This is a genomic window from Wenzhouxiangella psychrophila, from assembly GCF_042310375.1.
Taxonomy (GTDB): domain Bacteria; phylum Pseudomonadota; class Gammaproteobacteria; order Xanthomonadales; family Wenzhouxiangellaceae; genus Wenzhouxiangella.
Map to the genome: position 1 here is coordinate 337,844 of NZ_JBHJMQ010000003.1, position 88,521 is coordinate 426,364.

The window sequence follows — 88,521 nt, forward strand, 5'->3', positions numbered from 1 at the left end:
GAAGTCTCCGTCTCGCTCAGGCGTGGGCCGGTGCCTTGACCGGCACTTCGAGATCATCGGTTTCGCGCATCTGCCAGGTCTTCCAGACGTTGTAGAGCATGATGAACATGCCTGACAGGAACACCAGGCCGCCAAACAGGCGCAGGATGTAATACGGCTCGGTCTGCTGCAGCACCTCGATGAAGGTGTAGGTGAGCGTGCCGTCGTCGTTGAAGGTGCGCCACATCAGGCCCTGCATGACGCCGGCGATCCACATGGCCACGATATACAGCACGGTACCGATGGTGCTGACCCAGAAGTGCCACTCGATCAGTTTCGTCGAGTACATCTTCTCGACGCCGAACAGGCGCGGGAACAGCCCGTAGAGGGAACCGACGGTGATCATCGCCACCCAGCCAAGCGCGCCGGCGTGTACATGGCCGATGGTCCAGTCGGTGTAGTGCGACAGGGCGTTGACCGTCTTGATCGACATCATCGGCCCTTCGAAGGTCGACATGCCGTAGAACGATAGCGCCACGATCATGAAGCGCAGGATCGGGTCCGTACGAAGTTTGTGCCAGGCCCCCGAGAGCGTCATGATGCCGTTGATCATGCCGCCCCAGCTCGGTGCGAGCAGCATCACCGAGAACACCATGCCCAGCGACTGCACCCAGTCGGGCAGCGACGTGTAGTGCAGGTGGTGCGGGCCAGCCCACATGTAGATGGCGATCAGCGACCAGAAGTGCACGATCGACAGGCGGTAGGAGTACACCGGCCGACCGGCCTGCTTGGGTACGAAGTAGTACATCATGCCGAGAAAGCCGGCGGTCAGGAAGAAGCCGACCGCGTTGTGGCCGTACCACCATTGCACCATGGCATCGACCGCGCCGGAGTAGACCGGATAGGAATGCAGCCAGTCGGTGGGGATGGCCAGGTTGTTGACGATGTGCAGTACGGCAATCGTCAGGATGTAGGCGCCGAAGAACCAGTTGGCCACGTAGATGTGGCGCACCTGGCGCTTGACGATGGTGCCGAAGAACACGACAGCGTAGGCGACCCAGACGAGCGCGACCAGGACCGACAGCGGCCAGATAAGCTCGGCGTACTCGCGGCTCATGGTGTAGCCCAGCGGCAGCGTGACGACGGCGCCGATGATCACGGCCTGCCAGCCCCAGAAGGTAAAAGCGGCGAGCTTGTCGGAGAACAGGCGGGCGTGGCAGGTTCGCTGTACCACGTAGTAGCTGGTGGCGAACAGGCCGGAACCGCCGAAGGCGAAGATCACGGCGTTGGTGTGTAGGGGGCGCAGGCGGCCGTAGCTCAGCCACGGGATGCCGGCGCCGAGCTCGGGCCAGATCAGCTGCGCGGCGATGATCACGCCGACGAGCATGCCGACGATGCCCCAGATCACGGTGACCCAAGCAAACTGCCGGACCACGCGGTCGTTGTAGGTGGTGGAATGCGCCATCGTGGATTCCTTGTTGTTGGTCGATGCCAGAACTTAAGCTGCTGCGGATTATCGGTTTAGCCCGAAGCCTAATACTTGATCAGAATCAATCCAAGAGAGTCTCGGGGCAATTCTGCACTGTCGCGTGAGCCCAAGTTGTTCAGTGGCTCCCTGTGACTCAAGCGGTATGATTGCGGCGATGAGTCCTCAAGTACAGCACCGCCATAGCTTCGCATGAGTCGCCTGAGCGTTAACGACTGGTTGCTGGCCGAGTCATTCCGGCGCCTCGAGGAGCGCGTGGGGCGCCAGAGCGACGAGGCGGCCTTGGCGATTGCCCGCGACCGCGGCGGCGACCTGCCGGGGCGCATCCGGGCGCGGGCGGCCGCGCTCGGGCAGGCGCCGGCGGTGCGCGCCGACATTCGCCGCCTGCGCCGAGTGCTGGTCTGGCTGGGCCTCGGGCTGGTCATCGTCGGGCTCGTGGTGGGTGCTGCCGCGGCTCGCGCCACGATTGCCGATCGCCAGGTCGATATCCTCCTGGCAACTGCCGCCCTGCTGTTGGTGCCGAGCCTGATGCTCCTGGCCTGGCTTGTCGCCATGCTGCTTGGAACACGCAGCGGCGGCTCGGGCAGCCTGGCCGGCGGAGCGGCCTTCGGCGCGTTGCGCTGGCTCGGACCGCGGCTGCTGTCTTCGCCGCACGCGGCCGACGTCATGACCGCCTTTGCCGCCTCTGCCACCACCAGCTGGGGCCGCTGGCGCTTGAGCGCGATCACGCACGGATTCTGGCTGGGCTACGCGGCGGGTGCATTCGCGACACTGTTCGTGTTCTTCTCGGTTGTCCAGTACGAACTCACCTGGGGGACCACCCTGCTGAGCGATCGCAGCGTGGTGCGTCTGGTCGAATGGCTGGCCTGGTGGCCGGAATGGTTGGGCTTCATGCCCGCGGCCGATCCGGCCTGGATTTCCGCCGGGCGGGAAGGAACCGGCGATGCCTCGACACGCGCCGAGTGGGCGCGCTTCCTGCTGGCCATGATCGCCGCCTGGGGAATCGTTCCACGCGCGGTGCTGGCGGTCCTCTCGATCGCCGCGGCCGCGCTGCGCGGCCGTCGCATGGATCTCGACACCACGCATCCCGGCTACCTGCGCCTGGCCGCCGATCTGTCGCCGGCGCGGAGCGTGGCGGAGACCGCCGGCCGGCCGGTTCCGGAGCCGGGACGACGCCCCCGGCGTCGCCGCAAGCCGAATGCCGACGGCATCCTCGCGGTTGCGGTCGAACTCGAGCGCGAGGATGCGGATCCGGCCAGCCTGGTTCCCGGCATCGAACTCATCGACCTGGGGCGGGCCGATAACCGGGCCGGCCGCGAGGCGGCCGAGGAAACCGCCCGAAACTTGCGCCGCCCCGCGGCCGCCGTGCTGGGCGTATGCTCCATGCTCCGGACGCCTGATGCCGGCACGGAGCGTTTTCTCGCGCGGCTGGCCGAAACCGCTTCTGCGCCGCTGTGGCTGGTGCTGGACGAAGGCAGCAAGCTGGCCGAACGTGGCGGTGATATCGGATCCCGGCGTCGGGACTGGCAGGCGCTGGCCGAGCGCGCCGGCGGCCAGGCGGTTTTCCTCGACCGGGAAGCGCCCGAGGCGGGCGAGCTGGCGCGGCTGCATCGCGCGCTCAGCGAAGACGGAGACGGATCATGAGCACTCGACGGCTGCGGATTGCGGTGGTCGGTCATACCAACACGGGCAAGACCTCGCTGGTGCGCACGCTGACCCATAACCGCCGCTTTGGCGAAGTGCGCGACCAGGGCGGAACCACGCGACGAATCATCTCGGGGGAGCTGGTCGCTGACAGTGGGGCGCGCATCGAGTTGTTCGACTCGCCCGGTCTCGAAAACGCACCGGAACTGATCGACTGGCTGGATCGCCAGCCCGGCGACCGGCACGACGGCCCCGCCCGCATCCGTCGCCTGATCGATGCGCCGGAGGCGGCCGACCGTTTCGATCATGAAGCGCGGGTGCTCGAGCTGATGCTGGGCGTGGACGTGGCGCTGTACGTGATCGATGCGCGCGAGCCGGTGCTCGAGAAATACCAGGACGAACTGGCCGTGCTCGGCCTGTGCGCCCGTCCGATCGTGGCCGTGCTCAACTTTACCGCCTCGCCCGACAGCCGCGAATCACAGTGGCGGGATGCCCTGGCGCGGGTTCAACTGCACACCGTGCTGGCCTTCGACGCCGCCGTGCGCGATCCGGGCACGGAGCTGTCCCTGTTCGAAAAGCTCAAAAGCCAGCTCGACCGTCACGCGGACACGCTGTCGGCCTGGCTTGATTATCGACGCGTTGAAGAGGAGCGTCGGCGGCGGGCCGCGCTGGAGGCCGTGGCGGGGTTGCTGCTGGATGTGGCCGCCTGTGTCCGAGAGGTGGATGCCGACGGCGATGCGCAGAAGGAACGCGCCTGGCGCGAAATGCGCGAAACCATTCATCGTCGTGAACAAGCCTGCGTCGATACCCTGCTCGAGCTCTACCGCTTTGGCCGCGAGGACTACGACGACGAAGAACTGCCCTTGAGCGACGGGCGCTGGCAGGCCGACCTGTTCGACCCCGAGACCCTGCGCCACTACGGGCTGCGTGCTTCAGGCTACGCCGCCCTCGGAGCGGGTGCGGGCGCGGCCATCGATGTCGGCACCGGCGGCCTGTCACTGGGTGCGGGCACGATCGCCGGTGCGGCGCTCGGTGCGGGCGCCGGGCTGGCGCGAAGTGCGGGCTCACACCTGGCGGCAAGACTGCGCGGGCGCGAACGGCTACAGGTTGACGATGCGGTCGTGCGTCTGATCCTGGCCCGCTCGATGGAACTGTTTGCCGCATTGATTCGGCGCGGCCACGGCAATCCCGAGCGCATTCGCGCGCGCATCGGCCGGGCGCTGGATGGTCGCCTGCCACGCAGCGTCCGTCGTGCCCGGTATCATCCGCGCTGGTCGGCGCTCAATGCCGATGGCGGCGTGTCGAACTCGCGCGCCAGCGCTCTGGCGGAGCTGGCTTCCGAACTGGACAATCTGGTCGACGATAATCGGGCGGGCGGTAAGCAGGATTGATCTTCGTGGGCACCGCCAGGCGCAGGTGAAAACCACGGAGTGAGGGCATATCGGCGGACGAAGATTCCGGTGGAAATTGCGCAAAAGCGTGCGTATAATCAAGGGTGCCTGCGGTAAATGGCGCTTGCGAATTCTGGTTGACCCCTCCCTTCTGGCAGGACATCGCCAAAATCCAATCCTTCATTTCCCCGGCACGTTTGTTCTATTTTTCATACAGGTAACAAGATCATGGCAACAGGTTCAGTCAAGTGGTTCAACGAAGCCAAGGGCTTCGGTTTCATCAGCCAGGATGACGGCGGCAAGGACGTTTTCGTCCATTTTTCCGCGATCCAGGGCAGCGGCTTCAAGACACTGGCCGAAGGTCAGAAGGTGTCCTTCGACATCCAGGACGGCCCGAAAGGCCCGCAGGCTGCAAACGTGCAGCCCGCCTGAAGCGAACCGCTTCACGACATACAGGCAAAACCCCGCTGCGGCGGGGTTTTTTTTGCTTCAGGACAGGGGTTTGTCTTCGTCCGAGTTGGTCGGAGGCTGACTGCGCTCGGCGGGGCAGAAGAAGGGTTTGCCGTCGCGGCCGGCGTGGTAGGCGTGTTCAGCTTCGCCGTCGTCGAGCAGGATGTGGAAGCCCTCGACGAGTGCCTGGGTATACATCATGCCCTCTTCCGGGCAGCCCAAAGCGCCATTGGGCCAGGTCACCGCCCGCGCCTTGATCACGCCAATGTCATCGGCATCGACGCCACTGCGCTCGGCCAGGTCCTTCCGGGCCGCGCTGATGGCTTCTTCAAGGCCCATTCGATCATTCTCGGCTTCAGTCATATCCTTGCCCTGGGCAGCGTCATCGCCGCTGTTGTCCGTCTCCGCCTCTTCACTTTCCGCGGTCTCGGCCGGTGGCGTCTCGGTTGTCTCCGGAGCCTGATCCTGACAGGCCGCGAGTGCACCGGCGAAAACGAGGACCAGGCAAAAACGAATCAGATCAGCCAGCATGACAAACTCCGTATAACGTGGGATCGTCCGATTATGGCATCGTGATCCATCGCCTGCACAGCCGGGCTGGGCAAAAAACCTTTAAAACGCAAAGACGCTAAGCAGCAAAGAACGCGAAGACAATCGCAATTAAATTGAAACCACTGAAATCACCGAAATCACGGAAGGCCCTGAAGGGTGGGCAATCGTTATTAATCAATTCCTGAGAGGTTGAATTCAGTGAATTCGGTGCTTTCAGTGGTTCCTGTTATTTATCTTTTTCTTTGCGCTCTTCGCTGCTTTGCGTCTTTGCGTTTCAAAGATTTTGTCTTTCGCTAAAGGTCACCAGCGGTGATAGGCCGGGTGCCCCGGCTTGACGGCCACGAACTTTCCCGTTGCCCGGTCGCACACCTTGCCGCCGGCGGTGAGTTCCGCCTCGACGCTGACGATGCCTTTCTCGTCGGTGTCGGTCACCCAGGCTTCCAGGTGCAGCGGGCCGTCGGACGGCGTGGGTCGTCTCAGTTTCACGCCGTATTCCATCGTTACAGTACAGGGCGGTTTTTCCAGGCCCTGTGACTGCATCAGGTGCCACGCCGCCGTCCAGTTCATGTGGCAATCGAGCAGCGAGCCGATGATGCCGCCGTTGAGCACGCCGGGAAAAGCCTCGTGATGTGCCTCGGGCTGCCAGTCGGCCACCACTTTTTCGCCTTTCGCGAACGAGCGGATTCGCAGCCCCTTGTCGTTGGCGGGCCCGCAACCGAAGCAGGCGTTGTGCGGGGCATAGCGCTCCTGCAGGCAGGGTTCGTTCATTCTTCCTCCGTTGTTTCAGCGTCCGGGCCGATGGTGCGATCGAGATAGGCGCGCAGCCGCTCCCATGCATGGGCGGCAGCCGGGCGGGCGTCGCGGGGATCGCGTTCGTTGTAGAGCCAGAAGCCGTGGTCGACGGCATCGTAGATGTGCACGTCGTTGTCGATACCGGCCGCGCGCATTGCGGTGACGAAGGCTTCGACCTGGTCGACCGGGATGCCGGTGTCCTCTTCGGCGAAGGTGCCGTAGACCTCGTGATGGACTTGCCGCATCTGATCGGGATCGTCGATCAGCGAGCCGTAGAAGACGGCCGTGCCGTCGTGGCGCTCGCCGCCGAGGGCGTAGGACAGCGCCACGCCGCCGCCGAAGCACCAGCCAACCGTGGCGATTCGGCCGGTCGTGGGAGTATTGGTTTCCAGCCATTCGACCGCGGCATCGAGGTTGTCGATGATGCGCTGTTCGTCCGAACGGGCCTCGCGCATCAGTTCGATATTTTCCTCGCGGTTCGAGCCCGTGCGTCCGCCGTAGAGATCGGCGGCGAATGCGATGTAGCCGTGTTCGGCAAAAGCGTCCGCGGTCTGGCGAATGCGGTCGACCAGGCCGTTCCACTCGTGGATCAGGATCACGGCGGGGAAGGGACCATCGTCGTCGGGCATGGCCAGGTAGCCTCGCGTGTCCTCATTGGCTTCGAAGTAGCTGACGTGGCGACCTTCGGGCTCCGGGGCGTTGCCGGATATGGCGCGCATCATGACGTCTTCGGCCGGTCGTTGTTCGGCCTGCGCGGCGGACAGGGTCAGTGCAGCCAGGACGACAAGGCTGGCCAGTTTGAGGTTCGGGGCTGAGTGTTGCATGGCTTGCCTCTGTCAGTTGTTGACTGTATAGCTTAGATCAACGCCGGTGTCGCGTTCACCCGATACCACGCGCACGCCCCAGTGGCGGGAGAGCTCGTAGCGGCCCGACAGGACGTTGCCGGTCTCGAAAAGTCCCACGCCGTAGCTCACGAACAGCTTGGGCAGCAGGTAGATGCCGACGTTGAGCGCGCCCTGACCGCCGGCGTGGTCGAAGTCCGAGCCCGTTACGACGTAGGCCAGGGCTTTTTCATCGCTGGTCGGTGGATCGGTGTAGAGCTGGATTTCGGGGCGCTGCGCGCTGCCGGTGATGTGTACGCCGGCCGCTTCGACCTTGGCATCGCCGAAGATATCGCGCACGGCGCGGATATCCAGGCGCGGATTGTCGATCGGCTGCCCGGAAAAGATGACTTCTCCACCGTTGATTTCGAGATTCTGTCCGTAGGCCTGGTAGGAGCCTTCGGGCAAGCGAATCACGCCCTGACCCTGCGGTCTCGGCGGGCCGCTCCAGAGCAACTCCAGGTTACCGGCCAGCTCCGTCTCGAACCCTTCGGTGGCCAGGCCGGCATCCTCGCCCAGGTCGATGCCCAGGCGGCCCTCGACCTTTCTAAGGGCAGTCGCGGCGGTCGCTTCCTCCGCTTGCTCTTCGCCCACGACCTCGACATCGGACGAGGGTGCGATGCGTTCAGCCGTACCCGGCGGCAGTCCGCCCAGCAAGCGATCGATCCGGATATCGCCGTCGATCTGCACCTGCTCCGGTCCCATGGCGAGACTCACTTGCGGGCTGGCGGTCAGTTTGAGCCAGTCGGCTCCGGCGAAGGCGAACCGTTCGCCCTCGATCCGGCTTTCCAGCTGCCAGCCGTCGTCGAGCAGGTTGGCCTGGCCGGTCAGCCTCAACTCCCCTTCGCCCGACTCGGCCCGGCCCTCCAGGGAGGCGCGATCGGCCGAGCCGGCCAACTCGAGCCCGATGGCCTGCACGTCCAGACCCAGCGGTGCATGGACGATTTGTCCGTCCTGCACGGCCAGTCGCCCGCTGAGCGATGGGCCCGTGATCGGTCCGGCGAATTCGAGCCGGCCGGTGGCCGCGCCGCCGATGCGGTCGACTCTGGGAATCAGGTGTGCGAAGGCACCGATATCGGGCAGGTCCAGCCTCGCGTCGCCCTCGAGACGGGTGTCGGCCAGGTTGCGCAAATCCGCCAGCCGGGCCTGGCCGTTGATCTCGGTCGAACCTTCGAGTAAGGCCTGGAGCCCCACCGACAACGCCCGGTCTTCTCCGGGTGTGAAGTCCAGCTGCACCGAATCGACGGTCAGCAGCTCCTGCTCGCCGCCGACGGCCTTGAGCACGCCCGAGCCGAGTTGGAGCTGGCCGTCCAGGCGCGAGAGGCCGGTCGAGTCCCAGTCGGCTTCGACCCGGCCCGAGAGCGGGGTGGTCAGCGAGAAGACCGGATCGAGCGGCAGCAGCAGGAGATCCATTGGAACCTGCTCGACGCGGGTGACCACCCGGCCCGTTTCGCCCGCGCTCAGCTGTTCGAGGCAGAGCCGGGCCGGTGTGTCCGCCGCGGTGGTCAGGCAGGCCGCCTCGGCCTGGACGCGCCGGCCGGAGACGGCCAGCGGCAAGGGGGCGGCCAGTCGCCAGTCGCCGGCCAGGGTCTCGCCGAGGTAAAGCCGCGCAATCTCGCCCTGCCAGTCGGGCTTGCCTTCGAGGCAGTCGGCCAGGCGGCCGCCGGCGGCCAGGTCGAGGTTGCCGCGTGCACCGGAAGCGGTCAGCTCGAGCTGGTGTTGCGCGCAGGTACCGTCGAGCGTGAGTTCGAGTTGTTCGACCCGATCCCAGGGCTGCAGGTCGAGGTTGCGGGCGCTCACGGTCAGGCCTACTTCTGGATCGCCGAGCCAGGCGAGCTGCAGGTCGATGTCGGCTTCGTCCAGGTTGTAGTCCCGGTAGCGCAGTTCGTCGATACGGCCGGTCAGTTCGACCGCGCTGTCGTCCGGGTGAAACTCGCCGTTCACTTGAACCGTGCCTTCGAGCTCGGGCCAGAGTTGTTCGAGGGACACGGCCTCGAGGTCCACCTGCCAGGAAGCGGAATCGGGGTTGTTGATCGCGATCCGGTTGTCGCCCAGGGCGAGCGTCAGGTCGGCGGCTTCGGGGCGGTCGTCGATCCAGGCGACTCGACCGGAGCCCTGCAGCGCCTGGCCGCGGAGTTGCCCGCTCAGGCTCTCGAGCCCGACATCGGCCTGCCAGCGCTCGCCCCGGACCAGTTCGATGTCGGCCCGCCCGTCGATCTTCCCGGGTAACTGGTTGACCACCACGCCGGGGTCGAAGCCGTCGAGTGCCAGCGTCATCCGGGCCGTCAGTGACGGTGCCCAGGTCACCCGGCCGTCGAGTGCCAGTGATCCGCTTTCGCCGGCATCGATGAGCAGGCGCTCGAAGTCGGCCTGCTCGGCCGAGCCCTTGGCACGGGCCTCGATGCGCGCCGGCGGCGTCCCGGGGGAGTCCAGCATGGCCTCGAGTTCGGCCCGCCAGTCGCTGATGCGGCCCTCCAGGCGAAGCCGGCCGGACTCGCTGGCCACGATCGGCTCTGCATCGTCGGTGACCGGCGGCCAGGCGAACTGCTGCCATTCGAGCGTTACGTCCACGCTGTCGCCGGCCGGGTCGATGCGTCCCCGGCCTGTGACGCTCAGATCACCCGGGTCGGCCGCCAGCGCAAGGCTTTCGACCTCGATGACGCCCGCCTTTGTCGATACAACCAGTTCACCACCGACGCGGCCCTGGTTGGGCCATTGCGGATACAGGGGCGTGAGGTCCAGCGACTCGAGCTGTAACCGGGCACTGGAGGCTGGTGCCGACTCACTCCAGTCGAGCCGCCCGTCCCCACTGACGCGACCGTCCAGGATGTTTGCTTCGAGCGATTCGACGGTCAGCGACTGCAGGCCCCCGGACAGCGAAAACTGCCAATCGCCCGGCGGAATGTCGGGGCCGGTCACCCGTGCGCTGGATTCGGCTTTCCAGTCGCTCGGCTGGCCGCTCATGGTCAGCGTCAGATCCTGGATGGATAGCGGCAATCCGGGCCAGTCGGAGAGGCCGCCGTTGAACTCGGCTTCTACGCTCGGAATGTCCGGCAGGCCCCGCAAGCGGCCCCGACCATTGAGGGCGGCCGGGCCGGTGGTCGTCAGCTCGAAATCGAGTGCATCGATCCGGCCTTCGAAGGTCAAGCTGGCGGAATGCTCGGTACCGTTGTCCAGCGCCGTGGTGCTCGCGTCGATCTTCAATCGGCCGCTGCCGCGTCGCTCTAGATCCCATTGACCCTGTGCCGTGGCCCGTCCCGCACCGGTTGTGACCTCGAGACCCTCGATGTCGATACTCTCGCCGTAGCGCCCGGCCAGGGTGACGCGCTCAATGCGCAGCGGTTCCTCTCCGGAATGGATGGCGAGTTGTTGCAGGTCGACCTCCTCGACGATTACCTCGATCGGGCTGGTCAGGGCGGACAGGTCGAACGGCTCGGCGGCGGGCTCGCTCGGCTCCTCGGCCCGCGGCAGGTGGAGGTTGATGCCCCGGCCGCGAAGGTGGTGGACGACGACATGCGGGTCGACGAAAAGCTCGATGCGCGCGGCCAGCTCCAGCTGCTCGGCGTTCAGACGCGTACCGGCGTGCTCGAATCGAACACCGTCGAGCGTGATGCCGGAGGCCAAACCGCCGGAAAGCGAGTCGTATTCGAGCTGTTCCACCATCCCGGCCGCGCGCGCCAGCGCCCAGCGAGCGCCGCTTTCGCTGCGCGTGAGCCACAGCCAGGCCGAGCCCAGCAACAAAGCGATGACCAGGAGGGCGACGACAACGATGACGAGCCATTTCTTCATAGCAGTTGCGTACCGATGGTGAAATGCAGCCGCCAGGGTTTGTCGACTTCGTCGAGGGCCTGGGCGATGTCGATGCGCAGCGGTCCGATCATCGTATACCAGCGAAAGCCCACGCCCACGCCGCGCTTGAGTTTGCGCCGGTCGAGATCGTTGAAGGCGTTGCCGATATCGGCGAAGGCCGCAAGCGACCAGTTGTCGCCGACACGGTACTCATACTCGACCGAGCCCACCAGCAGGTGATTGGCGCCGTTCCGGTTGGTGCTCAGGTTCTCGAAGCCGTAGCCGCGCACCGTGCGATCGCCGCCGGTCTTGAAGCGGTAGCGCTCGGGCAGTTCCGTGATGTTCAGGTCCAGCCCTCGATCCTCCAGGCCGATATCCAGCCGACGGGTGTCGGCCTCGGTGTAGCCTGCCTCGCCGCGCAAATGCAGCTTGTGGCGTTCGCCCAGCAGAAGGTGCCAGCGCCCGCTCAGCCAGGCCTGGGCGAAACTGACGTCCGAGCCGGCCGACTCGTGCGCGCCGATGAGGTGGGCCCGCCAGACCGAACCGCGGGTGTTGAAGCCGGTGCCGGCGATCCGGGGCATGCGCCAGCGACCGCCGAAAGCGATCACGCGGCTTTCAGTGTCGAGGAAGGATCGAAGCTCGGGGTTGGCGGCCAGTAGCGCCTCGTTCTCGGGGCTGAAGGAACCCTCGCGGAAGGCGTCGAAGTTCTCGTTGAGGATCGAGACAAACAGCCGTTCTTCCAATCGCCGGTCACGGTCGGCGTCGAGCAGGCGTTCACGCAGGCGACCGAAGGTCAGCTCGGTCTGCTCGCGGCGACCTTCGAAGGCCTCGAAGACCGGCTCGACACGGTCCTCGTCGTAAAAGCGGAAATTGTCCTGTTCGCTGCGAAGCGTGGTGCCGGCCGTGAGGAACTCCGAGGGCTGGCTGCCGCGCGGATGTCGGTATTCGGCCTGGAACACGTATTCCTGATTGCGTTGCTGGGCGCCAAGTGCGGCCTCCAGGCGGTTGCCGCGCGAGCCCAGGTAGTGGCGCGTCCAGCCCAGCTGTATGCGCGCGCCGGTGTCGGTGCCGAAACCGACGGTTGCGCGCCAGGTGTTGGGGGGTCTCGGCTCGAGGCGGTAGTGCAGGTTGACCTGCTCGCGGTCGTCATCACGCTCGGGGTCGATCACCACGCGCTCGAACAGCCCCGAGCGAACCAGCGCCTCGCGCTGGCTATCGAGCCGCTCGACGCTGTAGGGTTCGTCGGGCCTGAGGATGTGCAGCCGGTTCATCAGCGAGGGGCTGAAAGGCTGCTCGGGTGCCCGGAAGGCGCCGAACCGATAGCGCGGCCCGGTCTCGTAGACGACCTGCAAGTCGGCCTCCTGGCGGTCGGGGTCGACCAGGACGCGGCGCTCGTCAAAGCGGGCCCGGAAGTAGCCTCGCTCTTCGGCCAGCTTCTCCAGGCGCCTCAAGGCTTCTTCCCAGCGACGGTGGTCGAGTCGATCGCCGGCCTTGAGTGGCCATTCCTGCCGCCATTGACGCAATTCCGCGTCTTCGCTGCCTTCGCCTTGCAGTTCGATGGCCACGTCGTCGATCAGGGTCGGCGGCCCGGGTTCGATGTTCAGGCGTGCCTGCCACTGGTCACTGTCGTCCTCGGGTTCGATCAGGCGAACCCGGATGCGGGGGCTGTAGAAACCGAAAGGACGCAGCGCCTGTTCGGTTTCTTCGCGGGCATCTTCGGCCATCTGGCGCAGGCGCCACAGCGCCAGGTCGTCGAATTGTTCGGCCTGGACCAGCGCGACCGATGCGCGCACGTTGTCGAGCACCTCGCCATCCACACCCGAGATCTCGGTGGATACGGTTGCAGCCCGTGCCAGGCTCGCACCGCAGAGTGCGAGCAGCAGCATCAATCTCGGCGCCAACGCCATGTTCACTCCAGCGAATGAAGAAGCTTATAGTAACGCTGGGACAGCCGGGGGCTGTCGACGTTCAGGCGGTGCGCGCGAAGTCGCTTTGCTGACGGTCGAGTTGGCGGTAGCCGATGGCTTCGCTGAGATGATGGGCCTCGATGCGCTCGCTGCCGTCGAGATCGGCGATGGTTCTCGCCACACGCAGGATGCGGTGATGGGCGCGTGCCGACAGCCGCAGCTTGTCGCAGGCCGCCTCCAGCAGGGTGGATTGATGCGCATCGAGCGCACAGTGCTCGCGAATGTCGGCCACATCGAGGCGCGCATTGACGCTGCCGCGTCCGGCCTGCGCCGAGCGCGCCTCGAGCACGCGCCGGCGCACGACCTCGGACGATTCACCCGGCGGCAGGTCCTTGAGCGACTGGCGCGGCACCTCGATGTGCAAATCGATGCGATCGAGCAGCGGGCCGGAAATACGGTCGCGATAGCGGCGAATCTGATCGGGCGTGCAGGCACAGCGGCCTGACGGGTCGCCCTCGTAGCCGCAGGGGCAGGGGTTCATTGCCGCGACCAGTTGAAACGCGGCGGGAAATTCGGCCTGCACCGCCGCGCGCGAGATCACCACGCGGCCGGACTCCAGCGGCTCGCGCAGCACTTCAAGCACGTGGCGGGAGAACTCCGGCAACTCATCGAGAAACAGGACACCGCCATGGGCCAGGGAGATCTCGCCCGGTCGCGGTTTCGAGCCCCCGCCGACCAGCGCCACGCCGGAGGCGGTGTGGTGCGGTGCACGAAATTTCCGCTGCCGCCAGGTTGGTGGGTCGAGCTCCAGCCCGGCCACCGAGGCGATCGCGGCTGCTTCCAGCGCCTCGGTCTCGTCCATGGGCGGCAGGATGCCGGGCAGGCGCGAGGCCAGCAGGGTCTTGCCGGTGCCCGGCGGGCCCATGAGCAAGAGATTATGCCCACCCGCGGCGGCGATCTCCAGCGCCCGGCGGGCGCGGTGCTGGCCCAGCACATCGGCCAGGTCCGGGCCGGCCACTTCCTCGTCGCCGGCGATCGGCTCGGCCCGCGGCAGGGCCTGGCGGCCGTTGAGCGCTTCTGCCACCTCGCACAGGGACTCGGCCAGGTAGATCTCCGCGTCGGCGACCAGGCCGGCCTCCTCGGCGTTGGCACGCGGCAGCACCAGTTTGCGGCCCTGCTCGCGGGCGCGCAGGATCGCCGGCAGGGCGCCCTTGACCGCCCTTAGCCGGCCGGTCATCGACAGTTCGCCCAGAAACTCCCAGTCTTCGAAATCGTCGGCATCGATCTGGCCGGAAGCGGCCAGCACGCCGACGGCGATCGGCAGGTCGAAGCGCGCGCCTTCCTTGGGCAGGTCGGCCGGGGCCAGCGACACGGTCGTGCGCCACGACGGCAGGTCGAACTCGGAGTTTTTCATCGCCGCGCGCACGCGGTCTTTGCTCTCTTTGACGGCGGTTTCCGGGAGGCCGACGATGTTGAACAGCGGCAGCCCGGGCGAGAGGTTGACCTCGCATTGCACTTGCGGCGCCTCGATGCCGACGGCGGCGCGTGAAAGCACTGTTGCCAGACCCATGGCGATCTCGCTGGTTTGGAACTGCGTTCAGGTTGCGCTGAGGGACAGTGCCCGCGATATGGCGGCTTGGCGCGTTGGTTTGTAGGAAAATTGCCATACGTTGCCCCGAAGAACCGGCGGCGAAGCAATGGCGTCAGAGCCGGGCGTTGCTCAGGATCGTGGGGTCCAATCGTTCGATCTCGGTGATGGGTTTTGGCTTTCCGAACAGATAACCTTGCATCAATTGGCAGCCTTGCTCGACCAGGAAGGCCATCTGGGATTCGGTTTCGACGCCCTCGGCGACAACCTGGAGGTCGAGGATTTGTGCCATTTCGATAATCATCCTCACGATGTCGGCGTTGTAGGGCGCCTTGTCCAGGCCGTCGATGAAGGACTGGTCGATCTTGAGCTCGTGCACGGGCAGTCGGCCGAGGTAGGCCAGGGAGGAATAGCCGGTGCCGAAGTCGTCGATGGCGAACTGCACACCCAGTGCCGCCAGCCTGCGTATCTTGTTCGCGGCCGCGTGCATGTCGTGGAGCAGGGTGCTCTCCGTGAACTCGATGATGAGCCGGTCGTTTTGAATCGGGTGCTCTTCAAGAAGACGGGTCAGGTGGGACTCGAAGTCGCTCCGGTAGAGCTGGCTCGAGGCGATGTTGACGCTCAGCGTCCAGTGTCGATGCGACTCCGAACTCTGCCAGGCGATCAATTGCTTAAGTGCTTTCTCCAGTGTCCATTTCTCGATCGGCGTGATCAGGCCGCATTGTTCGGCTGTGGGTATGAACTTGGCGGGCTGTATGAGCCCCCGCTCGGGGTGGTGCCAGCGGATGAGCGCTTCGGCACCGACGATGCGCCGCTCGTTGTCGACCTTGGGCTGGAAGAACAGTTCGAACTGGTTTTCGCGGATGGCATGGCGCAGGTCGCTTTCCATCGACTGTTCGTGTGCCACTGATTCCTGCATGCGCTCGTCGAAGAAACTGAAGGTGCGATCGGGCAGGGTCTTGACCTGGTGCAGGGCGATCGCCGCCTGGTTGAGGATCTCCATGCTTTCGGCGCTGCGACCGTCGAACACGGTGGCGCCGATTCGGCATCGATTGAAATAGTCCTGGTCATGAATATGAAAGACGCGGTCCAGCGCCGAGAAGATGCGGTCTGCAATCCTGCTGACCGTGCTGACCGCTGCCTGCCAGTTTCGACCGATGCGCGGCGCGATCAGAGCGAATTCGTCGGCGCCCTGTCGATAGGCGATTTGTTCCTGTCCGGCGATTGCGCGAAGCTCGTGGCCGACCTCGATAAGCAGGCGGTCGCCCGCGCTCATGCCCATGGCGTCGTTGATGCGCTTGAAACTTATCAGGTTGATGAGCAGCAGGCCGCCGAACTGGCCGGATTGACGACATTGCTCGGTGAATTCGTCGATGCGTCGCTCCAGCAACCGACGGTTGCCCAGCCCCGTCAATGGGTCGTAAAGGGCCAGGTGCTGCAGCCGGACTTCAGCCTTCTTGAGCGCGCTGATGTCGATGTAGTCGTAGACGAAGTTCCGGATACGCCCCTGTCCGCCCCGTACCGCCGTGACCAGCAGTAGTTGGGGGTGTGTATCGCCGACCTTGTGTTGCAGGCTGACCTCTGCGCGCCAGCGATCACGGCGCTCTATGGCCTCGTCGATGGCTGCGTTGATGTGCTTCCGGTCGGTCGGCGCCAGCATGAAATCGGCCTGCTTGCCGATCACCTCCTCGCTGCGATAGCCGGTGATGAGCGTGAAGGCCGAGTTGACCCGGACGATACGGTGCTGCTCATCGGTGATGCAGATACTCTCCTGCGATTCGAAAGCCGCCGCGGCAATCCGCATCTCGTGATCGAGTCGTTTGGCTTCGGTTACGTCCCGGACGAATACGATGAACCGCGCTTCCGGCGCCTCGAGCCTTTCCAGACGATTGCCGACTGCTTCGAAGTGCTTTTCCTGGCCGTCGATTTCGAGGCCGTATTCGTATGCCCTTGAGCGGCCGTTGCGGTGAACATCCTCAAGCAGGGAGCGCAGGGCGTCCTCGGCGTCTTTTGCATTCTCGGGGAGGAAATCGAAGATGCGGCGCCCAATGGCCTCGGCCGGTTGGACCAGCAGATTTGGGTATCGGGAGTGGAACTGGTGAACGACGCCGGCCCTGTCGAGCTCGAATATGATGTCGGGGACAGCCTCGAGTGTGGCCTTCAGGCGGGCTCGAGCGCTGTCCAGTTCCCGGTAGGGGGTTTCGATGCCGCCGATCACCAGTGCCCGGAAGAGATAGGAGTAGGCCACGATCTTGTAGAGGTGGCCCATCAATGCGTAGGTGTCGCTGACCGTATCGTAGAGGGTGAACAGGATCTCGCTGAACGCGATGATCAGGATCGCCGCGACCAGGGCCTCGATATCCACCTGCCGGAGCGCGTGCCGTCGCCGCCACAACACCGCTGCGCTCATCAGGTGAAGGGCGACGACCAGGTACTCCGTCGAGATCTTGAAGGGAGTCAGCCCGGTATCGGCGTCGATCGTCGACGGCAACAGTCCCGGCGCAAAAAGGATCACGCCGTAGACACTCGAAACGATCAGCAGGACAAAGGCCAGCAGCGTCCATCGAAAGCGATGCCGGGACCGGGGCGGACGCCAAGGCAGGAACATGGCGAGGACCAGGGCCAGCGCCGCGAGCAAGCGGGCGGCGAGCCAGAAGCGGATGGTCTTTTCCTCGTCGGCGGGCGTGACCAGGTCGGGCATGCCGGTGAACGACAGCACATGGCCGAGGTCGATCAGGGCCACGCCGAGGAAGGCGATCGCGATGACCGAGAGCGGCAGGGGCGCGCCTTGCCGGCCGCTGTTCCAGCCGACCGCGAATATCGCGAAAGCGACTGCAATCGACGCGATCTCGAGTGCGCTGTGGATGGCCGCGTATTGCGGCATCAGGTCGGGCAGGGGCTGCGGCAGGAAGGCGAGGACGAGCACAAGGCCGCCGAGAATGGTCACGACTCCCAGCGGCGATCGGGTGCGGCGATGATTCGTGTTGGCGTGCTCGGTCAAATGGTGCTCCGAATTAGGATCGCTCCCCCCATACGCGATCGATCATAGTAGTCTTCGCCGCCGGACAAGTACAGATGTCGCGGATGCCCGCCCGACTTGCTGCTGCGATGGTCGAGAGCGACTACACTCTGCCGCTGGATCCCCGCTTGAGTTTCGAAATGCTGTTTCTGTGGATCGTCACCCTCGTTTGGGCATTCAGTTTCTCCCTGATCGGTGTATACCTGTCCGGCCAGGTGGACGACTTTGTCTCCGTGTTCATGAGGGTGATGCTGGCGCTGGCGGTTTTCGCCCCCTTGCTGCTGCGCGCCCGTCCCGGCTGGCGAGCCGGCTGCGCCCTGATGGCCGTCGGCGCGGTGCAGATCGGTTTGATGTACCTGTTCCTGTTCCACGCTTATGCCTACCTCAGCGTGCCGGAGTTGTTGCTGTTCACGATCTTCACGCCGCTGTACGTGACCCTGATCGACGAGGTGCTGATCGGTCGACGGCATGTGCCCGGGCGGTTCTGGCTGGGCGCGGCGCTGGCCGTCGGCGGGGCGGCGATCATTCGCTTCGGGACGGTCAGCCCGGATTTCCTGACCGGCTTCATGCTGATCCAGGCCGCGAATCTGTGTTTCGCCGCCGGGCAGGTGGCCTACAAGCGACTCGAACTCGGTGACACGGTCTCGCAGGTACAGGTCTTCGGGCTGTTTTTCGTCGGTGCCGCCCTGGTGGCCGGACTGGGCGTGTTGCTGTTTGCCGATCATTCGCGCTGGCCGGCCACGGCGCTGCAGTGGAGCGTGTTGCTGTGGCTGGGGCTGGGCGCATCCGGGCTGGGCTACCTGGGCTGGAACCTGGGCGCCAAACGGGTCAATACCGGCCAGCTGGCGACGATGAACAACATGCTCATCCCCGCCGGCATCCTGGTGAACTTCATTTTCTGGAACCGCGACGTGGACTGGTTCAAGCTGTTGATCGGCGGTGTGATTATCGTCGCGGCAGTGTGGGTGTGCCGGGACGCGAACGGCGCCGCGAGGCGGTACAATCCAGGGCATGGAAGTCCGACTCAACGGTGAAACCCGAACGTTCTCCGACAACCTCACGGTTGCCGGGGTGCTCGAGGAACTCGGCTACGACGAACAGAGCGTGCGCGTCAATCGCAACGGCGAACGCGTACCCGAATCGCGGTTTGCCGAGATAACCATCAACCACGGCGACCGGGTCGAGATCGCGGAGGCGTCGGGGCACCCCTGAGCCAGGGTGCTGTAACAGATTCCTGCGCCGGCCAACGGGCCAGCGGCCTTTTTCTTCGTTGGCTGGTTCGCTTGTTCGCTTGTTCGCTGGTTCGACTTCGGATGATTACTGCAAGGGGTCTTCGGGCCATTGGCTGCGAACGAGCGTGGTGGCTCGGCCACAATCTGGCCAACAAGCCAACAAGCCAACAAGCCAACAAGCCAACAAGCCAACAAGCCAACAAGCCAACAAGCCAACAAGCTAACCATCCAACCAGTGAACAAAGAAGCACACCTCCGCCGAATCCGTAGCTTCGTCCGTCGCCCCGGTCGCCTGACGCCGGGTCAGCGCCGGGCACTCGATGAACTGCTGCCCCGCTATGGCATCGATCGGGACACCACCGATTTGCGAGAAGCTTTCGACCGGGATGCGCCGTTGGTGGTGGAGATCGGATTCGGCAACGGGCAGGCGCTGGCCTGGATGGCGGCCAACGAACCGGGCAAGAACTTCGTCGGAATCGAGGTGCACGAACCGGGTGTGGGGCGCCTGCTCAAGAGCGTCGAGGACGAGGGCCTGGACAACGTGCGCGTGGCCATGCGCGATGCGGTGGAAGTGCTGGCCGAGCAGGTGGCTCCGGAGAGCCTCGACGAAGTCCGTATCTACTTTCCCGATCCCTGGCCCAAGAAGCGCCACCACAAGCGTCGTCTGGTCCAGTCCGGGTTTCTCGAGCGCCTGGTCGGGTGCATGAAGCCGGGCGGTCTGTTGCACCTGGCCACTGACTGGGCGCCCTATGCGGAGTGGATGGTCGAAGCCGTTGCCGCAGTGCCGGCGCTGGCGCTCGAGGGGGACCCCTACGTACCGAGACCGGCCTGGCGCCCGCAGACACACTTCGAGCAGCGTGGCCAGAAAAAGGGCCACGAGATTGTCGATATCCTCTGCCGGGTCAGCACTGCCGGTTGAGCAGGCGGTCGGCGAGCCACCGCAGGCCTTCGGTATTCCCCTCTACCTGCTCAATGGCATGGGCGGCTTCTTCGGCAAGCTCGTCGATACGAGCACGTGCGGCGTCGACGCCAAACAGGATCGGCCAACTCGCCTTCTGACGGCTGGCGTCGCTTTCGCTGGACTTGCCGATCGCCTCGGTGTCGCATTCGATCTCGAGCAGGTCGTCACGGATCTGGAAGCCCAGTCCGACTGCGTCGGCGAAACTCGAAAGGGCCTCGCGCTGTTCGTTCGGGAGGCCCGGCACCAGGGCGGTGGGCATCATCACCGCGGCGTGAATCAGCGCCCCGGTCTTGCGCCGGAACATGTCCTCGACCTGCGTGCGCTCGGGATGCTTGCCCTCGAAATGGAGGTCCAGCGCCTGGCCGCCGGCCATGCCGACCACGCCGCAGGCGCGTGCCAGTACTGCGCTCATGCTGCGCGCCGCCTCGGCTTCGGGGACTTCGGAGAGCACCTCGAAGGCCAGTGCCTGCAAGGCATCGCCGGCGAGAATGGCTGTGGCCTCGTCGAAAGCCAGGTGGAGCGTCGGCCGGCCGCGGCGCAGGTCGTCGTCGTCCATCGCCGGCAGGTCGTCGTGAACCAGGGAGTAGCAGTGAATCAGCTCGACCGCCATGGCCGGCGCATCGAGTCGGTCATGCGGCAGCTCCAATGCATCCCCGCTGGCGTAGACGAGAAGGGGGCGCAGGCGCTTGCCGCCGCTGAGCCCTGAATAGCGCATGGCCTCGGACAGGCGTGCGCCGTTGGCGGGCAGGGCCGCGAGCCTGGCTTGCAGCGACTCTTCCGAACGCCGGATCAGTGTCTCGGCGCGTTCGGCGAAGGATTCATCAGGCATGACTCAGCGCGAAGCGCCCGGACATTTTCAGTCGAATGGCCACAGCTTGCCCAGGAAACCGGGCTCGTCTTCCTTGAGCTCGGCATCGGGATAGTTGTGTTCGAGCACGCGTCGCGTATCGGCCGCGAGTTCGGTGAGGTCGAGCCGGGCGTAGGAGCGTGCCATCAGGTCCAGGGCATCGATGTTGGCCGGTGCCTGGGGAAAGTTCTCGATGACGTGCCTGGCCCGGTTGATGGCGGCGATGTACGCGCCGCGCCGGAAATAGTATTCGCCGATGACGACATCCTGCTCGGCCATGACATTGCGCAGGAAGACCATGCGCTGCCGGGCATCGGCCACGTAGCGGCTTTCGGGGAAGCGGCGAATCATTTCCTGGAAGTCCATGAAGGCCTGCCGGGCGCTGGTCTGGTCGCGGTCCACGACCTGGCCGGGAAACAGACGCCGCATGAAGCCCATGGTCTGGCTGTAGTTGACCAGGCCCTTCAGATACCAGGCGTAGTCGACGTTGGGGTGCGTCGGGTAGGTGCGAATGAAGCGGTCCAGCGTGGTGATCGCCTCTTCCGAGGAGCCGGCCTTGTATTGGGCGTAGGCCATGTCGAGCTGTGCCTGTTCGGCGTGCCGGCCGAACGGGTAGCGCGTGGTCAGCTGCTTGTAGCGATCGATGGCCTGCGGCCAGGCCCGGGCCTGGAGTGCCGAATGGGCGCGTTCGTACAATTCCTCGGCCGGAACGGTGTCGTCGACTTCCTCGCGGCTGCAGCCGGCGAGCGCCACGGTGAATGCGGCGATCAGCAGGAGCGTCTTCAGGAACGGGCGACGGGCTGGAGCGGAATTCTGCATAATGCTCTCGTATTCGAAATTAGGGCGGTGCGGCGCGCCATTATGCCATCCTCCCGCAAATCTTGTCCGCTACCCCGACAATCATGACAACCCAGGTAAACAAGGAAGAGCGCATCGACCCGATTCATGCCGGACAGCGCCTCGATGCGGTGCTGGCACAGCTGTGGCCGGAATTCTCGCGCAGCCGGATCACCGGCTGGATCCGCGACGGCAGGCTGCAGGTCGATGAGCAGACGGTCAAACCCAAATTGAAGCTGTCCGGTGGTGAGCGTGTCGTTCTTTCAGCCGAACTGGAGCCCCACTCGGAGCTCCAGCCGCAGGCGATCGAACTCGATGTGCTCATCGACGACCCCGCTTTTCTGGTCGTCAACAAGCCGCCGGGACTGGTCGTGCATCCCGGTTCAGGCAACCGCGACGGCACGCTGGTCAACGCCCTGCTGCATTTCGATCCCGACCTGGCGCCGTTGCCGAGAGCGGGGCTGGTGCATCGACTGGACAAGGACACCAGTGGTTGCCTGCTGATCGCTCGCACCACCGCCAGCCACAAGTATCTGGTGGCGGCGCTGAAACATCGCGAGATCAAGCGCCGCTACCAGGCGCTGGTCTGGGGGGAGATCATTGCCGGCGGCCGCATCGACGAGCCGCTCGGTCGCCATCCGGTGGATCGCCGGCGCCAGGTGGTGCGCCACGATGGCCGGCGTGCGGTCACGCACTACCGCGTGGCGCAACGCTTGAAGGGCGCGACGCTGCTCGACGTCGAACTCGAGACGGGCAGAACGCACCAGATTCGCGTACACATGGCGCATATCCGCCAGCCCATCATCGGTGACCCTGTCTATGGACGACGAGGCGCGCCGGCCGGATTGAGCGAGGCCCAGCGTACTGCCTGGCAGCAGTTTCCCCGGCAGGCCCTGCACGCCCTGGAATTGAGCTTCGCCCACCCGGAAACCGGCGATCCGGTAACGGCTTCCGCGCCCGTGCCCGAGGATATGAAGGACTTGATTGACCTGTTGGCTGACAATGAAGGTCATTGAGCCGAACTGGCCGCTCGGTGAGCGCCTCGGCGCGATTGCCACGAGGCGCCAGGGCGGCGCGAGCGCAGGCGCCTGGGCCTCGATGAATATCGGCACCAACAGCGGCGACGATCCCCGCGCCGTGGCCGCCAACCGCGAGCGCCTGGCTGCCGCATTGCCGGCCGAACCCCGATGGCTCCGCCAGGTTCACGGCTCCCGGGTGATTGACCTGGCCGATTGGCAGCCGGAGATCGAAGCCGATGCGGCCTGGACCGACCGGCCCGGCGAGGTGGTCGTCATCCAGACCGCCGATTGCCTGCCCATCCTGCTGGCCGACCGCAACGCGACCGTTGTCGCCGGCGTTCACGGCGGCTGGCGCTCGCTGGCTGGCGGCATCATCACTGAAACCCTCGCGGCGCTACCGGTCAATGGCAGCGAGCTGGTGGCGTGGATCGGCCCGGGCATCTGCGGCCGTTGCTACCAGGTCGGGGGTGAGGTGCGCGAGGCCTTCCGGGAGATTGATTCGGCACTGCTCGAGGCTTTCGAGCCCGACGGTGATCGCTGGCGTGCGGACCTCAAGTGGATTGCCGCGCACCAGTTGGGCGAGTCCGGTGTCGAGGTGTTCGACTGCGGTCGATGTACCTTCGAGGAAGCCGGCGAGTTCTATTCGTTTCGCCGGGACGGCAAGAGCGGGCGGATGGCGGCGGTGATCTGGATTAAAGGGTAGCTCTTCGGGCCGGCAAGCCCGTTTTGTTCCTGCGACTTGTCCCGGCGCTGCGCGCCGGGATGCCCTGCGGTACTCGGTTCGGACGGGAGTTTCCTCAACTCGCTCTGGGCCTGACGGCCCTCCGCTCAAACATCGGAAACTCTTTTCCGTCCGAACCTGCGTTCCTCGGCTGCGTCGAAGTCACCCAACGGGCTTGCCGACCCGAAGAGCCAGGGGTGTTAGCTGTTGGTTGTTTCGGGCGCACTGGTGGCGGGGAGGAAAAAGGGGTTTTTCGCCCGATATGGGTTACAATGCTCTCCCGGATTCACTGCAGCACGGATGTCCGGGCATGACCTCTCTTATTTTCGTTACCGGCGGTGTCGTTTCATCGCTGGGTAAAGGCATTTCAGCCGCTTCGCTGGGCTCCATCCTGGAAGCCCGGGGCTTGCGCGTGACGCTGCTGAAACTCGATCCCTATATCAACGTTGATCCGGGCACGATGAGCCCGTTCCAGCACGGCGAGGTGTTCGTCACCGAGGACGGTGCCGAGACCGACCTGGACCTGGGGCACTACGAGCGCTTCGTGCGCACGCGCATGACCCAGCGCAACAACTTCACCACCGGCCGGATCTACGCCAACGTGATCGCCAAGGAGCGCCGCGGCGACTACCTCGGCAAGACCGTGCAGGTCATCCCCCATATCACCGACGAGATCAAGGACTCGGTCAACCAGGCCGTCGAGGGCTACGACGTCGCCCTGATTGAGATCGGCGGCACGGTCGGCGACATCGAATCGCTGCCCTTTCTCGAGGCCATCCGCCAGCTCGGCAGCGAGTACGGCCGGCAGGCGCTTTTCATGCACCTGACCCTGGTGCCGTATCTCAAGGCGGCCAACGAGATCAAGACCAAGCCGACCCAGCACTCGGTCAAGGAACTGCGCTCGATCGGTATCCAGCCCGACGTGCTGCTGTGCCGCTGCGAGCGCATGCTCTCCGACGAGGAGCGCAAGAAGATCGCGCTGTTCACCAACGTCTCCCACGAGGCCGTCATCTCGGCGGTGGACGTCGACTCGATCTACAAGATTCCGCTGTTCTACCACCGTCAGGGGCTTGATCGTTTCGTGCTCGATCGCCTGGGCATCAAGGCCTCTGCGCCGGATCTGTCTGACTGGGAAGACGTGGTCGAGCGCCAGGCGCGGCCCAAGCACGAAGTAACCGTGGCGATGGTCGGCAAGTACGTCGAGCATGCCGATGCCTACAAGTCGCTCAACGAGGCGTTACTGGCCGGCGGTTTCGAGGAGTGGGTGAAGGTGAAGATCAAGCCGGTCGAGTCCGAGGAGATCGAGTCCAACGGCACCGGCGTTCTCGAAGATGCGGATGCCGTCCTGGTGCCGGGCGGCTTCGGTCAACGCGGCTTCGAGGGCAAGATTTCGGCCATCCGCTACGCGCGCGAGAACGGTATTCCCTACCTGGGTATCTGCCTGGGCCTGCAGGCGGCGGTGGTCGAGTACGCCCGCAACGTCTGCGGGCTCGAGGGCGCCAACTCCACCGAGTTCGACGCGAACGCGAAGCATCCGGTCATCGGCCTGATCACCGAATGGCTGGACGAAAAGGGCCGGCGCGAGATGCGGGACGAGAACGTTGACCTGGGCGGCACCATGCGGTTGGGCGCGCAGCGCTGCAAGCTGGTTTCCGGCTCGCTCGCGCGCAAGCTTTACGGCAAGGATGAAATTGTCGAGCGGCATCGCCATCGCTATGAATTCAACAACGCCTACCGCGAACGTATCAGCGAGGGCGGTATGAGCCTGGTCGGCTTCTCGGTCGACGACATGCTCGTGGAGATGGTCGAGCTGCCTGATCACCCCTGGTTCATGGCCTGCCAGTTCCATCCCGAGTTTACCTCCACGCCGCGCGACGGCCATCCGTTGTTCGCCGGCTTCATTCGGGCGGCGCTGTCGCAGCATGAAAAGGCCAGCGGCAAGCCGCCACGGGCGGTGGAGGCATGAAGCTCGCCGGGTCCGAAGTCGGTCTCGATCAGCCCCTGTTCCTGCTTGCCGGGCCGGATACCCTGGAGTCCGAAGCAATGTGCCTTGAAGTGGCCGGGCATCTCAAGGAGGTGACCGATCGCCTGGGTGTGCCCTACGTGTTCAAGGGCTCTTTCGACAAGGCCAATCGAACGTCCGTCAGGAGTTACCGCGGCCCCGGGCTCGAAGAGGGCATGCGCATTCTCGAGTCGGTGAAGCGCCAGATCGGTGTGCCGGTCATTACCGATGTGCACGAGGACACGCCGATCGACGAAGTCGCCGCCGTGGCCGACGTATTGCAGACACCGGCCTTTCTGTGCCGGCAGACCAATTTCATCCAGAACGTCGCCCGCGCCGGCAAGCCGGTCAATATCAAGAAAGGCCAGTTCCTGTCGCCGTGGGAGATGAGCAAGGTTGTCGAGAAAGCGCGCGAGACCGGTAACGACGAACTGATGGTGTGCGAGCGCGGCTATATGTTCGGCTACAACAACCTGGTGGTCGACATGCGCTCGCTGGCGATCATGCGCGAGACCGGCTGCCCGGTGGTGTTCGACGCCACCCACTCGGTGCAACTGCCGGGCGGGCAGGGCGAGTTTTCGGGCGGCGCCAGAGAACACATCCCGACCCTGGCGCGAGCGGCTGTTGGCGCCGGCGTGGCCGGCATCTTCTGCGAAACACACCCGAAACCCGAAGAAGCGTTGTGCGACGGTCCCAACTCGATGCACCTGTCCGATATGGAAGGCCTGCTCGAGCAGCTGGTCGCCATCGATCGGGTCGTGAAGCAGTCTCCTCTTAAAAAATAATTGTCCACAGATGAACACAGATGGACACAGATGAAAGAACAGGAAATGGGGTGATGGGTTAATCATGGCGGAGTCATGCCCCCGCGCTGCCGACGCCTTGCATGTCGCTCAAGAAAGCTTTTTTAAATCTGTGTTTATCTGTGTTCATCTGTGGACATAAAGAATTAAAGGTTCTCGAATGAAAATCACCCAAATCAACGCAATAGAGATTCTCGATTCCCGCGGTAATCCCACGCTGGAGGCGGAAGTCACCGTCGACGGCGGTCACGTGGGCCGGGCGGCGGTTCCCTCCGGCGCCTCGACGGGCGCGCGGGAGGCGGTCGAGCTGCGTGACGGCGACAAGCGCTATGGCGGCAAGGGTGTGCGAAATGCCGTGGCCAACGTCAACGGCGAGATTGCCAAGGCGCTCATGGGCATGGACGTGACCGACCAGGCCGGCATCGACAAGAAACTGATCGAACTCGACGGCAGCGAGAACAAATCCCGCCTGGGTGCCAATGCGCTACTGGGTGTGTCGCTGGCCGTCGCGCACGCCGCAGCCGCCGCGCAGGGGCAGTCACTGTGGGAATCGCTGCTGGCCAATTCCGGCCAGAAAGCAAGCCTGCCGGTACCGATGATGAACATCCTCAACGGCGGCGCGCATGCCGACAACCGCGTCGACATCCAGGAATTCATGATCATGCCCGTCGGCCTGCCCGACTTTCCGAGCGCCCTGCAGGCCGGCACCGAGGTATTTCACGCCCTCAAGGGCATCCTGCGCCAGCGCGGGCTCAACACGGCGGTCGGTGACGAAGGCGGCTTTGCCCCGGATCTGTCATCCAACGAAGCGGCACTCGAGCTGTTGATGACGGCCATTGCCGAGGCCGGCTACGAGGCCGGCAAGGATATCTACCTGGCGCTGGACGTGGCCTCGAGCGAATTCTACCGCGACGGGCAGTACGTGCTCGACGCGGAGGGCCGTGCCTTCGACAGCACAGAGTTTGTCGACTACCTCGCCGGTATCGTCGATCGTTACCCGATCCTTTCGATCGAGGACGGCATGAGCGAGGACGACTGGGACGGCTGGGCGGAACTGACCCAGAGCATCGGTGGCAAGGTCCAACTGGTCGGCGACGACCTGTTCGTGACCAACACCTCGATTCTCCAGCGTGGTATCGATGAGCACATCGGCAACGCCATCCTGATCAAGCCCAACCAGATCGGAACACTGTCGGAAACCCTGGACGCGATCGCCATGGCACGCAATGCCGGTTTCGGCACCGTCATCTCGCATCGCTCCGGCGAGACCGAGGACGTGACCATTGCCGATCTCGCCGTGGCCAGCGATGCCGGGCAGATCAAGACCGGCTCGCTGTGTCGTTCCGACCGCGTGGCCAAGTACAACCAGCTGCTGCGCATCAACGCGCGTCTGGGTGATACTGCGCGCTATGATGGTCGGCATGTCTTCGCGCGCTTTCTCGACTGACGCCACCCGGAGGGTGCGGCCGGCATGAGCATGCTGGCCGAGGTCATCATTTTCCTGGCCGCCGCGGTGGTCATGGTGCCGCTGGCCCGCTGGGCCGGTCTCGGTGCGGTACTGGGTTTCCTCGCTGCCGGCGTGCTGATCGGGCCCTGGGTGCTGGGCCTGATCGACGATGTCGAAACCATCCTGCACTTTTCCGAACTCGGCGTTGTGCTGCTGCTGTTCCTGATCGGCCTGGAACTCAAGCCTTCCCGGCTCTGGGTGCTGCGTCACGTGGTTTTTGCAGTGGGTTCGGCGCAGCTATTGATTACCACCCTGTTGCTGTGGCCGCTGGCTGCCTGGTGGTCCGGTAGCTGGGGTATCGGTCTGTTGATCGCCGTGGTGCTGTCGCTGTCGTCGACGGCCATGGGCGTTCAGATCCTGGCCGAGAAAAAGCAACTGGGCGCACCCCACGGCCGGCAGGCCTTCGGCATCCTGCTGATGCAGGACATCGCGGTCATTCCGCTTCTGGCTATCATCCCTTTATTCGCCGGCGGTGACGTCGAGGCCGATGTCGACGGTTCCATTCTGTTCGGGCTGCTGCAGGCGACCGCCGTTATCGTCGGCCTGATCCTGGCCGGGCGTTTCCTGCTTCGTCCGACCCTGCGCGCTATTGCCGCGACCGGTGTGCCCGAGGTATTCGTGGCCATGGCCCTGCTGGTTGTGCTGGGCACTGCCGTGCTGGCCGACTACGCCGGGCTGAGCATGGCACTGGGCGCTTTCCTGGCCGGCGTCCTGCTGGCCGACTCCGAATACCGCCACGAGATCGAAGCCGCCATCGATCCCTTCAAGGGCCTGCTGCTGGGATTGTTTTTCATCGCCGTGGGCATGTCGATCGATTTCGGCCGGGTGCTGGCCGCGCCGCTGGCCATCCTGGCGCTTGTGGGCGTGATCATGGCGGTCAAGTTGCTGGCGCTGCTGGTGGTCGGGCGGATCGCGGGCCTGAACCGCAGGTCGACCGTGGCCCTGGCGATGGCGCTGCCGCAGGCCGGTGAGTTTGCCTTCATCCTGTTCGCGGTCGCGGTCAGCGAGGGCGTGATGTCGGCCGGCCAGGTCGACCCCCTGATCGTGGCGGTGACCATTTCAATGGCGCTCACGCCGCTGATGTACGTCATCAACGAGAAGCTGCTGCAGCCCTGGCTATCGGGTTCCGAGCCGGAGCCGGAACCGGATAGGATCCCGGATGACCATGGCGAGCCGCGCGTGATCATTGCAGGCTTCGGGCGGGTCGGCCAGATCGTCGGCCGCAACCTGTCGATGCTGGGCATTCATTTCACGGCGCTGGACAACAATCCCGAGCACGTCGAGTTCGTGCGCAACTTCGGGCACAAGATTTTCTACGGTGACGCCAACCGTCTCGATGTACTCCGGGCCGCCGGGGCGGGCAAGGCACAGCTTTTCATACTCACCATTTCCGACCCCGAGCGATCAATCCAGACCGCGCAGATGGTGCGCCGGCATTTCCCGGATCTGAAGATCGTGGCCCGGGCGCGAAACCGGGACCACGCCATGGAACTGATGGCCCTGGGCGTGGACGAGGTGATTCGCGAGACCTGGCTGTCGAGCCTGGCCATGGCGCGTGATGCGCTGCGTGCAGTCGGCGTTCGCAAGGCCGGTCGCTATGTCGACCGTTTTGCCGAACACGACGAGGCCACGCTGCGTGAGCAGATTCAGCATCGCGGCGACCATGAGCGCCTGGCGCGCATCGAGCGCAAGAGCCGCGAGCAGCTGGAGGACCTGTTCAGTGAAGATCGACGCCTCCTCCAGCAGGGCCGTGAGGAGGACTGAAACCCGAAACCTCGTTTGTTCGTTGGGCGAGCATCAAGCGAAACCGGACGTGATCCGCCCGGCTGCGGGGGTAGGCACATTGTTGTAAATGCAAATCGTTATCAGTAAAATTGATGACCTGTTTCGCAATCGAGCAAGACCGACCCATGCGTACTCTACTTCTGGCACTGCTACTGGGCCTTCTGACCGCCTGCAGCCCTGATTCTTCCGACACAACCACATCCGAAGCCGCTGCCCCGGAGTCGGCTGATGATGCATCGATGGAAAGCGCGGAGCCGGCCGCGGCCGAACCCGCCCGCCTGGTGGTCTACACTTCGCGCCAGCCGCACCTGATCGAGCCCCTGTTCGATCGTTACACTGAAGAGACCGGCATCGACGTCGATTACATCAATGACAGCGAGGCCGCGTTGATCGAACGGCTCGATGCCGAGGGCAGTAAGACGGTGGCCGATGTGTTCATGACCGTCGATGCCGGCAACCTGTGGCAGGCGACCGAGCGCGGGCTGCTGCAGCCGGTCGAGTCCGAGTCTTTGAGCGCCGCGGTACCCGAGGCCCTGCGCGACGACCAGGGGCGCTGGTTCGGTCTGTCGGTGCGTGCGCGCACCATTGTCTACCATCCCGAGCGCGTCGATGCCGGTGAGCTGTCCACCTACGAAGACCTGGCCGGGGACGAATGGAATGGACGCTTGTGCCTGCGTACTTCACAGAAAGTCTATAACCAGTCGCTGGTAGCCATGCTGATCGAGCACCACGGCGAGGAAGGCGCCGAGGAGATCGTGCGCGGCTGGGTCGACAACCTGGCCACCGAGCCGTTCTCCTCCGATACCCGCCTGATCGAGGCGATCGAGGCCGGCCAGTGCGACGTCGGCATCGTCAACAGCTATTACCTGGGCCGCAAGCTGGCCGAGAATCCCGACTATCCGGTCACGCTGTTCTGGGCCAACCAGGAGACCACCGGCACGCACGTCAACGTCTCCGGCGCCGGTGTGACGCGTCATGCGCCCCGGCCCGAAGCTGCCCGGGCGTTGCTCGAGTGGCTGGCGTCAACCGAGGCCCAGGCCGAGTTCGCGCAGAACAACCTGGAGTTTCCGGTCAATCCGAACGTCGAGCCGCGCGGCATCGTCAAGGCGTGGGGCGACTTCGATGCCGACGACACGCCGCTGCAGATCGCCGGGGAGCGCCAGGCACAGGCCGTGCGCCTGATGGATCGTGCAGGCTACCGCTGAGGCGCTCCATCGACGGCTTTGGCCGCGGGCCGATCGGCGCTGGCTGATCGGCCCGCTTCTGTTGCTGGTCGGCATCCCGCTGCTGATGCTGTTGACCAGCTGGGCCCAGCCCCAGCCCGAGATCTGGCAGCACCTGTCCAAATACCTGTTGCCGCGACTGATCGGCCATACGGCGCTGATGATGGTCATCGTCGGTATCGGCGTGGCCGTGCTCGGTGTCGGCCTGGCCTGGCTGTCGGCGTGCTGCGAGTATCCCCTGCGCCGCATGCTCGACCCGCTGCTGGTATTGCCGCTGGCTTTCCCGACCTATGTGCTGGCTTTCATCTACCTGGGCATGCTCGACTATGCCGGGCCCGTGCAGACGCTCTGGCGCGATTTGTTCGGTTCTTCACCCGCCTTGCTGGAGGCGATCAGCCGGCCCGGGGGCGTGCTGTTCATCCTGGTGCTGGCGTTCTATCCCTACGTGTACCTGCTGGCCCGGGCTGCTTTCCTCGGCGGTGGGTTGGCGGCCTTCGAGGCCTCGCGCAGTCTCGGACAGGGCCCGGTGCGAACCTTCTTCCGCGTCAGCCTGCCCATGGCGCGCCCCGCGCTCGCGGCCGGCCTGGCCCTGGCATTGATGGAAACCCTGGCCGATTTCGGCGCCGTCTCGATCTACGGTTTCGATACCTTCACCACGGCCATCTACCGCACCTGGCTGGGCATGTTCAATCTAACTGCCGCCGTCCAGCTGGCCTCCATCCTGATGCTTTTCGTTTTTCTGCTGCTGGGCGTTGAACGACTCAGCCGCAGCAGCCGCGTGAGCCAGGCCGAGCGGCGACCCACCGGTCATCGAATCCGGCTGGCCGGTGCACGCGGCTGGCTGGCGACCGCGCTGCAACTCGCCGTGCTCCTGGTGGCTGTCGTGCTCCCGCTGATCCAGCTGCTGGTCTGGGCATGGCCTCAGATGGCCGGACTGCTCGACACGCGGCTGGTGCGCGTCGTATTCAACACCATGGCGCTGGGTTTTTCCGGGGCCATGGCGGTCGTGCTCGGCGGGGTCCTGTTGCTGGTCGCCACCAACCGGGCGTCGAAGCGCCAGCAGCTGCTCGGCGAGGTCGCCGCCCTGGGCTATGCCATTCCCGGCACCGTGCTGGCGGTCGCCATCATGCTGGCCTTCCTGCGGTTCGACCAGCTCACCGGCACCACCCTGGCGGGCGGGATGATCGCGCTGGTTCTCGCCTACCTGATCCGTTTTCTGCGGGTCGCCTGGGGACCGCTCGACAGCGTTGCCGGACGGATACGGCCGCAGTACGTGGAGGTCGCGCGCAGCCTGGGCGTACCGCGCTGGTATCGTTTGTGGCGCGTCAACCTGCCGCTGCTGTGGCCGGGCCTGATCACGGCCTTCCTGCTGGCGCTGGTCGAGGTCGCCAAGGAGATGCCGGCCACGCTGATGCTGCGCCCCTTCGGCTGGGAAACCCTGGCGGTTCGCATCTATGAACTCACAGCCGAGGGACAGTGGGAGATGGCGGCCGTCCCCGCCCTCATACTCGTGCTGCTGGGCGCCATCCCGGTTGCGGTTCTGATTCGGTCGGGGCGTGTGCGGGCGATATAATGGCGGCTTGATTCGCACCACAGACACTGCATTGAAATGAGTTCCAAAACCCCGCTTCACGCCGCGCACGTCGCCGCCGGCGGCAAGATGGTCGACTTCGCCGGCTGGGAATTGTCCATCCACTACGGCTCGCAGATGGAAGAACACAAGGCCGTGCGCGAGGCCGCCGGCATGTTCGACGTCTCGCACATGACGGTAGTCGATATCCGCGGCAACGCCGCCCGCGATTTCCTGCGCCGCCTGCTGGCCAATGATGTCGCCAAGCTGAAGGAAAAGGGTCAGGCGCTCTATGGCTGCATGCTCAATGAAAAGGGCGGGGTCATCGACGACCTGATCACCTACTGGCTCGAAGACGATTTCTATCGAACCGTGGTCAACGCGGCCACGCGCGAAAACGACCTGGCCTGGATGCGTCGCGTTGCCGACGACTTCGACGCCGAGATCGTCGAGCGTGACGATCTGGCGATGATTGCGGTCCAGGGCCCTGAAGCGCGCAAAAAGGTGATCGATGTGCTCGGTGCGCGCGAGGCCGAATCACTCAAGCCCTTCCGGGCAACAACACACGGCGACTACTTCATCGCCCGCACCGGTTATACCGGAGAAGACGGGTTCGAAGTGCTGCTGCCGGCCGGCGAAGCCGAAGGGTTCTGGAATGCACTGCTCGATGCCGGTGTGCAACCCTGCGGTCTGGGCGCGCGAGACAGCCTTCGCCTGGAAGCCGGGCTCAACCTCTACGGCCAGGACATGGACACAACGACCACGCCGCTGGAGTCCAACCTGGCCTGGACGGTCGCATTCGAGCCCGCCGACCGTGACTTCATCGGTCGCACGGCGCTGGAAAAGCAGAAGGCCGACGGCGTGCCGCGCCAGCTCGTTGGCCTGGTGCTCGGCCGCGGCGGCATTCCCCGCACCGGCGCCACGGTGCATACAACGGCTGGCGAGGGGCAGGTGACCAGCGGGGTGTTCGGTCCCACGACCCAGTGCCCGGTCGCCCTGGCGCGCATTCCCGCCGGTGAGTTCGATGAGGTCGAAGTCGAATTGCGCGGTCGCAAGTTGACCGCGCGGGTCGTCAAGCCGCCGTTTGTGCGGCAGGGGAAAGTGCGGATCTGAAGTCGGGTCTGATTGGGTCACGGCTTGGGCGAGGCTGGCGCCACCGGCGGCTGTGCGGGTCTCGACAAGTCAAAGGCGGTTCCGCCCGCCTGCTCCGCAGGCTGATGGCGGGCACCTTTTTTCCAGCGCGAAAAAAGGCGCGAAAAAGCGCGCTTAAAGTCAAAGGCACACGGTAGGCCTCTCGGGACTTGCACCGGGAGTGGCTTCAGAATTTTGTCTGGGGCTTCGCTTTAGCCCGGCTGGTCGCGTGGTGCCTTGGCCTGATGCCGAAAGTGGCCATGGGAAGGATCCCGGGCTTCGCCAAGGGACGACACCGCGCGCTGTGCGCGCGCCAGGCTCTTGGCTGTGCTGCGTAGGATGCGTGAAGGCCCGTCAAGGGCCGTAACGCATCGTCCCTGATGCGTTGCGCTTCGCTTCACGCATCCTACAAGCCCGGGCGTTTCCCGAAGCCGGGGTGATCGAGGTCGGGCTGTCAGACTGCAGACTACGCCCTTGGGACGTCGAAGACGCCATGTGTCTAGACGGAGCTCGAGCGGAGGCTGAGGCAAAATACTGAAGCCCGCACGTTCCGTTGGTCCTGCGGAGAATCCGCACTCTTTTCAGCGCATTTTTTGGGTACTTTTTTGGCGCGACAAAAAAGTACCTCGCCGCAAGAGCGCGAAGCGCCGGGCGAAACCGCTTTTGAAGTGTCGAGACCGCCACAGCAACCGGTGGCGCCAGCCTCATCCACGCCGCCGGACCATGCAGGTTGCGATCAGCAATACGGTATCAACCAATCGCCTCGAAGCGATTCTCGGACCGGTTCTTGCGCACGGTCTTCGGGTCCCAGATGCGGCCGTTCATGACGATCCACACGCCCGGCGGCAGGGCCTGCACCGCGCCGACGGCGCAGCCGATGTTGAACACCGCATCCGAGTCGATGAAACGGGCCGGGTTGAGCGCGCCGGTCATGACGATGACGCGCTCGCCGGTGTCTCCCAGCGCCGCGGCCGTCTCGACCATGGTGTCGGTCCCGTGGGTGATCAGAAAATGCCCGTCGCTGCTGGTCATGACCGCCTGTCGGATCAGGTCGCGGTCGGCCTCGGTCATGTTGAGCGAGTCCTTGCGCAGCAACGCGCGGATTTCCCAGTCAAACCCGACATTCATGGCCTTGAGGATGCGCCCGATTTCCGGTTCGCCGATCTGGTAGTCGGACTTGTCGTCGTAGTAGATCTTGTCGATCGTGCCGCCGGTAGCGAGGATGTTGAGTTTCTTCAAGGCGATTTCCCGATAGTCCTTTGCGTGCCGTGGTGACTGCGCGAACGGCGCAAGCCATCAGGTAGTATAGCGGCCATGAGACACGGCCTGACGAGCGTATGCCGGAGATTAACCCGGCAGCCATACAGATTGCATTCAGGGCTTCAAGAATGGCTCGAATCAAGGCGTCGCTCGCCGGAAAGGGTGGTTCCCTTTGCAAGAGCGACAACGCCGAGTCGGGCCATTCTTGCAGCCCCTAACTTGTTGATATCGAATGCCAGGCCGAGCTGTGCATCCCGACAGACTGCGTTAGCGAAACTTGCTGTAGGAGTGCTACAGCGGCGCTTCGCTGTCTTGCTGTCGGAATGCACAGCACGGCTGAATGCGATCTGTATGACTGCCGGGTTAATCCTGATCCTGCTGACCTTCAGCGTACCTGCACCCGCACAACCGGTGCCCGAGGACCTGCTCGCCCTGCACTGGCATCCGGCGACCGCAGATCGGGCCCGCAGCCGGACGCTGGCCGCGTCGGCATGGCTCGAGCGTGGCGGTGATCCGAGCGAGTGGCCGCAGGCGGTCGAAGCGATCGCGCTACGTCTTCAGCCTGCGGTCGAGCGTACCGGTCCGATACAGGTCTCGTTGATGGACGGCCTGATGGCCTGGCTGGTTCGCCAGCGTGAGTTCAATCTCGGCCAGTCGGATGCAGGCTTCCCCGAACCCGACCTGGCCGGCATGGCCGAGTTGGTCGAGCGCGAGCGGGCCGCCGGCGAACTCGCCCGCATGCGAATTGTTGCCGCCTACGCGGCAGATGGGATATGGGCGCGCGTGGCCGAAACTCTGGGTGAAGATGCCCGCTCCTCGCTCACGGTGTATTGGCAACCATTGCTTGATGAATTCAACGGCTCCCGGGAGGCCGAGGCCGAAACGGTCGTTGACCACGCACGCGAGCAGGCCGAGCGGGTTCGCGAATTGTCTGCCGTTGAATCAAAGGCCGATCGTGTTCCGTTGCGGGACGCCATCTTGCAGGCTGAAGCTCGCCAGGCCTGGCGGGCGGGGCGACTGCTGAACGCCGTGTGGCTCACGTTTGAAGGCCTGGCCAGACTGACCCAGCACGACGCCTCGGTCAGCACGATGGCCGCCGAATGGTCGGACTGGCTCGAGTCGATCGAGAGCGGCCGCGAGGAGGCCGTGCGCCTGATCGATTTCGACCTGCCTGTGATCCTGGCCTTGCTGGGTGATGCCGCCGATTACCTGGCCTCGCCCGACCAGGTCACCCAGTCGGCCATTGCCGAGCTGGCAGATACGTATGCCCGTCTGGCGCTGTTCGCCCCGGATCTGGCCTTCTACCTGGACCAGCCGGTTCGCGAGCGGGTGCGACGCTTGATCACCGGCTGCAACCCGGATCCGCTGCTGATCGGGCCGCTGCCAAGAGACGTCTTCGAGCGCTGTGCTCGCGAACTCGAACAGGCACTGACCGGCGAGCTGGCCGGCGAAGAACTGGTCGGCGAGGCACAGGGCCCGTTTGCCGCGGAGTTCCTGCGCCGCGAACTCGGCCTGGTGAGCTGGCAGCGGGCCGCCTACCTCGACGGTCACTTCAACTGGCTGCTCGAGGCGCAGTGCCAGCCGCCGCAATGGGTCAATGTGCTCGAGTGGTCGCTGCTGGCCGATCACCTCGTGCGCTGGGTGTCGCAGCGCCCGGTGTTCTTCACCGGCAGCGCGTGGCGTGACACCGTTGACCGCCTCGCCGGGCAAATGCGCGAACAGGCGGCGGCCAACGTCGAGTGGATCGACTGCGTGACCGGCCGGGGCGGCAGTCGTCGTGATCCGGTGATTCGCCTGCTCAGCCGGCACCGCTTGGCGCTCGGTGAGGTCGACAACCTTCTCAGGCAGGCACAGGCCGATTTCTACGAAGCCAATACGCGGCCCGGGGCCGATATCGATCTCGACGGTTCGGCCGACCAGGTCACGGCGTATCGTCCACAGGGGCTTACCATCGGTCCATGCCCCGAGGCCAATTCCTGCGGTGCCCGCGTCGAGTTGCCGGCCAGCCGGGCGGTGCTGGGCTTGTTTCCCAACGCATTCCTTCTGGCCGATCAGGTCGGCATGGGCGAGTTGAAGCTGTGCTATGACCAGGTCCGCTGGGTGGAGCGCTCCATGGAGCCCGCACAGAGGCGGGCCAGCAAGGTCGCCAACTATCTCGGCCGTCTGAGTTTCGATCTGGTCGGTAAGTTCCGAAGAGACGAGGGCGACCGCACGGTGTTTCGCTACCGCCTCACGGGCAACGAAAACACGCATTACCTGTTCGCCGGTGAAAGCGAGGATATCCTGGCGCAGGATTGCCCGATCGACCGGGTCGGCAAGGCCGTGGCCAGCGAGCTGCCGCAGGACAATCCGGGCATGGTTCCGAACAGGCTGACCTATTTCGTCAGCACGCCGACCACGCCGGAGGCCGAATTGCTGGCCAATTGGGATCAGGGTGCCGAGTGGCGCGACTGGTTCGTCACGGCGCGGCGTGTGTCTGAAATCGAGGCGGCCGATCCGGCCGACATGGAAGTGGCCGTGCAGGCCCACCTGGCCGAGCTTCTCGCGCAACGGCAGCGCCAACTGCTGGCGCCCCTGATCAACCCCCCGCGTGCGGGGGACGAATCCCCGCTGGCCCTCGCCATGGCTCGCGTGGCTGACACGGCGGCGCTGCTCCGCCGCGTGCTCGAATTGCACTATCCGCGCATCATCCGACAACATGCGCCGGTTCGCGCGATGCTGGCCGGAGCCCAGGGTTTGATCACGCGCGATCGCGTTCGCCTGTTGCGTGACGATGGTGTGGCCGCCATCCGCATGCCGGCCATGGGGCTGGATCGGGCCGAACGCCTGCGCCGGGCATGGATGAGCCTGCCCGAGTCCCTGCGGGAACAAGGGCAGCGAGCGCCGGAACTCGACTACGTCCTGGAACGTCTGGCGAGGCTTCAGCGCGAAATGACGCGCTGAAACCAGTTCGCGCTACAGGGTGCTGCAGGGTCAGTCCGCCGGCTTTCTCCCGAAGCGTATCGAGGACATCGCGACGAAGTAGATGCCGATGAGCACAACCTGCGTCACGGCCGGCAAGCGCGCGGCCGGATTGGCCCAGGCCTCCGAGACAGCCAGGCAGAAGTGCACCAGCAGCACACAGCCGACCACCACCAGCGCCTCTTTGTTGAGGCGCCACACGAAGGGCAGGGCGATCAGCAGCGGCAGGCCCATGGCCGTGATGGCCATCCAGGGCGGCACCAGTTCAGGCGGCGCCAGCCAGCCGAACCACAGCGGCTGAAGCACGATCAATCCGATCAGAGACCAGCGACAGGCACCCGGGCCCATCAGCTGTTCCTCCCCAGTCGAGAAGCCACTTCAGCGAGCCGGCAGCCGAGGGCGCGGCACAGGCGGCGTTCGTCGTCATCGAGCGCGCGCTCGGCGTCGGTACCCGCCACATGGCTGGGGCCATAGGGCGTACCGCCGCTGTGCGTGCCGCTGAGCTCCGGCAAGGTGTAGGGCAGGCCGACGATGAGCATGCCGTGGTGCAACAGCGGCACCATCATGCTCAGGAGCGTCGATTCCTGTCCGCCGTGCAGCGTGGCCGTGGAGGTGAATACACCGGCGGGCTTGCCCACCAGCGTGCCGGAAAACCACTCGCTTCCGGTGCCGTCGAGAAAATACTTGACCGCCGAGGCCATGTTTCCAAAGCGTGTCGGACTGCCCAGCGCCAGCCCGTGGCATTCGGCCAGGTCCGCGCGACTGACCCGCGCCGGCCCTTCGGTCTCGACCTCCCGGGCAACTTCGTCGGCCGGGGATACGGAAGGCACGGTGCGCAGTCGCGCCTGGCAGCCGTCCACGGATTCAACGCCGCGCGCCACCTCACGCGCCATGCCACGGGTATTGCCGTGGAGCGAGTAGAACAGAACAAGGATTTCGGTCACGGCAGGATCTCTTCGACCGCTTCGGGGGGACGTCCGACTCTGGCCCGTTCCCCACATACGACGATCGGTCGCTGGAGCAGCTTCGGGTGAGCGCAGATTGACTCGATCAATGATTCGTCGTCGAGCGACGCGTCGCTCAGGCCCAGTTCCCTGTACTCGGCCTCGCCGGCACGGATGATGTCGCGCACCGGGATGCCGAGTTGCTGGATGATACGCTTGAGTTCATCCGGTGCTGGCGGTTGCCTGAGATACTCGACGATCTCGGGCTCGATACCGCGGTCGCGTATGAGCGCCAGGGTCTGCCGGCTTTTGGAACAGCGTGGATTGTGATAAATCGTGACGGACATGAATTCATCCGAATCTCGACAGGAAGGAAAGCGTAGCGTACCCGCTCGGGGCGAGGTGTCAACGCAAGCGGCGCCGACCTGGCTGGACGCATTGATCGATCCGGGCTGGCTGCGGGCCTTCGGCAAGCACCTGTGGCGCCATTTTCGCGAGGACCGGAGCTTCGAGGCGGCCGCCGCCCTGAGCTACACCAGCCTTCTGGCACTCGTGCCCTTGATGGCGGTGATGCTCGGCGTGATCTCCGCCTTCCCGGTTTTTGATCAGTGGGCGAACGAACTGGAGAGCTACATCTTTTCCAATTTCGTGCCGGCCGCCGGTGACGCCGTACAGGAGCACCTCAACCAGTTCGTCGAGCGCACCGCCGGCCTGACCGGGGCGGGCACGCTGATTCTGATCATCACGGCCATCATGCTGATGGCGACCATCGAGCGCAGCCTGAACCGGATCTGGCGTGTTGCGACGCCACGCCGGCTTACGGGCCGGCTGCTGACCTACTGGTCGGTACTCACGCTCGGACCGCTGCTGATGGGCGGCTCCCTGGCGCTGACTTCCTACATGGCCGCATTGCCATTGCTGGCGCCGGAAGCAGTGCGGGGCATGCTACAGGCCTTTTTCCTCAATCTCACGCCATTTTTCGTGGCCCTGGTCGGTTTTGCCCTGGTCTTCCTCGCCGTGCCCAATCGTCGAGTGCGGGTAAGGCACGCGCTGGTGGGGGCTTTCGTGTCGGCGGTTCTGTTCGAAGGGGCCAAACGCGGTTTCGTGCTGTACGTGACGCATTTTCCGACGTACGAAAAACTCTACGGCGCATTGGCCGCCGTTCCGATCTTCCTGGTCTGGATTTACGTCTCCTGGGTCGTGGTGCTGCTCGGCGCCAGCGTGGCCGCGGCCCTGACGACCTTCAACTACCGCAAGAGCGAATGGCGCTGGTCGCGCCGACACGAACTGGTCCTGGCGCTGCGCCTGCTGGGCCATTTCTGGCATGCCCAGCGGCAGGGGCGCGCGCTGTCGCAGCCTGATCTGCTCTCGCGCGAACCGGCCGCCAGTGATTCGCAGATCGGTCGCATCCTGGACTGGTTCCACGAGGCCGGTTTCATTCACTCCGACGACAACGGCGACTGGCTGCTTTCGACCGATGTCGAAGACATAACGCTCGGGGAACTCTATCGCACCGGACCGTTCATACTGCCGATCGGTGAATTGCACTCGGTTCCCGTCGAAAGCCATTGGGATCGTGCGATCATCGACAGTCTGCAGGCGGTCGATGAGGCCGGTCGGCCGGCGATGAACCGATCGATCAAGGCATTGCTGAAGTTTCAGGTAGGAGAACTTTCATGAGAGTTGCGTTACTCGCGCTGGTATTGCTGGTTGGGCCGGTGGCCGCCGAAGTCGATTTCGAGCTACCGGGGCTCGACGGCCAGACCCAGCGTCTGTCCGACCATCGCGGGCAGTGGGTGGTGGTCAATTACTGGGCGACCTGGTGCAAGCCCTGTCGCAAGGAAATCCCCGACCTGTCGGAAATGCACGATAGTCGCGAGGACATCACCGTGCTCGGGCTGGCGTTCGAGGATACCGATCCGGCCGACTTCGAGCAGTTTCTGGATTCCTACCCCGCCAGCTATCCCATTCTCCTGGTCGACGTCTATGACCCGCCGGCTGATCTGGGTCCGCCCCGCGTGTTGCCCACGACCCACTTGATTGATGGCGATGGCGTCATGGTCGAGACCTGGCTGGGACCGGTCACCAGCGACATGATCACGGAGTGGATCGATGAGCAGCAGTGATACGCGCAAATGGCTTATTTCCGGGCGTGTCCAGGGTGTTTTCTTTCGCGAATCCACGCGCCGTCAGGCTGAACCCCTCGGTTTGTCGGGCCACGCTGTCAACCTGCCGGACGGCCGGGTCGAGGTCGTCGCATCGGGCCCTGCTTCGGCGCTCGATGAGCTCGAGCGCTGGCTTCAGGATGGCCCCAATGCCGCACGCGTCGACACCGTCGAGCGGGTCGAGGCGCCCGCGGCCGTCTCGTCCGGTTTTTCGACCGGCTGATCCCTCGGGGCCCGGGCCGAAACGAAACCGGCCGGCGCAGAGGCCGGCCGGTATAACCATCTGATCGCTGGGTCTTACTGTGCGATGGTGTCGACGGGCTGGCGCGGCTGGTCCGGGTCCCGCCCGATCGTGAAGCCGCGAGAGCGCGATTCCAGTACAGCCATGCGGCCCTGGTCGAGCAATTGAACTTCGCGCACCTCGAACGGTGCCGCCAGGCCGGATGCCATCAGCAGGTCGGCCGGCACGTCGAGTTGAAGCTGGCTTTCGCCCGGCTCGAGTACTGCGGCCGTCTGGGTCATGGCCAGCGGCTGGAGCGTGCCGTCGGCAGCCGTTCCCCAGACCTGTCCGCTGACTTGGTAGCGGCCTGAGTTGGCGACTTCAACACCCAGATCGACGCTCAGCCCGCGGTCATCCCGGCTGCGGATGCGCTCGGTCAGGCGCGCTGTGGGCACGGCGATATCGACAGCCACCTTGAGGTCGCGACGGATCATGGTGTCGCCCTGACGGCCCTGCAGGTAGGCATGCACCTCGTAGAGGCCTTCGCCGGCCGCGGGTAACTCCTGTGGCACCTCACCCGTCAGTTCGAAACCGTCGGCAGTCACTTCCAGCGGCCAGTCCTGTGCGGCGTCCGGGCTGACCAGTACCGCCTGGACTGACTCGGCGGCAAAGCGTTCGTCGCCGTTGTTCAGACCCACGTTCAGTTCGATGCTGTCTCCTGCCAGGTAATTGTGGCGCGGGGCCGAAAGGCTTCCGACCCAGGGGCTCTCGGGCTCGAAGATGTGCACGACCATCGCCTGATCGGCGGGGGCGCCACCCAGCTGCAGGCTCAGGGTGTCAGCTTGCCCTTGCCCGGGCAGCTTGAAGGCGAGGCTGTCGGTTGGCACCGACATGCCCTGCGACTGAAGATCCCTGCCCGTGATCACCTCGAGACCGCCGGCGTCGCTGGTGATGGGCAGCGACCGCCCGTCGACGCTCACCTGCAGCCGCTCGGCATCGAGCAGAGCGCCGGTGTCGGCGTTCAGCGCCGAGATGCGAACGATGGCGCCCGGTGAACTCAGGGGCAGCTTGAGGCCTTTCTCCAGCCCGTGGCCGGTGGTGTCGACCCAGTACTGGCGGCTCTCCATGGCCGGGCCGGCAGGTGCGGGTGCGCTGTCGTCGATGCTCAGCGGCCAGGCGTAGCTGACCGGCTGCGATTCGGCATGACGACTGGGCGCAGCGACCTGGGTAGAAGCAGGCAGGCTTTCGACGCGCAGGTCGTTACCAGCAGGCTGTGCCCACTCGGTCGGCCCGGCGGCGGATACGGTTCCTGCTGCGAGCACAACGGCTGGCAGGAGGACGGTAATGCTTTTGAATTTATTCATGTCGGCTCCCGGTGGGTTCACAGATCGTTGCGGAGAATGGTGTCGAGACCGAAGCAGTCGCGACGGCTCTGGTGATGCGAAAGCACGCGATCACCGCTGGTGCGCCAGGTATCGTAGAACCACAGGTTGCCGGCACCGTTCTGGCTGCTGCAATCAAGGAAACCGTCGGAGCAGTCGTCGAGCCATTCCTGGGTGAATTCCAGGCCCACTTGTTTGTCGTAGCCACCGCAGTAGGCGTTGCTGCTCCAGATGGCCGACCTGACGTCGCTCCCGACCACGTTCCAGAAGCCGACGGGCAGGGAGGGCCTGCCTGCAGTGCCGTAGAGCCAGTTGGCGTTGTAGCTCTGCATCCAGCTGACCTGCTGCATGCGCACCGCGTCGCTCTGGTAGCCCAGCAGCCAGCCGAGTGAGGACTCGAATACGTTGCCCTGCATGACCGCATCGGCCAGCGGGGTGCCCTTGCTCGACGGCGCGAGGGCGTTGACCCAGCGAATCGAGTCGATGATCGCCGGGTAGCGGCTGTCCCAGGTCGGGTTGGACAGGATCCAGCGCATCACGTTGCCGCCGTTCGAGTGCGTGATCACGACCAGGTCGTCGATGCCGCGGCTGCTGATGAAGTTGTGGAGCTGGCCGGCCAGGCACCCCGCCGCACCCGAGGTCCACATGTACTCCTCGAACTGGCAGTTGATGACGACGTAGTTCGATGTATTGCCCAGGCCCTGGCGGACCGAATTGATCATGTCGCCGGTCCAGTAATCGTTGTAGGCATCGGTCTGATTGCCGGTTCCGTGAACGAAGGCCACCCCGGTGGCGCTCCATACGGAACCGAATGTCAGTAGCGCAAAAAGCGCCACGATGGCTTGCATCCTTAGGGTCATTCGGAATCTCCTCTCTTTATTTTGGTTACAGTCCCCGCGCAAGACTATAGCCCGACCCTGTGACCGGATTCAAATCCGGGGTTCCGTGATGGGCGTCTCCGCGCCCTTGATTCAGAAAAGCGATGCCTGGCGCACGGGCCGGAAACTGCGTCGGTGGGCCGGGCAGGGGCCATGGGCCTCCAGGGCGGCCAGGTGCGCGGCCGTGGGGTAGCCCTTGTGCCGGTCAAAGCCGTACTGCGGCCACTGCTCGTGGAGAGTCGTCATCAGCGCATCGCGGTGAACCTTGGCCAGGATGCTGGCCGCCGAGATGGCCCGGTCGAGCCGGTCGCCGCCGATCACGGTCTGCACCGGCCAGGGGAGTTGCGGTGCGCGATTGCCGTCGATTCTCACCAGCACGGGATCGAGGGCTAGGGCCTCGAGCGCTTCGCGCATGGCCCGGAATGTGGCCTGGAGGATATTGAGGCGATCGATGTCGGCCGGCTCGACGACCGCCAGGCCCCAGGCCACCGCCCGCTCCCGGACAAGCTCGGCCAGCGCTTCTCGCCGACGGGCGGAGAGCTGCTTGGAGTCGGCCAGCCCCGCGACCGGGCGCCGCGGGTCGAGAATGACGGCTGCGGCGACCACGGGGCCGGCCAGCGGTCCGCGGCCGGCTTCGTCGACGCCGGCGATCGGGCCGGCGCAGACGTCAGTTGTCGTCATGATCGATCATTTCTAGAACGGCTTTCGCGGCGTTCTGGCTCGCGTTCGCGGCGAGTTCGCGGCGGCACTGCTCCGCGGCCTGCTGGTAGGCCGTCAGACGGGCCGGGTCGTCGATCCACGCCAGCGCCTCGCGGCCGAGTGCTTGCGGCTGCGCCTGCTCCTGGACGAATTCCGGTACCAGGGCGCGCCCCTGCAGGATGTTGGGCAGGGCGATGAACTGCGATCGCACCAGTCGCAGCCCGCGCAGCAGCCAGTAGGTGGCCGGGGCGAGGCGGTAGTAGACGACCAGCGGGCACTCGAGCAGGAAGGCCTCGAGCGTTGCCGTGCCCGAAGCGCTTACGGCGACATCGGCGGCGGCCAGGCCCTCGCGGGTATGGGCACAGACGATCTCGACCCCGGCTCGCTCCAGGCGTTGGCCGACGAGCTTGCCCATCAGATCGCGGTGGGCTTCCCGGGCCAGCAGCATGGTCAGTTCCAGATCGGGCCTTTGCCGCCGCAGCCAGCCGGCGGTCTCGGCCATCAGGTCGGCATGGCGCTCGATTTCACCTCTGCGGCTGCCCGGAAGCAGGGCGATTCGATACTTCTGCGCTCCACTCTTCGGTGATTGTCCGTCGAGCAGGCGCGGCTGAGCTGCAATTTCGTCGGCCAGGGGATGGCCGACAAAGCGGCTGGACAGGCCGTGAGCGCGAAACAGGGCCGGTTCGAACGGGAAAAGGGTCAGCAGCAGATCCGCCGAGCGAGCCACCGAAGCGGCCCGGCCAGGGCGCCAGGCCCAGACGGTGGGTGCAACGTATTGCACCGTGCGCAACCCCTGCGCGCGAAGTCGTCGGGCCAGGCCCAGGTTGAAGTCGGGTGCGTCGATGCCGATGAAAACATCCGGTTGCCACTCGAGAATTCGCCTGCGGAGCGCGCGGCGCAAGCGAAACAGGCGCGGCAGATGGCGCAGAACCTCGGTCAAGCCCATGACATTGAGCTCGTCGAGATCGAACCAGGCCATGACGCCCGCGTCGCGCATGGCTTCGCCGGCAACGCCGGCCATTTCGATGTCGGGCTGCTGTTCCTTCAGCCGCCGCGCCAGGCTCGCGCCCAGGGCATCGCCGGATGCTTCGCCGGCGACGAGCACGATGCGCGGGGGGCGGCGGTTCATGGTGCGGTATTCAGCGCAGCAGTCCGCGCTGGCTGTTCTCGATCGATTCGATCATCAGCTCGAGTTCGGGCTGCTCGGCAGCGCGTGCACGCAACTCGGCAACGGCCTCGTCGCGTTGCAGGCCCTTGCGGTAGATCAGCCGGTAGGCTTCGCGGATATTGCGGATCTGCGCGCCGTCGAATCCGCGGCGCTTCAGGCCTTCGGCGTTGACGCCGCGCGGTCGCGGCGGCTGACCGGAAACCATGACATAGGCCGGAACGTCCTGATTGACGCCGCCGTACATGCCGAGAAAGGCGTGAGCGCCGATGCGGCAGAACTGGTGCGCGCCGGAGTAACCGGCGAAGATGACCCAGTCGCCGACGATGACGTGGCCGGCCAGCGTTGCGCCGTTGGCGAAAACCGTATGCGAACCGACCTGGCAGTCGTGGGCCACGTGGCTGTAGGCCATCAGCCAGTTGTCGTCGCCGATGCGCGTCACACCGATATCGTCAGCGGTGCCCCGATTGATGGTGACGTACTCCCGGATGGTGTTGTCGCGGCCGATTTCCACGGCCGTGTCCTCGCCCGCATACTTCTTGTCCTGCGGCGCCTCGCCCACGGAAGCGAACTGGTAGATGCGGCAATTCTCGTCGATGCTCGTGCGGCCGTTGATCACCACGTGGGGGCCGATCCAGCAGTTGTCGCCGATTACGACCTCGGGCCCGATCACGCTGTAGGCGCCGACCGAGACGTTGTCGCCGAGCCGGGCGCCGTCTTCGATGATGGCAGTGCGGTGAATCATGGTGTCGGATCGGGACGGGCGGCGCAGAGGAGTTCGGCGCTGGCGACCGGTTTGTCGTCGACCAGTACGACCGCCTCGTACAGGCCCATGTTGCGCATCAGTCGTTTCTGGGTGACTTCGAAGATGAGTCGGTCACCGGGTACCACCACCCGGTTGAAGCGCGCCTTGTCGATCTTGACCAGGTAGAAGAGCCGATTGTCTTCGCCGGTTGCCTCGCGCGCCAGGTGTGCCAGGCAGCCGGCAGCCTGCGCCATGGCTTCGAGCAGCAACACGCCGGGCATCACCGGATGGCCGGGGAAATGACCCTGGAAAAAAGGCTCGTTGATGGTCACGTTCTTCAGCGCCCGGATGCGTGGCTTTTCGTCGAGCGTGTAGTCCAGCACCCGGTCCACCAGGAGGAAGGGGTAACGGTGCGGTAATAGTTCGAGAATCTTTTCGATATCGACCTGTTTGGTATCGTTCATTGCGTTCTTGTCTTGATGATCAGGATTGATTTTTCTCCAGCCGGCGCAGACGACGCACCCAGTCGTCGAGCTGCCCCAGCCGGACCAGAGTTCGTTTCCAGCGGGCATGCGGGCGTGCCGGTATTCCCGAACCGTACTCGCCCGGCTCGGTGATTGAATCGAGCACCGTGCTCATGGCCGTGACGACCACCTTGTCGCAGATACTCAGGTGGCCGCCGATGCCGCAGGCGCCGGCGATCATGCAATAGCGCCCTATTCGTGTCGAGCCGGCTACGCCGACGCAGCCGGCAATCGCGGTATGGGCGCCAATGCGAACATTGTGGGCGATCTGGACCTGGTTATCCAGGCGTACGTCCTCGGCCAGTTCGGTGTCTTCGATGGCGCCGCGATCGATGGTGGTGTTGGCGCCGATTTCGCAGTCGTCGCCAATGACGACCGCGCCGAGCTGTGGCACCTTGATCCAGTGGCCGGCATCCATCGCCAGCCCGAACCCGTCAGCGCCGATGACCACGCCCGGATGCACCAGCACGCGCTGGCCCAGGCGGCAGCGAGCGCCGACGTAGGCGCGGGCGACCAGGCGGGAATCGTCGCCGATGGTGACATCATCGTCGATGACGCAGCCCGGTCCGACAACCACGTTGCGGCCGATGCAGGCACGGTTGCCGATGCTGACGTGCGCTCCGATGCTGGCCGACGGGTCGATCTCGGCATCTCGGGCAACGGCGGCCGTGGAATGGATGCCGGGTTCCGGGATCGGGCCTGGATGAAGATGGGCGGCGATTTTCGCCCAGCTCGTGTAAGGGTTGTCGCTGATCAGCGCGTTGCCCGACCAGCGCTCGGACAACGCTTCGCCGATGATCACCGCGCCGGCGCGGCACTCGGCCAGTTGCGGCGCGTAGGCCGGGTTGGCCAGGAAGCTGATGTCCTCTGGGCCGGCAGTGGCGAGGGTGGCCAGCGAACCAACGCGGTGATCGGCATCGCCGCGCAGTTTCAGGCCGAAACGGTCGGCCAGCGCCTTGAGCGTGGTGTCTTGCATTCGCGTTTCCGGGATTGTCTTACTGACCGGTCTGTTCGCTGCCATCCTGCTGGCTGCGGAAATCTTCCTCGAGCCACTGCAGGACGCGGTCGGTCACGTCGATTCGGTCGGAGGCGTAGGCGACGGGGCTGGTAAGGATCAGGTCAAAGTCGCCAGACTCGGCAATTTGTTCGACCGCGACCCCGATCGTTTCCTCGAGTGCCTTTTTTTCGGCGTTGGTTCGAAAGCGCAACTCCTCCTCCAGATCCTCTCTTCTTCGGTCGATAGAGCGCTGCAGGTTGCGGATTTCACGTTCACGTTCGAACTGTTCTTCCGCCGAAAGGTCGGTGGATTCGGCAAGCTCGGCTTTCAGCCGATCGAGGCGGGCCTCGTCAGTCAGCAGCGACTGATTGCGCGGACTGAACTCCTGGTCGAGCGATTCACGGACATTGACCACCTGCGGTGCGGCTTCGAACAGTCGTTTCATGTCCACGTAGCCGATGCGCAGGTCCTGGCCCAGCGCGGTCGAACACAGCAGCAGCAAGCCGGCTGCGCACAACCACGCGTAGCCGGAGCCGCTGGCGTTCAATCCGCTGAGCGTGGTCGCTCTCACTACACGCCCCGCGGGTCAGAACGTCTGGCCGAAGGAAAACTGAATAACCTGCGTTTCATCACCTTCGCGCTCTTTCAGAGGAGTGGCCACGTTAATGATAATCGGACCGACCGGCGCTTGCCAGGTCAGGGCCAGGCCGGTGGAGGCACGCAGCTTGTCGGTCTCGAAGCTGTCGTAATTGCGGAAGACGTTGCCCACATCGACGAACCAGGCCAGACGCGTGCCGCTGGCTTCGATATTCGGCAGCGGGAAGGCCAGCTCGACGCCGCCGATGACCTTGAAGTCACCGCCGACCGACCGGCAGAACTGATCCTTCGGGCCCAGGGAGTTGTCGTCGAAGCCGCGGATATCGGAGACACCACCACCGTAGAAGTGCTCGTAGAAAGGCAGGCCGTCATCGAAGCTCACGATCGAGTCGGGCTGACATTGCCGCCTGGGGTTGTCTCCGATTTCCACATCGACCGGTTCGAGGCCGAGCTCGTCGTCATAATCGTCGTAGGCGTCGCCGTGGGCGACATCGCCCTTGACGCTGAAGGCCATGCCGCTGCTGCCGATGGGCCAGTACTTGCGGAAGCGGTAGTTGAGGCGATAGAACTCGCGCGTGCTGCCCGGCAACGCGATTTCGGCGCCCAGACGGTGCAGCGAGCCACGCGTCGGGTTGAGGTAGTGGTTGCGGCTGTCGCGCGACCAGGTGCTGTCGAGCCGATAAGTCCTGATGCGGCGCTCATCGGAGCTGAGAAAGCCGTCTTGGTTCTCGTCGAGCGTGATGCCCAGCGGCCGTTGCGCTCTGAAGCAGGCGAATGCCGGGGATTCGGGGTCGTCGGGATCTTCCAGGCAGATGTCCCCGCCGATGTTGATGTCGACTTCCTGGGCGCCGAGTCCAAAGCGCAGGAAATCCACCTCGCTGAGCGGGAATCCGAAGTTGACGCCGCCAGCGGCCTGGCTGGTCGAGAACGAGGAGATGTTGGCGTCGCGCTGGTCGAATTCGGTGTAGCGGGCGTAGAAGCCTCTGGATACCCCGTCATCGGTGTAGTAAGGGTTGGTGTAGTTGAGCGACGCCTGGGTGTAGATGTCGCTGTGGCTGACCGAGAAACCGACACGTCGGCCGGTACCGAGGAAGTTGTCCTGCTGCACGGAAATCGAGGCGATCAGGCCCTGGACCTGGGAGAAGCCGAAGCCGACCTGGAAGCTTCCGGACGGCTGTTCTTCGACGCTGACGATGATGTCGACCTGGTCGTCACTACCTTCCACGGCCGGGGTTTCGATGTTGACGTTATCGATATAGCCCAGTCGTTGCAGGCGTAGCTTCGAGCGATCGATGGCCGACTGCGAGAACCAGGCGCCCTCGAACTGGCGCATCTCGCGTCGCAGGACCTCGTCCTTGGTCTGGGTGTTGCCGCGGAATTCGACCCGCCGCACGTAGACGCGCTTGCCCGGATCGACGAAGAAGTTGAGTTCGGTCTCCAGGGTGTCGCGATTGATGCGCGGTACCGGGTTTACATTGGCGAAGGCGTAGCCGATGTTCGAAAGCACGGCGGTGATGTTGTCTACGCTCTGTTCAACCTGCTTACGCGAAAAGGTCTCGCCGGCTTCGATCATGATCAGCCGACGCATGGTCTCCTCGCCCAGGATGAGCTCGCCGGTGAGCACCACGTCCTTGACCGTGTAGACCTCGCCCTCGCGGATGTTGGCGGTGATGAAGATGTCGTTCTTGTCGGGACTGATCGCGACCTGTGTCGATTCGATCGAGAAGTCGAGGTAGCCGCGGTCGAGATAGTAGGAGCGCAGGGTTTCCAGGTCGCCGGAGAGCTTTTCGCGCGTGTACTTGTTGGCGCCCTGCCAGAAAAACAGGCCGAGTTTGCTGTCGGCTTCGAACTCGTCGCGAAGTTCATCCTCGCTGAAGGTTTCGTTCCCGACGATGTTGATGTGGCGAATGCGCGCCTGGTCGCCTTCCTTGACGAGAATGCTGAGATTGACGCGATTGCGCGACAGTTCGCTGACCTGGGTGTCGACGTCGACCGCGTAGTAGCCCCGGCTGTAGTACTGCTGGATCAACTCCTGCCGAACGCGATCGAGTTCGAGCTGGTTGAAGATCTCGCCCTCGGCAATACCGATGCCGGCCAGCGCCGGCATCAGGTCTTCAGTCTTGATCTGGCGATTACCGACGATGTTGACCGAAGAAATCGCCGGGCGCTCCTCGACCGTGACGACCAGTAGATTGCCCTCCCGCGAGAGCCGGACGTCGTTGAAAAAGCCGGTTTCCCAAAGGTCGCGGATGGTGCTGCGACCCAGAGACGGCGTCATCCGGTCGCCCACCTCGATGGGCACGTAACTGAATACGTTGCCTTCGGAAAGTCGCTGCAGTCCGTCGACACGTATGTCGTCGATGCGAAATGTCTCGGCTGATACCAGGCCAGAGGCGACGAGCAGCATCAGCAGCAGGCAGATTCGTTTCATGTAGGATGCGTTCCGGTTTGTTGTTCCAGCATGAACAGCTTGGACACGCTGCAGTTTAGGAAAAAAGGCGTAATAGATCGTTAAATATCGCCAGGCTCATCAGCCCGACGACCATGAGAATGCCAAGGTATTGACCCAGAATCTGGGTCTTGTCGGATACGGGTGACCCCTTGACGAACTCCACAAGGTAATACATCAAGTGGCCGCCATCCAGTACCGGAATGGGCAGCAGGTTGATGATCGCCAGCGACAGGCTGATCAGGCCGAGGAAGAAGAGAAAGCGTGAAAAGCCCAGCAATGCGGACGAGTGGGCCATTTGCGCGATCGTGATCGGGCCCGAAAGATTGCTCAGGCTGGCATTGCCGGTGATCATGCGCCCGAGCATGCCGAAGGTTGCGGCGGTCAGCCGGCCGGTCTCGGCAAACGACTGCCCAACGGCCTCGATGGGACCGTGACGCAGGATGGTAAAGGCCCGCTCCATGTCGGCACGCGCGGCTTCGTCGGCCGGCGGCGACTGGATGCCGACGACCGGGCGGCCTTCCTGGATGGCGGGCGTCAGCGCCAGTTCGACGCGTCGTCCGTCTCGCTCGATCTCCATCGAGAGCTCGCGTGGCCGGTCCCGGTCGTCGACGCCGTGGGCCGGAATCAGGCGGGCCACGTCGCGCCACCCATCGACCGGTTCGCCGGCGACGCTGACGATGCGGTCTCCGGATTGCAGGCCACTGCTTTCGGCCGGTGTGCCCGGATTGACCGAATCGATCACCGGCGGCAGGTCCGGCCGCCAGGGTTCCAGCCCGATGGCCTGCAGCGCGCGCGACTCATCGAAATCGGCCGGCAGGTCGTCCATGCGAAGTTCCAGCGGGCGGCGGCTTCCGCCCCGCCGTTCGGCGACCACCGTGACCGATTCCCGATCGAGTGCGGCCGGCATCAGTTCGAGCAGGACGTGTGTCCAGGTCTCGGTTTCCTTGTTGCCGACCTTCACGATCAGGTCCTCGCGCTCGAGGCCGGCTTCGGCCGCGATACCGGTGGCCTCCCCGACGACAGGGCGGGTTTCGGGAATGCCGACGACGAACATCAGCCAGAATGCGGCCAGGGCGAAAATGAAGTTGAATGCCGGGCCTGCGGCGACGATGGCCACGCGCTGGCCGAGCGGCTTGCGATTGAAGGCCTGGTCGAGTTCACCCTCGGCCACCGGGGCTTCGCGTTCGTCGAGCATGCGGACGTAGCCCCCCAGCGGGATGGCCGCCACGCGATATTCGGTGCCGTCCTGCCCGGTACGCGAGAACAGCGCCGGCCCGAAACCAATTGAGAATTGCAGCACACGGACGCCCGACCGTCGCGCCACCCAGAAGTGGCCGAACTCGTGAAACGTGACCAGGAGGCCGAGAGCGACGGCCAGCCACAGAATGGGTCCGAAAATTTCGAGCATGTCAGGTCGGTCATCCGCACCGGTTCGCGACCGGTGATTGCTAGCGTTCCTTGGCGAAGCGCGCCATTGTAGCTTGTGTGAGTCGAGTCTGCGAAGAAAGGCGGTTCACGCACAGACGCCGTCGCGCCCGCGCAGAGCTCCCCGGGATCAGGGCAAGGGCGTGCCAGTGGCGCTGAGCACGGCAAGGGCGAAGAAGGGAACCGCGGCGGCCATGCTGTCGAAACGGTCGAGAATACCGCCGTGGCCGGGAAGCAGGGCAGAGGTGTCCTTGAGCCCGCGTTGTCGCTTGAGCAAGCTGATGAACAAGTCCCCGCCGATCGAGATCATCGCGATGCCGAAGGCCAGGGCGGCGAGTGCGAACGGCTCGAACGGATTCATGGGAAAAATGGCGCCCGCGATCGGTGTCAGTACGGCCGCGCCCAGGAGGCCGCCCAGTGCGCCCGCCCGCGTCTTGCCCGGGCTGATGGTGGGCGCCAGCTTTGCCCCGCCGAAGTGACGGCCGCTGAAATAGGCGGCCGTGTCGGCGGCGGCAATGACCACCAGCAACAGGAAGACCAGCCAGGGTGAAAGCGATTGCAGCAGGCTCAGCCCAAGCCAGGCGGCCAGCAGCGCGCCGCCGAGCAAGACCAGCTTGAGAATAATCGCCGGTGGTTTTCCGGATCGCCCCAGTCCCGGGCGCGACAGCCAGGCCAGGTTGACCAGCCAGAGCAGGCAAGCGCCCGTCAGCAGCCAGGCGGGCTCCAGGGCGAGGGCGTGAATCATGGCGGCCAGCGCTGCGAGGCCGAGACCGTACACCCAGCGGCCGAATTGTTGATCGATACCGGCCAGGCGGGCGGCTTCCCAGCCGCCCAGCAGCGGCAGCACGATCCCGGCGAGGACGGCGAAGCCCTCCGCCGACAGCCCGAAGACACCCAGCAAGCCGACGGCGGCAACGGCCAGGGCTGTGAGTACGCGCAGCCTAAGCACTCTGCACCTGGCCCAGGCCACCAAAGCGGCGTTCGCGCCGGGCAAAATCGGCCAGTGCCGCCCGGAAGTGTTCTTCCGCGAAATCCGGCCACAGCACGTCGGTGAAGTACAGTTCGGTGTAGGCCAGTTGCCAGAGCAGGAAATTCGACAAGCGCCGCTCGCCGCCGGTGCGGATGAACAGATCGGGCGGGGGCAGCGCGGCCAGCGACAGCATCGAACCGAATTGATCCCGGTCGATCGCGGCGGGATCGAGCTTGCCGGCTGCCACCTCTTCGGCCAGCACGCGCGCAGCCTGGACGATGTCAGACTGGCCGCCGTAGTTGACGGCGACGTTCAACTGCAGCGTGTCATTGCCGGCAGTGCGTCTTTCTGCCTGTTGCATCCCTTCGCGCAGGGTGCGGCTGAAGGCCGAGCGGTCGCCGATGAAGTTGAGTTGCACCCCGTGTTCGTCGAGCTCGCGGACCTCGCGATTGAGGGCACGCAGGAATAGATCGAGCAGCTTTCGGACTTCCGATCTGGGGCGGTTCCAGTTCTCGCTCGAGAACGCGTAGACCGTCAGGACCTGGACGTGTTGTGCCAGAGCGGCGCGTATCGTGCGCTTGAGCGCGTCCGAGCCGGCTTCGTGGCCGGCCGATCGCGGTCGGCCCTGGCGCATTGCCCAGCGGCCGTTGCCGTCCATGATGATGGCGACATGTCGGGGCGGGGAGGTGAAATCAACCAAGAGGAACCTCAGATTTCCATCAGCTCCTGTTCCTTGGTCGACACGAGTTCGTCGACCTGGCCGACATACTTGTCGGTCAGTTCCTGCACCTGCGTCTCGCCGCGCCGGACGTCGTCCTCGCTCAGTTCCTTTTCCTTCAGGTGTTCCTTGAGCTGGCTATTGGCGTCGCGGCGGATGTTGCGGATCGCGACCTTCGCCTGCTCGCCCTCGGCGTGAACCACTTTTGCCAGCTCGGCGCGCCGCTCTTCGTTGAGCGCCGGCAGCGGTACCCGGATATTGGCGCCCGATGTAGCGGGGTTGAGGCCCAGGTCGGAAGTCATGATGGCCTTCTCGATCTTTTGCACCATCGACTTATCGAAGGGCATAACGCTGAGCGTGCGGGCGTCTTCGGCGTTGATATTGGCCGCCTGGTTCAGCGGGACCTCTGTTCCGTAGTAGTCGACCGTAATGTGCTCGAGCAGTGTCGGGTGCGCCCGGCCGGTACGAATTTTTGACAGTTCGTTCTTGAGCGCGGCAACGCTCTTTTGCATGCGCTGGTCGGCATCCTTCCTGATCTCGTTGAGCATGTCTCACCTCTTGGATTGAACTGCGCCGTGGACGCTACGGCGGCCCGGCCGCCGATTGTAGCGGCGATTGTAGTGGTCATGGGTCCGGCTTGCAGCCCCTGCCGGATCAGCTCACCAGCGTGCCCACATCCTCACCGCTGATCACGCGGGCGAGTTCGCCGGCGCGGTTGAGGTTGATGATGCGAATCGGCATGGACTGGTCGCGGCACAGGACGATGGCATTGGTGTCCATGACCTGCAGTTTGCGCTCGATGACTTCATCATAGCTGATCCGGGCATATCGGGTGGCTTCGGAGTCGGTTACCGGGTCGGCCGAATAAATGCCGTCGACCTTGGTGGCCTTGATCATCACGTCAGCGCCCACTTCGATAGCACGCAGGCTGGCTGCGGTGTCGGTCGTAAAGAACGGATTGCCGGTGCCGGCGGCAAAAATGACGGCCCGCCCCTTTTCGAGATGGCGTACCGCGCGCCGGCGAATGTAGTCCTCGCAGACATCGCGCACGGATACCGCCGACATGACGCGCGTGGTCACACCTGCCTTCTCGAGCGCATCCTGCAGTGCCAGGGCATTCATGACCGTGGCCAGCATGCCCATGTGATCGCCCGTGATGCGATCGATACCGGAAGCCGCAAGCCCTTTTCCGCGAAAAATGTTTCCGCCGCCGATGACGACACCGATCTGCGTGCCGGACGCGATAACGTCGGCCACCTCGCGCGCGATGCGCGAGGATATCTTGGGGTCGATACCGTAATCGAGCTCGCCGAGCAGGGCCTCGCCGCTGAGCTTGAGCAGAACCCGTCTAGGTTGGGTGTTCTCGTTCATGTCCAGCAGCCTCCCTGCTCAGTAGTCTTTTAGAAGTCCCTAGCCGCGTGCCTGCTCCATGACCTCGGCCGCGAAATCGCCTTCTTCCTTCTCGATGCCTTCGCCCACTTCAAGGCGGACAAAGCCTTCGACCGACGCGTTGCGGCTCTTGAGCAGTTTGCCCACGGTCTGGTCGCTGTCCTTGACGAACGGCTGGCCCGTCAGCGTGATCTCGGCCAGGCGCTTGTTGAGGCGACCGGTAACCATTTTCTCGATGATCTCCGGCGGCTTGCCGCTGTCTTCGGCCTGGGCGACGAGAATCTGCTTTTCGCTGTCGATGACATCCGAAGGCACGTCCTCGACGTCGCGGTGGGCCGGGTTGAGCGCGGCGATGTGCATGGCCAGGTCGCGGGCGAGTTCCTCGTCGCCGCCTTTCAGGGCAACCAGCACACCGATGCGGCCACCATGGATGTAGCCGCCCAGGATGCCGCCGTCGGCCGACAGCGGCGCCATCCGGCGCACGCGGATGTTTTCGCCCAGCTTGGCGATCAGCTGCTTGGCGGACTCGGCCACGCTCTGGCCGTTTTCCATGGTCGCCTCGTTGAGGGCTTCCGCGCTGTCGACGGTCAGCGCCAGGCCGGCGACTTCATCGGCGAAGCGCCGGAAGTTGTCGTCCTTGGCGACGAAGTCGGTCTCGCAGTTGATCTCGACCAGAACGGCACGATCGCCGGACTCGGCCATGATCACCGCGCCCTCGGCGGCAACGCGGTCGGATTTCTTGTCGGCCTTGGCCAGTCCGCTCTTGCGCAACTGCTCGATGGCGGCATCCATGTCGCCGTCGGCTTCAACCAGCGCCTTCTTGCATTCCATCATGCCGGCGCCGGTGCGCTCGCGCAATTCCTTGACTTGTGCTGCAGAAATACTCATGGCTTTTTCAAAGCTCCTTGCAAATCGGGTTCAATCAGGACTCGCCGTCTTCGCCGTCAGACTTGGCTGCGGTCTTCTTGGCAGCCTTCTTCTTGGTCGCCTTTTTCTTGGCGGCAGTCTTCTTGGTCGCCTTCTTCTTGGCAGCCTTCTTCTTGGTCGCTTTCTTGGCAGCCGGCGCCGCCTCCGTTTTCTCTTCGGAAGTGGCCTCGGCCGGCTCTTCCTTGGCCGCCGGCGCTTCGGCCGGAGCTTCTGCCTTCGCCTCGGCGGCCGGAGCTTCCGGCTTCTCGCCTTTCGCCTCGGTTGCGGGCTCGGCCTTGGCCGCGGTCTTCTTCTTGGCAGTCTTCTTGGTCGCCTTCTTCTTGGCGGCCGGCTTCGCGGTCTTCTGGACCGGATTGCCTTCGGCATCGAGTTCGACGAACTCGTCTTCGTCGCCTTCGCCCGGCTGCGGTACAGAGGCGCGGCCTTCCAGGATGGCGTCGGCGGCCAGCTGCGTGTACAGGCGGATGGCGCGGATGGCGTCGTCGTTGCCCGGAATCACGTAATCGATGTTGTCCGGGTTGTGGTTGGTGTCGACCACGGCGACGACCGGAATACCCAGCTTGCGCGCTTCGGCAACCGCGATATCTTCGTGGCCGACATCGATGACGAACATCGCGTCGGGCAGGCCGTTCATATCCTTGATGCCGCCCAGGCTTCGCTCGAGGCGGTCGCGCTCGCGGGTGAGGTCGAGTACTTCCTTCTTGACCAGCTTGTCGAACGTGCCGTCGGTCTCCATCGCCTCGAGTTCCTTGAGGCGGTTGATGGAGCCGCGCACGGTGCGGAAGTTGGTCAGCATGCCGCCGAGCCAGCGATGCGAGACAAAGGGCATGTTGCAGCGCCGGGCTTCTTCTTCCACGGCCGTGCTGGCCGCACGCTTGGTGCCGACAAAAAGGATGTTCCCGCGACGGGCGGCGAGCCCGCCCAGGTAATTCAGTGCGTCCTTGAGAAGCGGCAGGGTCTCTTCGAGGTTGACGATGTGGATCTTGCCGCGAGCGCCGAAGATGTAGGGTTCCATCTTCGGGTTCCAGTAACGGGTCTGGTGGCCGAAATGCACGCCAGCTTCGAGCATTTGGCGCATAGTGACGTCAGGCATGTCTGTACTCCATTTTCGATGGACAACGAACCCGCCCGGAACCTTCCTTCGGGTCAGTCGGCGCAGCGCATTGTCCGGGGTTTAAGCCTCCGCTGATCCCATGCGGCGATCCTCAGCCCGTGAAGGCGGGACAACCCCGACGCATGTGTCGACCAGCGTGTGTAATGGTTCTTCACCCGGCTGGGCCGGGCAAATCCCGTCAATTATACCGGAGCCTTGGCGTGCGGCGCAATGCTTGTGAAGGCGCTGTCAGTCAACAGGCGGCGTTTCGCGCTAGACTGGGGATGAATACCGGGCGCCGCCCGCCTCAGACGAAATCAGGGAGTCGTCGCATGCAGGAAGATCACCCGGCCAGCGCGCCGGACTGGCTACCCGAATCCATTCACTTTGCCTGGGAATTTCTCGCTGCCTATCCCCTGGCACTCGCGCTGGTGGTCGCCCTTGTCGGGGTCGGCCTGGCCCTGCTGGGCCGGGGCTTCATTCTGTTCTGGGGGCACAAGGTCACGGCCCGCACCCAGAACGGACTCGACGAGAAACTGCTGCGCATTGGCGCGAACGTGGCCGCCATGCTGGTGGCCTATCTGGCCGTCGTGCTGGCCGTCCAGGTGATCGGCCTGGGCGAGCGTACCGAGCAGATCATCATTCGCATCCTCCTCAGCTTCCTGATCCTGCGCCTGATGCTTGCGGCCATGCGCGCCGGGCATGTCGGGCTGGAGATCGCCGCTCGCCTGCGCCAGCGCTTCTCCTTCGTGGAGGAGCGAACGCTGTCGCTGTTCGATCTGCTGCTGACGGTGCTCGTGGTCGGCGCGGCCGCTTACGCCCTGCTGATGGTCTGGAATATCGACCCGACCGCCTGGCTGGCCTCGGCCGGGGTAGTCGGCATTGCGGTGGCTTTCGCCGCCCGCGACACACTGGCCAACCTGTTCGCCGGGTTCTTCATCATTGCCGACTCGCCGTACAAGCTGGGCGACTATGTCGTGCTCGACACCGGCGAGCGCGGCGAGGTGACCAAGGTCGGGATTCGTTCCACGCGCATTCTCACCCGCGACGATGTCGAGATCACCGTGCCCAACTCGATGATGGCCAACTCGCAGATCTACAACGAATCGGGCGGCAAGTGGGAGCGCTTCCGTATCCGCATCAAGGTGGGCGTGGCCTACGGCAGCGATGTCGACGAAGTCGTCGAGCTGCTCGAGCGGCTCGCCTCCGAGCACGACACCGTCTGCAAGGACCCGACACCGCGGGTTCGCATGCGCGGCTTCGGCGATTCCAGCCTGGATTTCGAACTGCTGTGCTGGGTCGAGCGGCCGGTCGAGCGCGGCAAGGTCAGCCACGAACTCTACATGGCCGTCTACAAGGCGCTCAACGAGGCTGGCATCGAAATCCCCTTCCCGCAGCGGGATGTCTGGATGCGCGGCGACGCCGCTGGCGAAGCCTGATTTGTCGCAAGGCATTCCTGGCGTGTAGGCTGTGGCGGAACAGTCAGCGGGTGCGTTCGACCCGCAGCCTGTAGCCGTCTTCGGCATCGGTGCGGAGTACGCCCGCTGGGATTTCCAATCTACCAGCCAAGGGGAGACTCCGTGCGAATCGCGACGATTGTCCTGCTCTGTGCGTGTGCCGCTTTTTTCTCGCACACACAAGCTACCACCACCTTCACCTACCAGGGTCAGCTTCAGACCAACGAAGGAGCGGTCACCGATACCGTGGACTTCGAATTTTCGCTGTACGAGACCGAGAGCGGGAGCAACCAGGTGGGGACGACCATCACCCGTTCCGGCGTCGAGGTCGAAGACGGCCTGTTCCAGGTCGAGCTCGATTTCGGCGCCGGCGCGTTCGACGGCAGCCCGCGTTTTCTCGAAATCGCCGTGGACAACGGCGAGCCGCTCACGCCGCGCCAGCCCGTGACCGCGGCGCCGGTGGCAGGGTATGCCCTGGACGCGCCCGATACCCTGGATGGGCTCTCCTGCGACCCGGATCAACGGGTGGCCTGGAACGGAAGCGACTGGATCTGCGCCGATCCCGTCGACGACGACACGCTGGCCGAACTCGAATGCGGTGCCGACCAGTTGACGGTGTTCGATGGCAGCCAGTGGCAGTGTGCGCCGATGGACGAGACCGGCATCCTGGCCGAACTCGCCTGCGCCAACAGCGAAGTGCCCAAATGGGACGGTTCGGCCTGGCAGTGTGCGAGCGACCAATTCGAGGCGGCGGTTTGGTCGCTGGACGAAGGAGATGCCGTGTTCGAGGGCGGCAATGTCGGGATTGGCGGGCCAGCCGATCCATTTGCAAAATTGCAGGTGAGCGACGATTCAGGTTCCGGGAACGGGGTGCAGGTTTTCGTGGAGGCGGATGGCTACAACGCCGTTTATGGAAGTAATGACGTGGAGACCGGATGGTCGTACGGAGTTCGCGGTGAGACCGCTTCAGCAAGCGAGAACGCTCGTGGAGTCTATGGCTACGCACGCGAGATCGACGGCGCCGGCCAGGGTGTAACCGGAGAATCCAGGGGTAATCAATCGGGTGCGGCCGGTGTCTCCGGAATTGCCGAATCGACTAGTGGCGAGGTTCATGGTGTGCGTGGCACTACGCCGTCGACCCATGACGATGCAGCCGGCGTGCTGGGCGTGGCCAGCGGCGGTACCGGATATGCCCAGGGCGTGCGTGGCGTCGCCGAGAACGGGATTGCGATAGAGGCCCGGAATACCGGTGCCTCGGACTATCAGGTCGGCCTGTGGGCCACGATTGAGTCCGACAGCGGAGAGGCTGTCCAGGCCCGGGCGAGCGCGGAAAGCGGGCCAACATCCGGCGTGTGGGGCCGTGGCAATTCGCCCGACGGGTACGGCGTTCGCGGTAGCGGCGAAGCCGATAACGGCGAGGCGATAGGCGTTTATGGTCAGACCAATTCGCCCGACGGCTACGGCGTCTACTCACGCGATGCCATGCGCTCGGAGGGCGTGATCGAGGCCGACGCCGGTGTCCTGCATCGCCAGCGCGGCGAGCCGGGGACAGGCGAACTGGCCGACGGTGAGGTTATGGTCTACAACTCCGACGGCAGTGATGACTTCAACGCCGGCGACCTGGTCTACGCGATCAACGACGGCGGCAGCATCCTGACACAGACCCTCGTCGAGAAGGTCAACGCGTCGAGTCTCAGTTCCAGCGCCGAGCCCGCTTCCCGCCCGAAAGCGTCGCTGGCCTCGGACAGGACTTCGGATTCCGGCCGGACGACTCGAATCGAGTCGCTGGAGCGTGACAACCGGCGCAAGCAGGAACGTATCGATGAGCTCCAGCAACAAGTGACACGCCAGCAGCAGCGGCTTGCTCGCCTGGAAGAGGTCTTGCTGGAGGATCGTCGGGTGGCGGAAGAGTAGGCGCGTTCCGACCGCCAGGCGCGACAGGCGTATTAAGGCATCGATCGCAGCATTCAGTACGGTGAAGCGTGCTCCGACGCTTTAACTGCCCCAATGCCAGTACATGGATTTTCGCACATGATGTCTCAAACTGGCGGGTTTACACGTTACCTGTACTGTGGCTACGAATCATTCATTCCCCCTGAGGAGCATGCATGCGCGCCCTGTTTCTGATCACGGTCCTGTCGCTGACGGCCCTTCCGTCCGCCGCGCAGTCCGAAACCACCATCACCTACCAGGGCCAGCTGGAGGACGCTAGCGGGCCGTTTACCGGCACCCCCGGTATGGAGTTCAGGCTGTTCGACAGTCTGACCGAAGGCGGTCAGATTGGCACCGAGATCGTCTTGTCGGCGGTGCCCGTCACAGACGGCCTTTTCCAGGTCGAACTGGATTTTGGTGCACCTTACGGTGCCAGTCCAACTTACCTGGAGGTCATGGTCGGCGGCGAGACCCTGGAGCCGCGGCAACGAATTTCGGCAGCACCTCTGGCGGTTCACGCACTGTCGCTGGATGCTGCTTATGGCGACAATCGCTTCTGGAAACTGGACGGCAATTCCGGCACCACGCCCGGCACGGACATCCTCGGCACGACCGACGACACGCCACTGGAGGTCCATGTCAATGGCGTGCGCGCCCTGCGACTGGAGCCGGGCGACGGCCCCAACGTAATCGCCGGCAGCGCTGCCAACCAGGTTGCCAGCGGCGTGCGTGGCGCGAGCGTGGCCGGCGGGTGGGATCTGGGCGGCAATTTTGTGGCCGGCGACTTTGGCACGATCAGTGGTGGCGCCGACAACCTGGCCGGTGCCCCCGACGGGAATGAAAATACTCGAGGGTTTGCGACGGTTAGTGGGGGCACAGGTAATACGGCCAACGACGCATATGCGACAGTCGGGGGCGGTATCAACAATTTGGCCAGCGGGTATGGAGCAATGGTCGGAGGCGGGGCCGCCAATACAGCCAGCAAGTCATATGCGACAGTTGGGGGAGGCTTCAGGAATACCGCAAGCGGAGAATACAGCTTTGCCGCCGGGAACCGCGCCAAGGCTAATCACCGGGGCGCTTTCGTCTGGGCCGATTCGACGACCGACGATTTCGCCTCAACCGGTAACGATCAGCTTTTGGTCCGTGCAGCCGGCGGCGTCGGTATCGGCACGAACAGCCCCACCCGAGACCTGCATATCAAGCAGCGCAGCACCGACAACGCTGGAATTGGTCTGCAAATCGAACGAAGCGGCGCTAGCACCAACAACTGGGGGCTGTATATCGCTACGACGGATAATCTCGGATTTCGCTACAACGATGTACTGAAGTCCCGGATCGATGCCGATGATGGCGTCTACTCGACCTCATCCGACCGGAACGCCAAGAAGGACATTCAGGCATTGTCTGGAGTGCTGAGCAAGGTGCTGGAGCTCAAGCCCCGAACCTATCTAATGAAGGAGCAGGACGAGTCGTCTGTGCGCTCTCCCGGCTTCATTGCGCAGGAAGTCGAGCCCCTATTCCCCGCGACGGTAACCGTTCAGGACGGTGAGTACGCTCTAAAGTACAGTCAGATCACCGTGCTCAATACCGCCGCGCTGATCGAACTGAACGAGCATTTCAATAGCACGATGACCGGCCTCGAGAGTGAGTTCGAGAAACGCTTCGCGGCACTGGAGTCTGAAAATACCGATCTTCGAGCGCGCGTGACGGCATTGACGGCCGAAACGGGGCGAATGGAGGTCTTGGTGGAAAGAAACCGGGCGCTGGAAGACCGCCTGGCCAGACTCGAATCACTTGTTATTGAACAACAGGAAATCGCGGAGCGATAAAGATCGGGGGGGAAGACCCTTGCTGCGAGGTTGCGAGCGGGTTGCAGCCTGGGTATGACATTCCGGTAAGAGACTGTCCAGCAAAATTGCCTGGCAGGATGGGGTGTTACTTCCCGTAAGTGGGGTATTGGTCCAAAAAAAACCGACTGCGTAGGGAGGCGCCATGCTCCGGAGTACATACCAGGCCACGATTGGCCTTATTCTGCTGTTCATTTCAATCCCGCTTACGCTCGCTCAGACCACCATGACCTACCAGGGTCAGCTGCAGGACGGCAGTAGCCTGGTCGACGGCGAAAGCGTCGAACTGTACTTCGAACTCTACGACGACCCCGATCCGGGTAACGGCACGTTGATCAGTGATGACGGCCCGTTCAATGTCAGCGTCGAGGACGGCCTGTTCCAGGTTGAACTGGACTTTGGTGATGTCAACTACACCGTAGCGAAGTACCTGCGAATCCGGGTCGATGGCACCTGGCTGGATGGCACGCAGGAAATCACCACAGTACCGGTGGCCACCCGCGCGCTCAACGTGCTGCCTGGGGTGAGCGGCATCTGGAGCCAAAGCGGGGACGCCATCTCCTATTCGGCCAACGGGCAGGGTGTGATCTTCTCCCCCGATGGCAGCAGCGACCAGGGCCCGATTATCGCCATAGGCCATGGCAGCAACGACGCGAGCGCTCGGGGTGTGACCGTCTCTGGCGGCGGGCAGTCTGGTGCGCCCAATGTCGCCGGTGGTGCCTACGCCGTGATCGCCGGCGGATTCGGCAACATTGCCGACGGCCAACGAGCCGTCGTCAGCGGTGGCGCGGACAATGAAGCGCTGGGATTCTCGGCAACGATCGGCGGGGGACGGTTTAACGTCGCCAATAGCGTATCCACGACCATCGCCGGTGGACTGTCCAACGAAGCCACCGGCTCGAACAGCGTGATCGGCGGCGGCTGGCGCAACAAGACCGGTGATTCACTTTCCGTCGTTCCGGGCGGGCAGGAGAACGAAGCCCGGGCCAGGTACAGCTTTGCCGGCGGCTATAACGCTATCGTTCAGGCTGATCATCGCGGTGCCTTTGTCTGGGCGGACGATGTCAACCAACTGGACGGGATTGCCAGCGATCGGGGAGAGCCATTCCAATCGCAGGCCGCCAATGAGTTCGCCGTGCGCGCGACCGGTGGTGTGCGATTTGTCACGGACATCGATGACAATGGCGATGCGTTGCAGTCGCTGCACTTTAACAGTCAGGGACAAATGGGTATCAACCGGTCGAGCCCGCTGGCGGCATTGCACGTGGAATCCGCTTCCGGTGAAGATGCTTTCCGCTCCCGCATCGATGGCTTGACCGGCCTGCGGGTGCATGACAACCGCGGTGTATCAGTCGGTACTGCCGGCACCCCGCCGGCAGCCGGCCTGAGCGTATCGGGAGAGCTCGAACTCAATACCCTGGGATCGGGCGGGTCCCAGTTGTGCATCAACTCCAGCGATATCGTTTCGGAGTGCAACACCAGTTCGCGCCGATTCAAGCAGAACATTCAGTCGTTTGATGGGGCCAAAGAACGGATCGAACGATTGCGCGCGGTGCGGTTCAACTGGATAGAAACGGGTGAAACCGATATTGGCCTGATTGCCGAGGAGGTGGCCGAAGTGGCGCCCGAGCTGGCGCTGTATGAAGACGATGGCCAGGTGCGCGGGGTCAAGTATCGACAGCTCGGCGTCGTGTTGCTCGCGGCGATGCAGGAGCAACACCGGGAGATGGCAGCGTGGCAAAGGGAGCAACAGGATCGCCTGGCGGCGATGGAAGCCGAAAACGCCCGGTTGAGATCGGCGGTTGAGCGCAATGCAGAGCTGGCCGAGCGCAACCGCGATCTGGAAGGACGCCTGGCGGCGCTTGAAGCTGTTCTGCTCGAGAAAGAACGGGTCGCCCGCTCGGAATGAAACCGTGCCCGGCGGCGCGGCCTGCGCCGCCGGGCTTGCCACACGCGAGGCTTCAGCCCAGTTGTGACTTGATAAAGTCGACGACGTGATCCAGTGCGATCTCACCCTTCTCGACGCCACGCCGTCGGTACTCAACGATGCCGTTGTCCAGGCCGCGGTCGCCAATGACCAGTTGATGCGGAATGCCGATCAGCTCGGCGTCGGCGAACATCACGCCGGGGCGTAGCGGGCGGTCGTCCATCAGGACTTCCACGCCGGCCGCGGTGAGTTCCTCGTAGAACTTTTCGGCCTGCTCGCGGGCGCGGTGCGACTTGTGGCCGTTGACCGGTAGGATGGCGACCTGGAAGGGGGCCATCGGTTCGGGCCAGACGATGCCGGCCTCGTCGTGGTTCTGCTCGATTGCGGCGGCGACGATGCGGGACACGCCGATGCCGTAGCAGCCCATGGTCGGGTGGACGGCGCGGCCGTCCTCGTCCATCACCACGGCATTCATTGACTCGGAATACTTGCGGCCGAGCTGGAAGATGTGGCCGACCTCGATGCCGCGGATGATCTCGAGCTTGCCGTCGCCTTCCGGGCTGGGGTCGCCGGCGAGGACGTTGCGAAGATCGGCGACCTCCGGCAGGGCGACGTCGCGCTCCCAGTTGATGCCGAAGTAGTGCTTGTCGTCGGTATTGGCGCCGGCGCCGAAATCGCTCATCACCGCGACCTGGCGGTCGATGACGCAGGGAATGGGCAGCTCGACCGGGCCGAGGCTCCCGGGGCCGGCGCCGATGGCCGTCCGGATTTCTTCTTCGGTGGCCATCCGCAGCGGTGCGGCAACCATGGGATGTTTCTCGGCCTTGACCGCGTTGAGCTCGTGGTCGCCGCGTACCAAGAGCGCCACGAAATCGGACTCGCATTCGTCACTGGCCTCGACCACCAGGGTCTTGACGGTCTTCTCGATCGGCAGCTCGAATTGTTCGACCAGCGCGGCGATCGTCTTGGTATCGGGCGTGTCGATCAGGCGCATGTCCTCTTTCGGCTCAGCGCGCTCACCGACGGCGACGGCCTCGGCCAGCTCGACGTTGGCCGCATAGCTGCCGCCGGGTACGTGGGCGATGGCGTCCTCGCCCGAGTCCGCCAGGACATGGAATTCGTGGCTGACCGCCCCGCCAATCGCGCCGGAGTCGGCCTTGACGGGTTTGAACTTCAGCCCCAGGCGCTCGAAGATGCGCCAGTAGGTGTCGAACATCACCTGGTAGTAATCGGCCAGGCTTTCGTCGTTCATGTGGAAGGAATAGCCGTCCTTCATCAGGAACTCTCTGGCACGCATCACCCCGAAGCGCGGCCGGATCTCGTCGCGAAACTTCGACTGGATCTGGTAGAAGCAGATCGGCAGTTGCTTGTAGGAGCGCAGCTCGGCCCGGGCGAACTCGGTGATCACCTCTTCGTGCGTCGGGCCGAAGGCGAACTCGCGCCCGGCACGGTCGGTAATCTTGAGCAGCAGCGGGCCGAAGTCTTCCCAGCGACCGGTCTCCTGCCACAGCTCGGCCGGCTGGATGGCCGGCATCAGCATCTCCAGCGCGCCGGCGGCGTCCATTTCCTCGCGCACCACCTGCTCGACCTTCCTGAGCACCTTCAGGCCCAGCGGCGTCCAGCTGTAGATGCCTGAGGTGAGCTTGCGGATCATGCCCGTGCGCAGCATCAGCTGGTGGCTGACGATCTCGGCATCGGCCGGGACTTCGCGCAGGGTGGCGAGGTGGAAGCTGGAAGTTTTCATCGAATCGGGCCCGTTTCGCGGCGTTTGGCAAAGCAGGGAATTCTATCAGGCAGCCGGGCGTGACGCGCGCCTGCCCGCCCGGAGGCAAGCCAGCCGGGGTGGTGGAATGCTATTCTTGGCGCCCTGAATTCACGCTCTGAACTGCCGGATCACGATGGCCCAGGAAGAAAAATCCGAACAAGTACCGGCGCGCGGCGCGTTCCTGCTTCCCAATGCGCTGACCACCGGCGCGCTGATGGCCGGCTTTTTCGCCATCGTCTCGGCCATCGAAGGCGAGCCGGTTTCCGCCTGTATCGCCATTGTCATCGCCGGGCTCCTCGATGGCCTCGACGGCCGCGTGGCCCGATTGACCGGCACGCAGTCGGAGTTCGGCGTGCAGTACGACTCCCTGTCGGACATGGTGTCTTTCGGTATTGCACCGGCCGTGCTGGTGTTCACCTGGACCCTCGATTCCTTCGGGCATGCCGGAACCGTGGCCGCCAAGGCCGGCTGGCTGGGCGCGTTTTTCTTCAGTGCCTGCGCAGCCTTGCGGCTGGCGCGATTCAATACCCAGGCGGGCGTGGCCGACAAGCGTTATTTCCAGGGGCTGGCCAGCCCGGCGGCCGCCGGCATGCTGGTCGCCATCGTCTGGTTTTCCGACGACCGGCAGCTCAACCCGGAACTGATGTCATGGCCGTTACTGGTGGTCACGATCCTGCTGGGGACGCTGATGGTTTCGCGCGTTCGCTATTACAGCTTCAAGGCCGGTCCGCGCCGCGACCGCGTCCCGTTCGCCTGGATTTTCCTGCTGCTGGTCTTGCTGGTGCTGCTGGCCATCGACCTGCCGGCCGTGCTGCTGACGGTGGGCATTCTTTATGTGCTGTCCGGTCCGATCGTGACCATTCGTGGTCGCAATCGCCAGCGCATCCGTCGACGACGGGACGGAGACAATCCGTGATCCCCTCGCCTGCCTCGCACCAGCGTCTGCAAGCCCTGGGTATCGACGTCTGGGTGCGCCGGGATCGTCGTGCCGCCGCTTCCCGTTTGCCGGAAGTTGAACAGGCCGACGAGACCCCGTCCCGATTGGGTCCGGAAACCCCGCGCGTGCGCATGGCCTCCGGCGACGGCGACTGGCTCCTGGTGCAGGACGCACCCTGGGACGGTCGCCACGAAACGCTGCTCGGTGATATCCAGGCCGCTATCGGTTCGGCCCGCTGCCGCTTTGGCCAGTGGGCGCATTCCGACTCGGCCGGAGTTTCCGTCGCCGAACTGGACTCGCGCGGTATCCGTCACCTGCTGGTTTTCGGCCGGGCGCCCGACGGCACGGACGGGGTGGGTGTAATCCTGGCGCCCGAGCTGCCGCAACTGGCCACCAGCGCCGAGGCCCGGCGTCACCTGTGGCGCCTGCTGGCCGCGGAGCTCGACGACTGATGGCCGCGGTCCTGTCGCCACGGGTGGCCGTCCGCGCCATGGTGCGCGGCGACCTGGATACGGTCTTCAAGATCGAATCGGCCTCTTATCCCTTCCCCTGGACGCGCGGTATTTTCCAGGACTGCCTTCGCGTGGGTTATCGCTGCCACGTGCTTGATCTCGACGAGGGCGTGGCAGGGTATGGCATCGTCTCCCACGCCATCGACGAGGCGCACCTGCTCAATCTCTGCATCCACCCCGACCGGCGCCGTGGCGGATTGGCGAGCCTGCTTCTCGATCACCTGGTGCGTGAGGCGCAAATCGCGGATGTGGATCGGCTGTTCCTGGAGGTCAGACCCAGTAACAAGGCCGCGGTGAAACTCTACAAGCGCTACGGTTTTCACGTCATCGGACGCCGGCCCGGCTATTACCCCGCTGCGGAAGGGCGGGAGGATGCGATGGTGATGGTGTTGCACCTCGACGAGCGCACAAACACGCAGGTGCCAGGCAAGTAGCCCGCTTTCTCCGGCCATGACTTTTGGCCCATGTCGACCCGCCATGCTGGTGTTATAGTTCACCAACACACCAGATTGTCATCCCGAGGCGAGTCGAATCATGAACAAGACGCTGTTGCTCCTGCTGGTCGCGAGTCTGGGCCTGGCGACGGCCTGCGAATCCGGTCGTCCATCCGGCGGGGCCGAAGAGGACGAGGAAGCGCCGGTGGTTCCGGTCGAGGCGGTCGCCGCCCGGAACGACACGATCGAGGCCTATTATTCGGCCACGGCCACCCTGGAAGCTGACGGCGAAGCGGCGGTGGTGCCGCGTGTCGGCGGCCGCATTACCGCGATCGAAGTGGAAGAGGGTGACCAGGTAGCCGCCGGCGACGTGCTCGCGCGTATCGATGACGAGCGATTGAAGCTGGAGTTGGCCCGCGCGGAAGCCGATCTGAGACGGCTGCGCCAGGATCTGGAGCGCCAGCGCGAGATGCACGAGCGCGACATGATCAGTACCGAGGCCATCGAGCGCCTGCAGTACGAGTTCGAGGCACAACAGGCGGGACATGAGCTGGCCCGCCTGGAATTGTCCTATACCGCCATCACCGCGCCCATCGACGGGGTGGTCTCCGAGCGCATGATCAAGGTCGGCAACATGGTCTCGACCACCGAGCCGGTGTTTCGCGTGACCGCGCTCGATCCGTTGATCGCCACCCTGCATATACCCGAACGCGAACTCGCGCGCCTGGCGCCGGGCCAGATTGCCGCGCTCAGCGCGGATGCGCTCCCCGGCGAGCGTTTCGTGGGCGTGGTCGACCGTATCAGCCCGGTGATCGATGCGGACTCGGGCACCTTTCGGGTCACGGTGGAATTGCGCGACTCTTCCGGCCGACTTCGGCCGGGCATGTTCGGCCGCTTCGACATCGTCTACGATCGGCGCGAGCAGGCGGTGCTGGTGCCGGTCGAGTCCGTGCTGATCGAGGACGGCGAAGCTTCGGTCTTCGTCGTCACGGACGATGAGGCACAGCGGCGTAGTGTCGAGGTCGGCTACCGCAACAATGGCCACTACGAGATCGTGACCGGTATCGAACCGGGGGAATCGGTGGTCGTCACCGGCCAGGCCAGTCTCAGGAGCGGCGCGCGCGTGCAGGTGCTCGGTGAAGAGCCGCCGCAGGCCGCCAGCGATCAGGCGGTGGCCGAACACATCGAAGCGGTGGATGCCTCGTCATGATCCGATTCGCCACGCGCCGGCGGGTGACCATCGCGATGTTCACCCTGGCGGTATTGCTGTTCGGCCTGGTCTCGCTCTCGCGGCTCGACATCAGCCTGCTGCCGGACCTGGCTTATCCCACGCTGACCGTTCGAACCGAGTTCGCCGGGGCGGCGCCGGGCGAGATCGAAAACCTCGTCACCCGACCGATCGAGGAGGTCGTCGGCGTGGTCCAGGGCGTGCGGAGCGTGCGCTCGATCTCGCGCACCGGCCAGTCCGACGTGACCCTGGCGTTCGCCTGGGGTAGCAACATGGATCGCGCCGCCATCGACGTTCGCGAACGCATCGAGCGCCTGACCCTGCCGCTGCAGGCCGAGCGGCCGCTGCTTTTGCGCTTCGATCCCTCGACCGAACCGGTCATGCGCTTCGCCCTGGCGCGTGATACTTCCGAGGCGGCGCGCGAGGCCGATGCCGCCAGCCGCGTCCTGCCCGCCGACGAGACCGACGAGTTCGCCACCCTGCGCATCCTGCGCCGGCACGCCGAAGAGCGACTCAAGAAGGACATGGAGTCGATCGAGGGCGTGGCCGCCATCACCGTCTCCGGCGGCCTTGAAGACGAGATCCAGGTGCTGGTCGACCAGTATCACCTGGCCCAGCTGAATCTCGCGCCGGCGGAAGTGGCCAACCGCCTGCGGGCCGAAAACATCAATCTCTCGGGAGGGCGCCTGGAAGAGGGCACCCGGCAATTCCTGGTGCGTACGATCAACGAGTTCGAATCCGTTGAAGAAATCGCCGGCCTGATAGTCGCCACGCGCGACGGCGAGCCAATCTACCTGCGCGATATCGCCGAGGTGCGCGAGGGCTGGCGCGAGCGTGACGCCATCACGCGCGTCGATGGGCAGGAAATGGTCGAGCTCGCGCTTTACCGGGAAGGCGATGCCAACGTGGTGTCGGTGGCCCGGGCCGTGGAGCGACGGATGGGCTCGATTCGCGCCGAACTGCCCGCCGACCTGGCGCTTACCCGCGTCTACGACCAGTCGGTGTTCATCCGCAGCGCTATCAACGAGGTTGTCCAGGCGGCCCTGTTTGGCGGCCTGTTGGCCATTGGCGTGCTCTACCTGTTCCTCAAAAGCGCACGCGCAACCGTCGTTGTCGGCCTGGCGATCCCGATCTCGGTGATCGCCACCTTTGCGGCCATGTACGGTGCGGGTGTCACGCTGAACATCATGTCCCTGGGCGGCATTGCCCTGGCCATCGGCCTGCTGGTCGACAACGCCATCGTGGTGCTGGAGAACATCTCCGCCAAGCGTGAAAAGGGACTGGGCCTGATCGATGCCGCCCGCGAGGGCGCCGGCGAGGTCTCCGGCGCCGTGGTAGCCGCCACACTGACGACCATCGCCGTGTTCCTGCCGCTGGCTTTTGTCGACGGCATTGCCGGGCAGCTCTTCCGCGACCAGGCGCTGACCGTCACTTTTGCCCTGCTGGTGTCGCTGGCGGTCGCGCTGACCCTCATTCCGATGCTGGCCTCAATTGGAGAAAAGCCGCGCAATCGGGTCGGCGGTGACTTGCCGGAAGAGGGCGACACCCAGGGCGTGCGTCCCGATGGCCGGCTGGCCCGACTTCGCTACCGTGCGCAATCGGCGCTGACCTGGCTGGCCGTGCTGATCACGCGCCTGGTCGGCGGGCTGTTCCGCGGGCTTGGCGGGCTGCTCGGCCTGGCGCTTCGACCACTGGTGGCCGCGTTCAATCGCGGTTACGACATGCTTTCTGGCCATTATCCGGGCGTTCTCGAGGCCTCGCTGAGACGGCGGGGCCGCACGCTGTTGCTGGCGCTGGGCTTGTTTGCGCTCGCGCTTGCCCTGCTGCCGCGGCTGGGCATGGAGCTGGTTCCGGCATTGGACCAGGGTGAGTTCCGCGTCGAGATCGCACTATCGCCCGGCACGCCGCTGGAGCAGACCGGGCAGATGGTGGCCGGCCTGGCTTCGGTAGCGAGTGAATGGCCCCGGGTCGAGCGCACCGATGCCCTGGTCGGCACGGGCGATCGTATGGACGCCAATCCCGAGGAAGCTGGCGAGCACCGGGCCACGCTCAATGTCGTGCTCAAGCCCGGTTCGGACGGCGAAGCGGTGCGGGCCGCCCTGCGCAGCTACCTGGACGAGCGTCCGGGCGTGGACTACAACATCGGCCAGCCCGAACTGTTCACCCTGGCCACGCCGCTTGAAGTGGAGGTGGCCGGCTACGAGCTCGAGGAGCTGCGCGCGGTCGCGACGCGGATCGCCTCACGCATGGCCGAGTCGCCGCGATTCGCCGACGTGCGCTCCTCGGCCGAGCAGGGCTACCCCGAGATCCGCATCCGTTTTGATCACGAGCGCGCCGCCCGGCTGGGGCTCAGAGCCGACCAGATTGCCGACACCGTCGTTCGACAGGTGCGCGGCGACGTGGCCACGCGCTACAGCTGGCGCGAGCGCGAAATCGACGTGCGCGTTCGCGTTCTCGATGAGCAGCGCGCCTCGCCCGAGCGTATCGGACAGCTGGTGGTCAACCCTGGCGCGGAGCGCCCCGTGACCCTCGACGCCGTGGCCGATATCGATATTGCCGTGGGGCCCGGCGAAATCCGGCGCGTGGGCCAGCAGCGGGTCGCGGTGATCTCGGCCGAAGCGGGTTTCGGCGACCTGGGATCGGCCGCCGACGAGGCGCGTGAGATCATCGCCGGCGTGCCCATGCCGCGCGGCGTCAGTGCGCGCGTGGCCGGCCAGAGCGACGAGATGCAGCGCGCCTTCCGTTCGCTGCTGCTCGCCCTGGCCCTGGCGGTATTTCTGGTCTATCTGGTCATGGCCTCGCAGTTCGAGTCGTTGCTGCACCCCTTCGTGATCCTGCTGAGCATTCCGCTGGCGCTCACCGGCGCGGTGTTCGCGCTGTGGCTCACCGGCACGACCTTGTCGGTGGTGGTGTTCATCGGCGTGATCATGCTCGCCGGAATCGTTGTCAACAACGCCATCGTCCTGGTCACGCGCATCAACCAGCTGCGGGCCGAGGGCATGGTGCGTGAGCGGGCTATCGTCGAGGCCGGCCGGGCGCGGCTGAGACCGATCGTGATGACGACGCTGACCACCGCGCTGGGCCTGCTTCCGCTGGCGCTCGGGCTGGGCGAGGGCGCGGAGATGCGCGCGCCCATGGCGATCGCGGTCATCGGCGGCCTGCTGCTGTCCACGGCCCTGACCCTGGTCGTGATTCCGGTGGTCTACAGCTTGCTCGACCGGCGCCGCACGGACGCCGACAGCCAGGCGGCGCAAGCGGCCGCCCCGGCGCGATGAACCGGCTTCCGCGCCTGGCCATCCGCCGCCCGGTCACGACCTGCATGGTGTTCGTGAGCCTGGCGGTGTTCGGCCTGATCGCCACGCGCCTGCTACCGCTGGAGTTCTTTCCGGACGTCGACTTCCCCGGCATGATGATCGAGGTGCCGTATCCCGGCAGCTCACCGGAAGAGGTCGAGCAGCTCATTGCCCGGCCCGTCGAGGAAGCGCTGGCCACCATGGCGGGCATCCAGCGCATGATCACCAATGTCGGCCAGGACAACGTGAACCTGTTCGTGTTCTTCGATTGGGACGCCGACATGGATGCGCGCGGCGTCGAGGCGATGGACAAGATCGACGGTATCCGGCATCGCCTGCCCGAGGATGTCGATCGCGTCTTTGTGCGGCGTTTCACCAGTTCAAACGACCCCATCCTGGGCCTGCGCATCGGCTCCCAGCGCGACCTCAGCGACGCCTGGGAGCTGCTTGACCGCAACGTTCGCCGCCGGCTCGAGCGGATCGAGGGCGTGGCAAGCGTCGAAATCGATGGCGTCGAGCCGCGTGAAGTCCGCATCCTGCTGCACGCCGACCGCGTGGCCGCGCACGGCATCGACCTCAACGCACTGCGCGAGCGTCTGCGTGGCGCCAATTTCTCGGTGTCAGCCGGCTATGTCGAGGACGAGCAGGCCGGCCGACGGATTCGCGTCACCCCGCTGGGTACTTTTTCCGACATCGACGAGATTCGTCGACTGCCGGTCAACGAGCGCGGTCTTCGCCTGGGTGATATCGCCGAGGTCAGCGTCGAGTCGCCGCCGCGCCGCTACGAGCGCCTGCTCGATGGCCAGTTCGCCGTGGGCGTCAATATCTTCTCCGAGAGCGGCGCCAACCTGGTGGAAGTCTCGGGCGCCGTGCTCGATGAGATCGATGCCATCAACGGACTGCCGGAGATGGAAGGCATCAACCTGTTCGTCCTGTTCAGCCAGGCCGAGGGCGTAGTGCAATCGCTCAAGGACCTGGCACTGGCCGGCCTGATCGGGGCGTTGATGTCGATGGTGGTGCTCTACATCTTCCTGCGCCAGTGGGCGACGACGCTGATCGTGATGCTGTCGGTGCCGACGGCCATCCTGATCACGCTCGGGGCGATGTATTTCCTCGGCCTGTCGCTCAACATCCTGACCATGATGGGGTTGATGCTGGCCATCGGCATGCTGGTCGACAACGCGGTGGTCGTGACCGAAAGCATCTACCGCTGTCGCCAGCGTTTTCCCGACCAGCCGGGACGAGCCACCCTGATCGGGGTGCGCGAGGTAGCCATGGCGGTCACGGCCGGCACGCTGACGACCATCATCGTCTTTCTGCCCAATATCTTCGGGGCGCAGAACGAGATCACCTCCTTCCTGTCCTTTGTCGCCTACGCCATCACCATCGCGTTGATCGCCTCGCTGCTGATCGCCCAGACCATCATCCCGCTGCTCACGCTGAAGGTGCCGGCGCCGCCGCCGCCCAGGGCGGGCGGCTGGCTCAACCGCCTGACCGACGCTTATGCCCGCGTACTCGATTTCAGCTTGCGGCGTCGCTGGGTAACGGCGCTGGGTGTGCTGGTGCTACTGGCCAGCGCGATCGTGCCGCTGGGCCAGATCAAGACCAACATGTTCCAACAGGCCGAGGGCGACCGGCTGATGCTGCATTTCAATGTCGAAGGCAGCTATTCGCTCGAGCGGGTTCGACAGGACGTGGATCGCATCGAGAACTACCTGCGCGACAACCAGGCGCGCTTCGGATTCGAGTCGCTCTATAGCTACTACGCCGAAGACCGGGCCGAGACCACGCTGATCCTCGATCCTGACCGCACGGTTTCGAATGAACGAATCCGCGAGCTGGTGCGCGAGGACTTGCCGGCGATCGCCATCGGCCAGCCCGGCTTCGAAAGACAGGGCGGCAATGGCGGCGGCAGCGACTCGATCAGTCTCACGCTTCACGGTGAATCGAGCGAGCGCCTGTTCGAACTGTCCGAGGAGGTGGCGCGGGTGCTCTCGTCTGTCGAGGGCCTGGTCGATGTGCGTTCGGATGCTTCGTCCGGCGCCGAAGAGGTCCAGGTTCGCGTCGATCGCCAGCGCGCCATCCGGCATGGCTTATCGAGCGAGCAGGTCGCCCGGGCCATTGCCGTGGCCATGCGCGGCGAGCGGCTCAATGAGTTTCGCGGTCCCGAAGGCGAACTGACCATGCGCCTGGCTTTCCACGGCGGTGACCGCCAGAGTGCCGCGCAACTGGCCAACCTGCCCCTGGTCAACGACCGCGGCGAGCGGGTTGCCCTGTCCACGGTGGCCGAGTTCGAAACGGTGAGCGGGCCGACCAACGTCTTCCGGCTCAACCGGCGCACCAGCGTGAACGTGAACATGAATCTCGCCGACCTGTCGATGGGCGAGGCACGCGAGGCCATCAGCGAAATGATGGATCAGGTCGCGCTGCCGCCGGGTTACGGCTGGAGTTTCGGGCAGGCCTTCCAGCGCGAGAATGACGCCATGACGCAGATGGCCTTCAACATGCTGCTCGCGCTGGCGCTTATCTTTATCGTCATGGCCGCGCTGTTCGAGTCGACCCTGTTCCCGGCCTCGATCGTTACCTCGATCGAGTTCTCCTTCATCGGCGTGTTCTGGTTCTTTTTCCTGACCGGCACCGAGATGTCGCTGATGGCGATGATCGGCATGCTGGTGCTGATGGGGATCGTGGTCAACAACGGCATCGTGCTCATCGACCACGTCAACAACCTGCGCCGCCGCGGCATGCCGCGCGACGAGGCCGTCATCCAGGCCGGTCGCGATCGCCTGCGGCCGATCCTGATGACTGCCGCGACCACCATCCTGGCCATGATCCCCCTGGCGCTCGGCCAGACCCGCATCGGCGGCGACGGCCCACCGTACTTCCCCATGGCGCGCGCGGTCATCGGCGGCCTGGCCTTCTCGACCGTGATCAGCCTGGTGGTCGTGCCTTTCGTTTACGTGCTGCTGGATCGCCTGCGCGCCTGGACCCGCGAAGTCCGTCGCCGTGCGGCTGCGAGATTGCAAAAAACCTAGAAAGCCTCTTACTGCAGCTTGCCGAGCTTGTCGATCTGAGCTGACAGTTCGGACACTTTCGACTGATGCTCGCTCAGGCGCTGACGCTCCTTGTCGACCACATCGGCCGGGGCGTTGTCGACGAAGCGCTCGTTGGCGAGTTTCTTCTCGGCCTGGGTCAGGCCCTTCTGCTCGCGTTCGAGCTGCTTGTTCAGGCGCGCCAGTTCCTCGCCGATATCGACCAGGCCGGCCAGCGGAATAAGCAGGCGCAGATTGCCGGCCAGGGCGACCGCCGAGTCTGCGCTGTCGCGGTCGTCTCCGACGCGTTCGATTGATTCGATGCGCGCCAGGCGCTTGATCAGGGTGTCGAAGCGCTCGAGGCGTTCGTGGTCGCTCTCCTTGCCCAACTGGACCATCAGCGGCATCGGCTTGCCCGGGGCCAGGCCCAGCTCGGTGCGTGCTGACCGGATGGCGGAAATGACGGTCTTGAGCCACTCGGCGTCCGCTTCAGCGGCCTCGTCGATCACGCCGGCCTCGGGCCATCGGGTGGCCATGATGGTGTCCGCCTCGACGCCGGCCGGAACGCGCACGCGCTGCCAGATTTCCTCGGTGATAAATGGCACGAACGGATGCAGCAGCTTGAGCGTGGCTTCCAGCACGGTGGCGAGGGTGTAGCGGGTGGCCCGGGCGGTCGCCTCGTCGGCATCTTCGGCCAGGGCCGGCTTGGCCAGTTCGAGGTACCAGTCGCAGAACTCGTGCCAGACGAATTCGTAAAGCGCTTTCGATGCCAGATCGAAGCGATAATCGGCCAATGCCTTGTCGACTTCACTAATCGTGCAGCTCAGGCGCGAACGGATCCAGCGCGAAAGCACGTCGTAGTCCGTTTCGGCGGGGACCGGCAACGTCTTCTCGCCGGTGTTCATCAACGTGAAGCGCGCGGCGTTCCAGAGCTTGTTCAGGAAGTTGCGATAGCCTTCGCAGCGGCCCAGATCGAACTTGATGTCGCGGCCGTGGCCGGCCAGAGCGGCGAAGGTGAAGCGCAGGGCGTCGGCGCCGAAGGCGGGAATGCCGTCGGGGTATTCCTCGCGCGTGGCCTTTGCCACCGCCTTGGCCTTCTGCGGCTGCATCATCGAGGCGGTGCGCTTCTCGACCAGCGACTCGACTTCGATGCCGTCGATCAGGTCGATGGGGTCGAGCACGTTGCCCTTGGACTTCGACATCTTCTGGCCGTCGCGGTCGCGGATCAGGCCGGTGATGTAGACCTGCTCGAAGGGCACCTGGCCGGTGAAGTGCTTGGTCATCATGATCATCCGGGCGACCCAGAAGAAGATGATGTCGAAGCCGGTGATCAGCACCGAGGTGGGCAGGTAGCGGTCGAAGCCTTCCGATTCCATGCGCTGCTCGTCGGGCCAGCCCAGGGTGGAATGCGCCCACAGGGCGGAGGAGAACCAGGTCTCGAGCACGTCATCGTCGCGGTTGAGCTTCACGTCGCCGGACAGGCCGTTCTTCTCGCGTACTTCTTCCTCGCTGCGCCCGACGTAGAGGTTGCCGCCGGCGTCGTACCAGGCCGGAATCCGATGGCCCCACCACAGCTGGCGCGAGATGCACCAGTCCTGCAGGTTCTCCATCCAGTGGCGGTAGGTATTGATCCAGTTGCCGGGCACGAACTCGACCTCGCCGGATTCGACCGCATCAAGGCCGATCCGGCCGAGTTCGTCCATTTTCACGAACCACTGGTCGGTCAGGAACGGCTCGATGATCTGGCCGGACCGATCGCCGCGGGGCACCATAAGCGTATGGGCCTTTTCCTCGACCAGCAGGTCCTGCGCTTTCAGGTCTTCGATGACGCGCTTGCGGGCCTCGAAACGGTCCAGTCCGCGATAGGCCTCGGGCGCGTTGTCGTTGATCCCGGCGGTGGGCGTAAGGATGTTGATCGGCTCGAAATCGTGCCGGGCGCCGACTTCCCAGTCGTTGAAGTCGTGCGCCGGCGTGATCTTGACGCAGCCGGTGCCGAATTCCATGTCGACGTATTCGTCGGCCACCACCGGAATCTCACGCCCGGTCAGCGGCAGTTCCACGGTCTTGCCGACCAGGTCGCTGTAACGTTCGTCGTCGGGGTGAACGGCCACGCAGACGTCTCCCAGCATGGTCTCGGGGCGCGTGGTGGCGACGATGACATCACCCTGGCCGTCCGTGCGCGGGTAGCGGATCGACCAGAGCTTGCCCTGTTCCTCGCTATTGACCACTTCCAGGTCTGAAATCGCCGTCTGCAGGACGGGATCCCAGTTGACCAGGCGCGGGCCGCGGTAAATCTTGTCTTCCTCGTAAAGCCGCACGAAGGTCTCGACCACGGCCTCGGACAGGTCGGGGTTCATGGTGAAGCGTTCGCGCGACCAGTCAGCCGACGCACCCAGGCGGCGCATCTGCGAGGTGATGGTCGAGCCGGAGTGCTCCTTCCAGTCCCAGACCTTGTCGATGAATTCCTCGCGCGTATAGTCGTCGCGCTTGCCGCCTTCGGCCTCGATCTGGCGCGTGACCACCATCTCGGTGGCGATGCCGGCGTGGTCGACACCCACCTGCCACAGCGTGTCGCGCCCCTTGAGCCGCTGGTAGCGAATCAGTGCATCCATCAGCGTGTGCTGGAAGGCGTGCCCCATGTGCAGCGTGCCGGTGACGTTGGGGGGCGGCAGCAGGATGGTGAACGGCTCGCCCTCGCCGGAGGGCTTGAAGCAGCCCTTGTCTTCCCAGTACGGGTACCAGCGCTGTTCGATCTGATCAGGGTTGTAGGTTTTGTCCATGGTCTTCGGGATCTCTGTAGTCTCGAAGGTTTCAGGTTTCAGGATTCAGGTTTCAGGAAAGACCAATCGAAGTCCGCCCCTGAAACCTGAACCCTGAACTCTGAACCCTTTTTCACTTCAATACATGATGCTGCAATTCCGCCCCACGCTGCTTCCATGCTTTCCAGCGCTCCCTCAGCTTCTGCTTGAGCGACTCGTCCGGCGGCACGATTTCGAGGATGCGCTGGAAGCGGCCGCCGGGCAGGGGGGAAGCGGGATCCAGGTTGATCAGGATGCCGGCCTCGTCGGGCGCATCTTCGAGCAAGCGGATCGGCGCCTTTGTGGGGCCGCGCTCGTGCGGCAGGAATCGGCCTTCGGGCTGCGACCACAACTGCTCGTCGAGCCTGGTCAGATCGCCGGCGCTGCCGACGACGGCAATGTCGCGCGTCGCCGGCCAGGCCTTGGAGACCAGCACGCCGGCCACGTACAGCGGATCGGTAAACCGCCCGCCCATTTCGTAGAAATCCACTCTCATCCCTGGCTTCCTTTTTATCTCACACGCGCGGCCATTCTCCACTCAGCCGCTTCTTGCCTGCGGCAAGCCGCGACTGAGTTCCGAACTGCGCTGAGCCGCAGAGGAGCAGAGTACGCGGAGAAAGAACAAAAAGAAAAACGACCCAAACTTACTGTTCGCGGCCAAAATCGTATGTGCATCCTTTCCGCCCGGCTTGTTCTCTCTTTTCCTCTGCGTCCTCCGCTCCTCCGCGGCTCTGCGTGAGGCCAATCAGCAACGAGTCCAACGCAGCCGGAACATACAGGGACGCGTCGGACCTTAGTCGAGGGCGTCCCAGCCGCCGGCACGATTTACCAGCCAGTCGACCAGCATGCCCACGGGCCGGCCGGTGCCGGATTCGGGCTTGCCCCACTGCCACGCCGATCCGGCGCAGTCGATGTGGGCCCAGCGCTGGCCTTCGGCGAACCGCGACAGGAAGCAGCCGGCGGTGATCGATCCGGCCGGCATGCCGCCGATGTTCTTCATGTCGGCGAACGGCGAATCAATCTGTTCCTGGTATTCGTCCCACAGCGGCAGGCGCCAGGTGCGGTCGACCGAGCGCTGACCGGCCGAGAGCAACTCTTCGGCCAGTTCGTCGTCCTGCGTCATGACGGCGCTGGCGTGGTGGCCGAGTGCGATGACGCAGGCGCCGGTCAGGGTGGCCATGTCGACAGTCGTGTCGGGCTCGAGGTTCTGTCCGGTCCAGGTCAGGGCGTCGGCCAGGATCATGCGGCCCTCGGCGTCGGTGTTGTGAACCTCGATGGTCTTGCCATTCATGGCGGTGATGACATCACCCGGGCGGTAGGCCTTGCCGTCGGGCATGTTCTCGACCGCGGCCACCACGCCTTCGACGTTCATCGGCAGCTTCAGCCGGGCCACGGCTTCCATCGCGCCGATGGTGGCAGCCGCGCCGCCCATGTCGAACTTCATCTGCTCCATCAGGTCGCGTGGTTTGATCGAGATGCCGCCAGTGTCGAAGGTGACGCCTTTGCCGACCATCGCCAGTGGTGCGTCGCCGTCCTTGCCACCTTTCCAACTCAGGCGGATCAGCCGCGGGCGATTTGCGCTGCCGTCGGCGACCGCCATCAACGCGTTCATGCCCAGCTCACGCATCCGGTCTTCCTCGAGAATCTCGACCTCGAGGCCGCCGTGATCTTCGGCCATCTTTCCGGCGATCTCGGCCAGGTAGGCGGGCGTGCAGATATTGGGCGGCAGGTCGGCCAGGTCACGGGCGCGCTGCACGCCGGCGGCAATCGCCGCGGCCGTTGCGAGTTGCTGTTCGACGCCTTCCCCGGCCGGGAAGCTGACCGTGTCGGTCGCCGGCGGCGCGTCGTCCTTGGGCTTCTTGGTGGCGCTGTAGATGTAGTCGGCATACGCCAGGGCGATGCCGGCCTGGCGAACCTTCCAGTCGCTTCCGCGGTCTTTGACCTCGTGATCGGCCAGCAGGCAGTGAGCGCTGGTGGCGCGCGATTGTCTCAATGCCTTGCCGGCGGCCTTGACGGCCTTGTCGAAGGCCGCGCCGTCGAGTTTCTCGGACTTGCCGAGGCCGACGAGAAGCAGGCGGGCCGCCTTGATGCCGGGCACGGCGTGCAGCAGCACGGTCTGGCCGTTCTTTTCCGGCAGGTCGCCGTTTTCGTGCAGACGCGACAGAAGGCCGTCGCTGGCCTTGTCGATGTCGGAAAGCGGGCCGCTCAGGCCGGCTTCACCCAGTCCGGCAACGAGGCAATCGGTCTCGACCGCCGTGGCGGTGGCGTCAGTGGTTGTAAACTGCATAGTGTCCAGTGTCCTGCTCGAAAGAGAAACGTAGTCAATCATAATGCCAATCCACCATTGTAACCGTCGACGCCAGCCGCCTGAATGCTGATTCTCCAGCGCTACATCCTGAGGCAGGGCCTGCTGGCCAGCCTGCTGAGTCTGGTCGTTTTTCTCGGCGTGGTCAGCGCCCTGTTTCTGGCCGAACTTCTGGGCGAGGCAGCCCAGGGCGAGCTGCCCGGCGGCAGTGTCCTGCTCATGCTCGCCCTGCGCTTGCCTGAGGCGATCATGCTGGTCGGGCCGCTGGCTCTGCTGACCGGGCTGCTGATGACGCTGGGCCGCCTGCAGGAAGAAAGCGAGATGGTGGTCATGCGCAGCGCCGGCTTCGCTTACCGGCGTCTGCTGCGGCCGATTGTCGTGGTCGCCTTGTTGTGGGCAGGCGGACTGCTGCTGGTATCGGGCTGGCTCTCTCCCATGGCGGTCGAACGCTCGGCCACGTTGCTGGCCGATGCAGCCCGCAACGCGATGGTGGCCGGTTTGCGGCCTGGCCAGTTCGATCGACTCAACCACGGGCGAACGACGGTCTATGTCGGGGGCATCGATCGGCGCACGGATGAACTCAGCGATATCTTCATCCAGCACACGGAAGACGGAAGTACGCAACTGCTGACCGCCGACCGGGGTCGGTTGTGGCTGCCGGGTGAGGATGAGGGTCGATACCTCCTGCTGCGTAACGGCTATCAGGTGCAGCACGCCACCGACCCGCTCGCGGACGGGATTCGTGAAATGCGATTTGCACGCAATGAGCTCAGGCTACCGACCCCTGAACAAGCGTCCACCGATAGTGAATCAAGGTATCGCCTGCCGCAGCTTTGGCCGGCCGACTCCCCGAGCGAAAGGCGCGAATGGCACTGGCGCCTGGCCGCACCCATGGCCGGGCTGCTGCTGGGGCTGCTTGCCCTGCCGCTATCGAGTCGCAAACCGAGAAAAGGGCGCCATGCCAGCGTCGTAACGGCCCTGGTGCTTTACCTCGTCTACAGTAATGCCGTGCACGGCGGCCTGATCCTGATGGAGCAGCACGATGCAATGCGCGGGCCCGGGCTGTGGCCGGTTCACGGTGCGCTGGGCTTGCTGGTGCTCATGCTTTTCTGGCGGCACTGGAGGTCGTGGTGATTGCCGGTATATTCGGTCGTTACGTGAGCCGCACCGTGCTGGTGTGGGTGCTGATCGTCGCGGTGCTGTTGGCCGGTCTGTACACCCTGATCGAGCTCGTTCGCGAGGCGCAGGATCTGACCCGTGACTACGGGCCGCTGCAACTTTTTTCATACCTGGCCCAGACCACGCCCAGCCGGCTCTATGACATCTTTCCGTTCGCCGCCCTGATCGGCACGATGCTCGGACTGGGCGGGCTGGCGGGAACCAACGAACTGGTGGCGATGCGTGCGGCTGGCTACGATCGTGGACGAATCCTGGCCAGCGTGATGCTGGCCGTCGGCAGTTGCTTGATCGCGCTCTTCTTGTTGGCCGAGTTCGTGATTCCCGGGCTGGAGACGCGGGCCAACGCACAGCGCGATCAGTGGCGCAGCGGTCAGGTGCATCTGGGGCGTTTCGGGGCGCTATGGCTGCGCGACGGCAGCATGATGGTGCGCGTTGGCTATTCGGCCTGGTCGGATGATAACCGGCCGGATTTCGGGGATGTGCTGATCTATCGTCTCGACGAGGGCGGCATGCAGCCCGAGCTTGTATTGCAGGCCGACAATGCGACGCATACCGGCCAGGAATGGGTGCTCCGCGGCGTGGTCGAGCGGGGCGTGTTCGAAAGCGCGGATTCCCGAAGCGAGCCGTCAATGAGGCTCGACTCCACGCTCAGCTACGATCTGTTCTCCTCGGCCGTGAGCAAACCGAGGATGCTGGCCATCGCCGACTTGATGGGCATGATCTCCCTGCTCGATGCCAATAATCTCGATACCGGGCAGTATCGGCAGGCCCTCTGGAGTCGCCTGTTCTTCCCGCTCAACGTGCTGGCCATGATCCTGGTCAGTCTTCCGTTCACGTTTCGCGGCGCGAGACAGGGCGGTCGCGGCTTGAGTATTTTCGTCGGGCTGTCGCTGGGCCTGATGTTCTTCGTCATCAGCCGACTCATCCGCGGCACGGCCATGCTCTGGCCCGGCCCGTTGTGGTTGTTGATGATCCTTCCCGCGCTGTTCTTCGGGGTAATTGGGTTGGTGTTGCTCAGGCGGTTGTAGTGGCCACCCCCACCCCAAGGTGGCGTGAAGCATTTGCCTTGAGTCGATGGTCGGGATTCAAAATTCCAAATTTCAAGCACCAAGTACCAATCAAATCCGAATGACCGAAATCCGAATGACCTAAACGGGCAAGGTGTTGCAAGCCTGTTGGCTGAAGAGAGTTTTAGCGCCTGCGGCTCGGAGTTTCTATTTCTTCTCCTTGGGTATGACGACGAGGCGGGTCGCCGTGGCCAGGTCGTGCCAGGTTCGACGTTGCGGTTCGAAAACGCTCCAGAGGAAACCCAGGCCGGCAGCGGCGCCCGAGACCCCGGCGACGAGGAACCTCACGGCCGAGTTGGCCCAGCCGATGCGTTCGCCTGTTTCCGTCACAAGTGTCACGCGCCAGGCGCGCATTCCCACGGTCTGGCCGCCCATGCGCCAGCAAACTGCAAAGTAGGCCCACCAGGTGAACAGCAGGTAGGCCTGGAACCAGAGTGTGCCCGACTGAATGCCGGAGCCCGAAGGGATGACGACGAGGGCTGCCGCGACCATCAGCAGGGCGAGTACCAGCAAGGAGTCGTAAATCATTGATGCCAAACGGCGAACGAGTCCGCACGGCGTTGGGCGGCGGGAATCGGTGGCTTGATGCGGTGCTTTTTTTTCGGCCATGGGATTTGACGTCAGGCCTGGATACGGGTAGGTTCCGCATTCCGGCAATTCGATGCGGGTGCGCGCAGGCCTTTCGTCTTTCAATTCGAAGGTGTGCGCGGTATTCTAGTTCGGTTGCCGGTCTAGGCCAACGCCAAGACATTTGCAAAGCCACGAATCTCAAGCTATAGCGGATACGACAATGTCACTACACTCAACCCCAATTTCACGCCTGCTGGTGCTGGGCTCCGGGCTGATGCTCGGCGCCTTCGCCGCCCAAGCACAGGTGCTTGACCGCAGTATCGAAACCGAGAACCGGATCACGCGCCAGGCAGCGCAGACTCAAGAACAGATCAACCAGCTCGATGAAGAAACCCAGCAGCTGGTCAACGAGTATCGCCAGGTGCTCGCCGAGACCGATAGCCTGCGTCGTTACAACGAGCAAATGCAGGCGGTCGTCGACAACCAGGAAGAAGAGATTGTCTCGATCAACGAGCAACTCGAAGGCCTGCAACAGACCAACCGCGATGTCGTCCCGCTGATGATCGAGATGGCGGAGACGCTCGAGCAGTTGGTACGTGCGGACATGCCCTTCCTGCTCGAAGAGCGGGTTGACCGGGCCGAAACGGTTGTCGATAACCTGGATCGCTCGGATATCACCAACTCGGAGAAATTCCGGCTCATCATCGAGTCGTACCAGGCCGAGCTGGAGTATGGGCGTACGATGGAAGGCTATCGCGGCGCGCTGCCCGACGGCCAGCAGGTCGAGTTCCTGCGCGTCGGACGCACGCTGCTGTTCTGGCAGTCGCTGGACGGCCAATCCACCGGCTGGTGGAATCCGAACAGCCGCCAATTCGAGCAGCTTGACGATCGCTATCGCCTGCCCGTCAGCGACGGCCTGGCCATCGCGAAGAACCAGGTCGCGCCCGACCTGATTCGGCTGCCCGTGCCCGCCCCGGAGAGTGAATGATGACAATGAATAGAGTTCTTATTGCACTGCTGGCGCTGGCGATGCCCTTTGCGGCCAGCGCGCAGGACACCCTCGACGAGCTGCTGCAGCAAGTCCAGCAGGCGGCTCAGGAAGAACAGCGCATCGACCAGCAGCGCCTGCAGCGCTTCATCGACGAGCGCGACAACCAGCGCCAACTGCTCCAGGAAGCGCGCGCCGAACTGCGTGCCGAAGAGGAGCGTTCCGATCGCCTGCAGAACGACTTCGACGAGAACGAGATCGAGCTGGTCGAACTCGAAACGACGCTGGATGAGCGCATGGGCAATCTCGGTGAGCTGTTCGGCGTGGTTCGCCAGGCCGCCGGCGACATGCGCGGCAACCTGCGGGACTCCATGACCAGTGCGCAGCTGTCCGGACGTTCAGAGTTCTTCGCCGAGCTGGCCGAGGCGCGCGAGTTGCCGACCGTTAGCCAACTTCGGCAGATGTGGTTCGAGATGGTTCGCGAGATCACCGAATCCGGCAAGATCGTGGAATTCGAATCCGACATGATCAACGCCGATGGCGATCTGGTTGAGAATCGCCAGGTGGTTCGTGTCGGCGTGTTCAACGTCGTCTCCGACGGCAAGTTCCTGCAGTGGGACGGCGACCAGGGGCTGCTGATCGAACTGCCCCGGCAGCCGGCCGGTCGTTTCCAGAGCATGGCTCAGGACCTCCAGCAGGCCAGCGGAGACGAAGTGGTCGACATGGCCATTGACGGCACGATGGGCGCTATCCTGGCCCAGGTGGTGCGCTCACCGACGCTCGGCGAGCGTATCCGTCAGGGCGCCGAGGTTGGTTACGTGATTATCGCCTTGGGTATCTTCGGCGTTCTGTTCTCGCTGTGGCGTGGCATCGTGCTGACGATCAAGGGCAATGCCATCAAGCGCCAGGTCAAGCGCGACGAGGCCGACGAGGGCAACGCTCTGGGCCGCGTGCTCAAGGTCTACCAGGACAATCCGGACCAGGATGTCGAAACGCTCGAGCTCAAGCTCGACGAAGCTATCCTGCGCGAAACCGCGCCGCTGGAGGCGGGTCTGCCGCTGATCAAGGTCATGTACGTCGTGGCCCCGCTGATCGGCCTGCTCGGTACGGTTGTCGGCATGATCGTGACCTTCCAGCAGATCACGCTGTTCGGCACCGGCGATCCGCGCATGATGGCCAGCGGTATTTCGATGGCACTGATCACCACCGTACTGGGTCTGACGGTTGCCATCCCGCTGACGATACTTCACAGTCTGCTGCAGAGCCGCAGCCGTTCGCTGATCCAGATCCTGGAAGAGCAATCGGCCGGTATCATCGCAAGACTCGCAGAGCGTCGCCATGGTAGCGCTAGCTAATTTCTTCGAATCGATCCGCGGGTTCATAGAGCTCGGCGGGGACGTCCTCTGGGCGATCCTCGTCGTGCTCCTGATGATGTGGACCCTGATCATCGAGCGCTACTGGTACTACTTTCGCGTTCTGCCGTCGCGTCGCAGGGAAATCCTCGACCAATGGCAGGAGCGGAGGGATCGCCAGTCCTGGCACGCCAGCCGGATCCGTGAAGAACTGATCAATCGGTTGGCCCAGGAAATGCAGCGCAATATTCGAACCATCCAGACGCTGATTGCCGTATGTCCGCTACTGGGACTTCTGGGAACGGTGACCGGCATGGTGGCGGTCTTCGACGTCATGGCTTTCTTCGGCACGGGCAACGCCCGCGCCATGGCCGCCGGCGTCTCGCAGGCCACCATACCCACCATGTCGGGCATGGTCGCGGCCCTGTCGGGCCTCTACTTCGGTTCTTTCCTGGAGCGCAAGTCGGAAGTCGAGGCCGAGCGTCTCGAGGATTTGCTCCGGTTCGACTGACAACAGGCGTCGTAAACAGGTTTAGCAAAACATGGCACGCAGACACGCAACCAAGGATGAACCGGAAATCAACATCACGCCGATGTTGGATATCGTGTTCATCATGCTGATATTTTTCATTGTCACAACCTCGTTCATTCGTGAAACCGGGGTCGAGGTCAACAAGCCCACGGCATTGACCGCGGAACCTCGACCGCAGGGCAATGTTCTAATTGCTATACGAGAGAACGACGATATCTGGATGAACAAGCAGGAGATCGAGCTTCACGAAGTGCGTTCCGAAGTTGAGAGAGCGAAGGCCGAGAACCCGGAATCGGCGGTCGTGCTGATTGCCGATCGGGGCGCTCGAACGGGTATGCTCGTGGAAGTCATGGACCAGGTCCAGGCCGCGGGCATCAATCGCATCTCGGTTTCGGCCGAGCCGGAAGGCGGGAGGTAATCATGAATCCCGGAATTCGATATGCCGTAGCCGTCGTGCTGGCCATCGTGGTCACGCTGGTGACCTTCTACGTGATGCATCTGCTTATCTCCGGTGATCCTGGCGATCGTGAGGACATGGAGCCGCCGCCGGGCATCCGTTTCGGTCCGGTGGAGATCGACGAGACCGTGGAGACGCGTGACCGCCGCCGGCCGCCGCCGCCGCCGCCGCCGGAAGAGCCGCCCCCGCCGCCGGACATGGAAATTGCGGAAATGGAGCAGCAGGTTCAGGATATGCCGGACATGGATATGCCGGATCTCGACCTCTCCATGAGTGGGTCGGGCCCGTTCCTGGGGAATATGAGTCAGGGCGATCGCAACGCCGAGGGCGATGTGGTCCCGCTGGTGCGCATTCAGCCGCAGTATCCGCGTGATGCCGCCGTGGCGCAGATCGAAGGCTACGTGACGATACGCTTCACCATCGACACGACCGGCTCAGTTCGTTCGCCTCGAGTGATCGACTCCGATCCGCCCCGCGTTTTCGACCGCGAAGCCATTCGCGCCATCCTGCGCTGGAAGTTCAAGCCGCGCGTCGTTGACGGCCAGGCGGTGGAACGCCAGGCGACCCAGACCATCGACTTCACCCTGGATCAGACATGAACAAGATTGCCAACACGATTGTGCTGTCGACACTGTTCGCCCTTTCCGGCCACGCTCTGGCCCAGGAAACGGTTGCCGGCTATGAATGTGGCGTCGAGCGCGACGTTTCTGCCGGCGGTCTGACCGAGCGGACCTACAACCGCCTCAGCGACGTCTATGAACAGATCGGCGAGGAGCAGTACGAGGAGGCCTTCCCGGCCCTGGAGAGTTTGCTGGAGCGTAACGAACGCGATGACTATGCCAGCGCCACGATCCTGCAGGCAATGGCCTTCGTTCGTGCGCAGCAGGAGCGCTACGATGATGCGATCGACATGTTCCAGCGCGCGATCGATCTCAATCGGCTGCCCAACAACCAGCATTACGAAATGATGCTGCAGGTCGCGCAACTCCAGTACACGATGGAGCGCTACCAGGACGCGCTCGAGCAGCTCGACATCTGGTTCTGCGTCACGCCCGATGACCAGCAGAACAAGGTCACTGTATGGGTGATGAAGGCCAGCATCCATGCCCAGATCGAGGAGTTCCGAAACGCCGTTGAGGCGATCGATCGCGCGATCGCGATGTCCGATGACCCGAAGGAAAACTGGTATCAGCTCAAGCTGGGCATGCACTTCGAACTCGACGAGTTCAATGAAGCCGCCGACGTTCTGCAAATTCTCCTGCAGATGAGCCCGGAAAAGAAGGACTACTGGGTTCAGCTGGCGTCCGTGTATGTGCAGCTTGATCGCAACCGTGATTCGATGGCCGTACTTTCCCTGGCCTGGCGCAAGGGCCTGCTTGAGCGGCAGACCGAGTATCAGCAGTTGGCCAGCCTGCAACAGGAATTCGATTTCCCGCGCAAGGCTGCGGAAGTGCTGCAGGAAGGCCTCGAGAAGGGCATCGTCGAGAATACCCGCCGCAACTGGGAAATGACCGGGGGCGCCTGGTACGAGGCAAGAGAGCTTGAAAAGGCGCTTGAAGCCTACGAGCGAGCCGGCGGCCAGTCAAGCGACGGCGAGATCGATCTCCAGCGCGCCTTCATTCTTACCGACCAGGAACGCTGGGAAGAAGCCGAAGAAGCCCTCAATCGCGCCGTCGATCTGGGTGGTCTTTCGGATAACCAGACCGGCAATGCCTGGCTACTGCTTGGAACGGCTCGCTACAACCTTGGCGATACCGAAGGTGCAATTGACGCCTTTAACGAGGCGACGGATTATGGCAGAGTAGAAACTGCTGCGAGGGAGTGGATCAATCATATCCGCAATGAAGACTCTCGCCGGGCGAGTAGTTAGATAATCCTGATCACGACCCAGGGAGGTCAGCATCATGCAAATCAACGAAGAAAGCCAGCTGGAACAACAGGTGCCTGAGCAGGGAACTGCGGCGGCATCCACTCCGGCGTCGCCTGGCGCACCCGCGCCAGCAGCCAAGAAAGCGGCGAAGAAGAAGGCTTCCAAGAAGAAGGCCTCCAAGAAGAAGGCCTCCAAGAAGAAGGCTTCCAAGAAGAAGGCTTCCAAGAAGAAGGCTTCCAAGAAGAAGGCTTCCAAGAAGAAGGCCTCCAAGAAGAAGGCTTCCAAGAAGAAGGCCTCCAAGAAGAAGGCTTCCAAGAAGAAGGCTTCCAAGAAGAAGGCTTCCAAGAAGAAGGCTTCCAAGAAGAAGGCTTCCAAGAAGAAGGCTTCCAAGAAGAAGGCTTCCAAGAAG

General features: G+C 64.3%; 72 protein-coding genes and 1 pseudogene. 38 read left to right on the forward strand and 35 right to left on the reverse strand.

Annotated elements, in window-relative coordinates; genetic code table 11:
- Positions 1-16: 16 nt before the first annotated feature.
- On the reverse strand, positions 17-1,444 hold the full coding sequence (gene ccoN, locus ACDC66_RS06250; RefSeq protein ID WP_376695825.1) for a cytochrome-c oxidase, cbb3-type subunit I: 1,428 nt from the start codon (positions 1,442-1,444) through the stop codon (positions 17-19).
- 213 nt (positions 1,445-1,657) lie between these two features.
- Between ccoN and ACDC66_RS06255 the strand changes: the two genes are divergently transcribed.
- The 3 genes from ACDC66_RS06255 to cspE all read left to right on the forward strand — a co-directional run bounded on the left by ACDC66_RS06255 (position 1,658) and on the right by cspE (position 4,932).
- Positions 1,658-3,109, forward strand: a complete 1,452-nt coding sequence (locus tag ACDC66_RS06255; RefSeq protein WP_376695826.1) for a DUF2868 domain-containing protein — start codon at positions 1,658-1,660, stop codon at positions 3,107-3,109.
- Complete coding sequence (locus ACDC66_RS06260; RefSeq protein ID WP_376695827.1) at positions 3,106-4,500, forward strand: GTPase/DUF3482 domain-containing protein; 1,395 nt, start codon at positions 3,106-3,108, stop codon at positions 4,498-4,500. Before ACDC66_RS06255 ends, ACDC66_RS06260 begins: the two co-directional genes overlap by 4 nt.
- A 228-nt stretch (positions 4,501-4,728) precedes the next feature.
- The gene (gene cspE, locus ACDC66_RS06265) at positions 4,729-4,932 is read left to right on the forward strand and encodes a transcription antiterminator/RNA stability regulator CspE (protein ID WP_164231516.1); all 204 of its coding nucleotides are present in this window, start codon (positions 4,729-4,731) and stop codon (positions 4,930-4,932) included.
- A 57-nt stretch (positions 4,933-4,989) separates the two neighbouring features.
- Here cspE and ACDC66_RS06270 read toward each other — a convergent pair whose 3' ends face one another.
- The 7 genes from ACDC66_RS06270 to ACDC66_RS06300 all read right to left on the reverse strand — a co-directional run bounded on the left by ACDC66_RS06270 (position 4,990) and on the right by ACDC66_RS06300 (position 17,460).
- Positions 4,990-5,481: a hypothetical protein gene (locus ACDC66_RS06270; protein ID WP_376695828.1), complete on the reverse strand. Its 492-nt coding sequence runs from the start codon at positions 5,479-5,481 to the stop codon at positions 4,990-4,992.
- Between the two features lie 321 nt (positions 5,482-5,802).
- Positions 5,803-6,270 (reverse strand): PaaI family thioesterase, encoded by a 468-nt coding sequence (locus ACDC66_RS06275; RefSeq protein ID WP_376695829.1) that lies wholly within the window; start codon positions 6,268-6,270, stop codon positions 5,803-5,805.
- Positions 6,267-7,118: a dienelactone hydrolase family protein gene (locus ACDC66_RS06280; protein WP_376695830.1), complete on the reverse strand. Its 852-nt coding sequence runs from the start codon at positions 7,116-7,118 to the stop codon at positions 6,267-6,269. The genes ACDC66_RS06275 and ACDC66_RS06280 overlap by 4 nt, the downstream gene beginning before the upstream one ends.
- 12 nt (positions 7,119-7,130) lie before the next feature.
- Entirely contained in the window at positions 7,131-10,964 is a 3,834-nt protein-coding gene (locus ACDC66_RS06285) for a translocation/assembly module TamB domain-containing protein (RefSeq protein ID WP_376695831.1), read from the reverse strand.
- Positions 10,961-12,871, reverse strand: coding sequence for an autotransporter assembly complex protein TamA (locus tag ACDC66_RS06290; protein WP_376695832.1), 1,911 nt, complete (start codon positions 12,869-12,871; stop codon positions 10,961-10,963). The genes ACDC66_RS06285 and ACDC66_RS06290 overlap by 4 nt, the downstream gene beginning before the upstream one ends.
- A 61-nt stretch (positions 12,872-12,932) precedes the next feature.
- Positions 12,933-14,441, reverse strand: coding sequence for a YifB family Mg chelatase-like AAA ATPase (locus tag ACDC66_RS06295; protein WP_376695833.1), 1,509 nt, complete (start codon positions 14,439-14,441; stop codon positions 12,933-12,935).
- A 133-nt stretch (positions 14,442-14,574) separates the two neighbouring features.
- Positions 14,575-17,460, reverse strand: coding sequence for a bifunctional diguanylate cyclase/phosphodiesterase (locus tag ACDC66_RS06300; RefSeq protein ID WP_376695834.1), 2,886 nt, complete (start codon positions 17,458-17,460; stop codon positions 14,575-14,577).
- Positions 17,461-17,534: 74 nt separating this feature from the next.
- Here ACDC66_RS06300 and ACDC66_RS06305 point away from each other — a divergent pair, with 74 nt between their 5' ends.
- The 3 genes from ACDC66_RS06305 to trmB all read left to right on the forward strand — a co-directional run bounded on the left by ACDC66_RS06305 (position 17,535) and on the right by trmB (position 19,629).
- Positions 17,535-18,512 carry an EamA family transporter gene (locus tag ACDC66_RS06305; protein WP_376695835.1) on the forward strand — a complete coding sequence of 326 codons (978 nt, stop codon included), beginning with the start codon at positions 17,535-17,537 and terminating at the stop codon, positions 18,510-18,512.
- Positions 18,490-18,690, forward strand: coding sequence for a sulfur carrier protein ThiS (gene thiS / locus ACDC66_RS06310; RefSeq protein WP_376695836.1), 201 nt, complete (start codon positions 18,490-18,492; stop codon positions 18,688-18,690). The genes ACDC66_RS06305 and thiS overlap by 23 nt, the downstream gene beginning before the upstream one ends.
- A 255-nt stretch (positions 18,691-18,945) precedes the next feature.
- Entirely contained in the window at positions 18,946-19,629 is a 684-nt protein-coding gene (gene trmB, locus ACDC66_RS06315) for a tRNA (guanosine(46)-N7)-methyltransferase TrmB (RefSeq protein WP_376695837.1), read from the forward strand.
- Here the strand turns inward: trmB and ACDC66_RS06320 are convergent.
- Together ACDC66_RS06320 and ACDC66_RS06325 are read right to left on the reverse strand one after the other, a co-directional pair.
- Positions 19,613-20,500 (reverse strand): polyprenyl synthetase family protein, encoded by an 888-nt coding sequence (locus tag ACDC66_RS06320; RefSeq protein WP_376695838.1) that lies wholly within the window; start codon positions 20,498-20,500, stop codon positions 19,613-19,615. The genes trmB and ACDC66_RS06320 overlap by 17 nt on opposite strands.
- Positions 20,501-20,527: 27 nt before the next feature.
- On the reverse strand, positions 20,528-21,337 hold the full coding sequence (locus ACDC66_RS06325; RefSeq protein WP_376695839.1) for an outer membrane protein assembly factor BamD: 810 nt from the start codon (positions 21,335-21,337) through the stop codon (positions 20,528-20,530).
- Between the two features lie 83 nt (positions 21,338-21,420).
- On the opposite strand from ACDC66_RS06325, the gene rluD reads away from it, so the two are divergent.
- From rluD to gcvT, 9 genes are all read left to right on the forward strand, one after another.
- Positions 21,421-22,371 carry a 23S rRNA pseudouridine(1911/1915/1917) synthase RluD gene (gene rluD, locus ACDC66_RS06330; protein ID WP_376695840.1) on the forward strand — a complete coding sequence of 317 codons (951 nt, stop codon included), beginning with the start codon at positions 21,421-21,423 and terminating at the stop codon, positions 22,369-22,371.
- Entirely contained in the window at positions 22,358-23,077 is a 720-nt protein-coding gene (gene pgeF, locus ACDC66_RS06335; RefSeq protein ID WP_376695841.1) for a peptidoglycan editing factor PgeF, read from the forward strand. The genes rluD and pgeF overlap by 14 nt, the downstream gene beginning before the upstream one ends.
- 328 nt (positions 23,078-23,405) lie before the next feature.
- Positions 23,406-25,061, forward strand: a complete 1,656-nt coding sequence (locus tag ACDC66_RS06340; protein ID WP_376695842.1) for a CTP synthase — start codon at positions 23,406-23,408, stop codon at positions 25,059-25,061.
- Positions 25,058-25,882: a 3-deoxy-8-phosphooctulonate synthase gene (gene kdsA, locus ACDC66_RS06345; protein WP_376695843.1), complete on the forward strand. Its 825-nt coding sequence runs from the start codon at positions 25,058-25,060 to the stop codon at positions 25,880-25,882. The genes ACDC66_RS06340 and kdsA overlap by 4 nt, the downstream gene beginning before the upstream one ends.
- A gap of 178 nt (positions 25,883-26,060) precedes the next feature.
- Positions 26,061-27,347 (forward strand): phosphopyruvate hydratase, encoded by a 1,287-nt coding sequence (eno, locus tag ACDC66_RS06350; RefSeq protein ID WP_376695844.1) that lies wholly within the window; start codon positions 26,061-26,063, stop codon positions 27,345-27,347.
- 24 nt (positions 27,348-27,371) lie between these two features.
- Complete coding sequence (locus ACDC66_RS06355; protein ID WP_376695845.1) at positions 27,372-29,171, forward strand: monovalent cation:proton antiporter-2 (CPA2) family protein; 1,800 nt, start codon at positions 27,372-27,374, stop codon at positions 29,169-29,171.
- 146 nt (positions 29,172-29,317) lie between these two features.
- Positions 29,318-30,397, forward strand: a complete 1,080-nt coding sequence (locus ACDC66_RS06360) for an extracellular solute-binding protein (RefSeq protein ID WP_376695846.1) — start codon at positions 29,318-29,320, stop codon at positions 30,395-30,397.
- The gene (locus tag ACDC66_RS06365; protein ID WP_376695847.1) at positions 30,381-31,988 is read left to right on the forward strand and encodes an ABC transporter permease; all 1,608 of its coding nucleotides are present in this window, start codon (positions 30,381-30,383) and stop codon (positions 31,986-31,988) included. Before ACDC66_RS06360 ends, ACDC66_RS06365 begins: the two co-directional genes overlap by 17 nt.
- Positions 31,989-32,024: 36 nt before the next feature.
- Entirely contained in the window at positions 32,025-33,098 is a 1,074-nt protein-coding gene (gene gcvT, locus ACDC66_RS06370; RefSeq protein WP_376695848.1) for a glycine cleavage system aminomethyltransferase GcvT, read from the forward strand.
- Between the two features lie 768 nt (positions 33,099-33,866).
- On the opposite strand, the gene ACDC66_RS06375 is transcribed toward gcvT, so the two are convergent.
- Positions 33,867-34,355 carry an asparaginase domain-containing protein gene (locus tag ACDC66_RS06375; RefSeq protein WP_376695849.1) on the reverse strand — a complete coding sequence of 163 codons (489 nt, stop codon included), beginning with the start codon at positions 34,353-34,355 and terminating at the stop codon, positions 33,867-33,869.
- Between the two features lie 372 nt (positions 34,356-34,727).
- Between ACDC66_RS06375 and ACDC66_RS06380 the strand changes: the two genes are divergently transcribed.
- Positions 34,728-37,319 (forward strand): hypothetical protein, encoded by a 2,592-nt coding sequence (locus ACDC66_RS06380; RefSeq protein WP_376695850.1) that lies wholly within the window; start codon positions 34,728-34,730, stop codon positions 37,317-37,319.
- A 30-nt stretch (positions 37,320-37,349) separates the two neighbouring features.
- Here ACDC66_RS06380 and ACDC66_RS06385 read toward each other — a convergent pair whose 3' ends face one another.
- The 3 genes from ACDC66_RS06385 to arsC are packed head-to-tail and all read right to left on the reverse strand — an operon-like array spanning position 37,350 to position 38,628.
- The gene (locus tag ACDC66_RS06385; RefSeq protein ID WP_376695851.1) at positions 37,350-37,685 is read right to left on the reverse strand and encodes a DUF2069 domain-containing protein; all 336 of its coding nucleotides are present in this window, start codon (positions 37,683-37,685) and stop codon (positions 37,350-37,352) included.
- A complete protein-coding gene (gene wrbA / locus ACDC66_RS06390) occupies positions 37,685-38,281 on the reverse strand; it encodes an NAD(P)H:quinone oxidoreductase (protein ID WP_376695852.1) in 597 nt (198 codons plus the stop codon). The genes ACDC66_RS06385 and wrbA overlap by 1 nt, the downstream gene beginning before the upstream one ends.
- Entirely contained in the window at positions 38,278-38,628 is a 351-nt protein-coding gene (gene arsC / locus ACDC66_RS06395) for an arsenate reductase (glutaredoxin) (protein WP_376695853.1), read from the reverse strand. Before arsC ends, wrbA begins: the two co-directional genes overlap by 4 nt.
- Here arsC and ACDC66_RS06400 point away from each other — a divergent pair.
- From ACDC66_RS06400 to ACDC66_RS06410, 3 genes are read left to right on the forward strand one after another with little or no spacing between them, the layout of a single operon-like run.
- The gene (locus tag ACDC66_RS06400) at positions 38,627-39,961 is read left to right on the forward strand and encodes a virulence factor BrkB family protein (RefSeq protein ID WP_376695854.1); all 1,335 of its coding nucleotides are present in this window, start codon (positions 38,627-38,629) and stop codon (positions 39,959-39,961) included. The two genes, arsC and ACDC66_RS06400, sit on opposite strands and share 2 nt — an antisense overlap.
- Complete coding sequence (locus tag ACDC66_RS06405) at positions 39,958-40,407, forward strand: TlpA family protein disulfide reductase (RefSeq protein ID WP_376695855.1); 450 nt, start codon at positions 39,958-39,960, stop codon at positions 40,405-40,407. Before ACDC66_RS06400 ends, ACDC66_RS06405 begins: the two co-directional genes overlap by 4 nt.
- On the forward strand, positions 40,394-40,669 hold the full coding sequence (locus ACDC66_RS06410; protein WP_376695856.1) for an acylphosphatase: 276 nt from the start codon (positions 40,394-40,396) through the stop codon (positions 40,667-40,669). Before ACDC66_RS06405 ends, ACDC66_RS06410 begins: the two co-directional genes overlap by 14 nt.
- A gap of 74 nt (positions 40,670-40,743) precedes the next feature.
- On the opposite strand, the gene ACDC66_RS06415 is transcribed toward ACDC66_RS06410, so the two are convergent.
- From ACDC66_RS06415 to rpsB, 16 genes and pseudogenes are all read right to left on the reverse strand, one after another.
- Positions 40,744-42,030 (reverse strand): DUF4785 domain-containing protein, encoded by a 1,287-nt coding sequence (locus ACDC66_RS06415; protein WP_376695857.1) that lies wholly within the window; start codon positions 42,028-42,030, stop codon positions 40,744-40,746.
- Positions 42,031-42,047: 17 nt separating this feature from the next.
- Positions 42,048-42,908 (reverse strand): hypothetical protein, encoded by an 861-nt coding sequence (locus ACDC66_RS06420; protein WP_376695858.1) that lies wholly within the window; start codon positions 42,906-42,908, stop codon positions 42,048-42,050.
- Between the two features lie 111 nt (positions 42,909-43,019).
- Positions 43,020-43,607: a ribonuclease HII gene (gene rnhB, locus ACDC66_RS06425; protein WP_376695859.1), complete on the reverse strand. Its 588-nt coding sequence runs from the start codon at positions 43,605-43,607 to the stop codon at positions 43,020-43,022.
- Complete coding sequence (gene lpxB / locus ACDC66_RS06430; RefSeq protein ID WP_376695860.1) at positions 43,594-44,754, reverse strand: lipid-A-disaccharide synthase; 1,161 nt, start codon at positions 44,752-44,754, stop codon at positions 43,594-43,596. Before lpxB ends, rnhB begins: the two co-directional genes overlap by 14 nt.
- A 10-nt stretch (positions 44,755-44,764) precedes the next feature.
- A complete protein-coding gene (lpxA, locus tag ACDC66_RS06435) occupies positions 44,765-45,535 on the reverse strand; it encodes an acyl-ACP--UDP-N-acetylglucosamine O-acyltransferase (RefSeq protein ID WP_376695861.1) in 771 nt (256 codons plus the stop codon).
- Complete coding sequence (gene fabZ / locus ACDC66_RS06440; protein WP_376695862.1) at positions 45,532-45,999, reverse strand: 3-hydroxyacyl-ACP dehydratase FabZ; 468 nt, start codon at positions 45,997-45,999, stop codon at positions 45,532-45,534. Before fabZ ends, lpxA begins: the two co-directional genes overlap by 4 nt.
- 19 nt (positions 46,000-46,018) lie before the next feature.
- Positions 46,019-47,035 (reverse strand): UDP-3-O-(3-hydroxymyristoyl)glucosamine N-acyltransferase, encoded by a 1,017-nt coding sequence (lpxD, locus tag ACDC66_RS06445; protein WP_376695863.1) that lies wholly within the window; start codon positions 47,033-47,035, stop codon positions 46,019-46,021.
- 19 nt (positions 47,036-47,054) lie between these two features.
- On the reverse strand, positions 47,055-47,627 hold the full coding sequence (locus ACDC66_RS06450; protein WP_376695864.1) for an OmpH/Skp family outer membrane protein: 573 nt from the start codon (positions 47,625-47,627) through the stop codon (positions 47,055-47,057).
- Between the two features lie 15 nt (positions 47,628-47,642).
- The gene (bamA, locus tag ACDC66_RS06455; RefSeq protein WP_376695865.1) at positions 47,643-50,084 is read right to left on the reverse strand and encodes an outer membrane protein assembly factor BamA; all 2,442 of its coding nucleotides are present in this window, start codon (positions 50,082-50,084) and stop codon (positions 47,643-47,645) included.
- A gap of 55 nt (positions 50,085-50,139) precedes the next feature.
- The gene (gene rseP, locus ACDC66_RS06460) at positions 50,140-51,513 is read right to left on the reverse strand and encodes an RIP metalloprotease RseP (RefSeq protein ID WP_376695866.1); all 1,374 of its coding nucleotides are present in this window, start codon (positions 51,511-51,513) and stop codon (positions 50,140-50,142) included.
- A gap of 147 nt (positions 51,514-51,660) precedes the next feature.
- Positions 51,661-52,479 carry a phosphatidate cytidylyltransferase gene (locus ACDC66_RS06465; protein WP_376695867.1) on the reverse strand — a complete coding sequence of 273 codons (819 nt, stop codon included), beginning with the start codon at positions 52,477-52,479 and terminating at the stop codon, positions 51,661-51,663.
- Complete coding sequence (gene uppS, locus ACDC66_RS06470) at positions 52,472-53,200, reverse strand: polyprenyl diphosphate synthase (RefSeq protein WP_376695868.1); 729 nt, start codon at positions 53,198-53,200, stop codon at positions 52,472-52,474. The genes ACDC66_RS06465 and uppS overlap by 8 nt, the downstream gene beginning before the upstream one ends.
- A gap of 8 nt (positions 53,201-53,208) precedes the next feature.
- Positions 53,209-53,766: a ribosome recycling factor gene (frr, locus tag ACDC66_RS06475; RefSeq protein WP_376695869.1), complete on the reverse strand. Its 558-nt coding sequence runs from the start codon at positions 53,764-53,766 to the stop codon at positions 53,209-53,211.
- A 106-nt stretch (positions 53,767-53,872) separates the two neighbouring features.
- On the reverse strand, positions 53,873-54,589 hold the full coding sequence (gene pyrH, locus ACDC66_RS06480; RefSeq protein WP_376695870.1) for a UMP kinase: 717 nt from the start codon (positions 54,587-54,589) through the stop codon (positions 53,873-53,875).
- A gap of 39 nt (positions 54,590-54,628) precedes the next feature.
- A complete protein-coding gene (gene tsf, locus ACDC66_RS06485; RefSeq protein WP_376695871.1) occupies positions 54,629-55,495 on the reverse strand; it encodes a translation elongation factor Ts in 867 nt (288 codons plus the stop codon).
- Between the two features lie 346 nt (positions 55,496-55,841).
- Positions 55,842-56,627: pseudogene (rpsB, locus tag ACDC66_RS06490) on the reverse strand (30S ribosomal protein S2); the annotation flags it as partial.
- A 332-nt stretch (positions 56,628-56,959) separates the two neighbouring features.
- On the opposite strand from rpsB, the gene ACDC66_RS06495 reads away from it, so the two are divergent.
- The 4 genes from ACDC66_RS06495 to ACDC66_RS06510 all read left to right on the forward strand — a co-directional run bounded on the left by ACDC66_RS06495 (position 56,960) and on the right by ACDC66_RS06510 (position 63,775).
- Positions 56,960-58,066 carry a mechanosensitive ion channel family protein gene (locus ACDC66_RS06495; RefSeq protein WP_376695872.1) on the forward strand — a complete coding sequence of 369 codons (1,107 nt, stop codon included), beginning with the start codon at positions 56,960-56,962 and terminating at the stop codon, positions 58,064-58,066.
- A gap of 141 nt (positions 58,067-58,207) precedes the next feature.
- Positions 58,208-59,998 carry a hypothetical protein gene (locus ACDC66_RS06500; protein ID WP_376695873.1) on the forward strand — a complete coding sequence of 597 codons (1,791 nt, stop codon included), beginning with the start codon at positions 58,208-58,210 and terminating at the stop codon, positions 59,996-59,998.
- Positions 59,999-60,192: 194 nt separating this feature from the next.
- Positions 60,193-61,848 carry a tail fiber domain-containing protein gene (locus ACDC66_RS06505; RefSeq protein WP_376695874.1) on the forward strand — a complete coding sequence of 552 codons (1,656 nt, stop codon included), beginning with the start codon at positions 60,193-60,195 and terminating at the stop codon, positions 61,846-61,848.
- Between the two features lie 163 nt (positions 61,849-62,011).
- On the forward strand, positions 62,012-63,775 hold the full coding sequence (locus tag ACDC66_RS06510; RefSeq protein WP_376695875.1) for a tail fiber domain-containing protein: 1,764 nt from the start codon (positions 62,012-62,014) through the stop codon (positions 63,773-63,775).
- 52 nt (positions 63,776-63,827) lie between these two features.
- Here the strand turns inward: ACDC66_RS06510 and ACDC66_RS06515 are convergent, their stop codons facing one another.
- Positions 63,828-65,537: a proline--tRNA ligase gene (locus ACDC66_RS06515; protein WP_376695876.1), complete on the reverse strand. Its 1,710-nt coding sequence runs from the start codon at positions 65,535-65,537 to the stop codon at positions 63,828-63,830.
- Positions 65,538-65,691: 154 nt separating this feature from the next.
- Between ACDC66_RS06515 and pssA the strand changes: the two genes are divergently transcribed.
- From pssA to ACDC66_RS06545, 6 genes are all read left to right on the forward strand, one after another.
- A complete protein-coding gene (gene pssA / locus ACDC66_RS06520) occupies positions 65,692-66,474 on the forward strand; it encodes a CDP-diacylglycerol--serine O-phosphatidyltransferase (RefSeq protein ID WP_376695877.1) in 783 nt (260 codons plus the stop codon).
- Positions 66,471-66,947, forward strand: coding sequence for a hypothetical protein (locus ACDC66_RS06525; RefSeq protein ID WP_376695878.1), 477 nt, complete (start codon positions 66,471-66,473; stop codon positions 66,945-66,947). The genes pssA and ACDC66_RS06525 overlap by 4 nt, the downstream gene beginning before the upstream one ends.
- Positions 66,947-67,441 carry a ribosomal protein S18-alanine N-acetyltransferase gene (gene rimI, locus ACDC66_RS06530; RefSeq protein WP_376695879.1) on the forward strand — a complete coding sequence of 165 codons (495 nt, stop codon included), beginning with the start codon at positions 66,947-66,949 and terminating at the stop codon, positions 67,439-67,441. The genes ACDC66_RS06525 and rimI overlap by 1 nt, the downstream gene beginning before the upstream one ends.
- Before the next feature lie 100 nt (positions 67,442-67,541).
- The gene (locus tag ACDC66_RS06535; RefSeq protein ID WP_376695880.1) at positions 67,542-68,651 is read left to right on the forward strand and encodes an efflux RND transporter periplasmic adaptor subunit; all 1,110 of its coding nucleotides are present in this window, start codon (positions 67,542-67,544) and stop codon (positions 68,649-68,651) included.
- On the forward strand, positions 68,648-71,944 hold the full coding sequence (locus ACDC66_RS06540) for an efflux RND transporter permease subunit (protein ID WP_376695881.1): 3,297 nt from the start codon (positions 68,648-68,650) through the stop codon (positions 71,942-71,944). The genes ACDC66_RS06535 and ACDC66_RS06540 overlap by 4 nt, the downstream gene beginning before the upstream one ends.
- Positions 71,941-74,997, forward strand: a complete 3,057-nt coding sequence (locus tag ACDC66_RS06545) for an efflux RND transporter permease subunit (protein ID WP_376695882.1) — start codon at positions 71,941-71,943, stop codon at positions 74,995-74,997. The genes ACDC66_RS06540 and ACDC66_RS06545 overlap by 4 nt, the downstream gene beginning before the upstream one ends.
- An 8-nt stretch (positions 74,998-75,005) precedes the next feature.
- On the opposite strand, the gene ACDC66_RS06550 is transcribed toward ACDC66_RS06545, so the two are convergent.
- From ACDC66_RS06550 to ACDC66_RS06560, 3 genes are all read right to left on the reverse strand, one after another.
- Positions 75,006-77,774 (reverse strand): valine--tRNA ligase, encoded by a 2,769-nt coding sequence (locus tag ACDC66_RS06550; protein ID WP_376695883.1) that lies wholly within the window; start codon positions 77,772-77,774, stop codon positions 75,006-75,008.
- A gap of 112 nt (positions 77,775-77,886) precedes the next feature.
- Positions 77,887-78,288: a DNA polymerase III subunit chi gene (locus ACDC66_RS06555; protein ID WP_376695884.1), complete on the reverse strand. Its 402-nt coding sequence runs from the start codon at positions 78,286-78,288 to the stop codon at positions 77,887-77,889.
- 297 nt (positions 78,289-78,585) lie between these two features.
- A complete protein-coding gene (locus ACDC66_RS06560) occupies positions 78,586-80,079 on the reverse strand; it encodes a leucyl aminopeptidase (RefSeq protein WP_376695885.1) in 1,494 nt (497 codons plus the stop codon).
- Between the two features lie 84 nt (positions 80,080-80,163).
- Here ACDC66_RS06560 and lptF point away from each other — a divergent pair, with 84 nt between their 5' ends.
- Positions 80,164-81,231: an LPS export ABC transporter permease LptF gene (lptF, locus tag ACDC66_RS06565; RefSeq protein WP_376695886.1), complete on the forward strand. Its 1,068-nt coding sequence runs from the start codon at positions 80,164-80,166 to the stop codon at positions 81,229-81,231.
- Positions 81,228-82,304 carry an LPS export ABC transporter permease LptG gene (gene lptG / locus ACDC66_RS06570; protein WP_376695887.1) on the forward strand — a complete coding sequence of 359 codons (1,077 nt, stop codon included), beginning with the start codon at positions 81,228-81,230 and terminating at the stop codon, positions 82,302-82,304. Before lptF ends, lptG begins: the two co-directional genes overlap by 4 nt.
- Positions 82,305-82,490: 186 nt before the next feature.
- Here lptG and ACDC66_RS06575 read toward each other — a convergent pair whose 3' ends face one another.
- Positions 82,491-82,952, reverse strand: a complete 462-nt coding sequence (locus tag ACDC66_RS06575) for an RDD family protein (protein WP_376695888.1) — start codon at positions 82,950-82,952, stop codon at positions 82,491-82,493.
- 181 nt (positions 82,953-83,133) lie between these two features.
- Here ACDC66_RS06575 and ACDC66_RS06580 point away from each other — a divergent pair, with 181 nt between their 5' ends.
- The 7 genes from ACDC66_RS06580 to ACDC66_RS06610 all read left to right on the forward strand — a co-directional run.
- Positions 83,134-83,901, forward strand: coding sequence for a DUF3450 domain-containing protein (locus ACDC66_RS06580; RefSeq protein ID WP_376695889.1), 768 nt, complete (start codon positions 83,134-83,136; stop codon positions 83,899-83,901).
- Positions 83,902-83,906: 5 nt separating this feature from the next.
- Entirely contained in the window at positions 83,907-85,256 is a 1,350-nt protein-coding gene (locus ACDC66_RS06585) for a MotA/TolQ/ExbB proton channel family protein (RefSeq protein WP_376695890.1), read from the forward strand.
- Complete coding sequence (locus tag ACDC66_RS06590; RefSeq protein ID WP_376695891.1) at positions 85,240-85,764, forward strand: MotA/TolQ/ExbB proton channel family protein; 525 nt, start codon at positions 85,240-85,242, stop codon at positions 85,762-85,764. Before ACDC66_RS06585 ends, ACDC66_RS06590 begins: the two co-directional genes overlap by 17 nt.
- A 31-nt stretch (positions 85,765-85,795) precedes the next feature.
- A complete protein-coding gene (locus ACDC66_RS06595; RefSeq protein ID WP_376695892.1) occupies positions 85,796-86,203 on the forward strand; it encodes an ExbD/TolR family protein in 408 nt (135 codons plus the stop codon).
- A 2-nt stretch (positions 86,204-86,205) separates the two neighbouring features.
- Complete coding sequence (locus ACDC66_RS06600; RefSeq protein WP_376695893.1) at positions 86,206-86,841, forward strand: energy transducer TonB; 636 nt, start codon at positions 86,206-86,208, stop codon at positions 86,839-86,841.
- Entirely contained in the window at positions 86,838-88,112 is a 1,275-nt protein-coding gene (locus ACDC66_RS06605) for a tetratricopeptide repeat protein (RefSeq protein ID WP_376695894.1), read from the forward strand. The genes ACDC66_RS06600 and ACDC66_RS06605 overlap by 4 nt, the downstream gene beginning before the upstream one ends.
- Positions 88,113-88,182: 70 nt before the next feature.
- On the forward strand, positions 88,183-88,521 hold a 339-nt coding region (locus tag ACDC66_RS06610), incomplete at its 3' end, for a hypothetical protein (protein WP_376695895.1).

Coding starts and splice junctions, on each gene's coding strand:
- tsf (WP_376695871.1), bottom strand. CDS start 55,495: ATGAGTATTTCTGCAGCACAAGTCAAGGAATTGCGCGAGCGCACCGGC.
- ACDC66_RS06380 (WP_376695850.1), top strand. CDS start 34,728: ATGACTGCCGGGTTAATCCTGATCCTGCTGACCTTCAGCGTACCTGCA.
- ACDC66_RS06400 (WP_376695854.1), top strand. CDS start 38,627: ATGAATTCATCCGAATCTCGACAGGAAGGAAAGCGTAGCGTACCCGCT.
- ACDC66_RS06505 (WP_376695874.1), top strand. CDS start 60,193: ATGCGCGCCCTGTTTCTGATCACGGTCCTGTCGCTGACGGCCCTTCCG.
- ACDC66_RS06410 (WP_376695856.1), top strand. CDS start 40,394: ATGAGCAGCAGTGATACGCGCAAATGGCTTATTTCCGGGCGTGTCCAG.
- ACDC66_RS06515 (WP_376695876.1), bottom strand. CDS start 65,537: ATGAAAACTTCCAGCTTCCACCTCGCCACCCTGCGCGAAGTCCCGGCC.
- frr (WP_376695869.1), bottom strand. CDS start 53,766: ATGCTCAACGAGATCAGGAAGGATGCCGACCAGCGCATGCAAAAGAGC.
- ACDC66_RS06260 (WP_376695827.1), top strand. CDS start 3,106: ATGAGCACTCGACGGCTGCGGATTGCGGTGGTCGGTCATACCAACACG.
- pgeF (WP_376695841.1), top strand. CDS start 22,358: ATGAAGGTCATTGAGCCGAACTGGCCGCTCGGTGAGCGCCTCGGCGCG.
- ACDC66_RS06560 (WP_376695885.1), bottom strand. CDS start 80,079: ATGCAGTTTACAACCACTGACGCCACCGCCACGGCGGTCGAGACCGAT.
- ACDC66_RS06385 (WP_376695851.1), bottom strand. CDS start 37,685: ATGGGCCCGGGTGCCTGTCGCTGGTCTCTGATCGGATTGATCGTGCTT.
- ACDC66_RS06275 (WP_376695829.1), bottom strand. CDS start 6,270: ATGAACGAACCCTGCCTGCAGGAGCGCTATGCCCCGCACAACGCCTGC.
- ACDC66_RS06605 (WP_376695894.1), top strand. CDS start 86,838: ATGAACAAGATTGCCAACACGATTGTGCTGTCGACACTGTTCGCCCTT.
- rimI (WP_376695879.1), top strand. CDS start 66,947: ATGGCCGCGGTCCTGTCGCCACGGGTGGCCGTCCGCGCCATGGTGCGC.
- ACDC66_RS06285 (WP_376695831.1), bottom strand. CDS start 10,964: ATGAAGAAATGGCTCGTCATCGTTGTCGTCGCCCTCCTGGTCATCGCT.
- ACDC66_RS06325 (WP_376695839.1), bottom strand. CDS start 21,337: ATGCAGAATTCCGCTCCAGCCCGTCGCCCGTTCCTGAAGACGCTCCTG.
- ACDC66_RS06340 (WP_376695842.1), top strand. CDS start 23,406: ATGACCTCTCTTATTTTCGTTACCGGCGGTGTCGTTTCATCGCTGGGT.
- ACDC66_RS06555 (WP_376695884.1), bottom strand. CDS start 78,288: ATGAGAGTGGATTTCTACGAAATGGGCGGGCGGTTTACCGATCCGCTG.
- ACDC66_RS06290 (WP_376695832.1), bottom strand. CDS start 12,871: ATGGCGTTGGCGCCGAGATTGATGCTGCTGCTCGCACTCTGCGGTGCG.
- ACDC66_RS06580 (WP_376695889.1), top strand. CDS start 83,134: ATGTCACTACACTCAACCCCAATTTCACGCCTGCTGGTGCTGGGCTCC.
- ACDC66_RS06585 (WP_376695890.1), top strand. CDS start 83,907: ATGAATAGAGTTCTTATTGCACTGCTGGCGCTGGCGATGCCCTTTGCG.
- rnhB (WP_376695859.1), bottom strand. CDS start 43,607: ATGACGACAACTGACGTCTGCGCCGGCCCGATCGCCGGCGTCGACGAA.
- pyrH (WP_376695870.1), bottom strand. CDS start 54,589: ATGAACGAGAACACCCAACCTAGACGGGTTCTGCTCAAGCTCAGCGGC.
- ACDC66_RS06270 (WP_376695828.1), bottom strand. CDS start 5,481: ATGCTGGCTGATCTGATTCGTTTTTGCCTGGTCCTCGTTTTCGCCGGT.
- fabZ (WP_376695862.1), bottom strand. CDS start 45,999: ATGAACGATACCAAACAGGTCGATATCGAAAAGATTCTCGAACTATTA.
- kdsA (WP_376695843.1), top strand. CDS start 25,058: ATGAAGCTCGCCGGGTCCGAAGTCGGTCTCGATCAGCCCCTGTTCCTG.
- ACDC66_RS06305 (WP_376695835.1), top strand. CDS start 17,535: ATGTCGCGGATGCCCGCCCGACTTGCTGCTGCGATGGTCGAGAGCGAC.
- ACDC66_RS06355 (WP_376695845.1), top strand. CDS start 27,372: ATGAGCATGCTGGCCGAGGTCATCATTTTCCTGGCCGCCGCGGTGGTC.
- cspE (WP_164231516.1), top strand. CDS start 4,729: ATGGCAACAGGTTCAGTCAAGTGGTTCAACGAAGCCAAGGGCTTCGGT.
- ACDC66_RS06295 (WP_376695833.1), bottom strand. CDS start 14,441: ATGGGTCTGGCAACAGTGCTTTCACGCGCCGCCGTCGGCATCGAGGCG.
- ACDC66_RS06360 (WP_376695846.1), top strand. CDS start 29,318: ATGCGTACTCTACTTCTGGCACTGCTACTGGGCCTTCTGACCGCCTGC.
- lptF (WP_376695886.1), top strand. CDS start 80,164: ATGCTGATTCTCCAGCGCTACATCCTGAGGCAGGGCCTGCTGGCCAGC.
- ACDC66_RS06280 (WP_376695830.1), bottom strand. CDS start 7,118: ATGCAACACTCAGCCCCGAACCTCAAACTGGCCAGCCTTGTCGTCCTG.
- ACDC66_RS06495 (WP_376695872.1), top strand. CDS start 56,960: ATGCAGGAAGATCACCCGGCCAGCGCGCCGGACTGGCTACCCGAATCC.
- ACDC66_RS06575 (WP_376695888.1), bottom strand. CDS start 82,952: ATGGCCGAAAAAAAAGCACCGCATCAAGCCACCGATTCCCGCCGCCCA.
- bamA (WP_376695865.1), bottom strand. CDS start 50,084: ATGAAACGAATCTGCCTGCTGCTGATGCTGCTCGTCGCCTCTGGCCTG.
- ACDC66_RS06600 (WP_376695893.1), top strand. CDS start 86,206: ATGAATCCCGGAATTCGATATGCCGTAGCCGTCGTGCTGGCCATCGTG.
- ACDC66_RS06550 (WP_376695883.1), bottom strand. CDS start 77,774: ATGGACAAAACCTACAACCCTGATCAGATCGAACAGCGCTGGTACCCG.
- lpxB (WP_376695860.1), bottom strand. CDS start 44,754: ATGAACCGCCGCCCCCCGCGCATCGTGCTCGTCGCCGGCGAAGCATCC.
- ACDC66_RS06255 (WP_376695826.1), top strand. CDS start 1,658: ATGAGTCGCCTGAGCGTTAACGACTGGTTGCTGGCCGAGTCATTCCGG.
- ACDC66_RS06595 (WP_376695892.1), top strand. CDS start 85,796: ATGGCACGCAGACACGCAACCAAGGATGAACCGGAAATCAACATCACG.
- thiS (WP_376695836.1), top strand. CDS start 18,490: ATGGAAGTCCGACTCAACGGTGAAACCCGAACGTTCTCCGACAACCTC.
- ACDC66_RS06320 (WP_376695838.1), bottom strand. CDS start 20,500: ATGCCTGATGAATCCTTCGCCGAACGCGCCGAGACACTGATCCGGCGT.
- ACDC66_RS06420 (WP_376695858.1), bottom strand. CDS start 42,908: ATGACCCTAAGGATGCAAGCCATCGTGGCGCTTTTTGCGCTACTGACA.
- ACDC66_RS06415 (WP_376695857.1), bottom strand. CDS start 42,030: ATGAATAAATTCAAAAGCATTACCGTCCTCCTGCCAGCCGTTGTGCTC.
- lpxD (WP_376695863.1), bottom strand. CDS start 47,035: ATGCAAGACACCACGCTCAAGGCGCTGGCCGACCGTTTCGGCCTGAAA.
- pssA (WP_376695877.1), top strand. CDS start 65,692: ATGGCCCAGGAAGAAAAATCCGAACAAGTACCGGCGCGCGGCGCGTTC.
- eno (WP_376695844.1), top strand. CDS start 26,061: ATGAAAATCACCCAAATCAACGCAATAGAGATTCTCGATTCCCGCGGT.
- ACDC66_RS06545 (WP_376695882.1), top strand. CDS start 71,941: ATGAACCGGCTTCCGCGCCTGGCCATCCGCCGCCCGGTCACGACCTGC.
- ACDC66_RS06540 (WP_376695881.1), top strand. CDS start 68,648: ATGATCCGATTCGCCACGCGCCGGCGGGTGACCATCGCGATGTTCACC.
- ccoN (WP_376695825.1), bottom strand. CDS start 1,444: ATGGCGCATTCCACCACCTACAACGACCGCGTGGTCCGGCAGTTTGCT.
- rseP (WP_376695866.1), bottom strand. CDS start 51,513: ATGCTCGAAATTTTCGGACCCATTCTGTGGCTGGCCGTCGCTCTCGGC.
- ACDC66_RS06405 (WP_376695855.1), top strand. CDS start 39,958: ATGAGAGTTGCGTTACTCGCGCTGGTATTGCTGGTTGGGCCGGTGGCC.
- ACDC66_RS06590 (WP_376695891.1), top strand. CDS start 85,240: ATGGTAGCGCTAGCTAATTTCTTCGAATCGATCCGCGGGTTCATAGAG.
- ACDC66_RS06535 (WP_376695880.1), top strand. CDS start 67,542: ATGAACAAGACGCTGTTGCTCCTGCTGGTCGCGAGTCTGGGCCTGGCG.
- lpxA (WP_376695861.1), bottom strand. CDS start 45,535: ATGATTCACCGCACTGCCATCATCGAAGACGGCGCCCGGCTCGGCGAC.
- ACDC66_RS06510 (WP_376695875.1), top strand. CDS start 62,012: ATGCTCCGGAGTACATACCAGGCCACGATTGGCCTTATTCTGCTGTTC.
- rluD (WP_376695840.1), top strand. CDS start 21,421: ATGACAACCCAGGTAAACAAGGAAGAGCGCATCGACCCGATTCATGCC.
- arsC (WP_376695853.1), bottom strand. CDS start 38,628: ATGTCCGTCACGATTTATCACAATCCACGCTGTTCCAAAAGCCGGCAG.
- gcvT (WP_376695848.1), top strand. CDS start 32,025: ATGAGTTCCAAAACCCCGCTTCACGCCGCGCACGTCGCCGCCGGCGGC.